Below are 112896 nucleotides of genomic sequence, written 5' to 3' on the forward strand. Positions count from 1 at the left end.
TCCTGTGCGGGGTGTACGCCCACGTCGGCGTCCTGGCCAGCGCCGTCGAGGCCTTCACCCACGACATCCAGCCGTTCTTCGTCGCGGACGCCACCGCCGACTTCTCGCCGGACTACCACCGCTCGGCGCTCACCTACGCCGCTGAGCGCTGCGCCCGCGTCGTCACTGCCAAGGAGGTGTTCGCATGACGTCCGACCTGCTCGCACGCGTGCTGAGCGCGACCGGACAGCCGTACGCACTGCTGCACCGGCACGCCGCGGAGGGCCCCAAGGCCGTGGAGGTGCTCACGGGCGAGGTGTCCCTGCCTGCCACGCTGGCCGACATCCCGCTGCCCGAGAGGGCGCAGGACGGCGCCGGAGCGCACCACGAGGTTCTCGTCGTCGTGCCCTACCGGCAGCTGACCGAACGCGGCTTCGCCTGCTTCAGCGACGGCACCCCGCTAGTGGCGATGACGGTCACCGGCCAGCAGCGGCTGACGCTGTGCGAGGCGCTGGAGCGCATCCCCGATGTGCCGACCCAGCTGGCCGACGGCGACTTCGACATCGACGACGAGGCGTACGAGGACGTGGTGCGCCGCATCGTCAAGGAGATGATCGGCACCGGCGAGGGCGCCAACTTCGTCATCAAGCGCACCTTCGTCGCCGACATCACGGACTTCGGGCCGCGCAGCGCCCCCGCGCTGTTTCGCCGGCTGCTGCAGCGCGAGTTCGGTGCCCATTGGACGTTCCTCATCCACACCGGCACCCGCACGCTGGTCGGCGCCTCGCCCGAGCGGCACGTCAGCCTCCAGGGCGGCACGGCGGTGATGAACCCCATCAGCGGCACCTACCGCTATCCGTCGTCCGGCCCCACTCTTGAGGGCGTCCTTGAGTTCCTCGGCGACCGTAAGGAGACCGACGAGCTGTACATGGTCCTCGACGAGGAGCTCAAGATGATGGCCCGGATCTGCGCCGACGGCGGCCGGGTCGTGGGCCCCTACCTAAAGGAAATGGCCAAGGTCGCGCACACCGAGTACTTGATCGAGGGACGTACCGACCGCGACGTGCGCGACATCCTGTACGAGACGATGTTCGCGCCGACCGTCACCGGCAGCCCGCTTCAGAGCGCCTGCCGCGTCATCACGCAGTACGAGCCCGGCGGCCGTGGCTACTACAGCGGGGCGGCGGCGCTGATCGGGCGGGACGACGACGGTGAGCGGGTCATGGACTCCGCGATCCTCATCCGCACCGCCGACATCAGCGCGCAGGGCCGCATCGGCATCGGTGTGGGCGCCACCATCGTGCGTCACTCCGCCCCACAGTCCGAGGCCGCGGAGACCCGCGCCAAGGCCGCCGCCCTCGTCTCGGCGTTCGGCGCGGAGCAGAAGGAGGAACGCATCGGTGACCATCCGGCGGTGCGCCAGGCCCTCGGGCTGCGCAACGCCTCCATCGCCGACTTCTGGCTCGCCGATACCGCATCACGCCAGGCGGCCCGGCCGAAGCTGGCCGGGCGCAGTGCCCTGATCGTGGACGCCGAGGACACCTTCACGTCCATGCTGGAGCAGCAACTGCGCTCCCTCGGGCTGCGGGTGAACGTCCGCCGCTTCGACGAGCCGTACTCCTTCGACGGGCACGACCTGATCGTGATGGGGCCGGGCCCGGGTGATCCGCAGGAGGCCGCGCACCCCAAGATGCGGCATCTGCACCAGGCGGTGGACACCCTGCTGCGCGAGCGGCGCCCGTTCTTCGCGGTCTGCCTCAGCCACCAGGTCCTCGGCCTGCGCCTGGGCCTGCCGCTGCGCCGCAAAACGGTGCCCAACCAGGGCGTGCAAAAGCAGATCGACCTGTTCGGCGGCCCCGAGTGGGTCGGCTTCTACAACACGTTCGCGCTCGTCGCCCAGCAGGAGGAGTTCACCGCGGACGGGGTGGGCCCCATCCAGGTCAGCAGGGATGCGGCCACGGGCGAAGTGCACGCCCTGAGCGGGCCTTGTTTCGCCTCCCTGCAGTTCCATCCGGAGTCCGTGCTGACCCGGGAGGGTCCGCGCATCGTGGGCACTCGCCTGGCCGCGCTGCTCACGCCGGCCCAGAGCGCGGGCCGGTCCTGAGGCTCCGCCGACACCACACCGTGGGAGACCGGATGCATACATATGTCGTCGTCGATGCCTTCGCGAGCGAGCCTCTCACCGGTAATCCGGTGGCGGTGTACTTCGAGGCCGACAGCCTGAGCGGTGAGCAGATGCAGCGCATCGCGCGCGAGATGAACCTGTCCGAGACCACGTTCGTGCTCCGCCCGCACAGGGCCGGCCACGACGCCCATGTGCGGATCTTCACGCCGGTCAACGAGCTGCCCTTCGCGGGGCACCCGCTGCTGGGCACCGCCATCGCGCTCGGCGCCCGTACCAAGGGCGACCGGCTGCTGATCGAGACCGCCATGGGCCTTGTCCCCTTCACGCTGGAACGCGAGGACGGCAAGGTCCTGCGTGCGAGCATGCGCCAGCCCGTGCCCACATGGAAGCCGTTCGACCGCACCGACGAACTCCTGGAGGCACTCGGGATCAGGGGATCCACGCTGCCCGTCGAGATCTACCGCAACGGGCCGCGACACGTCCTGGTCGGCCTCGAGAGCATCGAGGCACTGTCGAAGCTGGACCCCGACCACCGAGCCCTGGCCCGGTTTTCGGACCTGGCCACCAACTGCTACGCGGGGGAGGGGACGTCCTGGCGCAACCGCATGTTCTCGCCCGCGTACGGGGTCGTGGAGGATGCGGCCACGGGTTCCGCCGCCGGTCCCATCGCCATCCACCTCGCCCGGTACGGACTGATCGAGTACGGGCAGCACATCCAGATCGTCCAGGGCGTCGAGATCGGACGCCCCTCTCCCATGGGCGCGGTCGCGCACGGAGAGGGCGAACACGTTGCCTTTGTCGAGGTCTCAGGTCCCGGCATACAGATCATCGAAGGGGTGCTCCATGTCTGACGTTTCCGTCCCCTCCCCCTCCACCCGGTCGGAGACACTCACCGGTACCGTCAGGGTGCCGTTCCCCGAGTTCATCACGCCGCCGGCCGAGCCTATGGGGCTGCTGTCCACGTGGCTCCAGAGCGCGCTCGCGCACAAGGTGCGCGAGCCGCGCGCCATGGCGCTGGCCACCGCCGACGCGCAGGGCCGTGCCTCCTCGCGCGTCGTGACCGTCACCGAGGTGAACTACGAGGGGATCGTGTTCATCACACACTCCGACAGCCGCAAGGGGCGCGAGATCGCCGAGAACCCGTGGGCCTCGGGCTCCCTGTACTGGAGGGAGACCGCGCAGCAGATCACGTTCGCGGGCCCGGTCACCCAGCTGTCCGACGCCGAGTCGGAGTCCTTGTGGTACGCGCGTGCCGTCTTCACGCACGCGATGACCACGGCCTCCCGGCAGAGCGCGCCGCTCAAGGACCTCGAGCACGTCGCCCGGCTGCGCGCCCGGGCCCTGGAGCTGGGCGGGCCGGAGCGAGCGCTGCCGCGGCCCGCCACCTTCAGGGGCTACCGCATCGCCCCCGCCACCGTCGAATTCTGGGGCAACGGCACCGACCGGCTGCACGAACGACTGGTCTACGAGCGCACCGGGGACGGTTGGGAGGTCAGTCGGCTGCAGCCGTGAGCGCATCGGATCACCGGGATCGTCCGGGCCGCCGGCGGTGAGAGTTCGCCGCACAGCACCCTCGCCGCCGTAGAGATCGAGCTTCGCCGTTCGCCCCTCTCAGAGGGCCCGGCCGGACCGCTCGATCTCCGCCCGAACGCTTCTGGCAGCGGATTTACGAACGTGTCGCGCTCACCCGGAAGTTGCCCATCATGCCCATCGCCGCGTGGTCGATCATGTGGCAGTGGTACACGTAGGTGCCCTCGTATCCGGTGAACGTGGCCTGGATCTTGACCGTTTCTCCAGGCTGCACCGCGACGGTGTCCTTCAGCGCGACCTCGGGGCCGGAGGTGACGGGCTGGCCACCTCGCTCCAGCACGCGGAACTGCACCAGGTGCACATGGAAGTTGTGTGGCAGGCGAGTGTTCGCGTTATGGATGGTCCAGATCTCCGTCGCCCCGTACTCGATCTCGGTGTCGATACGGCTCATGTCGTAGGCCTGGCCGTTGATGTAGGCGTTGTTGGTCGCACCGGTCTCGTCCACGTACAGCTCGAAGCTGCGGTTGACCGTGGCGGTGCCCATGGGCGGCAGCGTGCGCAGGGTCGCGGGCACGACGCTAGTGTCCCGGGCGGGGCCGGTGACGCGGAACTGCAGGACCTTGCTGAGCTGCTCGACCGGTTCGCCGGGCCGCAGCGGCCGGGTGTTCTCGAGGACAAGCGTGGTGCCGGCGTCGTACCGCGAGAAGTCGACGACGACGTCGGCGCGCTCCCCGGGGGAGAGGGCCACAGACGTCACCTCAAGCGGCTTCTCCAGCAGTCCGCCGTCCGAACCGATCAGCTGGAAGGGCGAGTTGTCGGACAGCTTCAGCGCGAAGAACCGCATGTTGGACGTGTTGAACAGGCGGAAGCGGTACTTGCGGGCGGCGACCTTGAAGTACGGCCAGGCCTTGCCGTTGGCCATCAGCACGGTGCGATTCGGGTCGTTCATGGTGTACGCGAGCTGACCGGCGTCGTCGAAGCGGCCGTCCCGCAGCGCGATCGGCACGTCGTAGGCGCCCGAGGGAAGGTTGAGGCTCTGCTCCTTCTCGTCGGTGAGCAGATACAGACCGTACAACCCGCGGTAGACGGTCTCCGCCTCCTCGTGGTGGGCGTGATCGTGGAACCACATGTTCGCGTGCGGCTGGTTGTTGGGGTACGTGTACGTCTTCGACCCGCCCCCGGCCGCGATGAGGTCCATAGGGGAGCCGTCGCTGCTCTGGGGCACATGGGCGCCGTGCAGGTGGATCGAGGTGGGAACGGTCAGCTGGTTGGTCTGCTTGATCACGACGCGCTGACCGGAGGCCGCCTTGATGACGGGGCTGGGGAAGCTCCCGTTGAAGGTGCGGACCCGGGTCAGCATCCCGGGCAGGATCTCCGCGTCCGCCTCCTTCATGGTCATCTCGTAGTAGGCGGCCTTCCCGGATACGGACGTCGGCTTCAGCGTCGGGGGTACCGGCATCGCCTGCTGGAACTGCGGGATGGTGGTTGGATCCAGGTCGGCGGCCTGGGCCTGGTCGGTGGTCCGGGCCTGGGCGTGGCCGGACAGGGCGGGCGCCAACAGGCCTGCGCTGCCTATGGCGCCGGTGAGAGCCGCCCCTGTTTTGAGGACAGTTCTGCGCTGGATCATGACTGCTCCCCGTGATGCGTCGAAAGTGCTGTGTGGTGGAGGAAGTAACCAGGGTGTTTCTCCCACACAGCATTGCTCCGCACCGCTCGGGAAGACCTTGAGCCCAGCTTGAGCGCCGATGGATCATCGGAACTCGGCTCTCCAGGCGCCGGTGCCGGTGCCTCCGGTGACCACGCCCGTGATCCCGGCGGACGAGAATCTGAGCGCCTGGTAGCCGACTGAACCGCTTGGACTGTCAGCCGATGGCCGCCTCGAGGACGGACGCGTGCGGTGAGGGCTCCAGCAGGCTCGTGATCGTGAACTGCGCCTTGGTGAGCAGCGCTTCGTACTCCGTGCGGGTGCGGCTTTGCCCGTTGAGGACCGTCATCATCAGCATGTCGACCGTCTTGCCGGGGTGGGGCTCGTTGCCCGCCGGGATCATGGCGTTGACGACCAGCAGCCGCCCGTGCTCCGGCATGGCCTCGCGGCACGAGCGCAGTATGCGCAGGCACTGCTCGTCCGGCCAGCTGGCCAGCACGTGCTTGAGGAGATAGACGTCGGCACCGGACGGCACGGAGACGAAGAAGTCACCGGCCTCGGCCTGCCAGCGGCCGGTCAGGTCGGGGCAGTCGAGGACATGCCCGGCTACCACGTTCTCCAGGTCGACCAGGGTGCCCGTCAGGTGCGGGTTGCGCCGCAGGACCGAGCGCAGCAGACCGCCGCGCCCGCCGCCCACGTCGACGACGCTCCTGGCCCCCGAGAAGTCGAGGGCTCCGGCTATGTCGTTGCTCAGCGCCTCGGAGAACGCCGCCATGCTGGAGTTGAAGGCGGCGCCGAAGTCCCGGTCAGTGGCAACGTAGTCGTAGAAGGGGATGCCGTGCAGCGACTCGAAGGCGGTGGTGCCGGTGCGCACCGCGTCGTGCAGATGGCCCGCCGACTCCCAGAACGGGACCTCGCCGCGCACTCTGATGTAGTCGCGCAGCGACCGCTTCGCGTCCGTGCGCAGCGGCTCGGCGAGCGGGGTGAGGTGAAACCGTCCCGACTCGTCCTCGCGGAACACTCCCTTGGTGGCGAGGAACCGCAGCATCCGGTACAGGTGTGGCGCGTGGGCCCCTACGGCCAAGGCGAGTTCGTCGGCCGTGCGGGGGCCGTCTGTCAGCTGGTCGGCAATGCCGAAGCGCGCGGCGCTGTGCAGGGCCGCTGAGTACACGTAGCCCAGGGCGAGTTCGAGCAGCTCGCCGGTCACCTGTGAGGTGTCGGATGTCGTCGGGGCCCCTACGGTCCCCGGGTGAGCGCTTGTCATCGACAAGGTTCCTTTTCTCGTGCGTCGAAGTGCGTCCACCAGCTTTGGGCAGACCGATCGGTTTCCACTGGAGCGCCGGGTGAGCGCGAACGCCCCGTGAGGTCCACGAGCGCTGGGCCCGCGACATCATCTGCGCCCCGGCTCCGCCTGGACAGCCAGGTCGTCGGCGTCGTCGCCGATCAACCCGCCCAGCCAGCCGGGGTGCTGGACATCGAGGCGTTGAGTCCGAGCTGATGCACCCGTACTACGCGGCCGAACAAGGCCTGGTCGACGACGTCATCGCCCCCTCCGCAACGCGTGGAATTCTGATCAAGTCGCCGGCGATACCGCGCATCAATCACGTCGGTCTGCCGCCGCGCAAACACGGAAACCCGCCGCCGCAGGATTGACTTGATCTTTGACCTCAGACCTCGAACGGCGTCTCTTTCTTGATCACTCGCATTGGTGACTGCCGTACGCGCGGACGGCCTTCGGCTGATCAGGTGCTTCGACCACGGAATGCACACACCCAGCTCAAAGGCCGTGAGGATGAATCTGTTTCACCATGCTATCCGGCAGGCGCCGTTCGCGGAACTGTCATGCTTCCGAGGCGAGTTCCCCTCCTGCCTGGCCGAGCATCCGAATGCGCTCTCCGAGCCGGCGGACGCGGCGCTGTGCGCGGATGGCCCGGTGCGTCGCTGGTGAAACTGTCGCTGGTGGGTGAGCACCGCCGCGGGCAGCGGCCGGTACGGTGCCCTGGCCGCGGGCTGCATGGACATCACGCGGCTGCGGCGGGCGCCGACCGGTGTCCCGCTGCTTCAGGCGCACGAGACATGGTCACCACACGACCTTGATCCATTTCTGAAACACACCCTGGCACCGCACCGGTCAGCTGACGCGACTTCTTCTCCCCATCCTCGCTCTTTCCCTTCACGGCTGGTACCTGGTATAAGAGGGGACCCCCGCACCTGTCCCACATCGGACACTTTCGACCAGAAGGAAAACGGAATAGAAAATTCAATAGCTCGTCCGGAGCGAAAACTCTTGAACTCCGCCAAAGAGTTGCCAGAAAATGACTCATTGAAGCCACGCCTCAGGTAGCTTGATCAGCCGTGCTGGTTTCTGACTGCTCAGGGTGCTGGCGAGCGGACGCCAACGGGGAGGATGAAGTGAAGGTTCAGCTTCTGGGGTCACTGTGGGCCGAGGTCAATGGCGAGTCGATCGTGCCGACGGCAGGCAAGCCTCGCCAGCTCCTGGCGCTGCTCGCACTGCATCCTGGCCGCTTGGTGCCGGTTCCGACCCTGATGGAGGAGATCTGGGCCTCGAACCCGCCGCAGAGCGCGCTCACCACACTGCAGACATACATCCTCCAACTGCGCCGCAGACTCAGCACGGCGCTGGGACCGGACACCGGCGAAGACGTCAAAGACCTGCTCGCCACCCGGCACGGCGGATATCTGTTGCAGATCCCGGACGCGGACATCGACGTACGCGTCTACGAGATGCTGGCGCGTGAGGGACAGGCCGCCTTCGAGTCCGGCGACAACGCGCTGGCGGCCGAGCGCCTACGGGCCGCGCTCGACCTGTGGCGCGGCCAGCCCCTTGTCGACGTACGGCTCGGCCCCATCCTCGAGATCGAGGCGATGCGGCTGGAGGAGAGTCGGCTCGTGGTGCTGGAGCGCCGGATCGACGCGGACCTCAGGATAGGTCGGCACGCGGAACTCATAGCCGAATTAGCAGAACTGACGGCTCGCCACCCCCGCCACGAAGGCTTGCACTCGCAGGTCATGGTCGCCCTCTACCGCTCCGGCCGGCAGAGTTCGGCGCTGGACGTCTACCGAAACCTTCGCAGCCGGCTCATCGAGGAACTGGGCGTCGAACCCTCCCCGCAGCTGCAGCGGCTGCACCAGGCGATGCTGGCGGTCGACCCGCTGCTCGGGGTGCTGGCGGGGCCGCGGCGGACGTCGACGTTCGACCTGTTCGCCGCCTGAGAGCACAATCCCTGGACCAGGGCCGTCTCGGCAGGGAGAAAGTGCTGACGGCCCAGGATCCGGATCGCGCACCGGGCAGTGCTGCCCGGTTCTTCTCCATCGCGTGCGACGGAGGTCGGCTACGGCTCTGGAGCGGTGATCGAACCTCTTTCACCCGTCGAAGGTCACCCGGCGGGAGCAGGCGCGCCACTCGCCGAGGTACGGGACGAGCACGTCCTCGATCACACACATCCGCATCACCGTCGACGCACCGCCGTCCGGGGTGACGTAGATCAGCGCGTAGTAGCGGGTGCCGAGGGTGCCGTCCGGCTGTGGCTGGACCTGGAGCATGCCGACCCAGTGCCGCTGCTGCTCGCGGTTGCGCTCCTGGCGCTCCTTGGTACGACGTACCGCGGCGGCGAGTTCGGCCCGCCCGCGCACCGGCCGTTCCAGTGCCGGCAGGTCGAAGACGGCATCCTCGGTGAAGGTGTCCGCCCAGCGTTCGGCGTCGAACGAGTCCAAGAGCTGCATCTGGTGCGCGTAAAACTGCTGAACCTGCGCGTAGAGGGTGTCGACGGCTGTCACTTGGGTCGCGGGCGCGGTGCCGGGGTCCGTCTCGCTCGTCATGCCGCCACTCTCCGGCGCGCGGATCGAGCACGGTTCGAACCTTACTCAAGTGCCCCGGTCAACGGTGGAGACACGATCGCCGAGCGCACCGTCCGGTGACCGGCGGCTGCTCCGGTGCCCCGAGCCGCCGTGGAACGTGTGGGATGAGCCCAGGCACGTCAACCGTCCGACCACGCACCTTTCTGGAGAGCCATGGCCCGCCGCCTGTTCACCTCGGAGTCCGTGACCGAGGGCCATCCCGACAAGATCGCCGACCAGATCAGCGACGCGATCCTCGACGAGCTGCTGTGCCAGGACCCGTCCTCGCGCGTCGCTGTCGAGACCCTGATCACCACCGTTTCGGTATGGGAGCAACCCGATCCAAGCCCCCCCTGCGCGACACGCACTTACTCTCGTGCGAGTGATTCTGCAAGACTATCCACGCACGGCTAGTCGCACAGAACAAGCCAGGCTCTACGCCGGATCCGAGCCCCCTCCCCCCGCGAGCCGACAGGAGGAACGGCACCCCCGGGCAGCACAAAGGGCGGCCACCCGCAGGTGAACCGCCCTAGTGAAGAGCCCTCGTCAGTCGCGGTCAGTCGCGCGACTCGGCAGCAGACCCGGCGAGCTCCGCCAACAGCTCCGGCAGCCGCGCCAACAGCTCGTCGTGCCACTCCACCTCCGCACGCAACCGCGCCTCGGTGTGCTGGATGATGATCCGCTCCAGCCCGGCGATGTGCGGCGCCGCCGCACTCTGCAGATTGCGCCACGCCTCCAACTCGCCGGCCACGACCGCGCGCAGATTCTCGAGAATCGCTCGCAGCTCGCTCTCGTTCATGTCCTGGGCATTCTGCAACGCCAGGTCAATAGGGTCGGGGCGAAGTTTGGTGTCGCGCAGAGCCTTCTCCCGAAGGAACCTGAACTCGTTGCGGCCCTCGTCGGTGATGGCGTAGACCGTACGCTCCGGCCGGTTGCCCTCCTGCTCGCTGCGCACAGCCGTGATGATGCCCTCGGCCTGCATCCTGTGCAGCACTCCGTAGAGCGAACCCGGCTTGATATCGGTCCACAGTTCCGTACGGTCGATCTGCGCCATACGGCGAAGCTGGTGACCATGCATCGGCCCACCCTTGGCCAGGGCTCCCAGAACGAACAGGCGAGTGCTGCTCATAGCGCCCAGTTAAACATGCGCACTCCAAGGTCAGAACCGCCGGTTTCCTCGCCCTTGCGGCCTTCGAGGTCCACGCGTTCGCCGCCCGGCCTCTTCGTCGGCGGCGAAGAGGCCTACAAGGCCCGCCGGCGATTGAGCAGAAGTCGAGCAGAACCCGATGCACAGCTGGTGGCGTTCCTCCTGCAGCCCCGCGCAGTGGTCCACCTCGATGTGTCCGCTGCATCCGCCTGACAGCGCCCCCTATGAAGGACCGGCTGTTTCGGCAAGACGAGTCCGTGTGGCGGCGCCTGACTGCCGAAGTGTCCGTCTGACCCCGTATCGAAGCACAAGGAGCCCTACGTGACCGACGCGTTGAACCCGGTGGAGCGAACCGCACTGCTTACCGCTGCCCTGCGCGCCGCCGAGACGCGGCGCACCGACCGCCTCTATGAGGACCCCTATGCCGCCCGGCTTGCCGGCGACGCCGGCCCCGAGCTGCTGGCCGAGATGCGGGACGCGACATTTCCGCCCGACCGGCCGCGCACCCAGCCCAGCGCGCCCGACTACAACGCGATCCGCACCCGGTTCTTCGACGACTTCCTGCTCGGAGCCGCACAAGAACCGGACATGACCCAGATCGTGCTGGCTCCAGCCGGCATGGACTCCCGGGCCTACCGACTCAACTGGCCCGGCCACATCCGCTACTTCGAGGTCGACAGGCCAGCCGTACTGGAATTCAAGGCTGATCGGCTCCAGGACGTCACACCACAGGTGGCGCGCCGTAGGGTCGCCGTCGACCTCACCTCGGACGACTGGGAGAAGCAACTCGTCGACGCCGGGTACGACCCGTCACTGCCCTCCACCTGGCTGATCGAAGGACTACTGCACTACATCCCCGAACCTGGCGTCCGCCGCCTGCTCGAACGCGTGGCGGCCATCTCTGCGCCCGGCAGTCGCATCGCCGCCGACCTCGTCAACGCCGCAGCCCTCACCCTGCCTCACGTGCAAGGTCAGCTGGACATCTTCAAGGCGTGGGGCTGCCCCTGGGTATTCGGCAGCGACGAGCCCGAAGCGCTCTTCGACCGGTGCGGATTCGACGTCGACGCCACACAGCCCGGGGAGCCTGGTGCAGACTTCGGGCGCTGGCCGGGCCCCGTCCCGCCGCCGCGTACGGTGAAGGACACGCGCCGGGTGTTTTTGATGCACGGACGACGCCGTTGACCGCGTCGGCCGTCGTGGTCGCGGACGGCAGCGTCGCCGGTTCCGCCACCCGTGGCGGCGGCGGTCGAGGAGTTGGCGGCCGTTCCGTGGAAGGGCGTGGAGAACCAGGCCCGACGGAAGGAGCCCCAGGAGTAGGGCCGAGGCACCGACCGCGGCGGTGGGCGCCTTGATCAGCAGTCCCAGCGCGTCCGTGCTGGTCAGTGTCAGGTCCGCGTAGGCGGTCAGGGCGGCGGGGAAGTACTCCCGCAGCGTGGACCGCAGCCGCTGGATCCCACGGCACCCCGGCCGTGCGACACATCATGCCTTGAGCAGCAGAAAACCCCTGGTCAGCGACTACCTGACCGGGGGTTTCAGTGGAGCCGCCTTCGGGATTCGAACCCGAGACCTACGCATTACGAGTGCGTTGCTCTGGCCATCTGAGCTAAGGCGGCACGCCGTCCGCACTATGGTGCGATCAGCAACGTCGGTAAGTCTACACAGTTTCCGAAGGCGCTCTGACCACACCACGGAGGCGCTGCCTCCGGGATCCGCGGCAGCGCCTACGAGCAGTGCTTCCCCGTCGCCGGCAGCGTGCCTTTGAGCAGATAGGCGTCGATGGCCGAGTCGATGCACCTGCTGCCGCGGCCGTACGCCGTGTGGCCGTCGCCGTCGTAGGTCAAGAGCCTGCCGGAGGAGAGCTGGGAGGCGAGGGACTGCGCCCATGGGTACGGTGTCGCCGGGTCGCGGGTCGTGCCCACGACCAGGATCGGCGCAGCCCCTCTCGCCTCGATGCGGTGCGGTCGCCCCGTCGCTCTCACCGGCCAGTACGCACAGTTCAGCGACGCCCAGGCCAGTCCCTCCCCGAACACCGGCGACGCCTTCTCGAACGCTGGGAGCGCCCTCTCCACCTCCTGCGGGGTCGAGAACGCCGGCGGCAGGTCCAGGCAACTCACGGCCGCATTCGCGTACATCAGGTTGGCGTACCTGCCGGCCGCGTCCCGCTCGTAGTAGCTGTCCGACAGGACGAGCAGCCCGGCGCCGTCGTTCTTCTTCATCGCAGAGGTCAGCGCCTCGCGCAGCTGGGGCCAGGCTGCCTGGTCGTACATCGCCGCGATCACCCCGGTCGTCGCCAGGGCCTCGCCGAGCCTGCGGCCGTCCGCGTCACCCGCCGGGATGGGGGAGGCGTCGAGTTTCCTGAAGAACGCCTTCAGGTTCCCACCGGCCTTCGCCGGTGATGTGCCGGGGCCGCCCAGCGGACAGCCCGGCCGCCGGACGCAGTCCTTCGCGAAGGACCGGAACGCCGTCTCGAAGCCGGCCGTCTGCTCCTCGCTGATCTTGCGGGCGGACAGGGAGGGGTCCATTGCGCCGTCCAGCACCAGTCGGCCGACCCGGTCCGGGAACAGTCCCGCGTACGTCGCCCCGAGAAACGTCCCGTAGGACGCGCCCACATAGGTCAGCCGCCGGTCGCCCAGCGCCGCGCGCAGGACGTCCATGTCACGAGCCGCCTCGACCGTGGAGACATGGCGCAGCAGGTCGGGCGAGCGCCGTCCGCAGCCTTTCGCGAACCGCTTGAAGGCGTCGGCGAGTTGGTCCGTCTCCTTCTTGTCGTCGGGGGTCATGTCAGTCTGCGTGTACGCGTCCATCTGGCGGCCGGTGAGACATTCGATGGGCTCGCTGCGGGCCACGCCGCGCGGGTCGACGGCGACGATGTCGTAGCGGGCGCGGACCTCCGCCGGGTAGCCGACACCGGCGTACTGCTGCAGATAGCCGACCGCCGAGCCGCCCGGCCCGCCCGGGTTCACCAGAAGCGAGCCGAGTGGCTTGCCCCGGCCCGTGGCCCTCTTGCGGGCGACGGCCAGCCGGACGTCACCCGCCGCCGGCTTGGCGTAGTCGCGAGGCGCCTTCAACGTGGTGCACTCGAAACCGGGGACTCCGCAGGCGCGCCAGGCCAGCTTCTGCGCGTAGTACGGGGCCAGCGCCGACGGTGTGGACCGGGGCAGCGGGGCCAGCGCCGTCGCCGCCGTCGTGGTCGAACTCCCGGAGGAGCAGCCCGAGGCGAAGAGCGCGGCGACGAGCAGCATGCCGCCCGTTCGCATCAGGTGTGGCGGGCGCAGGAAGCCGAGGGTGCGGAAGGAACGGGACGGGCGAGGACGGCGGGACGGTCCGGAAGTGCGCCTGATGTGCATTACGTGAGCGTAACCATGCGCGATGCATCGATCACCGTCAGTCGCACATGCAACCTCGTACGAGTGACGGAGTCAATCAGCCACGGGCCCTGTCTTCCTCGGGGAGCGCCTAGCGGGTGTCCCTCACCCCGCTCGCAGCGCCATCGTCATCGCCTCCACCGCCAGCAATGGGGCCACATTGCGGTCCAGGGCGTCCCGGCACGCGGCGATGGCCTCGATACGGCGGAGTGTGGACTCCGGCGTACTGCCACCGGCCAGGCGCTCCAGGGCGTCCTCCGTGTCCATGGTGGCGAGGGCGATGCGGGAGCCGAGCTGGAGGGCGAGGACGTCGCGGTAGAAGCCGGTGAGGTCGGTGAGGGCTTGGTCCAGGCTGTCGCGCTGCGTGCGCGTTCTGCGGCGCTTCTGCTTGTCCTCCAGCTCCTTCATCACACCCGCGGTGCCACGCGGCATACGGCCGCCCTGCGCCGCGCCGAGCGCCGCCTTCAACTCCTCCGTCTCCTTGGCGTCGACCTCCTCCGCGAGCTGCTTGGAGTCCTCCGTGGCCGCGTCGACCAGCTCCTGGGCGGCCTTGAGGCAGCCGCCGATGTCGTCGATCCGCAGGGGGAGCTTCAGCACGGCGGCCCGGCGTGCCCGGGCCCGCTCGTCCGTGGCCAGTCGGCGGGCGCGGTCGACATGGCCCTGCGTGGCGCGGGCCGCGGCCGCCGCGATCCCGGGCTCGATGCCGTCGCGGCGTACGAGCATGTCGGCGACCGCCTCCACGGAGGGCGTGCGCAGGTTCAGGTGACGGCAGCGGGAGCGGATCGTCGGCAGGACGTCCTCCAGGGAGGGGGCGCACAGCAACCAGACCGTGCGCGGGGCGGGCTCCTCCAGCGCCTTCAGGACCGCGTTGGCCGACTTCTCGTTCAGCCGCTCGGCGTCCTCGACGAGGATCACCTGCCAGCGGCCGTTCGCCGGTGACGTGAACGACTTGCGGACGGTGTCGCGCATGTCGTCGGCGAGGATCTGGGTGCCTACGGCAGCGACCGTGGTCACGTCCGCGTGCGTACCGACCAGGGCGGTGTGGCAGCCGTCGCAGAAGCCGCAGCCGGGGGAGCCGCCCAGCGCACGGTCGGGGCTCACGCACTGCAGCGCCGCGGCGAACGCCCGCGCCGTCTGTGTACGCCCCGCGCCGGGCGGGCCTGTGAACAACCAGGCGTGCGTCATCTTCGACGCCTCGGGCGGCGGGCCGTCGGCCGAGGCCGCGGTGACCAGGGCGTCGGCGTCACGGGCTGCCGCGTCGAGCTGCTCGCTCACCTTCTCCTGGCCCACCAGGTCGTCCCACACGGTCATGGGACACCGCCCTTCTGTCGTTCTTCGCCCTACCTCGACCCATTGTGCGGGTCACCACCGACAACGGGGCGGGGAAGCACAGCGCGCGGGCCCCGGCCCGGTCGGGCCGCGGCTCGTCTCAGTGGCGCCGTCCGCGCCCCTGGTCGTCGGCGTTCTACTCGTCCTCGCGCGGGCCGAGCAGTTCGTCCGCCAGGGTCGGGAGGTCGTCCAGCGGGGTCTCCTCCGCCCAGTCCGGACGGGGCCGACGGCTCGGCCGGCCCTCGGAGTCCATCTGCGGCAGCTCGCGCGTGCGGTCCTCGGCCCCGTCGGGCCGCGGCGCGGGGCGCTCGTCGCGGAAGAAGTCCTGCGGCACGCGGTCCGCCGGGTCACCGGCCCCGCCGTCCTGCACTGCGGGCAGCACGGCCGTCTCGTCGGAGGCGCCCGGCACCACCGGCGGCAGGACCGCCGTCTCGTCGGCCGCCCCCTGGGGCGCCGGCGGCCTCGGCAGCTTCGCCGTGGTCTCCGCGTCGGACTCCGCCGGCTGCACCGGCAGTACGGCGGTCTCGTCCCCCGAGCCGTCCGACGGCGTCACCAGCGGCGTGGGCACCGTGGTCTCGTTGTCCGGTGTGGCCGCGCTCGCACGCGTGGTCTCCTCGTGCGGCGAGGAGCCGCCCGAGGCTCCGGTTGCCACGCCCTTGGCCGGCTCTGCAGCCGAGGCCGCCGCCTGAGCCGCAGCCCGGCGCGCCTCCTCCGCCCGCAGCAGCGCCTCCTCGGCCTTCCGCTGCTTCTCCAGACGGCGCGCCTCGGCCTCGGCCCGCAACCGGGCCTCCTCCTCGGCCTGCTTGCGCAGCCGCTCTTCCTCGGCCTTCCGGCGTGCCTCCTCGGCCGCCCGCGCCTGCTCCTCGGCAAGGAGCCGCGCCTGCTCCTCCTCGGCGCGCCTTCGGGCTTCCTCGGCCCGCTGCCGGGCTTCCTCGGCCTGCCGCTCGGCCTCGCGCCGCTGCGCCTCCTCCAGCTCGCGCCGCTTGCGCTCCTCCTCCTCGGCCCGAAGCCTGGCGAGCTGCTCCTGGCGCTCGCGCTCCAGCCGCTCCTCCTCGGCCTTGCGCGCCGCCTCTTCCTCGGCCTTGCGCCGGGCCTCCTCCTCGGCCTTCCTGCGCGCCTCCTCCTGGGCCTTCACCTCGGCCTCGGACAGCGGCAGCATCTGGTCGAGCCGATGCCGGATCACGGTCGTGACCGCTTCGGGCTCCTGCCCGGCGTCGACGACCAGGTAGCGCCCGGGGGCGGCGGCGGCCAGCGTGAGGAAACCGGAGCGCACGCGCGCGTGGAACTCGGCCGGCTCCGACTCCAGCCGGTCCGGTGCCTCGGTGAACCGCTCGCGCGCGGTCTCCGGCGCGACGTCCAGCAGGACGGTCAGATGGGGGACGAGCCCGTTGGTCGCCCACCGGTTGATCCGGGCGATCTCCGTCGGGGACAGGTCACGGCCCGCCCCCTGGTAGGCCACCGACGAGTCGATGTACCGGTCCGAGATCACAACCGCGCCCCGCTCCAGGGCCGGCCGTACGACCGTGTCCACATGCTCCGCGCGGTCCGCGGCGTACAGCAGCGCCTCCGCGCGGTGCGACAGGCCGGCGCTGGAGACGTCCAGCAGGATTGACCGCAACCGCTTGCCGACCGGCGTCGCCCCCGGCTCGCGGGTCACCACGACCTCGTGCCCCTTGGCCCGGATCCACTCGGCGAGCGCCCCGGCCTGCGTGGACTTGCCAGCGCCGTCGCCGCCCTCCAGAGCGATGAAGAAGCCGGAGGCCGCGGAGGCCTCCACCGGGTCGTCGCCACCACGCAGCGCATCGCGCAGATCGTGCCGCAGCGGGACCCCGGAGCGGTCGTCGGCCTTGGCGAGGACCAGCGCGGCGACCGGCAGCAGCAGCGCGCCGACGAGCATCAGCACGAAGGCGGCGCCGCCGTGTGCGAACACGAACTTGCCGTTCTCCAGCCGGTGCGGCCCTATGGCCCCGGCCACCACCGGTGCCACCAGCGCTCCCAGAGCGATGAAGACCCGTACGACCGCGTGCAGGTGGTCGGTCATCCGAGCCCGCCGGTGGTCCTCGGTCTCCTGGTCGAGCAGCGTGTGCCCGGTGTTCGCGGCGACGCCCGCACCGACACCCGCGAGCGCCGCGATCAGCAGCACGCTGGTCACGTCCGGAACGAGACCAGCGGCAAGCAGGGCGACACCGGTGAAGGCGATCGCCAGCGCGAGCAGCCGGCGCCGCGACAGCGACGGCAGCAAGTGGGGCGCGGTACGGATACCGACGGCCGTGCCACCGGTCAGCGCGAGGACCAGCAGGCCGTACGTCACCGGGCCGCCGTACAGGTCGGCGGCCTGCGGCGCGGAGACGGCGACGGCGGCCGAGACGGCCCCGGCGACCGCCGCGCAGGAGAGCACCAGGAGCGGGATCGCGCCCGTACGGCCCTTGTCGACGCCCGCGCCCGTACGGGGGCGGCGCAGGCCCTCCAGCGGCGACCGCGCGCGGGGGGTGCGGGTGTCGGGCAGTTCGAGGACGCTGACCACCGACAGGGAGGCGGCGAACAGCCCGGCCGCGACGTACGAGGCGAGGGCCGCCTGGTGCTGGTCGAACCAGGCGATGCCCGCGCCGAGCAGGTTGTTCAGCAGCGACGCCGTGACGAGCCCGGCAGCGGCCAGCGGCACCGCCATGAACCGCGTGCGCAGCGACAGGCGCCGCAATGCGTCCAGGTGGTCCGGCAGCGGGCGCACCGTCGCACCCTCCGGGGGCGGCGCGGGCAGCAGGGCGGGCGCCGCGCTCTCGCGGCACACCGTCCAGAAGCGCTCGGCGACGCCGGTCACGAAGGCGGTCGCCAGCAGCGCCGTCAGCGCGTTCCCAGGAGTCCAGTCGATCCACAGCGGGGCGACGATCAGCAGGGCGGCCCGCAGCCCGTCCGCCACGGCCATGGTCCAGCGGCGGTCGAGCGGCCCCTCCGGAGACGTCAGCGCGGTGAGCGGGCCGAGGAGGACGGCGCCGAAGAGCACGGTGGCGAGGACGCGCGCACCGAACACGGTCGCGATCGCGAACGCCACGCCCCGGTAGCCACCGCCGAAGGAGCCCTCCGCGGTGGCCGCCTGGAAGACGAGCACGACCAGGACGAGCAGGGCGAGGGCGTCACCGACGCCGCCCACGAGCTGGGCGCTCCACAGCCGCTTGAGCTGCGGCCTGCGCAGCAGGGCGCGGACGGCGCGCTCGCGGGAATCTGCGACCAGGGCGTCGTCGGGGGCCGGGTTGTGGGCCGTTGGCTGCTCGGCTCGCGTCATGCTTTCAGCCTATCGGGAGCCACCGACAGTCCGGTGCGTCCGCCCGAACGTGCGCACGCCCCGACACCAAAGTGTTGCCGGGGCGCATTGCGCAAACCGTGACGGACCGCTTGAAGAAACTCCGTAGGCTCAGTCCTCGGCGGCGGCCTTCGACGCCGAGGACGCCGCCGTCTTCCCGGCGGTGGTCTTCGTCGCCACGGTCTTCTTCGCCGCGGTCTTCTTGGCGGCCGTCTTCTTCGCCGCCGTCGACGTCGCCTTCTTGGCCGGCGCCTTCTTGGCCGGCGCCTTCTTGGCCGCGGCCTTCTTCGCCGTCTTCTTGGCGGGCCCCTTGGCGCGCTTCTCCGCGAGCAGCTCGAAGCCGCGCTCCGAGGTGATCGTCTCGACGCTGTCGCCCGAACGCAGGGTCGCGTTGGTCTCGCCGTCGGTGACGTACGGCCCGAAGCGGCCGTCCTTGACGACGACCGGCTTCCCGCTGACCGGGTCCTCGCCCAGCTCCTTCAGCGGCGGCTTGGCCGCGGCGCGCCCACGCTGCTTGGGCTGGGCGTAGATCGCCCCCGCCTCCTCCAGCGTGATCGTGAAGATCTGCTCCTCGGACTGCAGCGAACGCGAGTCCGTGCCCTTCTTCAGATAGGGCCCGTAGCGGCCGTTCTGGGCGGTGATCTCCACGCCCTCCGCGTCCTGGCCGACGACCCGAGGCAGGGACATCAGCTTCAGCGCGTCGTCGAGGTTCACGGTGTCCAGAGTCATCGACTTGAACAGCGAGGCCGTACGCGGCTTGACGGCGTTCTTGCCCGTCTTCGGGGTGCCTTCGGGCAGGATCTCCGTGACGTACGGGCCGTAGCGGCCGTCCTTGGCGACGATCGGCCGGTTCGTCTCGGGGTCGGTGCCCAGCGGGCGCTCTCCGCTCGGCTTGGCGAGCAGTTCCTCGGCCAGTTCGACGGTCAGCTCGTCCGGCGCCAGGTCGGTTGGGATGTCGGCGCGCTGGTGCTTCTCGGAGTCCTTCTCGCCGCGCTCGATGTACGGGCCGTAGCGGCCGACCCGCAGCACGATGTCGTGGCCCACGGGGAACGACGACACCTCGCGCGCGTCGATCGCGCCCAGGTCGGTCACCAGTTCCTTGAGGCCGCCGAGGTGGTCCCCGTCGCCGTTCCCGGCCTCCGCGGCACCGCCGTCGCCCGTGCCCTCGCCGAAGTAGAACCGCTTCAGCCACGGCACCGCCTGCGCCTCGCCGCGTGCGATGCGGTCGAGGTCGTCCTCCATCTTGGCGGTGAAGTCGTAGTCGACGAGCCGCCCGAAGTGCTTCTCCAGAAGGTTGACCACGGCGAAGGACAGGAAGGACGGCACGAGGGCCGTGCCCTTCTTGAACACATAGCCGCGGTCCAGGATCGTGCCGATGATCGACGCGTACGTCGACGGGCGGCCGATCTCGCGCTCTTCCAGCTCCTTGACCAGGGAGGCCTCGGTGTAGCGGGCCGGGGGCTTGGTCGAGTGGCCGTCGGCGGTGATCTCCTCGGCGGTCAGCGCGTCGCCCTCGGTGACCTGCGGCAGCCGGCGCTCGCGGTCGTCCAGCTCGGCGTTCGGGTCGTCGGCACCCTCGACGTACGCCTTCAGGAAGCCGTGGAAGGTGATCGTCTTTCCGGACGCGCTGAACACGGCGTCCCGCCCGTCGGCGGCCGCGCCGCCGATCCGGACCGTGACCGAGTTACCGGTGGCGTCCTTCATCTGGGAGGCGACGGTCCGCTTCCAGATCAGCTCGTAGAGCTTGAACTGGTCGCCGGTCAGCCCCGTCTCCGCCGGGGTGCGGAAACGATCGCCTGAAGGCCGGATCGCCTCGTGCGCCTCCTGCGCGTTCTTGACCTTGCCCGCGTAGGTGCGCGGCTGCTGAGGCAGGTAGTCGGCGCCGTACAGCTGGGTGACCTGAGCGCGGGCGGCGGAGATCGCCGTGTCCGACAGGGTCGTGGAGTCCGTACGCATGTACGTGATGAAGCCGTTCTCGTACAACTTCTGCGCGATCTGCATGGTGGCCTTCGCACCGAAGCCGAGCTTGCGGCTGGCCTCCTGCTGCAGCGTCGTCGTACGGAACGGCGCGTACGGCGAGCGGCGGTACGGCTTGGACTCGACCGAGCGCACCGAGAACCGCGTGTTCTCCAGGGCGGCGGCCAGCGCGCGGGCGTTGTCCTCGTCGAGGTGGAGCGTGTTCGCGCTCTTCAGGCGGCCCAGCGAGTCGAAGTCACGGCCCTGGGCGACTCGCTTGCCGTCGACGGTCGCAAGCCGTGCCACCAGGGACGACGGGTCGGACGTGTCCCCGACGCGACCGGTGCCGAAGGTGCCGGTCAGGTCCCAGTACTCGGCGGAGCGGAACGCCATGCGCTCCCGTTCCCGCTCCACGACGAGACGAGTGGCCACGGACTGGACGCGGCCGGCCGACAGCCGCGGCATGACCTTCTTCCACAGGACCGGAGAGACCTCGTAACCGTAGAGGCGGTCGAGGATGCGCCGGGTCTCCTGGGCGTCGACAAGCTTCTTGTTCAGCTCGCGCGGGTTGCGCACGGCCTCCTGGATCGCGTCCTTGGTGATCTCGTGGAACACCATCCGCTTGACCGGGACCTTCGGCTTCAGCACCTCCTGGAGATGCCATGCGATGGCCTCGCCCTCGCGGTCCTCATCGGTGGCCAGGAAGAGTTCGTCGGAGTCGCGCAGCAGCTCCTTGAGCTTCTTGACCTGCGCCTTCTTGTCGGCGTTGACGACGTAGATCGGCTGGAAGTCATGGTCGACGTCCACACCGAGACGCCGGACCTCGCCGGTGTACTTCTCGGGCACCTCCGCGGCGCCGCTCGGAAGGTCGCGGATGTGCCCGACACTCGCCTCGACGGTGTAGCCGGGGCCGAGGTAGCCCTTGATCGTCTTCGCCTTGGCAGGCGACTCGACGATGACGAGTCGGCGGCCGCCCTGCGCGGTCTCGCTGGTCGGGGACAACTTCGCTCTTCTCTCCGGTCGACGTTGGGGCCTCCCCAGGCCTTCGTCTGGGGTTTGGGGCTTGTGACGCTGCGGAGTGTGACGGTACATCCCGTCCCCGTGTCAAACGGGAAAAGCCCGCAACGGCCACTCGAACGGTAACCCGACTACCGGCATTCCTGCCGCCCGGAGTGTCCGGCATCTCCCTGAGCCCTATCCGGAGCGTGACCTTCCGATTACTGATGCCCCTCGTGCCAGGTGGTCCGGAAACCGCGATGTCACAGGCGCGTGAAGCACCCCGTCGCGTCGGTGAGCAGGGCTCTTGTGGTGAAACCCGCGAGGTCGGTCGATGCGATGTGGGTCACACAGCCGGCGTCGGCACGCTGCGGTGCCGCCGGGTCGCCGTCCATTTCGGCAGTTCTCATCCGAGCAGGGTGGACCCTGCTCCCGCGAGGACTGCCGGTCCGCTCCTCATGCCCTTGTCCCTCCTGCCCTGGACCGCTCGGCGAGGAGGAGCCGGCATGTCCGGAATGCGGGAGCACTGGCCCGGGGCGAACGCGCGGCGGGAGGCCCGCCGGACTCCGGCCGGAGAGCGATCCCGTGGTCCGCGAGCGGCGCATGCCGCACAGCGCGCCCTCCGGCCCGGGTGCCGTCGAGAACGCGAAGGAACGGCCGCAGGAAGCACCCCGCGCCGGACGGATGTTGGCCGATTTCGGATCCCGGCGGAAACCGCCGGTCCGGCGGCCCGCCCCGGCCGTGCGGGGCGGGCGCCGCGCACCGTCACCGCGCGGGTTCCAGGAACCCCTGCTCGACCAGCAACCGGATCTGGGCGGGCGTCCGGTCACGCAGCATCACCGGGTCCTCGCCGACCAGTTGGGCGATGGCGTCGAGGATGCGCCCCGCAGTCAGCGTGCCGTCGCACACCCCGGCGAAGCCCGCGCCGACCGTGTCCACCCTGGTCGCGCGGCGCATCCCGCGATTCTGGCGCAGCACCACATGCTCCGGGTCCTCGGCGCCGGGCAGCCCGACCTGTTCCTGGACGACCTCGGCGGCGAGCCTGAAATGCCCGGCGAGCAGGGCCGCGTCGTCGTGCGCCCGCAGGTAGTCGATGCGGTCGAAGTGTGCACGCACGGTGTCGCCGAGCGGCTGTTCGACCGGATGCGGCCACTCCTCGACCGTGATCGAGGGCTCGGCGGCATCGGTCCTGTGCAGCGCGATCCAGCCGAAGCCGACCGCTCGCACCTTGCGCGCCTCGAACTCGTCGAGCCATGCGTCGTACCGCGCCTGGTACTCGGCCGCGTCGCGGCGATGGTCGCCGGCGTCCCGCAGCCACAACTCGGCGTACTGCATGACGTCCTGGACCTCGCGCTGCACGATCCAGGCGTCGCAGCCGCGCGGCACCCAGGAACGCAGCCGGTCCTGCCAGTCCTCCCCTTCCACGTGCTGCCAGTTGGCGAGGAACTGCGCGAACCCGCCCTGGTTCAGCCGCTCCCCCGCCTGCTGAACGAGCGCGCGGCACAGGTCGTCGCCGCCCATGCCGCCGTCGCGGTAGGTGAGCCGGGCGCCGGGAGAGATCACGAAGGGCGGGTTCGACACGATCAGGTCGTACGTCTCGTCGTCCCGGACCGGCTCGAAGAGCGACCCCGGGCGCAGGTCCGCGGCCGGGGCGCCGGACAGCGCCAGCGTGAGCGCGGTGATGTGCAGCGCACGCGGGTTGACGTCGGTCGCGGTCACGCGCGTGGCGTGCTGGGCGGCGTGCAGCGCCTGGATCCCGGAACCGGTACCGAGGTCGAGGGCGGAGCCGACGGGCGTCCGTACGGTGATTCCGGCAAGGGTGGTGGAGGCACCGCCGACCCCCAGGACGACGTCCTCCTCCGGGCTGCCGATGCCGCCCGCCCCGCCGACCGCGCACCCGAGGTCGGACACGATGAACCAGTCCTCACCACCGGGTCCGCCGTAAGGCCGGACGTCCACGGTCGCGGCGACCTCGTCCTCGCCGGTACGCAGCAGCCAGCCGGCGTCCACACACGCGTCGACGGGCAGAACGCCCGCCACGCGCGCGTGCGGCACGGGCTGTTGCAACAGGAGCAGCCGTACGAGCGTCTCCAGCGGGGTGTCCCCGCGCGTCGCCCGGAGCGCGGGCACGGTCTCGCTCCGGGCGAGCGCCGCATACGCGGGCGCTCCGAGCAGTTCGAGCAGCCCATCGGCGGTGAAGGAGGCCGCGAGCAGAGCGTCCCGCAGCCGTGCGGTGACATCGGCGCGGTCGGTGGAGGGCAGGATGGCCGGACTGGAGTTACTCACGCCCCCATTGTGGCGCGGGGAGGCCTGTCACAGGCACAGGCCTCCCCCCGCTGCCATGGTCGTTGCGCGCGCGCCCGGAACGCGCCGCTCAGCCGGCTTCCTTCGAAGTCGAAGCGGACGCAGGCGCGGACTTGCAGCTCTCCTGCTTCGCCATCGCCTTGCCGACGTCGCCCTCTTCCAGCTGCTTCAGCGCGTCGTTCCCGGTCTTGCTCAGCTTGTCGAGCTGCGTCGCGATCCCCTTGAGCCCGTCGGCGAACTTCGCCTGGTCCTTCGTGTCGAGCTTGTCCACCTGCTTCTTCAGATCGGCGTACGCCGCAGAGAGGTCGTTGAGCTCCTTGACCGCGTTCTTCTGCTTCGTCGCGCCCTTGTCGACGTCCGGCGCCCCCGCCCTGTCGACGGCCGTGGCGATCGCCTTGTAGGCGTCGGACATGTCCTGGAAGGCCTGGGCGTCGGTCTTCTGGACCTGCTCCGGCGGGCTGTTGTCCGACGTCTCCTTCTGGATCGCGGTGCTGGCGTCGGAGATCTTCTTCGCCTGCGGCTGAACGCCGTCACAGATCTGTCTGGCCCAGGAGGCCAGCTTGTCGTCGTTCGCGCCGCTGCTACCGGCGCATCCCGACAGCGCCAGTACCAGCACCGCACCGCCGGACAGTGCGGCCGTGAGCTTCTTGTTCACCGGATTGGTCCCTTCCATGGCTCCCTCGGCCCCGGAACATACACGCCGGCCGGGCGAATCCGCGGGTCGAATGTCATGTATGACCACCGTTGAAGTCATTTGCACCAGGCGAGAGAAGGCTCACGGGAAAGGAATTGAACACGGACAGGGCGGGCGCGCGGCGTCTCGACGAACGCCGTGCGCCCGCCCCGTTGGCCCGTGTCCGGCCAGGTCGGCAAGCGGGTGCCGAGGAACCGGCTAGGAGACCACCGCCGGATCGGCCGATTTGGACACCCTCTCGGCGTCGCCTTCGTCACCCACCGCGATCCCGCGCCGCTTGGAGGCATACACCGCGAACACGATCACGAGGACCGCGAACACGGCGATCAGGATCCGGACGCCGACATTCTTGTCACTGCCGTACGAGAACTTGACGACCGCCGGCGCGATGAGCAGCGACACCAGGTTCATCACCTTCAACAACGGGTTGATCGCCGGACCCGCGGTGTCCTTGAAGGGGTCGCCGACCGTGTCGCCGATCACCGTCGCCGCGTGCGCCTCGCTGCCCTTGCCGCCGTGGTGGCCGTCCTCGACGAGCTTCTTGGCGTTGTCCCAGGCGCCACCGGAGTTGGCGAGGAAGACCGCCATCAGCGTGCCGGAGCCGATCGCGCCCGCGAGGTACGCGCCGAGCGCGCCGACGCCGAGCGTGAACCCGACGGCGATGGGCGCCATGACGGCGAGCAGACCGGGTGTGGCCAGCTCCCTGAGGGCGTCCTTGGTGCAGATGTCGACGACCCTGCCGTACTCCGGCGTCTCCGAATAGTCCATGATCCCGGGCTTCTCCCGGAACTGCCGTCGCACCTCGAAGACCACGGAACCCGCCGACCGCGACACCGCGTTGATCGCCAGCCCCGAGAAGAGGAAGACGACCGCCGCACCCACGATCAGGCCGACCAGGTTGTTGGGCTGCGAGATGTCCATGACCAGACTCAGCGGTCCGCCGTCCCCGACCTTCTCGCCCACGTCCTGGGCGGCCGTGGTGATCGCGTCGCGGTACGAGCCGAACAGCGCCGAGGCCGCGAGGACGGCCGTGGCGATGGCGATTCCCTTGGTGATGGCCTTGGTGGTGTTACCCACGGCGTCCAGGTCGGTGAGCACCTGCGCGCCCGAGCCCACCACGTCGCCGGACATCTCGGCGATGCCCTGGGCGTTGTCGGAGACCGGGCCGAAGGTGTCCATCGCGACGATCACACCGACCGTCGTGAGCAGGCCCGTACCGGCCAGGGCCACCGCAAACAGCGCGAGCATGATCGACGTGCCGCCGAGCAGGAACGCCCCGTACACACCGAGGCCGATCACCAGCGCGGTGTAGACGGCGGATTCGAGACCGACGGCGACACCGGCCAGGACCACGGTGGCGGGCCCGGTCAGCGAGGTCTTTCCGATGTCCCGCACGGGACGGCGGCTGGTCTCGGTGAAGTAGCCGGTCAGCTGCTGGATCAGGGCGGCGAGCAGGATACCGATGGCCACGGCGACCAGGGCGAGGATCCGCGGGTCGCCGCTCTTGGCCCGGATCGCCACGTCGGAGACGCCCTTGAGATCGGCGTACGACGACGGCAGATAGCTGAAGACGGCCACAGCGACCAGCACCAGCGAGATCACCGCCGAGATGAAGAAGCCCCGGTTGATCGCGGACATGCCACTGCGATCGGTGCGGCGCGGGGCCACCGCGAAGATGCCGATCATCGCGGTCACGACGCCGATAGCGGGCACGATCAGCGGGAACGCCAACCCGGAGTCACCGAACGCCACCTTGCCGAGGATCAGCGCGGCGACGAGCGTCACGGCGTACGACTCGAAGAGGTCGGCCGCCATGCCGGCGCAGTCGCCGACGTTGTCGCCCACGTTGTCGGCGATGGTCGCGGCATTGCGCGGGTCGTCCTCCGGAATGCCCTGCTCGACCTTGCCGACCAGGTCGGCGCCGACGTCGGCGGCCTTGGTGAAGATGCCACCGCCGACACGCATGAACATGGCGATCAACGCCGCCCCGAGGCCGAAGCCCTCCAGGACCTTCGGTGCGTCCGCCGCGTACACCAGCACCACACAGGAGGCGCCCAGCAGCCCGAGCCCCACCGTGAACATGCCGACGACGCCGCCCGTGCGGAAAGCGATCTTCATTGCCTTGTGCGAGACCGCGGTGAGGTCCTTTTCAGGCTCGCCCTCCGTCGGGGTCGCCTCGCGCGCCGCCGCGGCAACCCGCACATTGCTTCGCACGGCGAGCCACATACCGATATAACCGGTGGCTGCCGAGAATGCCGCACCGATCAGGAAGAACACCGAGCGTCCGGCGCGCTGATTCCAGTCGTCCGCGGGCAGCAGCAGGAGCAGGAAGAACACGATCACGGCGAATACGCCGAGCGTGCGCAGCTGCCGGGCCAGATAGGCGTTCGCGCCTTCCTGAACCGCCGCAGCGATCTTTTTCATGCTGTCGGTTCCCTCACCGGCCGCGAGTACCTGTCGTACCAGAATCCCGGCGACCACGAGGGCCGCCAGGGCGACGGCCCCGATGCCCACCACGATCAGGCGGTTGCTGTCGGTAAGTACGGCGGCAGCGAGGGATGTGGGGTAGTCAAACTGCTGAGGGGTAGAAAGCCCCGCCATTCGTCCTCCTTGACGCTTGGGCTGAGCTCAAGATGTGGACGGATTGTAGGTAGCGGAACCCGATCAAAACAGTGCCAGGTAAACGGAACCGGCCTTCACTTGCTCTTCAGCCTAAGATCGCGGGCAAGCTACAGAACCCGAAAGCGGTAACGCCTCAAAGACATTGACGAGGTGGGCGCTTGATCAAATTATCGCGCGATTGATCGTGAAACAATTCACGGATTGCGGTAGGACTGTACAAAAAGAAGGGCCCTGTACACAGACAAGGGCCCTTCGAAACCATACGAGAGTACGAGCAGGGAAAGGTATGAGGAGGGTCAGGCGGGGAGCGTGGCGGGCGGCGTGGTCGGCCAGCTCATTCTGATCAGCCCACCGTCCTCCCCGGCGGACACCTCGACATCGTCGACGAGGCCACTGATGACCGCGAGGCCCATCTCGTCCTCCTCGGTCTCCGCATCCGGGTCGGCGGCACCGGGGGTACCCGGCGCTTCACCGGTCGGCGTGTGCGGCGCCTCGTCGCCGACCTCGATGGAGAACTGCTTCTCCTCCTCCGTCAGCATCACCCGCACCGGCGCCGAGATGCCGTTGCTCTGGTGCAGTCCGACGGCCCGAGTACAGGCCTCACCCACGGCGAGTCTGACCTCGTCGAGTACGGCCTCGTCCACCCCGGCCCTGCGCGCCACCGCCGCCGCCACCAGTCGGGCGGTCCTGACGTGCTCGGGCAGCGCGCTGAAACGGAGTTCAACGGTGGCCATGCATCCCCCTCGGAACTTCGGGCGTGGGGTCTGGGGACCGGGCCGCGCAGGCCCGGTCCCCCTCTTGTTTCTGCCGCCCGGACACTCGGCCCGGAAGCGGGGTCAGTCGGTGGCCGCCACCGCTTCCTCGACCGAGGTGTGGATCGGGAACACCTTGGTGAGGCCGGTGATGCGGAAGATCTTGAGAATGCGCTCCTGGTTGCACACCAGTCGCAGGGAGCCCTCATGGGCGCGTACTCGCTTCAGGCCGCCTACCAGCACGCCGAGCCCGGTGGAGTCGAGGAAGTCCACGCCCTCCATATCGACGACGAGGTGGAAATTCCCGTCGTTCACCAGCTCGACCAGCTGCTCGCGCAGCTTGGGCGCGGTATATACGTCGATTTCGCCACCGACCTCGACGACCGTACGATCGCCGACGGTACGGGTCGACAGGGACAGGTCCACGGATCCTCCAGCACCTTGCTATCGAGCGGTCGCCCCTCGGGACACCTCGGCAGAGCCCCCGGGACGGTTCGCCAGCCGCGATGGCATTCAATCACTTACCGGCAGGCGTGCACGACGCCTTGGTCCCATTGTCCGTCACGCCAGTGACACACTCGGTGCCGATGGCCAAGAATCACCGGTCCGAACGACCCTCGACGGACCCCGCGTCCCGCCCCGCGCCGGGCACGGTCCTGCACCGGCTCGCCTCGGGGCCGAGCCGGGCTGCGCGCATCACTCATACGGAGCACTTGCCCCCGCGTGAGGGCCGCCATGCCATCTGGCCGGACCGGATCCGCTCCGAGGTCATCGCCGCCGTGCAGGCCGCGGGCATCGAGCACCCCTGGGTCCATCAAGCGCTCGCCGCCGAGCACGCCCTGGACGGCGACTCGGTGGTCGTCGCCACGGGCACGGCGTCGGGCAAGTCGCTCGCTTACCTGGTACCGGCCCTGTCGCGCCTGCTGGAGGGTACGCAGGCCCCGAACGGTCGCGGCGCGACCGCCCTGTACCTCGCCCCGACGAAGGCGCTGGCGGCGGATCAGTGCCGGTCGGTGAAGGAGCTTTCACAGCCCCTGGGCACGGCGATCCGTGCTGCGGTGTACGACGGCGACACGCCGCCCGAGGAACGCGAGTGGGTACGCCAGTACGCCAACTACGTCCTCACCAACCCCGACATGCTGCACCGCGGAATATTGCCCTCACATCCGCGCTGGTCCTCCTTCCTCCGCGCCTTGAAGTACGTCGTCATCGACGAGTGCCACACCTACCGCGGCGTCTTCGGTTCCCACGTCGCCCAGGTCCTGCGCCGCCTGCGCCGCATCTGCGCCCGATACGGCTCCTCACCCGTCTTCCTGCTGGCCTCGGCGACCGCCGCCGAGCCCTCGCTCGCCGCCCGCCGCCTCACCGGCCTCCCGGTCGTCGAGGTGGCGGACGACGCCTCCCCTCGCGGCGAACTGGTCTTCGCTCTCTGGGAGCCCCCGCTCACCGAGCTGCACGGCGAAAGGGGCGCGCCCGTCCGCCGCACGGCCACCGCCGAGACCGCCGATCTGCTGACCGACCTGACCGTGCAGGGCGTACGCTCGGTCGCCTTCGTACGCTCCCGCCGCGCCGCCGAGCTGATCTCGGTGATCGCCCAGGAACGTCTGGCCGAGATCGACCGCTCCCTGGCCCGTCGGGTGGCCGCGTACCGCGGCGGCTACCTCCCCGAGGAGCGCCGCACCCTCGAACGCGCCCTCCACTCCGGCGAACTCCTCGGCCTCGCCGCCACCACCGCCCTCGAACTCGGCGTCGACGTCTCGGGCCTGGACGCCGTCCTCATCGCCGGCTACCCGGGGACCCGGGCTTCCCTGTGGCAGCAGGCGGGCCGCGCCGGCCGCGCCCGACAGGGTGCCCTGGCGGTCCTGGTCGCCCGCGACGACCCGCTGGACACGTTCCTCGTCCACCACCCCGAGGCCCTCTTCGCGCAGCCGGTCGAGTCCACGGTCCTCGACCCGGACAACCCCTACGTCCTGGCCCCGCACCTGTGCGCCGCGGCGGCCGAACTCCCGCTGACGGACGAAGATCTGGAACTGTTCGGACCGGCCTGCAAGGATCTGCTGCCGCAGCTGGAGGCCGCGAAGCTGCTGCGCCGCCGGACGAAGGCCTGGCACTGGACGCGCCGGGAGCGGGCCGCCGACCTCACGGACATCCGCGGGGAGGGCGGGCGCCCCATCCAGGTCGTCGAGGCCGGCACCGGGCGGCTGCTCGGCACGGTCGACGCCGGCTCCGCGCACACGACGGTGCACGAAGGGGCGGTCCATCTGCACCAGGGCCGCACGTATCTGGTGCGGTCCCTCGACCTGGAGGACTTCGTCGCCCTGGTCGAGGAGGCCAACCCGCCGTATTCGACGGTCGCCCGCGACACGACCTCCATCTCCGTCCTGGATACGGACATCGAGGTCCCCTGGGGCGAGGGCCGGCTGTGCTACGGCTCCGTCGAGGTCACCAACCAGGTCGTCTCCTTTCTGCGTCGGCGTGTGATCACCGGTGAGGTGCTGGGCGAGACGAAACTGGACCTCCCCCCTCGTACCTTGCGCACCCGTGCGGTGTGGTGGACGGTCACCGAGGACCAGCTGGATCAGGCCCGGATCAATCCGGAGATCCTCGGCGGAGCCCTGCACGCCGCCGAACACGCCTCGATCGGCATGCTCCCGCTGTTCGCCACGTGCGACCGATGGGACATCGGCGGTGTCTCCGTCCCCCTCCACCCGGACACCCTCCTGCCCACGGTCTTCGTGTACGACGGCCACCCGGGCGGTGCGGGCTTCGCGGAGCGCGCCTTTCACACGGCCCGTGCCTGGCTGACCGCCACCCGTCAGGCCATCGCGTCCTGTGAGTGCGAGGCGGGTTGCCCGTCCTGCATCCAGTCCCCCAAGTGCGGCAACGGCAACGACCCGCTGCACAAGAGGGGGGCGGTGCGCCTTCTCACGGTGCTGTTGCGTGGGGCGCCGGAGGAGAAGGGCGGCCAGGCGGGCGAGCCGCAGGGGATGGAGAGCGAGGCGGCGGCGCCAGGGACACCATCGGCGTCACCGATTCCGCCGGACCCGCCCTCGCCCTGACCTCGGCGGTGAACGGCCCCGCGGCCGAGGCCGCGGTGACGTCCGAGATCTCACCCACGACGGCACACCGCAGCAGTCGGCTGCCCTGGGCTTCCGCGACGCGGCCCGCCATGGCGCACGCCGCCTCGCCTCCCTCCGTCCAGTGGTCGGCAGCCGCGAGCGCCGCCAGGTCGGCGGCGCCGGCCGCACGATGACGGGCCAGCACGGCCTCCCCCTGGGCCAGCAGTACTCCGAACACGGCGCACAGAGCGCCGATCACGCACACCACCCAGACGGTCGCCGAGCCGCGGTCCGAACCTGCGCCCTGGGCCCGGGCGTTGACGGTCGTGAGCCAGGAGCGGAGACCACGGACCCGGCCCGCCCTCGTCGACCCACACTCCCCCACGCGCCCGCACCCACCCACTGATTCACGTCCCTTCACTGATTCACTCCTACGGTCTCCTCCGCCAACGCCACTGCTTCATGGCGCAGTTCGAGCGGCAGTGCGTCCGGACCCGGCGGACGGGCGACGACCTCCACGTGCACCAGGTCGCCCTGTCGGCTCACCATGACCCGCGCTCCGTCCGGCGCGGCCCGCTTCGCCATCTCCCGGACCACATCGGGCGGCTCCTGCCGAGCCGCGGCCCGGGCCCCTGCCCGGGCCGCATCCACGCACTGGATGTGCGCGGACGCGGCCAGCAGGGCCCAGACGAGGGCCGATGCCACGAACACCAGGGCGGGCAGGGCAACCGCGGTCTCCGCCGTCACGAACCCACGATCCTGGCCCCGGCCCCGTCTGCATCGCCCCCTCTCGCCGTCACATCCGGACATTGAGCGCCCGCTTCACGATGTCCTGCAGTTCCGCGCTGACCTGTCCACTCGTCAGCACCTTGTAGAGGAGCGCCGCGAAGGCCACCGCAGCGATGATCCCCACCGCGTACTCGGACGTGACCATTCCCGTATCCCCGTGCACTCCCGCCCGTACCCGCCCTGCCAGCGCCCGCACCCGGGCTCGTACTCGTACCGCCTTGCGCATCTCAACCCCCGTGAGGTTCTCGTCGTGCCGGCCCGGCCGATCCCTTCGATCCGGCGGAGCCGACCGGTCTGTCCAGTGCCTCCTGGCCACCGGCCCCATCCGATCCGTCGTCGTTCACCGCGTCTCTCGCGCCGTCATCCGCCACCTCCCCCCAGCAGCCCTCCCGCGAGTCCGATCACGACGGGCAGCACCCCGACCGCGACGAAGGCGGGCAGGAAGCACAGCCCCACCGGAGCGGTGATCATGACTCCCGCCCGGCGTGCCCGCGCCGTAGCCGCACGCCCCCACTCGGCGCGGGCCTCCGTGGCGAGGCGCCCGATAGGCACGGACGCCGGTACGCCGGAATCGCCCGCCCGTTCCAAGAGCCGCGCCAGCGCTCCGGCGCCGGGAAGGGCGCCCAGCCGCCGCCACGCGTCGGCCGGGTCACCGCCGAGCCGTACCTCGGCCGCACCGCGAGCCAGCCGCTCCCCCACCGGTCCGCCCAGTGCCTCACCCACCGCCTGGGCGGCCGCCACGGGGCCCGCGCCCGCAGCGATGCACGCCGCCAGCAGGTCGGCGGCCAGCGGAAGCCGACGGGCCACCACAGCAGGGTCGTACTCCTGCGCGAGACGGTCGCGTTCCTGCCGGACTCGCCACCGCTCCACACCGACCCCGACGATCAACCCGGCCACCAGTCCGCCAGATCCCCCGATCAGAACCCACCCGGCACACAGTGCCCCCAGGACCGGAAACCACCGCTGTGTGGCGCCCTGCGCTCCGGAGCCCCGCGACCCGAGCAGCCCCTTCCGCGTCCGCAAGCCCCACCGAGCGGACACCCCCCAAGGCGCCCACAAGATCCTTTCCTGCCGCGCGGCGTCCCCCGCCAGCACCGCGTCCAGCCGACGCCGCACCCTTTGCCCGCGCCGTGCCGCGACGAGCAGCCACGCCGGCCACCACAGCGCCAGCACTCCCCACACCACTCCCCACCTGTGGACGGTCTCGGCGCTCATGCCGCCTCCGCTCCCCGCACGATCCGCAGCGCCCACCACAGCCCAGCGCCCTCCAGCACTCCGCCGAGCAGCAGACAGGCCAGACCCGCGCCGGTGTGCAGCAGCACGTGCAGCGGATGGGCGCCGAGTCCGGCGCCCATCAACAGGCCGAGGGCCGGCAGCCCCGCGAGCAGTACGGCCGTCGAACGGGCGCCTGCCAACTGGGCCCGCAGATCGGCCCGTTGATCGCGCTCAGCGCGCAGCGCCGCCTCCAGGCGGTCGAGCCCGGACGCCAGGCCCGCGCCGCGGTCCACGGCCACCCGCCAGCACGCGGCGAGTCCCGACAGCCCGTCGGCACCCGGCTGCCGTGCCACGTCCGCGAGCGCGCCCGGCACGTCCCCGCCGAACCGCGCCGCCGCCAGCACCGTCGCCCGCGCCTCGCCGAGCCCCCCGCAGTCGCGTGCCGCACGCAGCAGCGCGTCGCCCGGCTGACGCCCCGCGCGCACCTCCCCGGCGAGCGCCCCACACAGGGCGATCACCGCCTCACCGCGTCGGTCGCGCGCCATCCGTGCCTCCCGTGCGAGCCGCACCCGGCGCAGCAGCGGCACACCGCCGGCCCCGGCCAGCAGGGGCAGAACGGACGCGCCGAGCAGCGCGATCACCGCGCCTACGGCGACCGACCACCACTCGGCCGGCAATCGCCGCACCCGTACACAGACCCACGTCCAGGGCGGTGACCCGCCCTCCGAGGCCTCGCCGGCGCTCGTGAACAGCAATCGGGCCCGCCGTGCCGTCGTGCTCGGGCCGCCCGTCACCCAGGCCGCCACGCCGGCGCACACCAGTCCCGCACCCACCGAGATCTGGCCGATCCCCGTCACAACGCCTCACTCCCATCACTTCCGTCGCTTCCGCCCCGAAGCAGTTCCCGCAGCCGCTCCCAGCCCCGCTCGCACGCGAACGCCTCGGCACCCCAACGCAGTGCGGGCACCGTCACGACCAGGCCCGACGCGTCCCGCTCCAGCACATGCACCTCCGCGATCCGGCGTCGCCCGCTCTGATCGCGCACGAGATGCAGGACCACTGACAGCGCGGCCGCCAACTGGCTGTGCAGTGCAGCCCGGTCAAGGCCTGCCGCCGTCCCCAGCGCCTCCAACCGAGCCGGCACCTGGGCCGCGGCGTTGGCGTGGAGAGTGCCGGAGCCGCCCTCATGGCCTGTATTCAGCGCGGCGAGCAGGGACACCACCTCGGGGCCACGCACCTCGCCGACGACAAGTCGGTCGGGTCTCATCCGCAGTGCCTGCCGCACCAGGTCCTGGAGCTCGACGAGCCCGACGCCCTCCTGGTTCGCGGGCCGTCCCTCCAGACGCACCACATGGGGATGGTCGGGCCGCAACTCCGCAGAGTCCTCGGCCAGGACGATCCGCTCCGACGGCCCCACCAGGCCCAGCAGCGCGCTCAAAAGCGTGGTCTTCCCCGAACCGGTCCCGCCACTGATCACATAGGAGAGCCGGGAGGCGATCAGCGCCCGCAGCACCCGGTCCCCGCCCGGCGGCACCGTCCCCGCCATGACCAGTTCGTCGAGGGTGAACGCCCGCGGCCGTACCACGCGCAGGGACAGGCAGGTCGAGCCGACCGCGACGGGTGGCAGCACAGCGTGCAGCCGGGTGCCGTCCGGCAGGCGGGCGTCGACCCAGGGTCTGGCATCGTCGAGCCGCCTCCCGGCCACGGCGGCCAGCCGCTGCGCGAGGCTGCGTACGGCTGCCGCGTCCGGAAAGGACACCGGCGTCAGCTCCAGTCCGCCACCCCGGTCCACCCATACCCGGTCCGGGGCCGCCACCAGGACGTCGGTCACGGCCGGATCGGCGAGCAGTGGTTCCAGGGGGCCGCTGCCGACCAGCTCGGAGCGCAGCTGCCGGGCCGCGCCCAGCACTTCGGCGTCCCCGAGCACCCTCCCCTGCGCCCGCAGTGCCTGTGCCACGCGCGCGGGAGTCGGCTCGGCGCCGCTCTCGGCCAGCCATTGCCGCACGCCGTCCAGCAGCCGTGCGCGTTCGCCGGCCCCGGTCGCAGGTTCAAGGCCGCCGCTCGCCCGCGCGCCCGGCCCCGCGTCATGGCCCCCACCCACCGGCGCATCCCAGCCCGTGCTCATGCGTCAGTCACCCGCCCCGGCCAACGCCCGCTCCCAGAAGGCCGAGCTGAACCGGGCAAGCGGCCCCCGCGCCGCTCCCCCGGGCGGCACCGAGCCATCCCGCGGCGGTGTCTCGTGCGGCACCTCGCCGACCAGCGGCAGTCCCAGCAGCCGTGCCACCTCGCGGTCGTCGAGACCGGGCGCGTACGGCCCCCGCACCGCGATCCGCAGATCGCCCAGGACCATCCCGGCGGCCGACGCCACCCTCTGTGCGGCGGCGATCGCGCGCAACTCGGCGGGGACCACCAGGACCCCGACGTCGACCTGGGCGAGAACTTCCGCGACACCCTCGTCCACGCGGCGCGGGAGGTCCACCACGACGGCGCCGCCGCGTCGTCGGGCGGCGGCGAGGACCGCGCGGACCGCTTGCGGCGGGACGGCCACGGTGTCGCCGCGGTCCCAGCTCAGCACCCGTAGTGCGTGCAACCTGGGCAGGGACTCCTCCAGGGCGCCACCCCCGACCCGGCCGCGCGAGGCGGCGAACGCCGGCCAGCGAAGTCCTTCGGCGGTCTCTCCGCCGAGGAGCACGTCGAGTCCGCCGCCCAGCGGATCGGCATCCACGAGCAGGGTGCGTGTGCCCTCTCGTGCGGAGGTGACGGCCAGGGCGCAGGCCAGTGTGGACGCTCCGGCCCCGCCACGACCGCCGATGACGCCCACGGTGAGTGCAGGCCTGCCGGCCCCTTCGGCCACGTCGGCGATGCGGTCGACCAGCCACTGCTCGCCGTCCGGCAGCAGCAGGACGTGATCGGCGCCGATCTCCACGGCCCGCCGCCAGACATCCGAATCGTCCTGATCCCGTGCGACCAGCACCACTCCGCGTCTGCGCGCGGCCCCCTGCGCGCGGCGCGCGGCGTCGTCGCCGACGATGACGAGCGGCGCGGCCTCCCAGCCGCCCCGCTGCCGGGGCACCCTGGGGTGAACCTCCGGTCTGACACCTGCCGCGGCGCACAGGCGCAGCAGGTCGTCGAGGAGTTCGGCGTCCTCGGTGACGATCAGCGGACCGCTCCGCCGCCCCTCGGCGACGGCCGGTTCGCCGTCTGTGATGGATCCCGTCACGATCTCCAGCCCCCTTCGCTGCTTCTTCCACCCGGTTCGCGGTGCCCCTGCGGCCCCGCGCTTCCCACTCGTGTGAAGAACCGGCAACCGGCCTCCATATGAACGGCCGATACGAACCGGCCATACGCACCCGACAAACCGAACCGACCGTGAACTCGCCGCCGGTGGGGGCACTGGAATGACGATGCAGCGATCCCGGAAAACAAGTGGATCTTGGTCGATAACTGTGGATGACTCAGTGGTTGTGAATATCGCGGCCACCCATACGGCGAGGTCTCGACAACTTCCACAGAGCAGCGCGACAACTACACAGCGTGACGAATCACGGGCACGCGCAGGAGGCGCCCTTGAGGGCCATCGGAAGGCCCAGGACCGCCTGAGGAAAGAGAAAAACCCACCCGGACATGCGACGACCCCCGCCGGGGGGGAGAGCGGGGGTCGTCCCCACGGCCGACTCGGGGGGGGAGGAGTCGGACCGGGTTAGCACGGTCGCGAACGATCCGTGACTTCCATGGTGTACCCGAGAGCCTTCTCAGGCAAACCCACACGCCCCACCTTACGCCGAATGGTGGGCCCCTATGCTCAGACCCGTGGAAAACCACTCCTTGCCCCGCACAGCGGCGTTCTTTGATCTGGACAAGACGGTCATTGCGAAGTCCAGCACACTCACCTTCAGCAAGTCCTTCTACCAAGGCGGACTGATCAACCGCAGGGCCGTGTTGCGCACCGCATACGCTCAGTTCGTGTTCCTGACGGGCGGCGCCGACCACGACCAGATGGAGCGGATGCGCGAGTACCTGTCGGCACTGTGCCGCGGCTGGAACGTCCAGCAGGTCAAGGAGATCGTCGCCGAGACGCTTCACGATCTGATCGACCCGATCATCTACGACGAGGCCGCCTCCCTCATCGAGGGACATCACGCCGCCGGACGCGATGTCGTGATCGTGTCCACGTCGGGCGCCGAGGTGGTCGAACCGATCGGCCAACTGCTCGGCGCCGACCGGGTCGTGGCCACCCGGATGGTCGTGGGCGACGACGGCTGTTTCACGGGCGAGGTCGAGTACTACGCGTACGGGCCGACGAAGGCCGAAGCGATCAGGGAGCTCGCCGAGTCCGAGGGGTACGACCTCGCACGCTGCTACGCCTACAGCGACTCGATGACGGACCTACCGATGCTGGAATCCGTCGGCCACCCGCACGCCGTCAATCCGGACCGGGCGCTGCGCCGCGAGGCCCTCGCGCGCGAATGGCCGGTTCTGGACTTCCACCGACCGGTCCGGCTGAAGCAGCGGCTGTCCGCACCGCCGCGGCCTGCCCTTGTCGCGGCGGCCGCCATAGGTGCGGCGGCGGCCACAGCAGGCCTGGTCTGGTACGCGAGCAGGCGGCGGACACCGGCCGTGTGAACCGGGCACACACAGGAAGCACCCACGCCGGTTTCGCACCTCTTTGAACCTAAAAGTAAAGAAGCGCATCCAGGACTTCCGCTCACTCCCGCCCTGGAGGTACAAAGGGGTTAAGGCCCGCGAGACCAAAGGAACTATCCGAAAGGATCACCTTTATAACGCAATTGGCCCCACGGACCGAGCATGAACACCGGGCACCCACGCGACGTCGACCCGTCGATTACGGGCCAGCCGCACCAGGCGACGGGCAGGAGTTCCCGGCCTGATGGGCGACATATCGAGGACGCCTGGTAACCCGATGAGCATGCCAGCGGCGGTACGAGGCCTCGTACCGCCGCAACTCTGCGAGAGGCCTCGAGGAAGGCCTTTTCTCATGCCGCCCGGGAACTACGCCGCGCCGCGCTGCAGCGCCTCGCAGACCGCGGTCGACTCGCGCGCTCCCAGTTCGACCGCCTTCCCGCAGTGGGCGATCCACGCCGCCATGCCCTCCGGGGTGCCCGACACATAACCGTCGAGCGCCGCCAGGTAGGCCGCGCGGCCCAGTTCCGCGTGGCCGACCTCCGCCGGGCAGATCGCCTTCGGGTCGAGACCGCTCCCCACGAGGACGATGCGCTGGGCAGCCCGCGCGACCAGGCCGTTGCGGGAGGCGAAGGGGCGCAGGGCGAGCAGTTCGCCGTGCACGACGGCCGCGGTGACGAGAGCGGGGGCCGAGCCACCCGCGATGATCAGCCCGGAGAGCCCTTCAAGGCGGCCCGAGACCTCGGCCGCGTCCGGCAGCGGCAGCTCCACGAGCGGCTCGTCGACCGGCTCGCCGTCCTGCCGGGGACGCCCCACCCACGGGTCGGAGCCCGCGGCCGCCACCAGGTGCAGCCGTGCCAGCACCCGCAGGGGCGACTGCCGCCAGATGGACAGCAGTTGGCCCGCCTCCGCGGTCAGCCTGAGGGCTGCGCCAACCGTACGGGCCCCGTCGTCACCGCTGAAGTCGGTACGCCGGCGCACCTCCTCAAGAGCCCAGTCGGACCCGGACAACGCCGCCGAACCACGCGCGCCGCGCAGCGCCGCCTCGGAGGTGATCTCATTGCTGCGACGCCGCATGATCCGGTGCCCGTAGGCCCGGTCCACGGCCTTGCGCACGGACTCCACGGACTCGGCCACACCGGGCAGCGCTCCCAGGGCCGCAAGCGGGTCGGAGGTCGCACCTGTCGTACTCATGAGTACGACCCTACGCACCTTCGCGCCCCTCCTTCGATGGAGTGGTCTTCTTCACGCCCACCTGGCACGCAGCGCTATGACCTGACTACGCTTCGTGAACATGAAAATTGCTTTCGTCGGGAAGGGCGGCAGCGGCAAGACGACCCTGTCCTCCTTGTTCATCCGCCACCTAGCCGCCGTCGGAGCGCCCGTCGTCGCCGTCGACGCCGACATCAATCAGCACCTCGGAGCCGCACTCGGGCTGGACGAGAAGGAGGCCGCCGAACTGCCCGCCATGGGGGAGCGGCTGCGGCTGATCAAGGACTATCTGCGCGGCTCCAACCCGCGGATCGCCTCAGCAGAGACGATGATCAAGACCACCCCGCCCGGCGAGGGTTCACGGCTGCTTCGGGTGCAGGAGGACAACCCGGTGTACGGCGCCTGCGCACACCGGGTGGAACTCGACGACGGCGCCGTCCGCTTGATGGTCACCGGCCCCTTCACGGACGCCGACCTGGGGGTCGCCTGCTACCACTCCAAGACGGGAGCGGTGGAGCTGTGCCTGAACCACCTGGTGGACAGCCGCGACGAGTACGTCGTGGTCGACATGACGGCGGGTTCGGACTCCTTCGCCTCCGGCATGTTCACCCGCTTCGACATCACGTTCCTCGTCGCCGAGCCGACCCGTAAGGGGGTCTCCGTTTATCGCCAGTACAAGGAGTACGCCCGCGACTTCGGGATCATCCTGAAGGTCGTCGGCAACAAGGTGCAGGGCCAGGACGACATCGACTTCCTCCGCGCCGAGGTCGGTGACGACCTGCTCGTGACGATCGGGCACTCGGACTGGGTGCGTTCCATGGAGAAGGGCCGCCCGCCCCGGTTCGAGTTCCTGGAGGATGCCAACCGCCGTTCCCTGCGGGTTCTCCAGGTCGCCGCGGACGCCACGTACGAACTGCGCGACTGGGAGCGCTACTCGCGCCAGATGGTGCACTTCCACCTGAAGAACGCGACCAGTTGGGGAAACGAGCGCACCGGCGTCGACCTGGCGGCGCAGATCGACCCTGGTTTCGTCCTCAACGAAGGCCTGGCGGCCGTCGTGTGAACCATGGCCGCTCCCCCCCGAAGGTGGGCGGCCGGCATCACACAGACAGCGGCCGCCCGACCTTGAGCGTGCGCAGCCTCTCCAGGACCTGTGGATCGTGCGCATCCAGCCGGTCGACGAGCTGGCGGAAGGTGACGCAGCGCACCTCGCCCTGCCCGAAGGCACGCGCGACGACCTCCCGGACGGCACGCACGCAGATGCCTGCCGCCGTCTCAGAATTCGAAGTGGTTGCCGATGATCAGGGGCACACGGTTGCCGGTGCAACACCCGTTGGAAGCCATGGAACAGACCGTCGCGCATCCGGTCGCCCCGCTCCTCGAACGTGTCGGGGTCACCCTGGATTGCCACGCCGGAGGCGCTCGGCACCCAGCTGGTCGGCCATGAAGTGACAGTGCACGGCCCGCCACCCCGGTGAGCGTCCGGGAATAAGCGCGAGCCGCATCGACAGGTCCCACGGCCCTTCCTCGGGCCTCACGGCCTCTCCTTTCCTTCTCCTTGAGCCATTCCCGGTTTCAGGTCGGCATTCGCCTTCCATGACGTGCGGCTGGGGCACCGAGGCCATCGGGGGAACTTGCATGACAAGCCGGAGCCATGAGCCCTTCACCCTCCTGGGTGATTCATTGCCCTATTTATCCCGGTACTCTCCAGGCTTCCTTTACTTTGCATTACGGTTCATTTACCGAGCGTTGAGATATCCCGCCGCTGTACGCCGTGACCCACGGCCGCGACACCCGACCCGGCCCATCGGCCGGGGTGTCACCTGTTCCGCGACCGCGCCGCACCGGAGGAGACGGGAACCATGCCCGCCTGCGTCCCCGCCCACGCCACCGACTCGACTCAAACGAAGCGCTTGCACCAGCCCCACAGCCCGCCGCCTACCCCGCCCCACCGCTTCCGCGTCGCGGGCGCCGACCTGTCGGCCTCCATCGCGGTATTCCTGATCGCCCTCCCCCTGTCCCTCGGCATCGCCCTCGCCACCGGCGCCCCATTGCAGTCCGGTCTCGTCGCCGCGGCCATCGGCGGACTCGTCGCCGGCCTGCTCGGCGGCTCCCCACTCCAGGTCAGCGGCCCCGCCGCCGGACTCACCGTGGTCACCGCCGACCTCATCCACCACTACGGATGGCGCACCACCTGCGCCATCACCGTCCTCGCCGGTTTCGCCCAACTCGGCCTCGGCTGCCTGCGCGTGGCGCGTACGGCGCTCGCCGTCAGCCCCGCGATCGTGCACGGCATGCTCGCCGGCATCGGCGTCACCATCGCCATGGCCCAGCTGCACATCGTGCTCGGAGGCACCCCGCAGAGCGCAGTCCTCGACAACCTCCAGGCGCTGCCAGCCCAGTTGGCGCGCCTGCACCCGGCCGCCGTGTCCGTGAGTGCACTGACTCTGGCCGTCCTGCTGCTCTGGCCACGGCTTCCCGGACGGACGGGGCGCATCCTGCGCAAGATCCCGGCCGCGCTCGTCGCCGTCACCGCAGCCACCACGACCGCCTCCCTCGCCGGGTTCACCCTGCCCAAGGTCGACCTGCCGTCCTGGAACAGCCACGCCCTGGCCGGACTTCCGGAAGGCCCCGCCCTCGGCATCGCCGCCGCCGTCCTCACCATCACGCTGGTGTGCAGCGTGCAGTCGCTGCTCGGCGCCGTGGCCGTGGACAAGCTGGCGGCCGGGCGCCATCCGCACCTCGGCCGCTCCGACCTCAACCGCGAGCTGCTCGGACAGGGCGCCGCGAACATCGTCTCGGGGGCGCTCGGCGGACTGCCGCTCGCAGGCGTCGCCGTCAGAAGTTCGGCGAACGTGCAGTCCGGCGCCACCAGCCGGAACTCCACGATGCTGCACGGCGTTTGGGTAGTAGTAGCCGCGCTGCTGATGGTCCCGGTGCTGGAGCTGGTCCCCCTCGCCTCGCTCGCCGCCCTGGTGATGGCGGTCGGCATCCAGATGGTGTCCCTGCACCACATCCGCACGGTCACCCGCCACCGGGAAGTGCTGGTGTACGCCGTCACCACGCTCGGCGTCGTCTTCCTGGGCGTCCTGCAGGGTGTGACGCTGGGTGTCGCCGTGGCCGTCGCCGTCGCCCTGCACCGCCTCGCACGCACCCGCATCACCCATGAGGAGACGGAGGGAGTCCACTACGTACGTGTACGAGGGCAGTTGACATTCCTCGCGGTGCCCCGGCTCAGCCGGACGCTGCACCTGCTGCCCGTGGGGGCGGACGCCGTGGTGGAACTGGACGGGTCGTTCATGGACCACGCGGCGTACGAGTCCCTGCAGGACTGGCAGAAGACGCATCGCGCGCGAGGCGGCACGGTCGACCTCACCGGCCGGGCCGGGACCCGTATCGCGAAGCCGGCCCCCAACGCTCCCTCGCTCACGGGAGACCAGGAGACGGCCGAGGCGCCCGCGTGCCGGTGCCGGCCCTGGACTCCCTGGCGCAACCACCAGTGCGAGCGCTCGCCGTCCACACCGGCCGACGGCCATCCGGGTGGACCGTCCGACGGGGCGAGAGCGAGCGAGCAACAACTCGCACGCGGGATCAGCGCGTTCCAGCGGAACACCGCGCCGCAGGTACGCCATGAACTGGCCCGCCTCGCGCGCGAAGGACAGCGGCCCTCGCAGCTCTTCCTGACCTGCGCCGACTCACGGCTCGTCACATCGATGATCACCTCCAGCGGCCCCGGCGACCTCTTCGTCGTCCGCAATGTCGGCAACCTGGTGCCGCTGCCCGGTGTGGAGAGCGGAGACGACTCGGTGGCCGCGGCGATCGAGTACGCGGTGGACGTCCTGAGGGTGCGGTCCATCACGGTGTGCGGCCACTCCGGGTGCGGGGCGATGCAGGCCCTGCTCAGCTCGGAACCGGGCGGCGCCCAGACCCCGCTCAGGCGGTGGCTGCGGCACGGCATGCCGAGCCTGGAGCCGACGGCCGACGGGGAACGGCCCAGGGCCCGGATCTCCGCGCGGGCACCGGCCGACGCGGTCGAGCAGCTGTGCCTGGCCAACGTGGTGCAGCAGCTGGAGCACCTGCGGGCGCACGGGTCCGTGGCCCGGGCCCTGAGCGAGGACAGGCTCGAACTCCACGGGATGTACTTCCACGTGGGCGAGGCACAGGCATACCTGCTCACCCCCTCCGAGGACGGCGCCGTCTTCGAGCGCGTGGGAGCGGTCGGGGAGCTGCGCAGCCCGGCATGACATCGCGGGCACGGACCGGTCGGCCGGGCCGCGCACCACCGGCCCCGAAGGGGACATCCCCCTCGGCCGCGCGGGCCTTCCCGAGGACGCACGGATTACCTGGGAGCCCTGTCACAGGCGCCCACGGGGGTGTAAGAAACATCGCCTGGGCGATGAACCAGGGCGGCGGAGCATACGTGACCTGGAGGGGACTGTTCAGCAAAAGGCCCCGGCAATAGAACAACAGGTCTAAACCATTTTTCAGCCGACCCTTGTCACCGAGCCCCCGGTCTGATGAGCTGTGGCCCGGGACAGAACGGACACCCCGGGAAAGGGAGATGTCGTGAGCAACGAAAGCCTGGCCAATCTGCTCAAGGAAGAGCGCAGGTTTGCGCCCCCCGCGGACCTGGCCGCAGGCGCCAACGTCACGGCAGAGGCGTACGAACAGGCCAAGGCTGACCGGCTCGGTTTCTGGGCCGAGCAGGCCCGGCGGCTGACCTGGGCCGTGGAGCCGACCGAGACCCTGGACTGGTCGAACGCGCCGTTCGCCAAGTGGTTCAAGGACGGCAAGCTCAACGTCGCCTACAACTGCGTCGACCGGCATGTCGAGGCGGGTCACGGCGAGCGCGTCGCTCTCCACTTCGAGGGTGAGCCCGGCGACAGCCGCGCCATCACCTACGCCGAGCTCAAGGACGAGGTCTCCAAGGCCGCGAACGCCCTGCTGGAGCTGGGGGTCCGGAACGGCGACCGGGTCGCCGTCTACATGCCCATGATCCCCGAGACCGCGATCGCGATGCTGGCCTGTGCCCGCATCGGCGCCGCGCACTCCGTCGTCTTCGGCGGCTTCTCCGCGGACGCGCTGGCCACCCGTATCCAGGACGCCGACGCCAAGGTCGTCATCACCGCCGACGGCGGCTACCGGCGCGGCAAGCCGTCCGCCCTCAAGCCGGCCGTCGACGACGCCATCGAGCGCGTGGACAACGTCGAGCACGTGCTCGTCGTGCGCCGTACGGGCCAGGAGGTCGCCTGGTCCGAAGGCCGGGACGTGTGGTGGCACGAGATCGTCGAGCGGCAGTCCGCAGAGCACACACCCGAGGCGTTCGACGCCGAGCACCCACTGTTCATCCTGTACACGTCCGGTACGACGGGTAAGCCGAAGGGCATCCTGCACACCTCCGGCGGCTACCTCACGCAGGCGTCGTACACCCACCACGCCGTCTTCGACCTCAAGCCGGAGACCGACGTGTTCTGGTGCACCGCGGACGTCGGCTGGGTCACCGGGCACTCGTACATCGTGTACGGACCGCTGGCCAACGGCGCGACTCAGGTCATGTACGAGGGCACGCCCGACACGCCGCACCAGGGCCGCTTCTGGGAGATCGTGCAGAAGTACGGGGTGACGATCCTGTACACGGCGCCCACGGCCATCCGCACGTTCATGAAGTGGGGCGACGACATCCCCGCCAAGTTCGACTTGTCGTCGCTGCGAGTGCTGGGCTCTGTCGGTGAGCCGATCAACCCCGAGGCATGGGTGTGGTACCGCAAGCACATCGGCGCCGACCGTACGCCGATCGTGGACACCTGGTGGCAGACCGAGACCGGCACGATGATGATCTCGCCGCTGCCGGGCGTGACGGAGACCAAGCCGGGCTCGGCGCAGCGGCCGCTGCCGGGCATCTCGGCCACCGTGGTCGACGACGACGGGAACGAGGTGGCGAACAGGGGCGGCGGCTATCTCGTGCTCACGGAGCCGTGGCCGTCGATGCTGCGCACCATCTGGGGTGACGACCAGCGGTTCATCGACACGTACTGGTCGCGGTTCGAGGGCAAGTACTTCGCCGGTGACGGCGCAAAGAAGGACGACGACGGGGACATCTGGCTCCTCGGGCGCGTCGACGACGTGATGCTCGTGTCCGGGCACAACATCTCGACGACGGAGGTCGAGTCGGCCCTGGTGTCGCATCCGGCGGTCGCCGAGGCGGCGGTCGTGGGCGCGGCGGACGAGACGACGGGGCAGGCGATCGTGGCGTTCGTGATCCTGCGGGGTACGGCGTCCGAGGACGAGAACCTCGCCGGTGAGCTGCGCCACCACGTCGGCGCGGCGCTCGGGCCGATCGCGAAGCCGAAGCGGATCCTGCCGGTGGCGGAGCTGCCGAAGACGCGCTCCGGGAAGATCATGCGGCGCCTGCTGCGGGATGTCGCCGAGAACCGCGAGCTCGGTGATGTCACGACGCTGACGGACTCATCGGTGATGGACCTGATCCAGACGAAGATGCCGGCGACCTCGAGCGAGGACTGAGGATCGCCCCACCCGTCCGAAGGGGCGCCCGGCAGCACGCCGGGCGCCCCTTTCTCGCGTCACCGGAGCCCCCGTGTTCGCAAAGGCGCGGCACGCCTCCGCCGACGCCGCACGCCGCTCTTCCACACCCCGATCCACCCCGTCGGCCGGATGAACGGCCTTCACAGTCGTTAAGGATCCGGTAAAATAGAAGGCCATAGGTGTGCCGGGAAGTCTGGTCGGCAAGCCGCCGTGTGTTGCTCGCGGCGGTCGTGACGTTGTCGTACCGACCCGGAGGTCTTTCCTGTGGCCGCGCTCCGCACCCGTAACCGCTCGTTCCTCGGACGCCTCTCCCTGCCCGAGCGGAACTTCATCGCGGATGCGCTGCGCACCGAAACCGTCGGCGGTGTGCTGCTCCTGATCGCCGCAATCACCGCGCTGGCCTGGGCGAACATACCCGTCCTGCGCAGCAGCTACGAAAGCATCAGCCACTACCACATCGGGCCCACCAGCCTCGGGCTTCATCTGTCGATCGCGCACTGGGCCGCTGACGGCCTCCTCGCGGTCTTCTTCTTCGTCGCTGGGATAGAGCTCAAGCGGGAGCTGGTCGCGGGTGATCTGCGCGACCCTCGCGCCGCCGTGCTCCCCGTGGTCGCCGCGCTCTGCGGCATGGCCGTACCCGCGATCGTCTACACCGTCACCAACGCCATCGGCGGCGGCTCCCTCTCCGGCTGGGCGGTCCCCACGGCCACCGACATCGCCTTCGCACTCGCCGTCCTGGCGGTCATCGGCACCTCCCTGCCCTCCGCCCTGCGCGCGTTCCTGCTCACCCTCGCCGTGGTCGACGACCTGGGCGCCATCCTGATCATCGCGATCTTCTTCCCGCACGGTCTGAACTTCGTCGCTCTCGGCGGCGCCGTCGTCGGCCTCGCCGTGTTCTGGGTGCTGCTGCGCAAGGGCGTGCGCGGCTGGTACGTGTACGTCCCTCTCGCCCTGGTCATCTGGGGACTGATGTACAACAGCGGCATCCACGCCACCATCGCCGGTGTGGCCATGGGGCTGATGCTGCGCTGCCACCGCCACGAGGGCGAGGAGCACTCCCCCGGCGAGCGCATCGAACACCTCGTCCGGCCTCTGTCGGCCGGTCTCGCGGTGCCGCTGTTCGCGCTGTTCAGCGCGGGCGCCGCGATCTCCGGCGGAGCGCTTGTGGACGTGTTCACCAAGCCGGAGACGCTCGGCGTCGTGCTCGGTCTCGTCGTCGGCAAGACGGTCGGCGTGTTCGGTGGTACCTGGCTGACGGTCCGCTTCACCAGGGCCTCGCTCAGCGACGGCCTCTCTTGGCCCGATGTGTTCGCCGTCGCCTCGCTCGCCGGCATCGGCTTCACCGTCTCACTGCTCATCGGTGAACTGGCTTTCGAGGGCGATGCGGTGCTCACGGACGAGGTCAAGGCCGCCGTCCTCACCGGGTCGCTGATCGCCGCCGCGTTCGCGACCGTGCTGCTGAAGATACGCAACGCCAAGTACCGCGCCCTGTGTGAGGACGAGGAGCGCGACGAGGATCTCGACGGTATTCCGGACGTCTACGAGCAGGACGACCCGGCGTACCACCTGCGCATGGCCGAGATCCACGAGTGCAAGGCCGCCGAGCACCGCAGGCTCGCCCTGCTGAAGTCCGCCGGGAGCGATGCCTCGACCGACACGGACGGCACCCGCCTCTGAGCGGCGAACGGCGGGCCTGCCGACGCGGGGCCCCGGCCGACGTGACGGGCGGCACGCTTCGCCGAAGTGGGCGGGCGGGCAGGCGGCAAGAAGGCGCGTCCGGCATGATCTGACACGTCCACAAAACTCCGCAGCATCCGCGGAGTACGTACGCAGAGAGCAGGGAGACCGCGATGAGCGCACCCGACGGCAGCCCGGTCGGCGCCGAACGGAGCATCGGCCAGCTGTTCGCCTCGGCGACGACTGAGATGTCCGCGCTGGTGCACGACGAGATCGCGCTGGCTAAGGCCCAGCTCAAGCGTGACGTCAAGCGCGGTGCGATGAGCGGCGGAGCGTTCTCGGCTGCCGGCGCCGTGCTGCTGTTCTCTTTGCCGATGCTGAACTTCGCGTTGGCGTACGGGATCCGCACCTGGAGCAACTGGAACCTTGCCATCTGCTTCGTGCTGTCCTTCGCCGCGAACGTATTGGTCGCCGCGGTGCTCGCGCTCATCGGTCTCGTCTTCGCGAAGAAGGCCAAGAAGAGCAGGGGCCCGCAGAAGGTCGCCGCGTCGATGAAGGAGACCGCGGGCGTCCTGCAGGCCGCCAAGCCGCACCCCCGTCAGCCCCACCAGGCCGACACCGCGGTCGAGGCTGTGGCACGCTCGTCCTCATGACGGACCCCGCCGCCCCTTCGGCGCAACCCACCTCGGTCGTACGGCTCGCCGTACCCGGCGGGAAGGAGGTGACGCACCGCGACGTCGCGGCCAACGGCGCGCGCTTCCACATCGCGGAACTGGGTGAGGGACCGCTGGTGCTGCTGTTGCACGGCTTTCCGCAGTTCTGGTGGACCTGGCGGTACCAGCTGGTGGCACTCGCTGACGCGGGCTTCCGGGCCGTGGCGATGGATCTGCGCGGGGTCGGCGGCAGCGACCGTACGCCGCGCGGCTACGACCCTGCGAACCTGGCGCTCGACATCACCGGCGTCGTACGGTCCCTGGGCGAGCCCGATGCCGCGCTCGTGGGCCACGACCTGGGCGGATACCTCGCGTGGACGGCGGCCGTGATGCGGCCGAAGCTCGTTCGCCGGCTCGTGGTCGCCTCGATGCCGCATCCACGGCGCTGGCGGTCGGCGATGCTCCGCGACGCCAAGCAGACGACCGCGAGTTCCCATATCTGGGGGTTCCAGCAGCCCTGGATCCCCGAGCGCCGGCTCACCGCCGACGACGCCGCCCTGGTCGGGCGGCTGATCCGGGACTGGTCGGGCCCGCGGCTGCCGGACGACGAGACCGTGGAGACGTACCGGCGCGCCATGTGCATCCCATCGACGGCGCACTGCTCCATCGAGCCGTACCGCTGGATGGTGCGCTCCCTGGCCCGGCCCGACGGCATCCAGTTCAACCGGCGCATGAAGCGGCCCGTACGGGTGCCCACCCTGCATCTGCACGGCTCACTGGACCCCGTGATGCGCACCAGAAGCGCGGCCGGATCGGGCGAGTACGTCGAGGCGCCGTACCGCTGGCGGCTGTTCGACGGGCTGGGGCACTTCCCCCACGAGGAAGACCCGGTGGCGTTCTCCACCGAGCTGATCAACTGGCTGAAGGACCCCGAGCCCGATCGGTGATCCGCCCGGCCCCGCGGAATCGGCCAGTCGGCCGGATGCCCCGCCGTCGGTGACCGCGCGGATGAGCTCGGCATCCGGACACGAACGGCTGTTCCACGACCGGCCACACATGCCCGCCGCATAGGCCAATTGGGGAGTCCGGAGGCGGTTATAGACCTTGGGGCAGGGGCAGACGTCGGGGTATGGGCTGGACGCACGACTACAGTGACGTAGCACGCAACCGCCGCTCGGCCGCTGGTCCGAGCACTCACCAGGGGGGTGCCCCGCAACTGCCGGGCACGGACCTCAGGGTGGGGATCCCGCGCATTCTGCGCCGCCGGGCCCGCTGGGTCTCGGTACGCCTGCGTCACCCGCGCGGCTGACCCGTTCCCGGGAAGGGATTGCCCTCTTTCCGGATTCATGGGCCCGGGGATCGGAGGTCTCCGGAGCCGAGACCGGAGGGCCTGAAAAATCAGAGGGCGCAGCTGTCGCTGCCTACCTGCTGGTTCGCCGTACGCCCCTTGGCGATGTCTTCCCGGATCTCGTCCGCGGTGAGCGCGTACCCGGTGTTGGCGTCCTTGAGAGACTTCGCGAAGACCACCCCGTAGACCCTGCCGTCGGGTGTGAGCAGCGGGCCGCCGGAGTTGCCCTGGCGGACGGTCGCGTACAGCGAGTACACATCGCGGCGGACCGTGCCGCGGTGGTAGATGTCGGGGCCGTCGGGCGTGATCCGGCCGCGGACACGCGCGGGCTGGACGTCGTACGACCCGTTCTCCGGGAAGCCGGCGACGATCGCGTCATTGCCGCCGACCGCGTCCGTGGACGTGAACTTCAGCACCGGCGCGTTCAGGTCCGGCACGTCCAGTACCGCGATGTCGCGCCGCCAGTCGTAGAGCACGACCTTGGCGTCGTACTTCCTGCCCACGCCGCCTATCTGCACGGTGGGCTCGTCGACCCCGCCGACGACGTGTGCGTTCGTCATCACGCGGCGGGTGCCGAAGACGAAGCCGGTGCCTTCGAGGACCTTGCTGCAGCTCTGCGCGGTGCCTATGACCTTGACGATGGACTGCTGTGCGCGAATGGCGGCCGCGCTTGTCGCGAGGGCCGGGTCGGGCGGCTGGACCTCGGTGATGGGTTCGTTCGCGAACGGGCTGAAGACCTGCGGGAACCCGTTCTGTGCGAGGACCGAGGAGAAGTCCGCGAACCAGTTGTCGGCCCGCGCGGGCAGGACGCGGGAGACACCGAGGAGCACCTTGGAGCCGCGGACCTCCTTGCCGAGCGTCGGCAGGGTCGTACCGGCGAGGGCCGAGCCGATCAGCCAGGCGACCAGGAGCATAGCCACCACGTTGACGAGGGCGCCGCCCGTGGCGTCCAGGGCGCGGGCCGGGGACCAGGTGATGTACCGGCGGAGCTTGTTGCCGAGGTGAGTGGTGAGGGCCTGGCCGACGGACGCACAGACGATCACGACGATGACGGCGACCACCGCGACGGCCGTGCTCACCTCCTGATCGCCCGTCACCTTGTCCCAGATGAAGGGGAGCAGATAGACCGCGACCAGGCCGCCTCCCAGGAAGCCGATCACCGACAGGATGCCCACGACGAAGCCCTGGCGAAAGCCGACGATCGCGAACCACACGGCAGCGACCAGCAACAGGATGTCCAGCACGTTCACTGCGTCAAGCCTCGCCTCGTCACTTTCCGGTCGCCGTCGCCAGGCCGGGGCTTCGGCCCGCCGAGCGGTGGCCGTGGGGCACGGCGTCCCCCCCAACACACAGCACGGTGGTCACCCTGTCATGACCGCCAGTCGAGCGGGACCTGCTTATCGCGGTCCCAGGGGCGTTCCCAGCCCGCGTAGTGCAGCAACCGGTCGATGACTCCGGCCGTGAACCCCCAGACGACGGCCGATTCGACCAGGAATGCCGGACCTCGGTAGCCGCTGGGATGGACGGTGGTGACTCTGTTGCCCGGGTCCGTGAGATCTGCCACGGGGACGGTGAAGACCCGCGCCGTCTCGTTCGGATCGACGACGCCCACCGGGCTCTTCTCCCGCCACCAGCCGAGGACGGGCGTCACGACGAAGCCGCTGACCGGGATGTAGAGCTTGGGGAGCACACCGAAGAGCTGGACGCCGCCAGGGTCGAGTCCGGTCTCCTCCTCGGCCTCGCGGAGCGCTGCCCGCAGCGGCCCCCCGGCCTTCGGGTCGCCGTCCTCCGGATCGAGGGCGCCACCGGGGAAGGAGGGCTGCCCGGCGTGCGAGCGCAGCGAACTGGCACGCTCCATCAGCAGCAGCTCGGGGCCGCGGTCGCCCTCACCGAGCAGGATCAGCACGGCCGACTGGCGCCCCGCGCCGTTCTCCGGCGGCAGGAAGCGGCTGAGCTGGAGCGGCTCGACGCTCTCCACGACCCGGACAACCGGGTCGAGCCAGCCGGGCAGGCCCTCCGTACTCAGCCGCTGTCGCCCACTGCCCATGCCCATGCCGCTGATCCGGCCCGTATCGCTCGCGTGCGTCATAGCCACCCCCGTTCTGCCGATCCCAACGCCCGCGGGGGCCCGGATCGTTCCGCAAGTCCCTCGAGTGGGTGTCCCATCCCGCCGTCCACCGGGAGCCGTCCTCTTCCCGGGCGCCGCACGGGCCCGCGTCCGCGCCTCACCGGGCCCCCAGCGGCGGGGCCGGTTTGCCTCCCGCGTCGAGGTACGCCTGCGGTGGCTTGAGGCGCTGACCCGGAAAGCCGCCCTTCTCGTACTTCAGCAGCTTCTTGGCCTTTTCGGGGTCGGTCTCGCCCTCGCCGTACGCCGGGCAGAGCGGGGCGATCGGGCAGGCGCCGCAGGCAGGCTTGCGGGCGTGGCAGATGCGGCGGCCGTGGAAGATCACGTAGTGCGAGAGCATGGTCCACTCGCTCTTGGGGAAGAGTGCGCCGACCGCCGCCTCGATCTTGTCCGGGTCGGTCTCGTCGCTCCACTGCCAGCGGCGGACGAGCCGCTGGAAGTGCGTGTCCACGGTGAGGCCTGGCCGGCCGAAGGCGTTGCCGAGCACGACGAAGGCGGTCTTGCGGCCGACGCCGGGCAGCTTGACGAGGTCCTCCAGACGGCCGGGGACCTCGCCGCCGAACTGCTCCACCAAGGCCTTGGAGAGCCCTATCACCGACTTGGTCTTGGCCCGGAAGAAGCCGGTCGGACGCAGGATCTCCTCGACCTCCTCCGGGTTGGCCGCGGCGAGGTCCTCGGGGGTGGGGTACCTGGCGAAGAGCGCCGGGGTGGTCTGGTTCACCCGCAGGTCGGTGGTCTGCGCGGACAGGACGGTCGCGACGATCAGCTGGAAGGGGTTCTCGAAGTCCAGCTCCGGGTGGGCGTACGGGTACACCTCGGCGAGCTCGCGGTTGATCCGGCGGGCCCTGCGGACCAGGGCGGTACGGGACTCGTTCCTCGCGGGCTTGACGGCGATGGTCTTCGCCGGAGCGACGCCCTTGACGGTGACTGCGGCGTCCTTGGCGGCCTCCACCGAAGCAGGCCTTCCGCCCGAAGCGGTCTTCCGGGCTGTGGCCTTCTTCGCCGCGGGCTTCGCCGGCGCGGGCTTCGCCGGCGCGGGCTTCTTGGGGGTGGCCGTGGTCTTCTCGGAGGCGGACTTCTTCGCGACGGCCTTCTTGGCAGGGCGCTTCGCCGCCGCCTCCTCGGGCGCCGTTTTCACCGCCTTTGCCGGTTTTCCACCTCCGCCAGAGCCCTGTTCGCCCACAGCGGAATCACGACGTGCAACCACCCGCCCAGCCCCCTTGACCTGTGTTCTCACCGGCGATTTGGACACTCGGCCAGCCTAAGGCCAGGCGCCGAGATCCGCTCTGGACCTGGAAGATCAGCCCCCAATTGGCCCCCTGCCGCATCCCGCGGCACACGGGTGCGGCATCCTTGTGACAGATCACACTGTTTGGACCGTCCGGCAAAATGGGGAACACGGTCCCCTGGTAGACGGGGGAACAAGATCCCCTGAGCAGGTCGACAAGGAGAGAACTCGTGGACGACGTTCTGCGGCGCGCCCCGCTTTTCGCGGCGCTCGATGACGAGCAGGCCGCGGAGCTGCGCGCCTCCATGAGTGAGGTGACCCTCGCCCGCGGCGACTCGCTGTTCCACGAGGGTGACCCCGGTGACCGCCTTTACGTGGTCATGGACGGCAAAGTCAAGCTGCACCGTGCCTCACCCGACGGCCGCGAGAACATGCTGGCGGTGCTCGGCCCCGGTGAGCTGATCGGCGAGCTGTCACTGTTCGACCCGGGTCCGCGTACGGCGACGGCGACCGCGCTGACCGAGGTCAAGCTGCTGGGCCTGGGGCACGGCGACCTCCAGCCCTGGCTGAACGCGCGGCCCGAGGTGGCCGCCGCACTGCTGCGCGCCGTCGCCCGGCGCCTGCGCAAGACCAACGACCAGATGTCCGACCTGGTCTTCTCGGATGTGCCCGGCCGTGTGGCCCGCGCGCTGCTGGACCTCTCGCGGCGGTTCGGCGTGCAGTCCGAGGAGGGCATCCACGTCGTGCACGACCTCACGCAGGAGGAACTGGCCCAGCTGGTCGGTGCCTCGCGTGAGACGGTCAACAAGGCCCTGGCGGACTTCGCCGGGCGTGGGTGGCTGCGTCTGGAGGCGCGCGCCGTGATCCTGCTGGATGTGGAGCGACTGGCGAAGCGGTCGCGCTGACGCGCGGTCCCGGCCTCACGACCACGGGTCCCGTTCTCCGAGGAGGCGGGGCCCTTTGTCGTTGCCGTCCCCGGGTTCCGTCCCGGAACCCGGGGACGGCAACGACATCCTTTTCCCCGAGGCCGGACGCCGATATTGCCTTGGCGCGACCGCAACGAGCTGACACAGTCGCCGAATGGTCAGCACACCGCTTCACGATGGGCGGGGCAGGAGCCTCGACTCCCAGGGATACATCCGGCGTGAGGGCGCTCTCGGGCTGGTTCCCGAGGCCTTCGGGCCCGTCGTCGATGCCGCCCGCGCACGGCTTCTCGGCGTCTTCGGGACGCGGATGACCGGCGCATACCTCTACGGGTCGATTCCGCGCGGCACCGCGCGCGTGGGGCGCAGCGATCTCGATCTGCTGGTCGTGCTGCGTGAGGAGCCCACCGAGGCGGACCACGGCGACGTCCGTGCGCTCGGGGAGGCGCTCGGCGAGGATTTCCGGCAGATCGACGGCGTGGGAACGCTCCTGTTCAGCCGTGCGCGGCTGCTGAGCGATCTGGAGACCTACGACCTGGGGTGGTTCGTGGCCTGCCTGTGCACTTCTCTGGTGGGCGAGGACCTCGCCCGGTACCTGCCGCGCTACCGGCCCGATTCGCGCCTCGCCCGCGAGACGAACGGAGACCTTGCGCTGCACCTGGAGCGCTGGCGCACACGGATCCCCGAAGCGGTCACCGAGGAGGCCCGCCGCACCCTCGTACGCGGTGTCTCCCGCCATCTCGTCCGCACGGGTTTCACCCTCGTCATGCCGCGCTGGAACGGCTGGACCAGCGACCTGGCGGAGATGGCGGAGGTGTTCGCCGCGTACTACCCCGAACGGGCCGACCAGCTGCGCGCGGCGGCGGTCCTCGGCCACGAGCCGAACGGCGATCCGGCCGTCCTGCGATCGTACGTCGACGATCTCGGCCCCTGGCTCGCCGAGGAATACGCGCGCGTGCACGGCGTGAAGGCGCCGCGTCCCTAGATCAGCCCGTGCTCCCCCAGGTACTCCAGTTGCGCCCGTACCGACAGCTCGGCCGCCGGCCACAGGGAGCGGTCCACCTCCGCGTACACGTGGGCCACGACCTCGTCCGGCGTGCTGTGGCCGTTCTCGACCGCCGTCTCCACCTGGGCGAGGCGGTGGGCGCGGTGGGCCAGGTAGTACTCCATGGCGCCCTGGGCGTCCTCCAGGACGGGCCCGTGGCCGGGGAGCACGGTGTGGACGCCGTCGTCGACGGTGAGCGACCTGAGGCGACGCAGGGAGTCCAGGTAGTCCCCGAGGCGACCGTCCGGGTGGGCCACGACCGTCGTGCCGCGGCCCAGGATGGTGTCGCCGGTCAGGACGGCCCGGTCGGCCGGGAGGTGGAAGCAGAGGGAGTCCGCGGTGTGGCCGGGCGTCGACACGACGCGCAGTTCCAGGCCGCCGACCGTGACGACGTCCCCGTGGCCCAGCCCTTCGTCGCCGAGCCGGAGCGCCGGATCCAGCGCACGCACTTTCGTGTCCGTCAGCTCGGCGAACCGTGCGGCGCCCTCGGCGTGGTCGGCGTGGCCGTGCGTGAGCAGGGTGAGCGCGATCCGCTTGCCGGACTTCTCCGCCGTGTCGATCACGGTGCGCAGGTGCCCGTCGTCGAGCGGGCCGGGGTCGATCACCACCGCCAGGTCGGACCCGGGCTCGGAGACGATCCACGTGTTGGTGCCGTCGAGGGTCATCGCCGACGCGTTGGGCGCGAGGACGTTCACGGCGCGCGCGGTGGCCGGACCCGAGAGAACCCCGCCGCGCGGCTGGCCGGGGAGGGCTGCGGCGTCCGTCATACGGGGGCACCTTCCGTCGCGTCGGTCATGCGGTCGCTCCGCCCGTCGGGATGTGCTTGGTGAACTCGTCGTGGCCGGGCCAGGCCAGCACGATCTCGTCGTTCTCCAGACGGGCCTTGGCCAGGACCGGGGTCAGATCACGGGCGGGCGCCGCCTTCAGCGTCTCGGCGGCGCTCGCGTACGGGATCAGCTGGCGCAGGGTCGCGATGGTGGGGGGCATCATCAGCAGTTCGCCCTCGTCGTACAGGGCGGCCGCCTGAACCGGGCGGATCCACACCGTGCGGTCGGCCTCCGTGGAGGCGTTGCGCGTGCGCTGACCCACCGGAAGGGCGGCCACGAAGAACCATGTGTCGTAGCGGCGGGTCTCGAACTCCGGGGTGATCCAGCGGGTCCAGGCGCCGAGCAGGTCGGAGCGCAGCACGAGTCCCCTGCGGTCGAGGAACTCGGCGAACGAGAGGTCACGGGCGACCAGCGCCGCGCGATCCGTCTCCCAGTCCGCGCCCGTGATGTCGCCGATCACCGTCTGCGGGGTGGGGCCGGCAAGCAGGACGCCGGCCTCCTCGTACGTCTCCCGGACTGCGGCGCAGACGATGGCCTGGGCGGACGTCTCATCGACACCGAGGCGGTGCGCCCACCACGCGCGCGTGGGCCCCGCCCAGCCGATCCGGAGGTCGTGGTCGCGGGGGTCCACTCCGCCGCCCGGATAGGCGTACGCGCCTCCGGCGAAGGCCATGGAGGCGCGTCTGCGCAGCATGTGGACGGCGGGGGCGCCGTCGGTGTCCTTGAGGAGCATGACGGTGGCCGCGCGTTTCGGGGTGACCGGGGTGAGCGTGCCCTCCGCAAGTGCGCGGATACGCTCTGGCCACTCCGGTGGAAACCACTGCCCATTCGCCATGGGCGGAGGCTATCCCGTAGTAAGTGAATGTTCGAGAGGCGGTGATCACCTTCTCCGGGGAGGCCGCCGGCCGCTCCGAGAGGAGCCGTGGCGAGGCGGCCGCGCCCCGGAGTGTGCGTCTACGCCTCCGTCAGCTCCACCTGGATCTCCACCTCGACCGGCGCGTCCAGCGGGAGCACCGCCACGCCGACCGCGCTGCGGGCGTGCACGCCCTTGTCGCCGAGGACCTCGGCCAGCAGCTCGCTGGCGCCGTTGACGACACCCGGCTGGCCCGTGAAGTCGGAAGCCGACGCGACGAAGCCCACGACCTTCACCACGCGCGCGATGCGGTCCAGGTCACCCGCCACGGACTTCACCGCGGCAAGCGCGTTCAGGGCGCACGTACGGGCCAGTTCCTTGCCTTCCTCGGCGGTGACCTCGGCCCCCACCTTGCCGGTGACCGGAAGCTTGCCGTCCACCATCGGCAGCTGGCCGGCGGTGTACACATACACGCCGGACTGCACGGCGGGCTGGTAGGCGGCGAGAGGCGGTACGACCTCCGGCAGCGTCAGCCCCAGTTCGACGAGGCGGGACTCGACCGCGCTCATGCCTGCTTCTCCCGCTTCAGGTAAGCAACCAGCTGTTCGGGGTTGTTCGGCCCGGGCACGACCTGGACGAGCTCCCAGCCGTCCTCGCCCCAGGTGTCCAGAATCTGCTTCGTGGCGTGGACGAGCAGCGGCACAGTAGCGTATTCCCACTTGGTCATGGGCCGACTGTAGCCCCTGCGCCATGCAGGTCATGGGGCCGACCATGCCCACCGGTGCGACTGCTGCGAGTCCGACCGCGGAGGCCGTTGTCCACAGCCTCCCGCGTAGCCCGCACGCGGACTGGTTAGGCTCGAAGGCGTGAGCAGGCTCCAGGTCGTCAGCGGCAAGGGCGGGACCGGAAAGACCACGGTCGCCGCGGCACTGGCGCTCGCCCTCGCGACAGAGGGCAAGCGCACTCTTCTGGTCGAGGTCGAGGGCAGACAAGGAATCGCACAACTCTTCGAGACGGAAGCGCTGCCGTACGAGGAACGGAAGATCGCCGTGGCCCCCGGGGGCGGCGAGGTGTACGCGCTGGCGATCGATCCCGAGCTGGCCCTGCTGGACTACCTCCAGATGTTCTACAAACTGGGCGGCGCGGGACGGGCCCTGAAGAAGCTCGGCGCCATCGACTTCGCCACCACCATCGCGCCCGGCCTGAGGGATGTGCTCCTCACGGGCAAGGCGTGCGAGGCCGTCCGCAGGAAGGACCGGAGCGGCCGGTTCGCGTACGACTACGTGGTGATGGACGCACCCCCCACAGGGCGCGTCACCCGTTTCCTGAACGTGAATGACGAGGTGGCCGGCCTCGCCAAGATCGGCCCGATACACAATCAGGCCCAGGCCGTGATGCGGGTGCTGAAGTCCCCGGAGACCGCCGTGCATCTGGTGACGCTCCTGGAGGAGATGCCCGTTCAGGAGACCGCGGACGGGATCTCCGAACTGCGTGCCGCGAAGCTGCCGGTGGGACGGGTGATCGTGAACATGGTGCGGCCCACGGTCCTGGACCAGGCGGAGCTGGAGTTCGCGCGCGCCGTGCCGCGGGCGGCCATCGCCAGGTCCCTGTCCGGGGCCGGGCTCGGTGGTGCGCGGCGCGGCGGCCTCGCGGAGCGGCTGGTGGACCCGCTGCTGAGGCAGGCCGACGAGTACGCGGAGCGGTTCGCCCTGGAGCGCGAACAGCGCGGCGTGCTCACGGAGCTGGGCCTGCCTCTGCACGAACTGCCGCTGCTCGCCGAGGGGATGGACCTGGCGGGCCTGTACGAACTGGCCACGGAACTGCGTCAGCAAGGGATCTCATGAATTCGGACCCGGCCTCCACGCACGACGACACGGCCTGCGCACCCGATGCTGCACACATCCCTGACATGGGGTCGCCGCGCGCGTTGAATCCCGTGTCGGTCCTGGAGGTCGATTCCCTCCTCGACGACCCGAAGACGCGCATCGTCGTGTGCTGCGGCTCCGGCGGCGTCGGCAAGACGACCACCGCCGCGGCCCTCGGGCTGCGCGCCGCCGAGCGCGGCCGGAAGGTGGTCGTGCTCACGATCGACCCGGCCCGTCGGCTCGCCCAGTCGATGGGCATCGACGTGCTCGACAACACCCCGAGGCGGGTGAAGGGTATCGAGGACTCCGGGGGCGGCGAACTGCACGCCATGATGCTCGACATGAAGCGCACGTTCGACGAGATCGTCGAGGCGCACGCGGACCCCGAGCGGGCGGCCGCCATTTTGAGCAACCCCTTCTACCAGTCGCTCTCGGCGGGCTTCGCGGGCACGCAGGAGTACATGGCGATGGAGAAGCTGGGGCAGCTGCGGGCACGGGACGAGTGGGACCTCATCGTCGTGGACACCCCTCCCTCGCGGTCGGCGCTGGACTTTCTGGACGCCCCCAAGCGGCTCGGGTCCTTCCTGGACGGCAAGCTCATCCGCGTCCTGATGGCCCCGGCGAAGGTGGGCGGCCGTGCGGGGATGAAGTTCCTGAACGTCGGGATGTCGATGATGACGGGCGCCCTGGGGAAGTTGCTCGGGGGACAACTCCTGAAGGACGTCCAGACGTTCGTGGCCGCCATGGACACCATGTTCGGTGGCTTCCGCACGCGCGCGGACGCCACCTACAAGCTGCTGCAGGCGCCTGGTACGGCGTTCCTGGTGGTGGCGGCTCCGGAGCGGGACGCGCTGCGCGAGGCCGCCTACTTCGTGGAGCGGCTGGCCGCCGAGGACATGCCGCTGGCCGGTCTGGTGCTCAACCGGGTCCACGACAGCGGCGCGGCCCAGCTGTCGGCCGAACGGGCGCTCGCCGCCGCGGAAAATCTTGAAGAGCCCCGCATTGTGGATCAGGAGCGCGGGAAAGCTGGTCTTCGTAACTCTCCCGACCCGTACGACAGTTCAGATTCTCCCTCGCCCGAAGAGGCCGTGTCCGACGGAGGCTCCCTCACCGCCGCGAACCCGGACCGGAACATCGAACAACTCACCGCGGGCCTGCTGAGGCTGCATGCCGAGCGCATGCGGCTGCTCTTCCGTGAGCAGCGCACGCGGGACCGCTTCACCGCGCTCCATCCCGAGGTGGCCGTGGCAGAAGTGGGCGCGTTGCCCGGCGACGTCCACGACCTCACGGGGCTGCGGAACATCGGGGACCGGCTCGCGGCCAACCGGCCGGAGCTTCCCGAGGAGTACGACACACACGCGTAAGGGGTTCGGTCGCCTTCCTTGGCGGCCGTCCTCGTCGGTGGCGCACGATGCAGACGTGACGACCCGGTGACGCCGAACTGCAATCCGTGTCCGGCCCGCAGCCGCCCTGCACTTGGGGCTCCCGCGGGTTCGAGGCGCCCGCCCGGGGAGCGCGGCTCAGAAACCCGCGCATGAGCCCGGAGGTGGCCTGGAGCCCCACGGGGGATGCCCGGCAGACCCACCCGCCGACGCCCGGAGGCCCACTGCGACAGCACACCTGCGGGCATTGGGCGCGATCCCGCGCCGCCCACGGCTCAACTTCCCCTTTGTGCCCACTCGTTGACGTGCCGACCTGCCCGAGGTCTCCTCCTCACAGGCTCCAACGACGCCACGGGGGATGTCCGTGGCCGACGGCGACGAACGGCCGCGCCTGGCAGCGACCGCCTCAGCCCACCGCCGCGTAGTTCTCGTAGGCCTCTTCCTCGTCGAGGGGAAGAAGACCCGCTCCGCGCTCGTACTCCGAGCGCGCGGTCTCCAGCAGGCGACGCCATGAGGTGACGGTCGGCCGCCTGCGCAGCAGTGCGCGGCGCTCCCGTTCCGTCATGCCGCCCCACACGCCGAACTCGACGCGGTTGTCCAGCGCGTCGGCAAGGCACTCCGTGCGTACCGGGCATCCGGTGCACACCGCCTTGGCCCTGTTCTGCGCTGCTCCTTGAACAAACAGTTCATCCGGATCGGTAGTGCGGCAGGCAGCCTGCGCACTCCAGTCGGTTACCCAGCCCATACCGGCGCCGTCCTCTCCCGATTCGAGGCTCCCCCACGGCGGCAGCGGCATATTCACCGCCGCCAGTTGAGGACGTTACGGAAGGTGGGCACAGCGCAACACCCCCTTCGGGCCCAATCTTGGATGGCCCGAACGGACTATGGGTAAGCGGCAGATCACCCGGGGGAGTGACCTGGCGACATGCGTGATTTTCCAGGCACATCGGGGCAGTTCAGCCATGCCACAACGGACATCCACTGACGCACAAGGCGATTTCGGGCACGTGCTCAACAAAAAAGATCGGAGAACACCGGAACGATTCGGGGGTCACCGGACGTACTTGTAACGTGGCCCTACTCCTGTGACAGTTGGGAGCAGCTTAGGCCAAGGCATCTATGTGTGTCCGGCGAATGAGAACGTAGGCTGCCCCCATGCCAAACAAGCGCTCGGGTGGGGGACTGTCCTCCGTGCAGCAGGCCGCCAAGTTCCTCGGAGTGAGTGTGCTCGCCGGGGCGGTGATGGCCGGCATCGCGATGCCCGCGGCGGGTGCGCTCGGACTCGCGGCCAAGGGGTCGGTCCAGGGATTCGACGACATCCCGGCCAATCTGAAGAGCCCTCAGCTGAGTCAGCGCACCACCATCCTGGACAGCCAGGGCGGCCAGATCGCCACGGTGTACTCGCGTGACCGCACGGTGGTGGACATCAAGGACATGTCGCCGTACATGCCGAAGGCGCTCGTCGCGATCGAGGACTCCCGCTTCTACGAGCATGGCGCGATCGACCTGAAGGGTGTCCTGCGCGCGCTCAACCAGAACGCGCAGAGCGGCGGGGTGTCCCAGGGCGCCTCCACGCTCACCCAGCAACTCGTGAAGAACTACTTCGTGGAGGAAGCCGGAGACGACCCGACGAAGGTCGCCCAGGCCACCCAGCAGACCATGGGCCGCAAGGTCCGCGAGCTGAAGTACGCGATCCAGCTCGAGGAGGAACTCGGCAAGACGAAGATCCTCGAGAACTATCTGAACATCACGTTCTTCGGCCAGCAGGCGTACGGCATCGAGGCCGCCTCCCAGCGCTACTTCTCCAAGCACGCCAAGGACCTCGCTCTCCAGGAAGCGGCGATGCTCGCGGGCCTCGTCCAGTCGCCCACGCGGTACGACCCGGTGACCAACCCGGTGGAGGCCAAGAAGCGGCGCAACGTGGTGCTGCAGCGCATGGCCGATGTGCACGCCGTCTCGCAGGCGGAGGCCGACAAGGCCAAGGCGACCGACCTCGGACTGCATGTGAGCCGGCCCAAGAACGGCTGCATCACGGCGGTCAGGGGCGCCGGATTCTTCTGCAACTACGTGGAGAAGGTCTTCCTCAACGATCCGGTCTTCGGCAAGACCAAGGCCGACCGGCAGAAGATCTGGAACCAGGGCGGCCTCACCATCCGCACCACACTCGACCCGCAGTCGCAGGACTCGGTGCAGGCCTCGCTGAAGCAGCACGTGAACGAAACCGACTCGGTCGAATCGGCGGCCACACTGGTCGAGCCGGGCTCCGGCAAGATCCTCGCCATGGGCCAGTCGAAGCCGTACGGCTCCGGCAAGAACGAGACCGAGATCAACTACTCGGTCGACATGAAGATGGGGTCGAGCGCGGGCTTCCCGACCGGTTCGACCTTCAAGCCGTTCGTGGCGGCGGCGGCGATAGAGCAGGGGATACCGGCGACGAAGGAGTACTCGTCGCCGTACGAGATCGAGGTGCCGAGCCCGATCCAGACCTGTGGCAAGCCCTGGACCAACGACGAACACGCGAAGGTCCCGAACGAGAGCAAGTCGGAGAAGGGCCCGTACCGGCTGAAGGAGGCGATGGCCAAGTCCGTCAACACCTACTTCATCCAGATGATCGCCGAGACCGGCCTCTGCCCGGTCATCCACATGACCGACGCGCTGCACATCGTGCAGGGCAGTGGCAAGCAGCTGCCCCAGGTGCCCGCGATCTCTCTCGGTACATCGTCCGTCCCCCCGCTGACCATGGCCTCCGCCTACGCGGCCTTCGCCTCCCGCGGCATGTACTGCACACCGATCGCCATAGAGTCGATCACGCAGAAGGCCGACGGCCGGCAGAAGTCCCTGGCGGTACCGAAGTCGACCTGCTCGCGGGCGATGTCCGAGACGACCGCGGACACCATCAACACGCTGCTGAGCGGTGTGATCGACTCCGGTACGGGTAAGCAGGCCGGTCTCGGCGACCGCGACAACGCCGGTAAGACCGGCACGACGGACGAGCGCAGGAACGCCTGGTTCGTCGGCTACACGCCGAACCTGTCCGGCGCCGTCTGGGTCGGCAGCTCCACGCAGCAAGTCAAGATGGAGAAGATCTCCATCGGCGGCGTCTGGCGCGAGAAGGTCTACGGCGGCGAGGTGCCGGGGCCGATCTGGCGAGACGCCATGACCGGTGCCCTCGCCGGCAAGGACTCCCCGCCCTTCAACCACGTCGACATCCCGGATGGTGACAAGGGCAAGGGCAAGGGCAAGGGCAAGGGCAAGGACAAGGGCGACGGCAAAGGCGGAGGGGACAACCACGGCGGTCTCATCGGCGGCCTGACCGCCGGCGGCACGGACGGGGGCGCGTTGCCGAATCCTTCCGTCCCCCAGGGGACGGGCCGGCACGGCCATGGGGGGCGGCGCGGCTGACGCGCCCCTCGGCGCCCACGGCCGGCGCGCGCAGCATGTCACTCGTCAGGCACCGGTCGGCCATCGGCCGACCGGTGCCTGACGGCCTGTGATCAGTGAGGACGGACCACCGGCGGACGGCCGACACGGTCACGTGGACCGCATCGGCACATGACGCGGCCGGTCAGCCCGCCAGCAGTTCCTTCACGACCGCGGCCACGCGCCCGCCCTCGGCCTGGCCGGCCACCCTCGGGTTCACGATCTTCATGACCTGGCCCATGGCACGCGGCCCCTCGGCGCCGGCGGCCTTCGCCTCCTCCACGGCCTGGGCGACGATCTGCCGCAAGTCGTCGTCGGACAGCTGCTTGGGCAGGTACGTGGCGAGCAGCTCGCCCTCCGCCTTCTCCCGCTCGGCCTGCTCGGTGCGCCCGCCCTGCGCGAATGCCTCGGCGGCCTCGCGGCGCTTCTTCGCCTCTCGGGTGATCACCTTGGTGACCTCCTCGTCGGAGAGTTCGCGCTTCTCCTTGCCCGCGACCTCCTCCTTGGTGATCGCGGCGAGCGTCAGCCGGAGCGTCGAGGAGCGGAGCTCGTCGCGCTCCTTGATCGCGGCGTTGAGGTCTTCGTGCAGCTTCGACTTGAGCGTGGTCATGGCTCTGATTGTCGCAGGTGTGACAGGGCTGCCGCCCGTTGATTTCCAGGGGTTCGCAGCCGGTTTCCCGCGATGGGCACCGGTTCACGCAAGCGCTTCGCCGAGGGTCCCGGTTGTCCACAGGGGCGCTCAGGCGGCCTGCCCATGGTTGTCCACAGGCGTTGCGCGCGGCGTCCTCCGGCTCTGCAACGATGGACGTATGCGCGCGCGATACGGAGTACCCCTGGGAATCACGGCGGTTGCCGCCGCCGGACTGCTGTACTCGGCCGGGTTCGAGGCCCGTTCCTTCCGGCTTCGCCGGGTGACGGTCCCGGTGCTGCCCTCGGGCGCACGCCCGCTGCGTGTGCTGCAGGTCTCGGACATCCACATGGTGAGCGGCCAGCGCAAGAAGCAGCGTTGGCTGCGCTCGCTCGCGGGCCTCCGCCCGGACTTCGTGATCAACACCGGGGACAACCTCTCCGACCCGGAGGGCGTGCCGGAGGTGCTGGACGCGCTGGGCCCGCTGATGGCCTTCCCGGGGGCGTACGTCTTCGGTTCCAACGACTACTACGGCCCCAGACTCCGCAACCCCGCCCGCTACCTGGTGGAGAAGGCGAAGGGCCACCACGGCCTGAACGGCAACGCGCCCGTGGTCGGTGCGATCCACAACCCCTGGGAGGACCTGCGCGACGGCTTCGACGCGGCGGGCTGGCTGAACCTGACGAACACGCGGGGGACGCTGAAGATCGAGGGCCTGGAGATCGAGCTGACGGGCCTGGACGACCCGCACATCAAGCGCGATCGGTACGCGCGCGTGACCGGCGGTCCCTCCGCCTCGGCGGACTTCTCGATGGGCGTGGTCCATGCTCCGTATCTGCGCAGCCTGGACGCGTTCACAGCGGACGGCTACCCGCTGATCCTGGCGGGCCACACCCACGGCGGCCAGCTGTGCATCCCCTTCTACGGCGCCCTGGTCACCAACTGCGACCTGGACGCGGACCGGGTGAAGGGCCTGTCCCGTCACACGGCCGAGGGCCAGACGTCATACCTGCACGTGTCGGCGGGCTGCGGTACGAACCGCTACACGCCGGTGCGGTTCGCGTGTCCCCCGGAGGCGACGTTGCTGACGCTGGTGGGGCGGGAGTAGCCGGGCGGCAGAGGCCGGCGGGAAGGAAGCAGCTGTTGAGAGGAAATGGCGGCGGGCGACCGTAACCCGCCAGGATCACCCATATTGCCCGTTATGCCCGATCCGCTTAGCGTGAGGGCATGACCACGCGGATACCCAAGGACATCCCGGACCTCCCCGCGGTGCCGGGCAGGCCGAGGCTGCTGCCGTCCGTCGTCCCCGCCGCCGCCGTGGTGAGCCCCCTGCACCGCCCCTTCGCGGCCGCCTACCGCTGGCTGGTGGCGCTGGTGGCCGCGGCGGCGGTGGCCGCCGACCTGTTCCTCGGCAGCCCGGTACGGGTGCTGAGCTATTTCACGATCCAGGCCAATGTGCTCATCGCACTCGTCTTCACGCTGTCGGCATGGCGAGCCTGGGCGGCCCGCCGCCCGCTGCCACCGCTGGTGACCGGCGGAACACTCTTCTACGCCCTGATCGCGAGCCTGGTCTACCACGTGGTCCTGGTGAACGAGCCGGGCACCTTCTCGATGACAGGCCAGACCGGCGCACTCACAGGCTGGCCGGCGCTCACCAACCAGCTGCTGCACACGGTGACGCCGGCCGCGGCCCTGCTCGACTGGCTCCTGCTGACACGCCCGGCCCCGCTGAGCGTTCGGCATGCGGCGAAGTGGCTGCTGTACCCCATGGCATACCTCGCCGTCTCCCTCGTACGGGGGGAGCTGATCGCGCCAGGCACGGAGGGGCGCTATCTGTACCCGTTCCTGGACGCCGGCCGACTCGGCTACCGAAGCGTCCTCGCCAACGCGCTCCTGCTCGGCCTGTCGTTCTTCGGTCTGGCCCTCCTGATGGTCGTCCTCGACCACCTCCGCCCGGACCCGGTCCGCCGCCGCACCAAAACCGGATTTCGTCTCTAGCCACCAGTGGGCTAAAGTAAACGTCGTCGCCGCAACAAGCAGCGACATCGGGGTGTAGCGCAGCTTGGCAGCGCGCTTCGTTCGGGACGAAGAGGTCGTGGGTTCAAATCCCGCCACCCCGACAGTGAAACACCAGGTCAGGCCCGGTGCTGAGAGATCAGCACCGGGCCTGACTTGTTGCATGGGGCGCGCCTGGGAGAAATCTGGGAGAAGATCTTGGAATCCCGCCCCCAGGGGCCGTCTACCGACGTGCGCTCAGGCGTTCCTGTAAGAGGTCGTTGAGCACGGCGACCGGTGACGTCGGGCACATGGCCAACCGGGCATCAAGGGACGCCTCCCACTCGACGGTGAGGTGCCTCAACAGCTCCTCGCGCATCTCTCGGGTGATGTGGGAGTAGCGCGCCTGCACGGATCCGTCGATGTGCCCCATGCGCTCGTCCATGAGCTTCGGTGGGGTGCGGAACCCTTCCATGCGCGTTTTGTGGGTGTGCCGCAGCCCGTGGGGTGTGAGCCCTTTCGCGATCGGCGCCCAGCAGGCATCCGCCCGCGCTTGGGCACCCCTCCCCCGGGCAGGCACACCGGGCCAGGGATGGGCCAGCACGGGCACGGGCCGCGCCTCCTGCGGCGCCTTCTTCGGGTACCAGCCCGACGCGGCCGGCGTGAAGAGCCACGTGGCGAACCCGTTGCGGCGCCAGTGCTCCGCCTGGTCGACGGCACCCCCGCCACGGGTGAACCCGAGAGCCTCGATCGCCTCCCGAACACGCGCCCTGGTGGCTTCGGCTACGGCTTCCGGCCGGTTGAGGACATTGGACACGGTGCCGGTGGAAACGCCGGCGCGTCTGGCCACGTCCACCACCTTCGCGCCGGTCTCCCCCGTGCGGGACACACCCTGCCCTCGGAACACGTACGTCTTGCCGTGGCAGGTGCAGGGTTTCGGCTGCGAACGAACTATGTGCCCGGTCCACAGTCGAGCGAGCCACGCGGGAGCGTCGATGGTTCGGTAGCTGTCGTCTTTGGGCGGGCACCGCTCGAACGCTCCAGAATCGAGTTCGTAGAGCTGCCATTCCACACGTACGGCTGCCGGGCGGATGAACTCCGTCTCCAGGCCCACGATTTCGGCCCACCGCATGCCCGTGTAGCCCTTGGTGACAAAGGCCACGAACTCGTCATCGCGACCAGAGAGGAGGGAGGCCCGCTCCGCGCACAACAGGATGCCGAGCGGATCCGTCACGACCTTTTCCGGCCCACGGTCACGCGACCGACCAGCACGCTTCCCCCTTCCGCGGCGCTTCGTGGCGGGGTTGGAACTGATGAGTTCTTCGTCCACCGCGTCTTCCAGGACCAGGTGGAGCGTGCCGCGCCAGGTCTTCACGCTGGATGTGGCGTAGAGCGCCTTTTCCTTCTTCTCCCAGGCATCGACGTCTGCGCGCTGGATGGACGCCAGCGGATAGTCCTCGAACTCCGGAAGTAGGTGTTCTTCCAGGTGCCGTCGGTAGTTCTGCATGGTCGACGCGGCCAGATCTTGCGCCGCGTACCACCTCGAGGCGTATTCACCGAAGGTGGTCTGTCCGGCTGCCGGGTCCCTCCACGTGCCGCCCCGTACCTTGGCCTCTTCGGCGTCAGCCGCCTTCTTCGCTTCGCGCTTCGTACGGAAGCGGATGGCGTTGCCGTTCTCGTCGGCGACGGTGCCGTACTTGCCCGGCGCGATCTTGTAGCGGCCACGCCAGTACGTGCCGCGATTTTCGACGAATCCCATGCTCCCTCTCATCACAAGCGGCGGGCGGGAGCGGGTGTTTCAGCTCCCGCCCGCCGCGGTCGTCTTGGACTGTCAGGCGGCGTTCCGAGTGCGCCGCGGGCGCCGCGCTCGGAGCTGCGCCGCGGGCCCGTCACGGTGGGCAAGCGTTCGGCGGCGCGCTGGAGTGGTCTTCGCCTCGGGGATGTTCACCTGGTCCGGACGCTCCTCAAAGATGCGGAAGATCTCCTCCACATGCGACCGGGTGAAGCGGTAGCCGCTACCGCTGCGGATGAACGGGATGCGGCGCCGGCGTGCCTGTTCCTTCACCCACCACTCGGAGCAGTCGAGCGCCTCGGCGACTTCGGCAGGCGAATACGTCAAGGGGAGGCTCTGGTTCTTCTGGCCTGGGATCATGACTCCTCTTCCTGAGTGGGCCACGGCCCGAGCTGGCCGCGCTCTGCTCTGAGGCTCTGGAGCTGCTTGGAGCGGATGAGGTCGTAGACCTTGAAGCGACTGAGACGGAGTGCCGCCATCGCTTCCGGGACCGTCAGCGCCTCATGCGTAATGGACAGATTGACGGGGGCTGCCCTGGTGACCGTGACAGCAGTGACACTGTGACTGCTGTGACTCGTCATGCCTGTCCCCCGTCCTCCTCGGGGACGGTGTAGCCCCCGTCCTTGCGGATGAGCTGGACGTCCTTCGCCATGCGCGAGCAGGTTTGCCGCACGAGGTCGGACGAGAGGCCCGTCCCTTCGGCGATCTGCTTCGGTGCGGCTCCGGGGTGTTCGCGGACGTAGCGCAGGACCGTCGCGCGACTGTCGCTGATGGTGTGGTCGGCGGCGGGGCCTTCGAGGAGTTGCCAGGCGCCGGCCTCCGCGTAGAAGCGGAGGGCGTACTCGGACTCGTCGACGTCGCGGCCGGTGACGTGCAGGACGCCGTCCGCCTGGCCCCGGGACCGCTTGAGGACGAGTGTTGCGTCGGCCGCGCCCGCCAGGCCGTTGGTGCCGGAGACCTCGGCGAGGAAGTCGTCCGAGCCGGCCTTACGGACGTGGTGGACGAGGACGATGGCGATGCCGTAGTGATCGGCGACCCGCTTCACGTGGCCGACGGCCGCGTAATCCGCGTCGTACGCGGAGGCACCCGGCGCCGACGTCCCGCGGATCTTCGCGAAGACGTCGATCACGACCATGCGGGCGTCCGGGTTGCGCTCGCACCACTGGGCGATCGCCTCACTGCCGCCCTGGGGGAGCGGCGGGCAAGCGGTAGCCAGCGTCAGTGAGGCAGGGGCCCGGTTACTGCCGAGGATCTTGCGCATGCGGGTCTGCAGGCGGCGGGGCGTGTCCTCCAGGGCGAGGTAGAGAACCGGGCCGCCTTCCACGGGCACGCTGTCCATGGCCTGCCCTCCGGCAGCGACCGAGAGGGCCAGGCCGAGGGACATCCACGACTTGCCGACCTTCGGCGGACCGGCAAGCAGGTTGACGCCCTCGGAGATGATCCCGGGCACGGCCCACTTCGGCTCCGGGAACTCCATGGCCATCAGCTCGTCGGCGGACCATGCCGTACGGATGCGCTGCTGCGCGGGCTGGAGCGGGTGGGGTTCCGGGGACGAGGGTCCGGAGTGCGGGTGGGGCATCTCGTACAGGTCCTCGCTCATGCCTTGCCGCCCTCGTGGTCCGGGCTCGCGCCGTTCTTACGCCCCTGCGAGGCGATCCACTTCGCGGCGGCGGTGATCGAGGTGAAGCCGTCCTGCGCGCGCTCCCAGCGGATCCGCGAACCGATGCCGTACGGACCGGTTGGCGACGGCAGTGCGGCAGCGCTGTACGTCCTGCCGCCTCGCGGACCGCGCCCCTCGGAGATCGAGCCCGTCAGGTCCTCCTCGTGAAGCCGCTGAGGCTTCTTCCGCGACACCAGCCACTCGCGGGGCCCGCTGTCGAACCAGGGCCACGGCTCGCCCGGCCACAGGAACAGGCCGCCAACCTTGCGCGGGGCCTCGCCGTAACCAGTCGTCTCCGTGGTCGAGCTGCGAATACTGCCGCTCTCTCCAGTGATGACGTGCGCGACGTGGCACGAGAGGCAGACCACGCGGACCGTCGTGCGAAGGCAGGAGCCGCCGTGCTCGCACTCCTCGTTCGGGCACGAGTGTCGTTCGACCGGCCCTCGATACCCGCCGTACGACGACCTGTAGACCTCGTCCTCGCGGATGTCGACCGTCCATGAGGGACGCGAGCAGTCCTTCATGTGGATCAGCTCGCGCCAGCCGAGATAGGTCTCCTGAACGTTGTGGCTCATGCCGCCCTCCGCCCGAAGGTCCGGGGCCTCTTCGCTCCCGCGCGCAGGCCGGAGGCGATGGTGCGGCGCGCCTCGCGCTCGGGGAGGCCAGCGTCCGTGGCTGCCTCAAGCAGCCGTTCACACACGTACGTTGCAGTGAGCTCGTGTCCGGCGACGAGCTGACCGAGCGCCACCGAGGCCTCGTACAAGGCGCTGTTGCGCCTGCCCTCAGGCGCGTCGGAGACTCGGCCTCGTTCAGCGTTGACGGCGACGGTCAGGTAGGAGCCTCGGCGCCCGTCGGCGATGAGCGGCACGGTCGCGGGGCGCTGCGGCGGCAGCGGCGCCGTGATGAGGAGTTTCGTCATCCACTCGGGCAGCGGCGCTACTTCGGCGTCTCGTACGACGGCGTATGTCTTCCCGTCTACCGTGCTGCCTGCGCCGACGACGTATCCGCCGCCCGCGCGGGTGTCGACCTTCCAGCCGAGGGTGCCGGCACTGTTGCGCAGCTTCGCGCCCGCGGGGACGGAGAAGTACAAGTGCACGCCGCCGCTTGCTGTGCGGACGGTGTACGTGTCGCCAGGCCACTGCTGTCCGTGCTGCTCGGCGAGCAGGGCCAGGGCGTCAGTGCCGTCCGACACTCCTTTCGGGGTTCCGGCGGGCGGGGTGTCCTGATCGTGCTTGGGCACGTCCAGGTCGACCACGAGGAGTCGAGACGGGCCCGTGGCGATGCCGAGGTTGTAGCCCCCGGTCGACCAGCAGCGGGTGACGCGCTCGGCGTCCACGGTTGCGCGCTGCTCCCACGACCGGATCGCCGGGCGCTTGGCACCGGGGATAAGCGGGAAGACGTGCCAACCGCGCTCCGCTGCGGCGAGGGCAGTGCGGGGCAGCGGGGCAGGGGTGTTGTGGTGCATCCTTAGGGCACCTCCTGTTTCCTGGATGGGATGGGAGGACCGGAGCAGCGGGCTTCGTTGACCCGTCGGCCGCTGCTCCGGGCGTATTCAGACGGCCTGTGAACGGCTCCAGGCCTCGTATTCGGCGCGGACGTAATCGCGGTACTCCTCGGCGAGGACCAGGTCCCGCCCCTTGCGGCTCAAACCGCTGTGCGCCACGTCGTACTCGACCAGCCACTCCGCGGCGACCTCCGCAGCGTCGTCGGCATCAGCCGAGGCAGCGACGCCGTACCGCGCCCGCTCCTGGACGGCGATGCAGTCGAGAAGTGCGGCCTTGCGGAGGCGGAACTCACGGTCGCCGCTCACGTCGGACGGGCCGGAGCCGGACGCCTCGGCGATCAGACAGATCTCCTGCACGATGCTCGGCGCCGTGGCGTACGCGGTGCCCGTCGGTGCGTGGTGTGGGTCGATCACTTGCTTTCCTCGTTGTGGAGCGTCCAACGTCAGGCCAAGTTCGGCTGATCGACGAGGCGTTCAGCAATGGCCAGGAGCAGGGACCGCAGGTCGCTGCCGATGATCACGGCAAGGCGGTTTTCGATCGCGCGCCAGGAATCGGCGTCGATGGCCATCAACGCGGCGATCGCGGTCGAACCCTTGCCTTCCTCGATGGCGGTGAGGGCGTCGCGGAGTTCTCCGGAGGCCATGAGGGAGATGCGGGGCGGGGCGGAAGCGGGGTGAGGGGCCATGTGCGTTGTCCTCCTGAAGCCGAGCAGGGTCAAAGGTGCTGCTGAAGCGAGTGGATGACGCTGGCTGTGATGTCGTTGATCGGTCCGGAGGCGCCCGTGGAGGCGAGGAAGAAGCCGAACATCACGGCGAAGAACGCGGGTGCGTAGCTGAGCGAGCCGTCGCGAAGCAGGCCGTACACGATGAGCCCGAAGATCACGACGAGCGAGATGGTCACGGCCATGACGAGGCCCCTTTCGAGGTGCTGGAAGCGGGAGTGGTGGGCGACATCTGGTAGCCGGAGCACGACGAGAGCAACAGGCCGAGGAGTACGCCGAAGACCGCGAGGCGGAGGGCGTTGCGCATCAGCGGCTGCCCTCCCGGTGGATCCGCTGGACGCGATTGAAGAGTCGGCGCCCGACTCGGATGCGTTTGCCATGGCCGTCACAGCGGCGGCACGGCCGTCCGCGCTTCAGTCGGCCCTTACGGTCCTGCTTGAACTGGAAGCCGAAGCCCCGGCACCTGCGGCAAGTACCGAACGGGCTGGAGGCGCAGACCGTCACGTAACCGAGCGTGACGAACAGTAGGCAGGTGATAGCAGGGAACGTGAGGGTCATCGGGGGCCCTTCCGCAGGGTTCGAGGGTTTCCGCTGGCTGGCTGCTACGCGCTACATCACTGGTGAGGTGTTGTTTTGGGTGCTAGCAGGGGTGCTACCGGTAGCAGGTCGCCCCGCTACCGGTAGCGGGTTGCCGGAGCTAGGCGGCATCCCTCGTTCCATCACGCTCCGCGATCGCATTCGTGAGATCGGCGCGGACGATGCCTCGCCGGGTGGTGCGTGCTCCGTCGTCGGTCATCCCGGCGACGCCGGTGGTCCTGATGCCGTGCGGTTTGAGCGCGGACGTGACGTTCTCGCCCTTCCAGCCGCCGTAGACCTCGGGTCGGAGTTCAGCGAGCCGGCTGGCGATCCGCTCGTTCCACACGCGCTCTTCAGAGACGGGGACCACCGCGGCGACGTCGGCAAGGAGGTCGTACGAGGGGCCCGCCGGGGTCTCGCCCTCCTCGCCGAGGGCGATGCCGGACAGGGTGTGTTCGGCCTTGCGCAGGGCCAGCGCGCGTTGGGCGATGGCATCGGTCGCGGGGTCGTCGAGATAGGCCGTGCGCACCACGGTCGGCAGTGCCGTGGCACCGACGAGGTAGCCGTTGCCCGCGTCGCCCTCGGGCCGGAAGGCGGTTGCCCGGGTGCCGTTCTTGTACGCCGACGTCCCGAGGATCATGTCGTTCTCGACCTGGCCCGCGACGCGGAGGCAGAACCGGATGGAGACGTTGCCGCTGACACCGGTCGGAAGCGAGTCCTTGTCGGGGCGCTGCGTCGCAAGCACTAGGATGACGCCGAGCGCACGCCCCAACTTGATGACGAACTCCGCGTCCTCCCCGGCCTGCTTGCCGTACTCGGGGTGAGCGAAGAGGTTCTGGCACTCGTCGAACACGGCCAGCAGCGGCCACAGTTTCAGGGAGCGCTTGTTGGCGATCTCCCGGGTGATGCGTTTATCCGGGCACAGGTCGCGGGGCAGCTTCTTCATGGCCGCTGCCCGGCGCATGACCTCCTCGCGCAGCAGCCTCAGCGAGTCGGCCGCGTATCGGATCGAGTCGTCGTCGATGCCGGAGACGAAGCGATGCGAGACGCACTTGAGAGCATCCAGGTCGCCGGTGCCCTTGTTCTCGTGGAGCCAGAGTTCGACCGAGGCGTCGAGCGCTGCGGCGGATGCGATCACACGGACCGAGGCGGTCTTGCCCTGGCCGGGCAGCGAGCCGATCAGCACGTTGTGCTGGATCAGCGGGACTACCTGATTGCGGCCTCGCGGATCGATCCCGAACGGGGCTCCCTTGAAGATGTCGTGTCGGCGGGCACTGGCCAACTGCCACTTCACATACCCGGTCTTGGAGAGGTCCCGGTCGCCGACCCACAGGATCAGCCGTCCCTCGTGCTCCGTGGGATCGGCCTCGGGCCAGACGCAGCCCAGCGGACGACGCAGGCCGGAGGCGAGCCGGGCCCGCCGGTCCGCGACGTCAGCGACCGTCACGCCCAGCGGGAGATCAATGTCCGCGCGCCACCCGGGCCCCTCTCGGGTGATGGGGGCGACGAACTTGATGCCGTCACCGCCCTTGGCGACGGCGCTCGTGATCTGGCCAATGCCGATGGAGGCCATCGCCTTGACCACGATGTCGCTGGTCAGCTTCTGCACCTCGGTCTTGATGACCGCGCGGGTCGCCAGAGGCGCATCCGCCGGCGCCCCCTTCACGCCGAAACCGAGTACCGCGAGAGCAAGGGCGAGGAGCTGCGCTCCGAACGATGTACCGAACGCGAGGTACAGCGCCGCCGCCGCGACGAACGGCATCGCGAACGTGAGCAGCATTCCGCGCCACACAGCCCGGCGGTCACGCTGACGCGAGAGCTTGAGATACCGGTCGGTGTCCTCGCGGCGTGCCTCGGCCCGGCGAAGCGGCTCGCTCTCGGCGTCGCTGACCCACCGGGTGATCTGACCAAGGGTGTTGGCGACTCCACGAGGAGAGCGCCAGACCAGCTTGGGCACGTACAGGAACGGGACGCGGACCGCATGAAAGGCGATGGAGTGCCAGACGTGCCCGGCCAGCCACTTCATCGCATCCTTGAACTCACTCGCGGACTTCGCCCAGGCGGGGATTACGTCCATGCGCTTGGAGTTCTTGATCCTGTCGATCAGCCCCGGGCCCGCATGAGCCGGTGTGCGCTGGTCGACGAGCCGTGGCCGGGGCTCGTCCGCTTCGTTCGGAGCGGGCTCGTCGGTTCCGGCTTCCGGTTTCGCGCTGCGTGCGGCCCGCGCCTTGCCGAGGTTGATGACCTCGGTCGTCGGCTCCAGAAGCTCACTGGAGTCTGCGCTCAGCTCGGCTTCCAGTCGCCTGAAGAGTTCTTCCTCTGGGATGTTGCCGGGGCCTTCTCGGTCCTCGTGGTTCACTGACACTTCCTTCCGGATCTGCGGGAGGGAAGCTGACGCCCGGCTGCTGCTTGACCGTAGAGCCGGGCGCCAGCGTGGGAGTGCGTAGAACTGCTGAATGGCGTTCAGGCGCCGTCCGGGTCGGAGGCGTCCGCCTGGGCGTCGTGGCCGTTGACCAGGGAGAGTTGGCCGCGGACCGGCCGAGGCCCTCGGTCTTTGTCCAGCTTCACGAACACGTTGTGCACGTAGCTGGGGGCGCGGGTCGCGAGCGTCGCCGTGTCCCGGACACTGAGGCCGTTGGCCCACCCCTCCTCGATGGCGGTGCGGGCTTCCTCGGTGGTCAGCTTCGGAGGCTGACCGGGGTCCTCGGTGTCCACCTCGTCCAGCTCGGGGCGTTCAGATGAACGCTCCCCACTGTCCACCCCGCGAACTGGGACAACATCAGGGAAGAGCATCCGAGGCATGGCCTGGCTCCGGATGCGCGCGGTTGCCGTGTGCATCTGCTCGCGTGTCTGTGCGGCCAGTGCGGAGGCCGCGGGATCGGGCCGGACCTCTTCCCAGGGGGAAGGCAGCTCGACGGTGGCGAGGCCGGCCGCGTGGCGACGTGCCGCAAGCAGGTCGAGGAGCTTCCTGCGCTGCTCGGGATCCGCGCCCACACAGGCACGAGCCACAGCGGCGGAGAGCCGACGGTTGAGCCGTTGCCCGGACCGTCGCCCCCGCTGCACGGGCGTCATGGCAGCGAGCCGTGCCGCGAGCTTGACCGCTCGTACTGTCGCCCGGTCCCGGGTGATCTGCGCTGCGTCCCGGTTCTGCTCGGCCAGCCCGAGGCGGGAGAGCAAACGCTCGCGCAGCTCCCTGCCGACCAGTGCGGCGAGCCCGTGGGACGCGGCTCCGGGTTTGTGGTGCCGAAGTTCGATGCCCATAGCCAGATGCCAGAGCATTGCGGCCATGACCGGCCCGACGAAGGCCCGGACCGTACCGCCGATCACGCCCGACTCGGCGTACGCCGGGATGATCTGAACTCCGGTGATGACCCATACCAGGACGCCGGGGGCGCCTGGTGTCCCGTTAGGGCCGTTCAGGTTCTGCCGCGCGAGGAGCGAGTTGGCGAACAATGCCAACTCTGCCGCGGCGAACATCGCGACGCGTTCCGCCGTGCCGCCCATGTCGAGATAGTCAGCGGCGAACCGCCAGGACGTATCCGCGCTGTACGCGGTACAGCCGATCGCGGCGAGGGCGGCGACCCAGATGGCGGGAGTCGCCCGGCCGCGCAGACTCCGGACGCCCCGTCGCACCAACCACGCGCTGACAGCCAGGGCCACGATGTACGGGGCTGCTGAGTTCCACGTAGGGATGTGCAGGCCGTTCATCACGCAGCCTTGGATGTCCGGCCGTCGCGCCCGCGGAAGCGACTCGGCAGCGACGTCACGGCGGCGAGCTGCATCGCGTAGGCCGCGTTCATGCCGTCGATGGACGGCTCGTCGCCCCCTCGGCTCTCCTCGCTGCGGCTGATCTCGATCAGCTCGGCGAGGATGTCCTTGGCCGCCGCCTGGCGGGCCCGGCCTTCCTCGTCGGACTCTCCGAGTACGCCGAGGAACAAGGTGGGGAGAAAGTCGCTGGGAAGGTCGCGGGGGTCGTCGAACCCCTGGGCCAGCTCGGCGAATTCGGCCTTGCTCACGGCCTCCTGATTGCCAACGAACGCTCGCATGGAAACTCCTGGATCCTGGATGGGATGGGGAGAGCCAGCGCGGTGGGCTGATGTGACCCGTCGGCCGCCGCCGCTGACTGAAGTGGTGCGAAGTGGCTCAGACGCGGAAGCGGCGTGGGCCGGTCAGGCGGCAGCACCAGCGGAAGCCGATGCTGTAGATCTCGTACGCGCCGAGCCCCGCCATGAACGTCAAGAGCCAGCTGCCGCCCAGCAACTGGACGGAGTGAGCCGCGATGTACGAGGTGAGCAGCGCGATGAGGAAGACGAGCACGGCCGCCAGGTGGAGCTTCGCCGTCGGCGGCTTGGAGTAGCGGCTCACGATTTCGAGGTCGGCTACGGCGACCAGCCGGGGAAAGCCGCCCGGCACGGTCAGGACAACGCGGCCGGCCTCGTTCATGTCGATACGTGCGACGGTCCCGATGACCATGTCGGTGCGGTCTCGGACGACGTCGCCGATGGCGAGGCGCATCAAGGTCTCCCTTGGTGGGTGAGGGAAGGATCCGGGCCGCGCAGAACGCGGGCCCGGATGGATCCGGCAGACACTCACAGGACGAGTGGCCATGACCTCCGACGCCATTCGCCTACTGCGGGATGGCGGACGCCGAAGATCAAAAGCACTCGTTCATTCAGGCGCTCTGTTGAGTTCTCAAGGGGCGGACGCTGCCTTCGTACTGACCCCTGCGGGCTTTCCTCCGGACGCACGAAGACCTAAAGAGGTCTTCTCCTCAACTCCTCTTTAGGAGTTGCCCTGACTATGACGTACGCCTCGCTGGGTCGTCAAGACCTCTTTAGGAGTCGTAGGGTGACGTCAGTGGAATGGCCTAGGCCGTTCCACCAGCGAGCTGGATCGCTCCAGACAGGCCAGATGCACAACGGATCGGTGAGCACCCATGCCAAAGGCGTACGAAGTGATCGCGGACGACCTTCGCCGGTCCATCCGTGAGGGGCACCGCAAGCCCGGTGACCGGCTGCCGTCGGAAACGGATCTGGCCAAGCACTACAAGCGCAGCGTGCCGACCGTTCAGAACGCTCTCCGCCTCCTGAACGAGGAGGGGCTGATCGACAAGCAGCACGGCCGCGGCAACTTCGTGCGCCGCCCCCGCACGCCGGCGGTCCGCGACAACCAGCGGCATCAGTGGGAGAAGAACCGTGCCCGCGAACCGCTGACCCGACGCGCTCAGACCGGCGCCACGGAGCACGACACCGGCCTTGAAGTCCAGGACCTCGTCTTCCACGCGAAGTACCGCGAGATCAAGGCCCCCAAGGATCTCGCGGACGCCTTCGCCGTCCCCGAGGGCGCCGTGCTCATCGAACGCACCTACCGGACGCGGTACGCGGCGGAGACGGCCCCCTTCAACCTGGTGACTTCCTACCTGGTCCGTGACATGGTCGCGGCCAACCCCGACCTCCTGGACGACACCAAGGAACCCTGGCCGGGCGGCACTCAGAATCAGCTCCACACGGTAGGCATCGAGATCGACCGCATCGAGGAACGGTTCACCGCCCGGCCTCCGACGCCAGAAGAAGCAGACGAGCTGGAGCTACCGCCCGGCACGTCGGTGATCCTCCTCCGGAAAATGTCGTACGACGTCGATGGCCGCGTTGTGGACATCTCCGATGTCACGTTGCCCGGCGACCGCACGGAACTGCTGTTCACCACTCCCCTGGAAAGGTGGTGAGCGCTGCCGTGAACCGGAGCATCATCATCGTCACTGCCGTCCACGCCCCGTCCGCCCTGTTCCTGGAGGACGCGTACAAGTCTCTGTGCGAGCAGGAGTTGCCCGAGGGCTGGGAATGGCACTGGGTGATCCAGGAGGATGGGAAGACGGATGCCGTCGTCCCGCACGTCCCCGACGACCCCCGCGTGACCTTCCGTCAGGGCCGGCCGGGCGGCCCCGGCGTCGCCCGCACCATCGCCCTGGCGCACGCCGAGGGCGAGTACGTGAAGGTCCTGGACGCCGACGACCAACTCACCCCCGGCGCCCTGGCCCGCGACCTGGCCGCCCTCGAAGCCGACCACACGATCGGCTGGGCAACATCACGAGTTCTGGACTTCCTGCCGGACGGCTCCACAGTCGGCTTCCCCGGGGACCCGGACAACGGCTCGATCGAACGCGGCGCCGTACTCGACTTCTGGAAGGCGAACGGCTTCCGCGCCCAGGTCCACCCGGCGACTCTCTTCATCCGCCGCGATCTGTTGGTGGCGCTGGGAGGCTGGATGGCCCTGCCCGCGTCCGAGGACACCGGCCTGCTCCTCGCGCTGAACGCGGTGAGCCGTGGCTGGTTCACGGAGGAGGTTGGCCTCCTCTACCGGAAGTGGGAAGGCCAGGTGACTGGACAGGCGTCGCACGTCGACCCCATCGAGCGCGACGCTCGCATGGCGGTGGTGGAGGCCAGGGCGCGGACGTTGGCTTCCTTCCGGTGGCAGTACCCGATCACGGACTGACCGGCAGTCGGGTACGTCTTTACCCTCCTATGCGGGCAGGCATTTCGTCGTTTTCTGGTGATGGCGGGGCGCGGCAGCGACGAGGGGCCGATGATGCTTGCATGAAGTGGGGGAAGTTCCGCCCGTGGTTGGCCTTGGCCGGGCCGTTGCTGGCCGTTCTTGTGTTGACCGCGGCACCGGCGGGTGTGAAGGAGGGAGAGCTGTCTTGGCCGAAGTGGCTGGTGGCGACCGTGATCGCAGGGGCCGGCGTCCTGGTCGCAGTATGGACGCCGCTGGTCCAAGCCAGGACCAGTGCCCTGGCCGCACGCACAACACGCGCGACTGAACGCGAAGCGCAAGCGGAAGGCGCCCTGCATAAGCTCCCCACTCGCAAAGGGAAGGTGCCGCTGGCGGCGGAGGTCACCGGGCGCGCCCTGCTCGGCATCCACGAATCCATCCCGCTGCCATCAGACACCTCTATGGCCCAGGAGCTTTCGGCCGAACTGCCTATGTACGTGCCCCGTGACATTGACTCGGATATGCGTACGGCCCTGGAGGCCATGAAGAAGACCGGCGGCTTCGTGCTTCTGGTGGGACCGCCCGCTTCGGGCAAGACCCGCTGTGCGTACGAAGCCGTTCGATCCGTGCTCCCCGACTGGTGGATGTACATGCCCGATGATGCAACCACGCTGACCGAACTCGTCACGAGCGAAGCAGACCTCAAGCGCAGCGTGGTGTGGCTCAACGAGGCACAAAAATTCCTGACTGGCTCAGCACCTCTCAAAGCGGCCACGGTGCGGCAACTGCTAGCTGACACGTCCCGCCCCGTGATCCTGATCGGCACAATCTGGTCCAGCACCTACGACCAACTGCGAACCCCGACTACGACTTCCCTTGCAGAGGCGACCAACCCGGAGGGGGACACGGGCGACCTCAACAAGGACAGCCGTCAGATCCTGGATATGGCACGGCGTTTCTCGCTCGGAGGCTGGACCCAGTCGGAGTGGGATCGCGCCGAGGAGCTGGCCTCAATCGATCCTCGCATCGAGTACGCCTCGCGCCACCGCGAAGAGGCTGGCCTCACGCAGACGCTATCCGCTGCACCGGAACTCACTCATCGTTGGGAACAGGCTGACGACTGCTACGGCCAAGCGGTCATCACCGCCGCTGTTATCGCCCGAAGGTGCGGGCATCCGTACACAATCCCCGAAGACATTCTGAGAGCGCTCGCCCTCGGACACCTGACTGGGCCCCAGCGGGCAGCTGCCGGGGCTCATTGGTTCTCGGATGCTCTGACTTGGGCGTGCCGCCCGGTCCATCACAGTGGGGGCATCGCTCCGCTTCAGGCTTGCGCGGAAATGGTCGGGCAGGTGGATGGGTACCAGGTGTCCGACATCCTCGTTGACCATACGGGAGCAACCTCTCCTGCCCCCCACCGACGGTTCATGCCCACGATCTGGGGATCTGTCATCACTTTGGCTTCACCTGAGGCATGCTTCTCCATCGGAATCGCCGCCTACCTGTCAGACATGCCCACCCAGGCTCGCAGGGCTTGGGAGCGTGCCGCCGAAGCCGGCCACATCGATGCCATGCACAACCTCGGCTTCCACCTCGCAGAGGAGGGTGAAGTCGATGAAGCCCGCACCTGGTACACACATGCCGCCGAAGCTGGTGACACCGACGCCATGCACAACCTCGGCGTCCTCCTCACCGAGCAGGGCGAGGGCGACGAAGCCCGCACCTGGTACACACACGCTGCCGAAGCCGGCCACACCAGCGCCATGAATAACCTCGGCGTCCTCCTCACCGAGCAGGGCGAGGGCGACGAAGCCCGCTCTTGGTACACGCGCGCTGCCGAAGCCGGTGACACCGGCGCCATGAGCAACCTTGGCATGCTCCTCGCAAAGGAGGGCGAGGTCGACGAAGCCCGCACCTGGTTCACGCGTGCTGCCGACGCCGGTAACACCGGCGCCATGTACAACCTTGGCGTCCTCCTCGCAGAGGAGGGCGAGGGCGACGAAGCCCGCGCCTGGTACACGCGCGCTGCCGAAGCAGGCCACACCGGCGCCATGTACAACTTCGGCGTCCTCTTCGCAGAGGAGGGCGAGATCGACGAAGCCCGCACCTGGTACACACGTGCCGTTGAAGCCGGGCACACCGACGCCATGAATAACCTCGGCGCCCTCCTCGCAAAGCAGGGCGAAGTCGACGAAGCCCGCACCTGGTTCACGCGTGCCGTTGAAGCTGGCCACACCGGCGCCATGAATAACCTCGGCATGCTCCTCGCAGAGCAGGGCGAGGTCGACGAAGCCCGCACCTGGCTCACGCGTGGCGTTGAAGCCGGCCACACCGGCGCCATGAATAACCTCGGCATGCTCCTCGCAAAGCAGGGCGAAGTCGACGAAGCCCGCACCTGGTTCACGCGTGCCGTTGAAGCTGGCCACACCGGCGCCATGAATAACCTCGGCGTCCTTTTCGCAGAGCAGGGCGAGGGCGACGAAGCCCGCACCTGGTACACACGTGCCGCCGAAGCAGGCCACACCAGCGCCATGTACAACCTTGGCGCCCTCCTCGCAGAGCAGAGCGAAGTCGACGAAGCCCGCACCTGGTACACACGTGCCGCCGAAGCAGGCCACACCGACGCCATGAATAACCTCGGCGCCCTCCTCGCAGAGCAGGGCGAAGTCGACGAAGCCCGCACCTGGTACACGCGCGCTGCCGAAGCCGGTGACACCGACGCCATGTACAACCTTGGAATGCTCCTCGCAGAGCAGGGCGAAGTCGACGAAGCCCACGCCTGGTTCACGCGTGCCGCCGAAGCGGGTGACGCCGGCGCCATGGAAGCCTTGATCGCCTTCCTCCAACGTCAAGGAGATGCCCGGGCCGCGGCGTCGTGGCGAGCGCTACTCGATCAGACGAGGCTCGAGTAGCGGGCGGTCAGTCTGAGGAGTCGCTGCCCTGCCAGACAGGCACCTCGTACACGATTTCGCACAGCGTGGCAGGCACCACGATGTCAGCCGTCTCGACCGCCCGCCCGTCGTCACCGTAAAAAGTCCGCTCGATACGGGTGCAGGGCGCCCCGCGCTGAATGCCGAGGAGGTTGGCCTCCTCGGCGTTCACCTGTCCGGGTTCCGAGCGCTCCACAGCGTGCGTGACCGTGATGCCGATCTCGGCCATGCGGCGTACCACTCCGGCTCCAGCGAGCGGCCCTCCGTCGGGCATCATCACGAGCGTGCCCGATGTGATCTCGTACGGCTCCCAACTCGTCGACAGGTAGACCGGCTTGCCGTCTGACAGGTGCTCGTACGCCGTGCGCACGCAGTAATCACCCTCGGCGATTCCGAGTCGGCATGCGACCTGCTTCGGGGCGGGCACTATGCCGTCGCTTCGGCTCTCCCACGTCTCCATCCCGCCAAGCGCCCCCAGGTCAGGGCCGCCCGGCGCTTCATCCAGGCGCCCCGACAGGCACGACCGGGTCATACGCAGCCGCTTGCGCTGTTCGGCGACGTAAGTGCCCGACCCGGCACGCCCTTCCAGGATGCCCTCGGCGATAAGCAGCTCCTGAGCACGCCGGATGATCGCGTCACTCACGCCGAAATCCTTCGCGAGCTGCGCGCGAGAGGGCAGTTGGGCGCCTTCGGCCCACTCATGATCCGCGATCCGCTGCCGTAGATCGCCAGCGATCCGGAGATAGGTCGGCTGCTCAGACATGTGGCAAATCTAGCCGACCACCTCTAATCTAGACGTCCAGCTTGCAGCTGGACGTCTAGACCTGTGGGACTGATTGGTGATGGAGGACCGTCCTTGTGCTCACCAGAAGCACGCGCCGACGAACTCACCGCGCGTTTCACGGCCGCCGGTTTCACCCCGCGCAGGCATGACGCCGGCGACCACTTCGCCGTGCTGACGGAGGTGCCGAAAGCGCTCAATGCCGAGTCGTGGCGAGAGCTGTACCAGCTGCTCGGCACGGCGGACAGGTGGCAACTCGACAAGCGGCAAAACTGCCTCACCGCTTGCGCCTTCATCAACAGGACACCCGCAGCGAAGACGGTCGATCGGGAGTACGGCCATCAGCCACAGGGAGCTGACCAGCATGTTCGATCTCATCCGTCGCGCCGCCTCACCGGCCAGACGCCACCTTTCGGGCATCGCGGAGGTTCGTTGATGCCTACGCGACAGCAACAGGAACAGCCCGGCGGCCTCGGGGCCGCGGCTCCGTACCTCTCGCTCGCTTGCAGCATCGGTACGCACGACACGTGCGACGAAGCAGAACCGCCGCCCGTCCCTTCCGATCTCCCGCTGATCTACGAGCGATGCGTGTGCCAGTGCCACCAGCGCTCCACCGGACGCCCGGAACAGAACCGACTCGAAGAAGCCGTCGAAGAAGTCACAGAAGGGGAGGGATGCTGATGGTCGCGAACCGCTACACGCACATTGCGGATCAGCTCCGCGTACAGATCGGCAGGGGCCTACTCGCCGCCGACGACCGGTTGCCCTCGGAGGCAGAGCTGATGACCGAGTTTGGCGCGAGCCGGCCGACCGTGAGGCTCGCCCTGGACATACTCCAGAACGAGGGCCTGATCGTGCGACGCCACGGAAGCGGCAACTTCGTACGTCAGCCCGTCGAACGGATCACGTACACCGACGACAAGCTGTCGGAGGACACGCGGACCACCGTCGCCGCAGCGGTGAAGGTTCCGGTCAGTACCAAGGTAGTAGAGGCCGACAACAGCTTGTGCGTGCTGCTGGGCGTCCCGAGGGACACGCGGCTGACCGAGTACGTCTACCGCAGCTACCAGGGATCGACCCCGTACAGCCTGGCTCGTATCTACGTGCCTGCCGGCGTACTCGCCGCAGATGTTCCGCGGACGAGCGCTTCCCCGCTGGGGGACGACGTACGAGCCGCGCTGACCAGTTCCGGTGTGCAGTTGGCCGCCACCCAGTCACGCATCACGGCCCGCCTCGCCACCGCCGAGGAAGCACGAACCCTCCAGATCGGCACCGGCACGGCCGTACTGGACATCGAACGCGTCTCCCTCGATCCCGCGGGCCGCGTTGTGGAAGCAGCGCTTCTGGTCCTCCCCAGCTACAGCGCGCAAGCCGTGTTCACCACACACTCCCTCGTTCGCGACCTGGAGGCAGCATGACGAACAGCAGCCAGAATTCCCCGTGCTCGATGCCTCGTGACGACCGTGCCGGAGGCCAGTGGGAGTACGGCACTTTCGCCCCTGAAGGCGAGACGTGCCCCGCGTGCATGAAGCCGATCCAACGGCTTGAGCCCGTGCACCGGGGAAGCCTCGAGAGGCAGTCAGGCGCACCCCTCGTGGTCTACCGGCACGTCAAGTGCCCCAAGGGATGACCGATGCTTGGCCCGCTCCTTCCGGTCATGCCCCTCACCATGACCGCCGCCTGGCGTCGCAAGCACCACACCCGGATCGATACCGAAAGCCGTCGGGCACAACCTCCGGTGGCCAATCAAGAGACAGAGCCTGGAGCCGGCGGATGCCACGACTCCCGGGACCGGACCGACCGCGACGAGTCGACTGACAGGAACGCCCCTCAGACCGGAGGGTCGCTCCACTGACAACCGCTGCGAAGAGAAGGCCGCGTCCCACCACAGGGGCGCGGCCGTTCCGCTTCACGGCAGCGTCTCGGCGTCCACGCGCGAGAAGATCAAATCGCTCTCGGCGGTCACGGGCCCGGTCCACCGAACCGGCACCAGAGGGCCACCCTTCAAGGCGAGCGGATAACTCCCGGGGTCGTAGTCGTTGGCCAGCCGGTAGGCGTGAAAGCCAGCGTCCGCCATGATCCCCAACAGCTCATCGACGGAGTCGCCGAGTTGGGCCATGCGGTCGGGCGTCACCTCGACGGTGATCTCTGCATCGGGTCGAAGCTTGTCGAGCATGGGCGCCAGGCCACGGACGACCCCTCCCTCGGCACCCTCAACGTCGATCTTGATGACCCGAGCGTTCTCGATCTCACACTGATCCAGGAGTTCCGGCAGCGGTACGGCGTCGATCTCGAACGTGGACTCGGCGGGACCGTCATACGGGACGATGCTGTTGGCCCCCATGTTGCGTGAGCTTGCCAGTACGAAGGTCAGCGTCTTGTGGCTGTCCGCAACGGCAGCGTTCACCGCCCGGATGTTGCGGCGCCCGTTGAGCCGGGCTTGCTGCACCAGCTGCTGGTGGAAAACCGGCGAGGCTTCGATCGCGACCACGCGCCCCCGATCGCCGACGAGCCCCGACGCCAGCACGCTGAAGATCCCGACATTGGCGCCGACGTCGACGAACGTGTCCCCTGGCTTCAGCCGCCGCTGAAGCCAGCCGGTCATGTGCGGCTCCCACACCCCGAACAGGTACACGTACCGCTGGATCAGGTCTTGGGTGTCGACTGCGAACCGCGCACCGAACCGAGTCTCGACGACCCTCCGGCGAGGGTGCTCCCGAAGGTAAGCATTGAGAAAGCGCGCGGCGAGCAGCGGTTTACCGAACGATCCCGGAGCATCACGCACGTACCGCCGCCCGAGCGTGACCAAGGCCTCCGCCACAGGGCTGCTCATCCGATCACCTCTCCGCCGGCTCCAGCGAAACAGTAACGCCAGCGCTCCACCACCCTCTCGCGTGCACACGGGTACCGGAGGGGAAAGACGCTGAAACATTGGGGGTGTCACACCGGTCACACCGTCACACACCCCAACGTGGGGCTTCAGCCGACCGTGACGAGCCGTGACGCCCCCCCTGTTTCAGCAATCCCCGAACACACCTCAGTCCGCACCCGTAGGATCGTCCGGTCATCTTTAGGAGTGCGGTTGACCTGGGGGAACCTTGGACACAGGCGGTCAACTCGTCACGATCGCGGCGGTACTGCTTGGCGCGCTGACCACATACCTGACCAACCACTTCACGGAACGAAGCCGCCTCCGGCACGAACGCGCCGCCCGCTGGGACGAACGGAAGTTAGCCGCGTACGAGGGCTACATCGACACCGTTCGGGCCTGCATATTCCTCGCGGTCCATCTCTACGAGGTCAGGGAAGGCATCCGCCAGAGTGACCAGGACGAAGGTCAGATCCTCACCGAGATGTCCGAAGCCGGCCGCCTGCGAGGCCGGGCCTTCGAGCGCATCATGCTCCTCGCCGGTGACCACGTCATCGAAGCCGCGCACGAGCTGAACGCCACCGCACAGAAGGTCGATTGGCAGGCAAACGGCAAGCTCCCCGGAACCCTCGAAGAGTGGCGGGACCAGAACCGAGCCGTTTTCAACGCGATCAACGCATTCCACGACGCCGCGCGACAGGATCTCGGCGTCAGCGGCAGAGTCACAGGTGAACAGCACCCCGAACGCGACCTGCTGCTCCCACCATCGCAACGGAGTACTTAAGGTTTCGGTCGAAGCTTCGCGCGCGTCTGCTCCGCTTGCTCCGCGAAGCCGTCTAGCCACTCCTGAGTGACGTGGTCCTTCCAGATGGGAAGGTGCAGAGCGGACACCCACGGCCCGAGCACTCGGCCTCCGGAACCGAGGTGGCAGAACGCACGGAACCGCACAGGGACGTATAACTTCACCGTCTGCATCACGAGACGGATGCCGTTGCAGACCACATCAGGGTCGACGAGCCAGACCGAGCTCGCCTGTGGCTCCAGCCGCCTCGGTGGCCGGTGGCGGATGTGCTCGGCAGGGAAGCCGTAGATCAGCGGGGCTGGCCCGTGGATGTCGATCTCATAGCCGACGGCATCAACCCCGAACCCGATCGCCCCCACGTTGGAGATGCGCACGCCGAGGTAGCGCGCTTCAGGGTCGGCGTTCAGCAGCCTGAACTCCGGGAGGTGTTCGATCTTGGATACGATGTTCTCGCCTCCGGCGCTGATAATGCCGACCGCTTCCGCCTCAGCCTTCGGCGTCGTGAACGCCTTGACGACCTGATCGAGCTGGTCTGCGCTCAGGCCACCACCACAGCCCTGGGCAGCCTGGCGTTCCTTCCAGGTCAGCAGTTCTTCGGTGGGGTAAGCGTCCGGGTGGCGGTCCACCCACTTGTGATGCTTGTGACACAGAAGCACCAAATTCGGCTCACTGTTGACCTCGATGAAGTTCGCATCGAACCGCGGCCCCCCAGCCTTCTCCGCGCGGATGTGAGCCACCTCCACGTTGATGCTCAGCAGTCCTCGATGCTCCTCAACCAAGGGCTCTGAGCAATCGGGGTACGCACAGCTCGTCGCACGACCGAACAGCAGCTTGCACAGAGGGGCACCGGGGCTGAAGTCACTCACGCGACCGACGATAGGCGGTCCACATCACCGCCACCGGTCAAACCCCTGGGACGACCGCCATACCGCTACGGGACCTGTGGATCACGTGCGGCTACCGCGACTGGCTCCAAGCCGCTTGGCAGGCAATAGGAGCAACAGGCCGCCGACTTTCACTGGTGGCGGTTGGACCGCGAGGCGCTCGGACCGGACCAAGCCCGTTGCCCCCTTGAGGTGAGCATGGGATGCCGTCCCGTAGACAGAAGTGCCCCCATATGCCTGCCGATTGACGATGTGGCAACGCCCAGTGCGTTCCGCGATCATGTACGGCATGGATCAGGGGATAGCAGCCGTCTTGGCTGCGGGTGTAGCCGCAATTGTGACCCTGGGCGGCGCGGTGATCGCGTATCAGGCGGGTCGGCGGCAGGTTCGTGACCAAGGTGCCATCGAGCATGCGCACTGGCTCCGGGGGCAGCGGGAACAGGCATATCTGTCCTTTCTCTCCAGTTGTGAACGCGCCGCCGCTGCTGGCCGATCACGCCGGAACCTTGTGGAGGAGCTCGAAGCAGCGAGCAGCGAGGGTGCGGCCCCTCCGGAGGAGATGCAGGCGTCGGCCCGCAGGGCTGCATACCAATTCTCAGAGGCGGTCGACCAGATCCTTGAACCGCTGAACCGGATCAAGATGCTCGGTCCGGAGGTGGTCATCGATGAGGCAGAGCACACCTTGGAGATGGTCCGGCAGTTCGAGGACTCCATGAGCCCTCCTGGCCGAGGGGATCCCTATAACGGTGAAGGCAACCTACGGGTACAGCGAGCCGAGTTCGCGGCAGTGGCGCGTCAAGTGCTGATGCACCCACAGGAGCACATCACCGTCACGGTCTCTCCGGACGCCGTGTAGACGTGCCCTTCCGTACAAGCAGGCTGGGAGAAATCTGGGAGAAGATCTTCTCCCGACGCCTTCTGGGCGCCTTACGAAACCAACCGATACCAAGGCTCTGACCTGCACAGACGACGGCGAGGCGAGGCCCCGGTCCTGCCCTGACCTTATTCGGGACGAAGAGGTCGTGGGTTCAAATCCCGCCACCCCGACAGAGAAGTACCAGGTCCCCCACCTGCTCACGTGAGTAGGTGGGGGACCTGTTTCGTATGCGTGTCTATCTGCGTGACTACCGCTCCGAGCCCCGCTTGAAGATGCCGTCCATGACCACGGCCCCGGTCTGGATCACGGGCCGGATCTGCTTCCGGTGGACCTCCCGGTCACGGCCGGCCCAGGGTGCCCGACGAGCCTGGAGATCTCACTGCAAGCCGCGCCGGCACCGGGACGGCAGGGGTCCGTTCTCGACTGCGGGTCCGTAGTGGCGGGTGAAGTTGGATCGTCGGCTGCCCCTTCCCCGGGGAGAGACAGGGCGGGCCCCGATGGCACTCGGTGCGGCGAAGGGCTCTGTGCGCCGCTGCCCCGGCACTGACGTTCGGTAAGATCCCGGGTCTTCGTACTGGGGAGGGATCATGGCCGAGGGCCGCAGGACCGAAGGCACCAACAACCGCGCGGAAACCTCCGACGATGCCGTGGACGAGCAGACCGCGGTCCAGCTGGTGTACCGGCCCCAGTCTGCCGACACACTGGTCGGCCTGCGGGTCCGCGAGCGGATCAAGCGGACCGGGCTACTGCTGCGGGGCGTGTTCCTCGCACTGTGGGTGGGGCACTGGCTGCTCTCCGCCGTGGGCCGCGGGAGTATCGACGTGGTCTCGACCGTTCTGGTCTTGTTCGTTGTCCTGGTGGTGTGGGGGTACCCACGGCTACAGGCCGCCCACGTGCAGCGGATCATCGGATGGCAGGGCGAGTACCACGCCACCGTGTCTGCGGCCGGGCTCGCCTGCCGCAACGACCACAGCTCGCTGGTCCAGAAGTGGTCCGTCTTCCAGGGCTACCGGGAGACGGCCGGCCACTTCGTCCTGCTCAGCCGGGACCCCAACATCATGTGCCTCGATGTCCTGCCCAAGCGGGGTGTGCATGAGGCCGGGGACCTGGACCGGCTTCGGGCCATCCTGGACCAGCACACCACTCGCGTGTGACGCACGTGAAAGGCGCCCCGCGCCGGGGGTCGACGGCCGGGGCTTGCTGCTGCAAGGGCCTCTGACATCGGATTCCGGGCGCTGTCAGTAGCCGATGCCAGGTTCCCGCCCGTGCTGCCGAGGAGATTGTTCGCCGCCCCCTCCTCGGCCCGATTTGATCGGCACCTGACATCGGCACGCGGACGCCGGACGCACTGCACGCGGCACTGACCGACTGTCTCATGGCCGATGGCGAGAGCGCGCCGCCCACGGATCCATTCCCCGTCTGGGACACCTACGGCATCAATGACACCTGCGAGCACGAGCATCCCGAACTCGTGGCGGGCGTCTGAGGCCCTCGGCCGGGCGGCGAACGCAGCCACGGCGCCGCCCGGCCCGGTGCGGACACCGATCCGCCAGATCGTCTCGGCGTGCATGGGCCGGCCGAGAACGCCGCGCGGATCACCGTGCCAGTGCAGTTCCTGGTCCAGTGGGACGACCAGATGGTTCCGCACGCCGACCCCGGCACACACGAGGATGTGCCGTCGTTCGAAGTGGACAGCTCGCTGCGGTTCTTCGCCCGGCATCTGAGCTGACACAAGATCGCATGCCCGGCGTGCCGGCCTGCGCTCGTTCCCGGCCGGCGCGCCGGGCCCGGACTGTTCGGCGCGGCCGGGTGCGCGGCCGACACGACCAGACGACCGACGAGGGAGTTTCCGCCATTGTCCGTACGGCCGTCTCGACTATCGGGAGCTGTAGGGCAGGAGAGCCATCTCGCGTGCGTTCTTGATGGCCTGCGCTATCTGCCGCTGCTGCTGACGCGACACGTGGGTCACCCGACGGCTGCGGATCTTTCCACGGTCGGAGATGAACTTCCGCAGCAGATCGGTGTTCTTGTAGTCGATGTAGGTGATGCCGGCGGCGTCCAGCGGGTTGACTCGCTGACGCGTGGCGGGCTGACGCCTGGCGCTTGTGCGTCGGGACATGGTGAGGTCGGCCTTCTCTTTCAGGTCACTGGGTCGAGCAAGTCATCGAAAGCGTGCGGCAGTTGCCGCCAGCGGTCCCTGCCCGCCGTGTACTCGTCGTCGGTGAGCAGGCACGAGTCGAGCAGCGCCGACAGACCGTCGCGGTCGAGGCCGGGCGAGATGAAGGTGAGGTACTGGCAGCGGTCACCGTGTTCGGGGTGCCAGTCCACAGAGGCGGCCAGGCGGCGTTCGGCGGGCACCATCTCCCAGGCGGCGTCGGGCAGGGCGGCCAGCCAGGGGCCGGCCGACTCCACGCACAGCGCGCCGCCCGCGGCGTCCCAGGACAGCAGTGTGTCGGGGCGGTCCGCCAGCCAGAACCGTCCACGGCTGCGGGCAGCGGCGCAGGTCAGGTCCTCCAACGCCGTATAGAGGCGCTGCGGGTGGAAGGGTCGTTCGCGCCGCCAGACGAAGGTGCTCGCGCCGTGCTCGTCACATTCCTGCGGCAGCAGCGCGCACGCGGGATGCACGCGGGCGGCGGCCGCTGCCACGTCAAAGCCCGCCAGCAGAGCGGCCCCCAGGGCCCCACCCGCCACGCGTATCTTCCGTGCCCCTGGCGTGAGCTGGGCGAGCAGCGCGTGATCAGTCTCGTCGGCCACCTCACCGTCCTCCCCGCACAAACTGCCCTCAACGAGGGCGATCACCGTGGGGTATTCCAGTTGCCGGGCGAAGGTGTCGGCAACGGTGCGCTGGTCGGTCGGGGCGGCGGCGAGGCCGGCGTCGGCGAGGTCGTCGCTGTTGGACAGGTACGGCAGGACGAGTGCCGGGTCGACGGCGGTGGCCACCCCGGTCAGCGCCAGCGGTGCGCCCGCGGCGGCGATGACCGGGGCCATGCCCTGGGGTTCGACGGAGTCCCACAGTTCCACGACGGCCAGCCGGTGCCTGCCCGCCTCCGCGAGCCGCAGCAGCTCGGGGACGAGGTCCTCGCGCAGCGCGCAGCACGCGCAGTCGTTCACCAGGGGCGCGTTACCGCTGCCAAGTAGGCCGTCGGCGTCGCGCACCGTCCGGTGCACCGCGCTGTCGACGGCGGACGTCAGGTCGTGGTGCAGCGCGACCGAGCCAGGGACCGTACGCAGAATCTCCTCGACGGCGGCCCGGCGAGCGTCGGCGTGCAACCCGCCGACGATCGCGACCGGCAGCCGCGCCTGGTCCCCACTCACTCCTCGCTCCGTCCGCGTCCGTAACGCCGCTCGAAGCGCTCGACCCGCCCCGCGGTGTCCAGAACTCGCTGGGTACCGGTGTAGAAGGGGTGACTCGCCGAGGAGATCTCGACGTCGATGACCGGGTAGGTGATGCCGTCCTCCCACTCGATGGTCTTGTCGCTCGTGGCGGTCGACCGGGTGAGGAAGGCGTAGTCGGCGGCCCGGTCACGGAAGACGACCGGGCGGTACTCGGGGTGGATTCCGGGCTTCACGCTCTCAGCGCTCCTCACGGAAGTCGACATGGCGGCCGGCGACCGGGTCGTACTTGCGCAGCGTCAGCCGGTCGGGGTCGTTACGGCGGTTCTTGCGGGTCACGTAGGTGTAGCCGGTACCGGCGGTGGACCTCAGCTTGATGATCGGGCGGAGTTCGTTGCGGGCCATGGACAGCACTCTACATGAGATTGATTTTCATTTTCTTTTGACTGCTAGGGTGCTGCTGTTGCCGCCACCGAGGAGGAACAACCATGTCCGCCCACTGCCAACTCACCGGCCGACAGCCTGGCTTCGGTCATCAGATCTCCCACTCGCACCGGCGCAGCAAGCGCCGCTTCGACCCGAACATCCAGAGCAAGCGCTACTGGCTGCCGAGCGAAGGCCGCCATGTCCGGCTCGCTCTCTCCGCGAAGGGCATCAAGACGGTCGACACGATCGGCATCGAGGCCGCGGTGGCCCGCATCCGCGCCCGGGGAGGGAAGGTCTGATGGCGAAGAAGAGCAAGATCGCGAAGAATGAACGACGGCGCCTTGTCGTGGCGTGCTATGCCGTTCGGCGCGCCGCGCTGAAGGCGATCATCTCGTCTCCCCGGACATCCGACGACGAGCGCACCGCCGCCCAGAGGGAACTGCGGCGGCAGCCCCGCGACGCCAGCGCCACCCGCCTGCGCAACCGAGACTCCGTGGACGGGCGCCCTCGCGGCCACCTGCGCGCCTTCGGCCTGTCCCGCATCCGTGTACGTGAGATGGCGCACGCGGGTGAGCTCCCCGGCGTGACCAAGAGCAGTTGGTGACCAGCGTCCGATCCGCTCACGCCGCGAGCCTCCTGGGCAACCGCAGCGGTCCCCACGGCCACAGCCGCGGGCCTTCCGCGCCACGCTCTTCGTGTCGTGGCCGGCGCGGTTCTGACAGCCGCCCTGGTGGCGCCCGCCGCGACCGCTGTCGCCGCAACCCCGGCCCCCCACTGGGCCAGTTCCGCCGCCGCGGCCGAGGCAGCAGCCTTGGTCCGTACGCAGAAGCTGGTGGACGGCAGCACGGCCAAGATCTACAAGCTCGGCCCCCAGCACTACCGGATGCAGATCGTTTACCGGGGTCAGGTGTACGCCACCCTTGAGGCGAACAAGCGCGACACCGGAGTGAACGGCAACGGCATGTTCGTCGTACTCACCTTTGACGGCGAGGTCCACTCCTGGATCGGCGGCGGTCATCAGGGGCCCGGCGCGTTCAGGCTCCCCGATGGCTCGACCGCGAAGGTCACCAAGCTCGGCCCTCACCACTACAAGGCGCAGATCATCTACAGGGGCAGCGTGTACGCCACCCTTGAGGCGAACGAGCGCGACACCGGAGTGAACGGCAACGGCATGTTCATCGTGCTCACTGCCGACGGCGAGATCAGCGCCTCCATCCGATGAGCACCGTGAACAGGTGAACGGGTGAACAGCGCAAACCTCTGCTCGTAGTCTGGTGTGCGCCGACGGGCAATGCCGAGAGGCAGCCCCTGGGAGGTCGCACACCAGCACTCGAGGCCCTGACGAAGTGCACACCTTCGATGCGGGCCTCTGGACCGCGTTCGTAGGCGAGTTGGAGGCCGGGCACCACTGCGCCTGAGTCAGCCGGGTCCAGGTCATGGCCCGTCTCCCGAAACGGAACCGGCGTCGCCCAGAACGCGCCTGGTCCAGAAGCCGACGGAGTCCGACCCCGCCCTGTGACGTTTCTTGATCCGATTGCGCTGTTCCATTAGGAACCGGAAACGCCGGTTCCCTCCTTCCAGGAGGGCTCAAGTGCTTTTCAAACGCGCTGTGTTGACCATCGGGATCGTCGTCGCCACCGGTCTGCCGATGGCTGGGACCGCCACGGCGGCGCCGGGGCCGGCGGCCGGCCGGATCACCGCCACCGACTATTCTTTCGGTCTGCCCGCCATGGTCTCGCTGGACCCCGTGAGCGGCAACGTCACCGGGACCTTCGCGCAGAACGCCCAGGACGGCGTCTTCTCGCCCAAGCGGTCGGCCGTGGCGTACATCCAGCGCGACGACACCTGCATTCCCCAGACCGAGGGCTGCACGTACGCCCGGAATCTTGTGGTCGCCAACGCCGACGGCAGTGGCCAGCACATGCTGGTCCGGGGGGTCCAGCCCGAGACGGGCGAGGCCCCGTCCGTCGGGCACCCCGACTGGTCCCCGGACGGCAAGCGGATCGTCTACGACAGCCCGCATGGCCTGGAGTGGGTCAACAGCGACGGCACCGGACATGAGGTGCTCGCGAACGACGGCGCCCGGGGCACCTTCTCGCCCGATGGCAAGAGCATCGCCTTCGTAAGGGACACCCAGTACGAGACGGCCGACGGCGGCTACGAGTACGGCAGCGATGTCTGGGTCATGAACCCCTCCACCCGGCAGATGCGGCAGATCAGCACCGTTCGCAACGTGTGGGGCACAGCTCCCGACTGGTCCCCCGACGGGCGGCGCATCGTCTACGTCACCGAGTACGGCCTGAGCATCGTCGATGTGGCGACCGGCGCCGCCACCGAGTTGCAGAGCTCCTGGCAGACCCCCCTCACCAGCATCCAGGGCCCCGTCTTCTCGCCCGACGGTACCCGGATCGTCTTCGAAGCCATGGACACATTCGACTACGTCGGCAGGAACTACGTCATCGACGCCGACGGGAAGAACCTCCGAGTCCTCAGGGACCAGGCCGTGGTCCCCACCGGCTGGCTGAACAAGTAGCCGCGGTCGGCCGCCCGATCAAAAGGGCGTGAGGGGTTGGGTGGGTGCGGAGCCATTCGGCGTCCCTGGACCGTCCAGGTCCACAGAGTCCCATCCACCCACCCCCTCGGCTGCCGTGGTCGACACCTCCGCCCACACCGTCTTGCCCACGGGGTGGCGAGGTGTCGAGCCCCAGCGCACCGCCAGGACGTCCACCAGGAGCAGGCCACGGCCCGACTCGCCGTCGGGATACGACGAGGGCGGGCCCTGGGGCGGTCGCTTCGTGGTGGCGGCGTCGGCGACCTCGATCCGTACCAGGCCCGACACCTCGTCGAGGACGAGCCGGAGGCTGAAGTCGCGTCCCTGGACACGGCCGTGCTGTACGGCGTTCGCGGCGAGTTCGCCGACGACGAGGGCGACCGCGCACGACACGTCCGAAGCCGGCGGGAATCCCCACCCCTCCATGCGCCGCACGGAAAAGCGGCGGGCGAGGCTCGCACCTCGGGGTGACGAGGTGAACTGCGTGGTGAGCGACGTGTGTTCGGCGGCTTGGATGCCGGACACAGCGTCCTCGGTCACGGGGGCTTCCGTGCTCCCTTGAGGCTCTTCGCCCGAGGTGGTCGTTCCTGTCAGCACAGCGTGTCCGTCCTTGCCTGTCGAGCCCTGGGATATCGCGTGATGTGCGCGATCCAACACGTTCCGCACTCAAGAGTGACCAAACGGCCCTACGCTCGGAAGGTGACGCAGCCTTACCTTTCGGTTCGTAAGGGACGGAAGTGACCCCTTGGCCAACGGAATTGATCCCAGTGCGTCGATGGCGGCGCTGTTCGGTACGCGGGTACGCAGGCTCCGTACGGCGGCCGGACTGACTCAGGCCGAACTCGCCCAGAAGGTCCACGTGGTGAGCACCCGGATCACGCAGATCGAGCGGGCCTCCGGGGCGAAACCGTCACTGGAACTGGCACGGGCGCTGGACGTCGCCCTCGGTGCGGACAGCCTGCTCGTCGACTTGTGGCCGTACGTGTATCGGGAGGCGTTTCCGGATTGGTCGCGGGCGTTCATGGCTCATTCGGAACGGGCCGTGTCGCTCAGGCAGTATGCGGCGCATGTAGTACCGGGCTTGCTCCAGACGGAGAAGTACGCGCGAGCTGTTCTGAGCCTGGACGCACTGCTTGACGACGAGGAGCAGTTGGAGCAGCGCGTCACAGCACGAATGGGACGGCAGGCACGGCTCAGCTCACCTGATCGACCAGAACTGTGTGTGATCCTCGACGAGGCAGTGCTGAGACGTCCGATCGGTGGCCGGGCTGTGATGCGGGAGCAGTTGGAGCGGTTCCCTGCAAGTACTTCCGTTTGACCAGGGCGGACACGAAGCCATGGGTGGGTCCCTGACGATTCTGACGCTTCCAGACGGCGCAGAGGCCGCCTACACAGAGGGCTCGGACTATGGCCGACTCATCGAGGAACCGGCCAACGTCGGTTGCTACAAGGTGATTTACGATCGGCTACGGGCGGCAGCCCTGCCCCCACTCATGTCCCTCGACATGATTCGGTCCACGATGGAGGTCAACTACCGTGGCACGAACATCCCGTCCCGACCTGAACGACGCCGCTTGGCGCAAGAGCAGCTACAGCAATCAGGCCGGGGGCGACTGCGTGGAGGTGGCGGACGGTTTCCCCGGCGTCGTGCCCGTCCATGACAGCAAGGCCCCACACGGCCCCGTGCTGACCTTCGAGGCCGACTCATGGACCGCTTTCGTAAGCGAGTTGAAGGCCGGGCACCACCGCGCCTGAGTCAGCCGGGCCCCAGTCACGGCCCGTCTCCCGAGCTGGCCGGATCCTTGTGCACGAGGTCCCGGCGAGCCGCCAGCCTCGCACCATGATTCGGTCCACGACGGAGGGCAACTACCGTGGCGCGAACGTCCGGTCCCGATCTGAGCGGCGCCGCCTGGCGCAAGAGCAGCTACAGCAATCAGGAGGGCGGCAACTGCGTGGAGGTGGCGGACGGTTTCCCCGGCGTCGTGCCCGTCCATGACAGCAAGGCCCCACACGGCCCCGTGCTGACCTTCGAGACCGACTCATGGACCGCTTTCGTAAGCGAGTTGAAGGCCGGGCACCACCGCGCCTGAGTCAGCCGGGCCCCGGTCACGGCCCGTCTCCCGAGCCCGCCGGATCCTTGTGCACGAGGTCCCGGCGGGCCGCTGACCTCCTGAAGTACCGGGGAAAGAACTACCCGCCCACCCACCCTCCCCGCCCACGTCACTCGTCCGGGTGACCGGCTTGCAGGGGCGGGATCCGGACGGTTACGTTCGCCGCGACAACCGCAAACAGATACGGCCCCCGGCCGGGACGGCAATCCCGAACGAGGGCCTCACCGATCAGGAAGAGAACGCTTCCCGATGGCTGACCCGCAGTCTAACGCGCGCCTGCGCGCCGACGCCGGAGCTCCGACCTCCGGCGTGATCCGCGTACGCACCCGGCTCACCGCTGACTTCACCGTGATCTCCAACTCCCTTGCGCAGCGGCGCGGCAGCGCGGTCACCGTGGGCATCGCGGCCTACATCCTCTCCCTGCCCGACGGCTTCCCCGTCAGCATCGCCGCCCTGTGCGAACACTTCACCGAGGGCGAGATCCTGATCTCGCGGGCACTCAGGGAACTCGAAGCGGCCGGATACCTGGAGCGCCGCCGTGAGCGACTGCCCACCGGGCAGATCCGAACCCGGACGTACTTCTTCGACGTCCCCGAAGATACTGCGGATCCGGACGGGCCTCCTGAGCCTCCGAAGCCGCCTCGGCCCCGGAGGCAGCCCGCCCCTGAGGCTGCCACGGCCACGGCCGTGCGGGAAACGGTGGACGCGTCCGCGCAGGCCGAGGTGGAGCCGCTGGTCCCGCTCGCTGACGCCGACCCGCAGGCCGTCGCCGTACTCACCGCCCTGCGCCGGGTCGATCCGCGTCTGATCCTCTCCCAACAGGAGGCCGCACGACTCGCACCGGCCGTCGCCCGGTGGCTCGCGGCAGGCGTCGAAGCACCCCAGATCATCGAGTTGCTCACCACAAGTCTCCCGGGCCGTCTCCGTACCCGTCCGGCAGGCATCCTCGCCTTCCGCCTACGCGAGACGCCCCTGCCGTCGCATCCCGTGGAACACCCGACCGTCCTGCCCTTCCAGGCCTGCGACGGCTGCGACCGGGCCTTTCGCTCGGCGGAACCCGGGCGCTGCCGGGACTGCCGATCCGGAAACCTTCGTGCGGCCGGCTGAGCCGGTGGCCGGGTGTGCGGTCCACCCGCAGGTGGAAGTCTTGATGTGCGACGATGCGCAAGCCTGCATCAAAAGGAGGTGGGGCATGGTCGACAGGTTCAAGGACGGACTTCTGACGCCCGCGGAAACCGCCTCCTACCTTGAGATTCCGCAGTCGACCCTCACCTCGTGGCTGAAGGGCAAGGCCGCCGGAGCGCCTTTGGTCCACCAGGTGGAGCCGGTACGGAAGGGGCAGCCTTCGGTGCCGTTCATCGCGGTTGCCGAAGCACACGTCCTTCGCTCCCTGCGCTCCCTGGGTCTCCGCATGAGCGAGATCCGGGAGGCGGCAGCCACCGTACGGGACGCCTTCAACACCCCTTACGGCCTCGTGTCCAAGCGGATCGCCACGGATGGCGTGGGCATCTTCATCGAGCACGGTTGGGGGGATCTCCGCAGAGCACGCGACGGCCAGGTCCCCATCCAGGAAGTGGTCTCCGACTACCTCCGCTACCTGACGTGGGAGCCGGGCGACGACTTCCCCTGCAGCCTGCGGCTGAGGCAGTACCCGGACTCCGTCCCCGTCGTGATCGATCCGAGGTTCGGCCACGGTCTCCCCGTGGTGGCCGCCAACCGGGTCACGGTCCGGGCCATCACCGATCTGTGGGAGGCCGGAGAAACCGTCGAGGACATCGCGTACGACTACGACATGACACCTGAGCAGGTGGATGCGCTCTGCCAGGCAGTGGTGCACCTTGCCGCCTGAGTTCTTCCTGGACCGGAATCTCGGTCGTCGTGTCGCCGAAGGGCTGAGAGCATGCGGGTGGACGGTTCACCGGATCGGAGACGTCTTCCCTGACGACGGACAGGACATCCCGGATGAGGAGTGGATCGCCCACGGTCTCGACCGGTCCTGGGTGCCGCTCTCGAAGGACGGGCGGATCAAGACCTGGGACCTGGAGATCCGGCCTGTCCTGGAGCGTGAGGCGGTGCTGTTCTACCTCGACAACCAGCAGCTTCGCAGCATCGAGATGGTCGAGCGGCTCGTCGCACGCCGTGATGCGATCCACCGGGCCGTCGAGAAGGGCGGACCGGCGGCCTACGCCGTGCGGCACGACCGTATCGAGCACACGTGGCCCTGACGGACGGGCAGCCCTTGGGTAGCCCATCCGCAGTGGCGTCCTGCGGGTCACGCCGGGCCGGGACGGCTCACCCACCCAGCGCGGCCGCGAGCCGGTCGAGTGTGGCCCGCATGCCGGCACGGTTGATCTCCGCCCGGTCGGCCGGGCGCGTGCCGGTGAAGACCCGCCCGAGGAGCTCCGCCGTCCGGGCGCCGCGGCCGGTTCGCAGGTCCTCCCAGTACTCCGTGACCCTGGTGGCCGCCCCCTCCGGCTCGAAGCGGTATCCCCACAGGGCCACCGGCAGCCCGAACGTGGTGACCCGGAAGGCGAACTCGTGCGGCCGCTCGGCCCTGGTCACGCGACAGGTCGTGAACCAGAGCAGCAACCCCTTCCGGTTGAATCCGACGAACCGGGTTCCCTCGCGGACTTCCTGACCGCGGCACCACACGGCGAAGCACTCCGGGCTCCACCTGCCCATGTTCCGCAGCTCGGAGACCGCGGTGTACGCGTCCTCCGCGGAGGCGCCGACCAGGGCACTCTCCTCGATCTTCCACACACGTTCCGTCACCGGACGTTCGCCGTGGGCGCTCACCGGGAGTACATCCACGTGATGATCCGCTCGAGCCGGGCCATGTCCCGCGCGCCCCGCGCATAGGTGGAGGCGGCCAGCGGTACGTCGAACAGCTTGCGGGTGCGGGCCGTGGGCACCGTGAACTCCCGGAGCCCGTCCGCTCCGTGGATGCGCCCGAAGCCGGACCTACCGCGTCCGCCGAACGGCAGGGCGGGTACGGCCGGGAAGGACAGTACGTCGTTGATGCTGACCATGCCGGCGTTCATCCGGTCCGCGAGTTCGCCGGCCCCGCGGCGTGCGAACACCGCCGCGCCGAGCCCGTAGTCGGAGGCGTTCGCCCGCTCGGCTCCCTCCGCCGCGTCCGCGACCCGGTTGACCACCAGCACCGGGCCGAAGGTCTCCTCCCGCACCGCGGCCGACTCCTCGGGGACGTCGGCGAGGATCACCGGGCCGGTCATATACGGGGGCACCACCGACTCCGGGCCCCCCACCACGGCGCGTCCGCCACGAGCCAGGGCGTCTTCGATATGGCGGCGGATCACGTCGAGTTGGCCGGGCATGGTGATCGGACCGAAGTCCGTCCCTCCCTGCACCTCCCCGGCCCGCTGCGCCAGCAGGGTGAGGAACTCCTCGTACACGGGGTCGGCCACATAGACCCGTTCGATACCGGCGCAGGACTGGCCGGCGTTGCTGCATCCGCCCCAGAGAGCGGCCTCCACGGCAGCCGGAATATCGGCGTCCGCAGCCACCACCAGGGCGTCCTTGCCGCCGAGTTCCAGCAGGACCGGGGTCAGCGAGGGGGCGCAGGCCGCCAGCACCCTGGCGCCGGTGGCCCCGGAGCCGGTGAAGGCGATCTTGTCCACGCCCGAGGCGCACAGAGCCGCGCCGGTGGTGCCGTCCCCGGTGGTCAGCTGGAAGACGGACCGCCCAGGCACCGCCTCGTCGAACGTATCCACCAGCCACCGGCCGATGGCCGGGGTGTACTCGCTGGGCTTGAACACCACCGCGTTGCCGGCCGCCAGGGCGTAGGCGATGGAGCCGATCGGAGTGTGCACCGGATAGTTCCACGGGCCGATCACGCCGATCACGCCGTAGGGCCGGTACTCGACGGTGGCGAGGTGATTGAGCATCAGCAGGCCCGACGCGACACGGCGCCGCGACAGGACCCTGCGTGCGTTGCGCGCGGACCAGCCCACGTGCGTGAGAGCCGCCGTCATCTCGATGACGGCGTCGGCCCGCACCTTGCCGTTCTCCCTCTGCAGCAGGTCGAGAACCTCCGGCAGCCGGAGGGCCATCACCCGCCGCCATTCCAGCAGACGGGTGCGTCGCCCGTCGTACCCGATGGTCCGCCACCAGGAGGCCGCCTCCCGGGCCCGGACGACCTTCCTCCTGACCGTGTCCTCGTCATCCACCGGGAAGGCGGCCACGGGCCGGGAATCGACCGGGCTGAGCGAGACCAGCTCCGTCGCCCTGGGGTCTGCGGTGGAAGCCATACCGACGTGCCCTTTCGTGAAGGTGGGTCGAGCGGCCGCCACCGACCCGGCGCGGGACGTTCCCCTCCGTGAGGGACGTACCGCGGCGACCGGGAACGGCCTCTACGCCCTCTAGGTTAGAACGAAACGGTCCGTTCTGTGCGAGTCTTTTCAAGACATCGTCGTGCAACCGCCACGCCCCCAACTCCCAGCCGCGCGACACTCGTTCAGGCCGGAACGCGCACCATGTGACCGGCAGTCCTCCGCCGCCGCCCGTGCCGACGCCCCCACCTGCACAGACGCGGAGTCCCGGCTGCGGCGGCGGGCCGTCCCGCCCTCCCGGCCGCCGGTCGCCGGTGGCTCCGGGCAGGTCCCGGCGGCCCATAATGAACACGAACCGACTCGTTCTGACCGGGGCAGGAGAGGCGAATGGGGACCAAACGAACCTTGCAGCACGTCGTGGATGCAAGCGGCCCTCATCGCCGGGACCTGGAGGCGAGGAAACGGATCCTCACCTCGGCGCTCGAGCAGCTCGAGGAACGCGGGTACGCCCGTATGACCATCGAGCAGGTGGCCGTCAGCGCCAGGGTCGGCAAAGCCACGCTCTACCGCTCCTGGCCGAACAAGGCGGCCCTTGTCCTCGACGCGGTGCGCAGCCGGCTCCGCGAGGTACCCACCGCGGAGACCGGGGACACGCGCGGCGAATTGCTGAGCATGGCGAAGGAGGCCCTCGCCGGCTTCTTCGGATCCCCGCAGGTGCAGGCCGTCCTTCCCGCGCTGGTGGCCGACACGGCACAGGACCCCGAACTGCGCCGACGGCTGCGCGAAGAGGTGCTCGAGCCACGCCGAGCCCGGTCACGCACCGTACTGGAGCGGGCCATCGGCCGAGGCGACCTCCCTGAGGACACCGACATCTCGCTGGCACTGGAGATGTGGGCGGGAGCGATGATGTTCCGCAGCGTCTTCTACGGCGACGGTTACGACGACGCCGCCCTGGCCCGGCTGGTGGACGCCACCCTCGCCTCCCCGCCGCGCTTCGCCGCAGACGGCGAGGCGCGGCCCGTCGACGCCGCTCACGACGCCTGACCCCGGTCAACGGCACCTCCCCCGCGGTCGGTCCGCGCCCTGATCCGCGACACCCCATGGTCCCGGGCTGGGCAGGGCCCGGGGCCGGGGGCAGCATGGAGGTACCGGACCGGAGGTACCGGATTCCACGACCCGGACGTCGAGCGACGCCGGCACGGGGCTGCGTGTCGCGCTGGGCGGGCGAAGGGAGCTCTGGGATGACAACCGAATCCTTCGACGAGGCCGAGGACGACCGGCTCGCCCCCGAGCCACCCCGGCCCACCGGCCTGCTGGACGTGCTGAGCATCGCCGCGGTGGTGCTGGACTCCGGCGGGCGCATCGTCTTCTGGAGCCCGCAGGCCGAGGAACTCTTCGGCTACAGCGCGGGAGAGGCCCTCGGCAAGCACGCCGGTCGGCTGCTGATCCACCAGAAGCACCTGCCGACCGTACTGAGCCTGTTCACCGAGGTGATGGACACCGGCCGGGGCTGGGCCGGCGCCTTTCCCATCCAGCACAAGGACGGCAGCACCCGTCTGGTGGAGTTCCGCAACATGCGGCTGCTGAACGACGCCGGGGACGTCTACGCCCTGGGCGTCGCGGCCGACCACATCACCCTCCAGCGCGTCGAGACCGACCTGGCCCTGTGTGAACGGCTGGTCAACCAGTCCCCCATCGGCCTCGCCCTCATGGGTCCCGACCTGCGCTACCTCCTGGTCAATCCCGCGCTGGAACGCTTCGACGGCCTGTCCGCCGAGGAGCACATCGGCCGCCGTCTGAGGGAGACGCTGCCCCTCCTCGACGTCGACACCATCGAGTCCTCCCTGCGCCAGGTGATGGCTTCCGGCATCCCGGTGACCGACCAGTACTACGTCGGCCGCACCGCCGCCGACCCCGACCACGACCACGCCTGGTCCGCCTCCTTCTACCGGCTGGAGGACCCCGGCGGGCGGGTCCTCGGCGCGGCCATCTCGGTCGTCGACGTGACCGAGCGGCACCGCGCAGCCGCCGAGGCCGACCGGGCCCGGCGCCGGCTGGCCCTCGTCGCCGACGCCTCCACCCGCGTCGGCACCACCCTGGAGGTGGAACGGACCGCCGGGGAACTGGCCGATATCGCCACCCCCGAACTCGCCGACGTGGTCGCCGTGGACATCCTCGACTCCGCCCTCGCCTGCCGCCGCACCGGAACACCCGCGAGCGGCCCGGAACTCTTCCGCGCCATGGCCCTCAAGGCGGCCGGTCCCACCGTGGCCCTCGGCGCCGCCGACCAGCCCGGTGACCTCGCCAGCTACGACGACGACCGCCTGGTCACCCTGTGCGTCCACACCGGCAGACCGGTCCTGGTGAGCCACGTGGACGACCACGATCTACGACGTATCGCCCGCGACCCCGAGGCCACCACGCTCCTGGCCCGTGCCGGTGTCCACTCCTATCTCGCGGTACCGCTGATCGCCCACGGCGAGGTGCTCGGCGCCCTCGACCTCAAGCGCACCTCCAACCCCCTCCCGTTCGACGCGGACGACGTCGTCCTGGCCTGCGAACTGGCCGGCCGGGCCGCGGTGGCCATCGACAACGCCCGCTGGTACCAGAGCATGCGCAACACCGCCCTCACCCTTCAGCGCAGCCTGCTGCCCGAGCACTCACCGCGCCACCCCGGCCTGGAGGTCGCCTCCCGCTACCAGCCCGCCCAGGCCACCAGCGAGGTCGGCGGCGACTGGTACGACGTCATCCCGCTGGGCGACGACAAGACCGCGCTGGTCGTCGGCGATGTCATGGGCAACGGCATCGACGCCGCCGCCACCATGGGCCGGCTGCGCACCGCCACCTGTGCCTACGCCGACCTCGACCTCGACCCCGACACGGTGCTCCGGCACCTGGACAAGATCACCTGCGATCTGGAGCACTACATCGTCACCTGCGTCTATACGGTGTACGACCCCCACCGCAGGCAGTGCCGGATCGCCAACGCCGGGCACATGCCGCCCGCGCTGGTCCGCCCCGGTCGGGCCCCCGTCCTGCTCGACCTGCCCACGGGGGCCCCGCTCGGCGTCGGCGGCACCGTCTTCGAGACCACCACCGCCGACCTCTGCCCGGGCGACCTGTTGATCCTCTACACGGACGGCCTCGTCGAGACCCGCAGCCACCCCATCGACGAGCGGCTGAACGCCCTCCTCGACCTCCTCGACGAACCCCACCGCCCCCTCGAGGAGATCTGCGACCTCCTGCTGCACAGCCTGCGCCACCCCGACGACCACGACGACGTCGCTCTCCTCGCCGCCCGGGCCCAGTAGCGGCGGCAGCCGACCCGCGGGCACGGCCGGCACCGAGCCGGTCCCGCGACCCGCGTCCCGCGCCCTTACGACCTGGGGAGCAAGAGGGAGCGGCGTCACGGCGTCCGGCACGGCCGCTCACGGCGTTGCCGAAATGTCCTAGTAGCTCCGCTACGAGGACCTTCCGGCGCCTTGCGATCGACCGCACCGGACGCCGCTCCTTCACCCGCTCCCTATTGCTCCCCAGGTCGTTAGAGCTTGCGTGCGACCCCGCCGTAGGCGTCGACGGCACCGACGGAGTCGGCCGGACCGCGGGAATCCGGACGCCACTCGGGTACCTGGACGATGCCGGGGTCCACCAGGGAAAGCCCGTCGAAGTAGCCGGCGATCTCCTCGACATCGCGCACGTAGTACGGCACCGCGCCACTCGTGTTGTACGCCTCCGACGCGGCGATCATCTCCTCGCTGGTGGCGGTGGCGTCACAGATCACCAGATGGCTTCCCGAGGGAAGACCCGCCATGAGCCGCTGCACCAGTCCGCGCGCCTGGTCGTAGTCGGCGACATGTCCGAGCGTGTTGAGGATCATCAGGGCGACGGGCTGAGAGAAGTCGAGTGTGCCCGCAGCGGCCTTCAGGACGGCCTCGGGGTCGTACAGGTCGACGTCCAGATAGGCGGTCCTGCCTTCGGGGGTGCTCGTGAGCAGGGCGTGCGCGTGGGCGAGCACGATGGGGTCGTTGTCGACGTACACGATCCGGGCGTCCGGGGCCACGCGCTGTGCGACCTCGTGTGTGTTGTCGGCGGTCGGCAGGCCGGTGCCTACGTCCAGGAACTGCCGGATGCCCTGCTCACCGGCCAGATAGCGGACGGCGCGACCCAGGAAATGCCGGCTGGTGACGGCGACGTCGACCAGGCCGGGGCAGATCTCCTTGATCTGGTCCCCGACCTCCCGGTCGACTTCGTAGTGGTCCTTGCCGCCGACGAAGTAGTTCCAGAAGCGGGCCGAGTGCGGCTTGGAGGTGTCGATCCGGCCGCGCAGCTCCCTGCCGACGTTGCTCGGGGGATTGGTGTCCGACACGGGAGAGCCTCCTGCAGACGAGTGGTGAAGATCGGGACACCAACCTAGGTGAACCCGTCGCCGTTGCCGAGGAGTTGTAGAGACTTTCCTTCTGCGCACCGTGGGTTTCGGCCATCACTCGTCAAGGCCGCCGTCCTGCTCCGGCGGGCCGTCCGGGTGACGCGTCCTGCGGTCACTCCTCGTCCGTGGTCGTCACGGGCCGGGTCAGACCGGGCTGCGGGAGTTCGGCGTCCAGCGCCCGGACGTGCAGGACATCGCCGATGAACAGGTCGTAGACCAGCACCCCGATCACACCGCCGACGAGGGGGCCGGCGAGGGGAATCCAGAAGTAGTTGCTGAAGGAACCGGCGAGCGTGCCGGGCATCGCGAGTTCCCGCCAGCCCGCCGCCCAGGTGAACAGGCGTGGGCCGAGGTCGCGGGCCGGGTTGATGGCGTACCCGGCGTTGGCACCGTACGACATGCCGATGGCGGCGACCACGAAGCCGATCACCAACGGCCCCAGGTTGGCCTTCACCGCCGTGTTCCGCAGGTCGATGACCGCCACCACGAACATGACCAGGAAGGCCGTGCCGACGATCTGGTCCACGAGGGGGCCCCAGACACCGCCGTGGAAGTACGGCGCGGGAAACGTCCCGAAGATCGAGAAGGAGGCGAGCGTGTGACCGTTCGTCTTCGGCCCCTGCACGGCGTGGTCGAAGGCGTCGATCGCGTCGTGGTAGACCGCGTACACCAGCGCGGCCCCGGCGAACGCGCCGAGCAGTTGCATGCCCATGTACGGAAGGACCTTGGGCCAGGGGAACTTGCGGCGCACCGCGAACGCGAGCGTGATCGCCGGATTGAGGTGTGCGCCGCTGACGCCGCCGGCGACATAGACGCCGAAGGTCACGGCCATGGCCCAGCCCCAGGTGATCAGCAGCCAGTCGCCCGCGCCGAGGAAGAAGGTGGTCGGTCCCGTGGTCCGGCCCGATCCCGGCAGGGCGGCGACCGCCGTGGCCACCACGCCGCATCCGAAGGCGACGAGGACCAGCGTCCCCAGGAACTCCGCGAGGCATTCGCCGACCAGGCCCCCTCGGCGTCTGAGCCGCGAAGGTCTGACCAGGGGCGGAATCTCCACAGGCATGATGACCCCCTCGGGAACTGTTCGAGTGTGGCGGCCTGCGTACGCCTCACACTCACCGTGGGCGGGGACGGCTGACGCGAACGAGTATGGCTCGCGGGCCCTCGCCCCGCTCGGCCGTCGTCGCCACCGTCGGCCGAGCGGGCGTGGGCCTCGCAACGGCTGCCTGTGCCGGGGCCGTCGGGCGTGCACACGGCCTTCGCCACGCGTACTCCTGTGGAACCACCGTCACCAGAAGGCAGTCCTAGCCACCGTGGCAGTGCTTCCGCAGCAGAACGGGTCGGGCGACACCGTCGCGCACATGGTGGTGTGCGGGGACGACGGGCTCGCGCACCGGCTGGCCGCCGAGTTGCGCGGCGTGTACCGCGAACAGGTGACCCTTGTCGTCCCGTCGGCCGAACGGGGCGCCCGGCAGCCGGTCGTAGGCCGCGCCCGCGCCTCGGCGCTGCTCGACCGGGTCTCCGCCGCCGTCACCCGCGCGGCGGGCAACGCCACCGGAACGGACGCCCGCACCAGCGCGGCAGGCGGCGGCCGTACCGCCGAAAGTCCTGGCCCCGAACGGGTGATAGAGGCCACCGAGGCGTCCGAGGCGGTCCTCTCCGAGGCCGGTGTGGAACGGGCGACGGCACTGGCGCTCGTCTATGACGACGACGAGACCAACATCCGCGCCGCGCTGACCGCCCGCCGCCTCAATCCGCGGCTGCGGCTCGTTCTGCGGCTCTACAACCGGCGGCTGGGGCAGCACATCGAGGAACTCCTGGACCAGGCGGCGGCCTTGGCCTCCGGCGGGCCCGGTGGGGACCCGGCCGCGTTCGACGCGTCCACGACCGTGCTGTCCGACGCCGACACGGCCGCGCCCGCGCTGGCCGCGACCGCCGTCGCCGGTACCACCAAGGTCGTGCAGACGGACGAGCTGATGCTGCGGGCCGTGGAACGCCCGCCGCCCGGGTCCGGCCAGATCGCCGACCCCGGGCTGTGCACCCTGGCGCTGCTGTCCGCGACGGCCGGCGACCCCGCCGGCGCCGACGGTTCCGAGGGCAGCGGCGAGCAGGGCCCGCAACTCCTGCCCGACGAACGGGCGGTCAGGGAGGCCACCGGACGCGGCACCGTCGTCCTGGAGACCGTCTCGTACACGGGTCCCGCCCTGCCCGCCGCGCGCAGTGTCGTACCGCTCGGCTCGCTGCTGTCGCGACGGCTGCGCTGGTCGTTCGCGGGACTCGTGGGCTGTGTGGTCGCGCTCGCGGTCGCGTCGATGGCGGTCACCGGCGAACCTCCGTTGCGCGCCGTGTATCTGACGCTGCTCGACCTGTTCGCGATCGACGACCCCGCACTCGGGGAGCCCATCGGACGGCAGATCCTGCAACTGCTGTCCGGGCTGGTCGGATTGCTGCTGCTGCCGGTGCTGGTCGCGGCCGTGCTGGAGGCGCTCGGCACCTTCCGCAGCGGCACCACGCTGCGCAGACCGCCGCGCGGGCTGTCCGGGCACGTGGTGCTGCTGGGCGTCGGCAAGATCGGCACACGGGTCATGACCCGGCTGCGGGAACTGAAGATCCCCGTGGTGTGCGTGGAGGGGGATCCGGAGGCGCGCGGGCTGGCGACGGCCCGGCGGCTGCGGGTGCCCGTCGTGCTCGGGGACGTGACACAGGAAGGCGTCCTGGAGGCCGCCAAGATCCACCGGGCGCACGCGCTGCTCGCGTTGACCAGCACGGACAGCACGAACCTGGAGGCCGTTCTGTACGCGCGCTCCGTGCGACCCGACCTCCGGGTCGTCCTGCGTCTGTACGACGACGACTTCGCGACCGCCGTCTACCGCACCCTGCGCGCCGCGCACCCGGACGCCCTGACCCGCAGCCGCAGCGTGTCGCACCTGGCCGCGCCCGCGTTCGCCGGCGCCATGCTGGGGCGGCAGATCCTGGGGGCGATCCCGGTGGAGCGGCGGGTCCTGCTGTTCGCCGCCGTGGACGTGGCCGGGCATCCCCAGCTGGAGGGGCGGACGGTCGCGGAGGCGTTCCGCGCGGGGGCGTGGCGGGTGCTCGCCCTGGACACCACCGCGACCGCCCAGGAGACGGACACCCCCGACCAAACCTCGGGTCTGATCTGGAACCTGCCCTCGAACTACGTCCTGCGCCCCGAGGACCGGGTGGTCCTGGCTGCGACGCGCCGCGGCCTCGCCGAGCTCCTGGGCCGCAGGCACCGGGAGACGGCTTAGGGCCTGTGGCTGTTCCCGGTCACGGCGTTCACCGGGCGAGTTATCCACAGACTGGGGACCTCCGCCGCGGAATGTCGGCCCGGCCAGGCACTATGGGGTCCATGACTGAGAGCAACGGGTCTCCCTCGCCCGAGCGCGCCGGGGACATGCCGGACTGGGAGAAGCGCTTCCGGGCGCCGCGAGTGTCACTGCCGGACTGGGCGGAGGACGCGCCGCACCGCTCGCTGTTCGTCTCCAACGCGACGGGGACGTACGAGCTGTACGCGTGGGACCGCACCACGGGCGAGCAGCGCCAGGTCACGGACCGGCCGAACGGCACGACGGGCGGCGTGCTCTCGCCGGACGGTGAGTGGATCTGGTGGTTCGACGACAAGGACGGGGACGAGTTCGGGATCTGGAGACGCCAGCGGTTCGCACCCGTCGGCGCCGGTGCCACCGGACCCGATGCCACTGGGGCCGACGGGCCGGCGGCTCCCGGGCTTGAGGCGTCCTATCCGGCGGGGCTCGCGATCGGGCGGGACGGGCGGACGGCCGTCGTGGGCCGCTCGACCGACCAGGACGGGTCGACGATCCATCTGGTGCGGGCCGGTCAGGACCCGGCGGAGATCTACCGGCACCGGGAGTCGGCCGGGGTGGGCGACCTCTCGCACGACGGCTCGCTGATCGCGATCGAGCACACCGAGCACGGCGACGCGATGCACTCGGCGCTGCGCGTCCTGCGGCCGGACGGTTCGACGGTGGCGGAGCTGGACGACACCAAGGGCGGCACGGTCGAGCTGGGCCTGGAGGTGCTGGGCTTCGCTCCGGTCGACGGGGACGCACGGCTGCTGATCGGGCACCAGCGGCGCGGCCGGTGGGAGCCGCTGGTGTGGGACGTCGCCTCGGGCGAGGAGACGGACCTGGCGCTGGAGCTGCCGGGTGACGTGGCCGCGGAGTGGTATCCGGACGGGTCCGCGCTGCTGGTCGTGCACAGCTTCGAAGCGCGCAGCGAACTGTTCCGCTACGACCTTTCGACGCGTGAGCTGGTGCGGGTGCCGACGCCGCTGGGCTCGGTGTCGGGGGCGACGGCCCGGCCCGACGGGAGCGTGGAGTACCTGTGGTCGTCGGCGGCCGAGCCGCCGGTGGTCCGGTCGACGTCGGGCAGGGTCGTGCTGGATCCGCCCGGGATGAGGTCGCCGGGTTCGGTGCCGGTGGAGGACGTGTGGGTTCAGGGGCCGGGCGGCCGCATCCACGCGCTGGTGCAGAAGCCCGCCGGGGCACGCGGCCCGCTGCCGACGGTCTTCGACATCCATGGCGGTCCGACCTGGCACGACAGCGACTCGTTCGCGGCGGGCCCGGCGGCCTGGGTGGACCACGGGTACGCGGTGGTGCGGATCAACTACCGAGGGTCGACGGGGTACGGGCGCGAGTGGACGGACGCGCTCAAGCACCGCGTCGGGCTGATCGAGCTGGAGGACATCGCGGCGGTACGGGAGTGGGCGGTGTCGTCCGGGCTCGCGGACCCGGAGCGGCTCGTCCTGACGGGCGGTTCGTGGGGCGGTTATCTGACGCTCCTCGGGCTCGGTACGCAGCCGGACGCGTGGACGATCGGGATCGCGGCGGTACCGGTCGCGGACTACGTCACGGCGTACCACGACGAGATGGAGGCACTGAAGGCCATGGACCGGACGCTGCTCGGGGGCACGCCTGAGGAGGTTCCGGAGCGGTTCGAGGCGTCGTCGCCTCTCACCTACGTCGACGCGGTGAAGGCCCCGGTGTATATCTCGGCGGGGGTGAACGACCCCCGGTGCCCGATCCGCCAGGTCGAGAACTATGTGGACCGGCTCGCGGCACGGGACGCGGTGCACGAGGTGTACCGGTACGACGCGGGGCACGGCTCGCTGGTGGTCGACGAACGGATCAAGCAGGTGCGGCTGGAGCTGGACTTCGCCGAGCGGCATCTGCCCAGGTGAGAGGGGTGGCCGCCGCGGTGCGGCGTACGGGGCGCGCGCATGTGCCCCGTACGCCGGGGCCCCACGGGTCGGGCCACGGCAGCGGCACCGTACCTTTGAAGGCGTGTACCGGTTTCTGCTGACGCCCCGCTGGTGGGGGATCAACGTCTTCGTGCTGCTGGCCATCCCCTTCTGCATCTACATGGGGTCGTGGCAACTGAGCCGGTTCGAGGACCGGGTGCAGGCCCACCGCACGGCGGGCGAGCAGGCCGCGACGCACGAGAAGGAAGCGGCCCGGCCGCTGGAGAATCTGCTTCCGGTGGACGCGAAGACGTCCGGGATGCAGGCCACGGCCACCGGACGGTACGCGAAGCAGTTGCTCGTGCCGGACCGGGAGCTGGACGGCAAGCGCGGGTTCTATGTGCTGACCATGCTGCGGACCGACTCGGGCAAGGCGCTGCCTGTCGTCCGGGGCTGGCTGCCGGGTGACGCGGACCCCGCGAAGGCCCCGGCCGCACCGACCGGCGAGGTCACCGTCACGGGCGCGCTGCAGGCATCGGAGAGCCCCGGGGCGAACGGCGGCGCGGGCGGAGGCCTGCCGACGGGCCAGACCGCGGCGATCAGCTCGGCGTCGCTGGTGAACCTGGTGTCGTACGACGTGTATGACGCCTGGGTCACCCTCGACAAGGCCGACAGCGGCATGACGGCGGTACCGGCGACGGCGCCTCAGGGGACCGGGCTGGACCTGAAGGCGTTCCAGAACCTCGGCTACACCGGCGAGTGGTTCGTCTTCGGAGGGTTCACGGTCTTCATGTGGTTCCGGCTGCTGCGCCGCGAGGTGGAGTACGCCCGGGACGCGGAACTGGGGCTTGTCACGGAGGAGGCGGAGGCCGACGGCGCGGCGGCCACCTCTGGGAGCGACGGTTCGGCCGAACACCACAGGAAGAGCGCGGAGAGCCAGGCACCGACCGCGTCCTGACCCGGCGGCACACCACGGGCGAGCCGCCGCTCGGTTCAGGATGCCGTCAGGATCCCCGTGTGGTAAACGGTCCCGGCGCAGGCGTTGGGGATCGTCGCGGAGGAGGTCCCGGAGCCGGTCGCGGGGGTGTGGGAGACCAGCACGCTGCCGTCGGTCACGCCATCCCCCGTCACCAGCTGAGGTGTCACATCGCCGCTCTGCGTGTTCGTGCCGCTGCTCTCGCTGCTGCTGACCGTGGGGCTCGGGTCCGGGGACTCGCCGCCGGTCCCGCCACCTGTCCCGCCGCCGCCAGTGGTGGGACAGGTCTCGGAGGGGACCCAGGCGAACTTGATCTCGTACGCCGCCCCGGGCCCCAGCACCAGCGAGGTGACGTCCTGTGACGGCTCGGGCAGTTCCGTGGCCGCGTCGCCCGCGACATGAGCCAGCACGCTGATCTTGGCCGGGTCCGCCCCGTCCTGGGCGACCGTGGACACGCTGCCGACGCCCGAGACGGTACAGCTCGTGGCCGAGACGTTGGTGACGCGGAAACTGCCGTAGACCGTTCCGGTGGAGCTTGGGGCGCCCACGCTCGCGGTCGCCCCGCCGAGCTGGGTCGCCGTACACGCGGGTGCGCTCTGCGCGGAGGCGGTCGGCTGGGCCCCGTCGGTGGCCCCCTCGCTCGCGCCCTTGCCCGTGTCCTCCTTGCCCTTCGGGTCGGCCTCGCTCTTGTCCTTGGTCGTACCGGAGGAGCCGGCCGGGCCGCTGGAGCCGCCGTCCGGGCCCTTGCCCTGGCCGGTGCCGCCCTGGGCCTGCGAGGCATGGCCGGCGATGGACGGGTCTGCGTGGGAACCGGTGGCGTTCGAGACGTGGACGACGGCCGGGATCGCCGTGCCGACGAACAGCGCGGCGGCCGCCATGCCGATCACGGCCTGCCGCTTGCGGGCCCGCCGGGCGGGTACCGCGCGACGCAGATGCTGCAGGCCTCCCTCGCGCGGCTCGATGTCGCGCACCGCCTCGTGCAGCATCCGCCGCAGCGCCCGTTCGTCCGAGCCGAGCCCATCGAGCGCCGTTTCGGGGTCATCGGCGCTCTGAGCCTGCGACGTCGTGAAGTCCGGACGGGTCCCGCCCGTACCGATCCCCCCGAGTACGGCGGCCAGCCGGTCCCGTCCCGCGGGAAGGTCACCGCGGCCCGCACCAGGGGAGTCGGTTTCGGCGGAGGCCGCGTCGTGCTCCGGTCCGGCTTCGGGCCGGCCCTGATCCTCGGGGCGGTGGTTCACGGTTCCGTTCCCAGCATGTTGCTCGTGGTGGTCCTCGCGGGGCTCCGGCGGGTCCGTCGGCTCGTGCCACGCGTAAGGCTCATGTCGTTCGTGGAAGCCACGGCCCGGGGAGGAGCCGCGCCGTTCGTCGTCCCCGCTCATGCCGACGCCCCCATGGCGTTGCGGAGCGCCGCGATTCCGCGCGAGCCGTACGCCTTCACCGATCCCAGCGATATCCCCAGTGCCTCGGCCACCTGAGCCTCGGTCATGTCGGCGAAGTAGCGCAACACGAGGACCTCACGCTGGCGGCGCTGGAGGCCTTTCATCGCCCTGATCAGGGAGTCGCGCTCCAACTGGTCGTAGGCGCCCTCCTCAGCGCTCGCCATGTCCGGCATGGGCTTGGAGAGCAGCTTCAGACCGAGTATGCGACGGCGCAGCGCCGAACGCGAAAGGTTGACGACGGTCTGGCGGAGGTACGCGAGCGTCTTCTCCGGGTCGCGGACGCGCTTGCGCGCCGAATGGACGCGGATGAACGCCTCCTGGACGACGTCCTCGCAGGACGCGGTGTCATCGAGGAGGAGCGCCGCAAGGCCCAGAAGGGAGCGGTAGTGGGTGCGGTAGGTCTCGGTCAGATGGTCGACCGTGGTACCGGCGGCCGTCGCGTCGTCAGCGCCGTCGCGCTGGCTCGGAATACGGGCCGGTCTCGCTGCGGGCATGGGGGCGATCACCGGCATGCTGCCGGGCGCGCCGGGCATGCGGGTGCGGCGGGACTGCCGAGGAGCCACGCCCCTCGGCCGTACCGCGGTGAATTCGAGTACCTCTGCCACGCCAGTTGGACACGTTTCCCCCCGACAGGGTTGTACGCGCCAGGCATCACGTTCGTGTCAGGCGGAATGTCCGCCCGCACGCCCAGAAATGCGCCGCCCCCCGGCACACCGGACCGTGTGTCAAGTGCCCTCATGCGCAAGCTCTTCCCCTATGCCCCATATGTGGTGGCGCCCGGCCCCGACGGGCGACCGCGAAGACGCCCCCCGCCCTGCGCGCGGTTGCAGGGCGAGGGAAACAAATCTTCGAACACCCAGGGGAGTCCATTCAAGTGGTCCGGATCATGGATCGACCCGGTCGAACTTTCACAGATCCTACAAACGCCCGCCGACAGCCAGGCTTTCCCCGGCCACTGGGGCATCAGGGGCCACACGGCGTGGGGCATGGCTCCTCTGGGACGGCCCCTCAGGGACGGCTCCTACGAGGCTCCGAAGTCCCGGGCAACCGACTCCGCGACCTGCGTCGTGTTCAACGCCGCACCCTTGCGCAGATTGTCGCCGCACACGAACAGTTCGAGCGCTGTCGGATCATCCAGGGCACGGCGTACGCGGCCCACCCAGGTCGGGTCCGTGCCCACCACGTCCGCGGGCGTGGGGAATTCGCCCGCCGC

The 112896-nt window shown here is 69.5% G+C and carries 105 protein-coding genes, 2 tRNA genes and 8 pseudogenes (2 of these 115 only partly in view); 52 read left to right on the top strand and 63 right to left on the bottom strand.

Going from position 1 to position 112896, the window contains the following annotated elements; translation table 11 throughout:
- The 4 genes in view from BIV24_RS19000 to phzG are tightly spaced (at most 32 nt apart) and all read left to right on the top strand, a layout consistent with a single transcriptional unit that may run on beyond the window.
- Positions 1 to 188, top strand: partial view of an isochorismatase family protein gene (locus BIV24_RS19000; RefSeq protein WP_071367548.1) — the 3' portion only. It extends 436 nt beyond the left edge of the window; 188 of the gene's 624 nt are visible here — the last part of the coding sequence; its start codon lies off the left edge, out of view; its stop codon occupies positions 186 to 188.
- On the top strand, positions 185 to 2083 hold the full coding sequence (locus BIV24_RS19005; protein ID WP_071367549.1) for an anthranilate synthase family protein: 1899 nt from the start codon (positions 185 to 187) through the stop codon (positions 2081 to 2083). The genes BIV24_RS19000 and BIV24_RS19005 overlap by 4 nt, the downstream gene beginning before the upstream one ends.
- Positions 2084 to 2115: 32 nt before the next feature.
- Positions 2116 to 2955, top strand: coding sequence for a PhzF family phenazine biosynthesis isomerase (locus BIV24_RS19010; protein WP_071367550.1), 840 nt, complete (start codon positions 2116 to 2118; stop codon positions 2953 to 2955).
- On the top strand, positions 2948 to 3616 hold the full coding sequence (gene phzG, locus BIV24_RS19015; protein WP_071367551.1) for a phenazine biosynthesis FMN-dependent oxidase PhzG: 669 nt from the start codon (positions 2948 to 2950) through the stop codon (positions 3614 to 3616). Before BIV24_RS19010 ends, phzG begins: the two co-directional genes overlap by 8 nt.
- Positions 3617 to 3770: 154 nt before the next feature.
- Here the strand turns inward: phzG and BIV24_RS19020 are convergent, their stop codons facing one another.
- Complete coding sequence (locus BIV24_RS19020) at positions 3771 to 5261, bottom strand: multicopper oxidase family protein (RefSeq protein WP_071367552.1); 1491 nt, start codon at positions 5259 to 5261, stop codon at positions 3771 to 3773.
- Between the two features lie 235 nt (positions 5262 to 5496).
- Positions 5497 to 6543, bottom strand: coding sequence for a methyltransferase (locus tag BIV24_RS19025; protein ID WP_071367553.1), 1047 nt, complete (start codon positions 6541 to 6543; stop codon positions 5497 to 5499).
- Positions 6544 to 6641: 98 nt separating this feature from the next.
- On the opposite strand from BIV24_RS19025, the pseudogene BIV24_RS36505 reads away from it, so the two are divergent.
- The 3 genes and pseudogenes from BIV24_RS36505 to BIV24_RS19030 form a co-directional block, all read left to right on the top strand.
- Positions 6642 to 6762 (top strand): annotated as a pseudogene (locus BIV24_RS36505) (carboxyl transferase domain-containing protein); the annotation flags it as partial.
- A 2-nt stretch (positions 6763 to 6764) separates the two neighbouring features.
- Positions 6765 to 6932: pseudogene (locus BIV24_RS36510) on the top strand (carboxyl transferase domain-containing protein); the annotation flags it as partial.
- Between the two features lie 759 nt (positions 6933 to 7691).
- A complete protein-coding gene (locus tag BIV24_RS19030) occupies positions 7692 to 8513 on the top strand; it encodes an AfsR/SARP family transcriptional regulator (RefSeq protein ID WP_071367554.1) in 822 nt (273 codons plus the stop codon).
- 150 nt (positions 8514 to 8663) lie between these two features.
- Here BIV24_RS19030 and BIV24_RS19035 read toward each other — a convergent pair whose 3' ends face one another.
- Positions 8664 to 9119, bottom strand: a complete 456-nt coding sequence (locus BIV24_RS19035) for a nuclear transport factor 2 family protein (protein WP_071367555.1) — start codon at positions 9117 to 9119, stop codon at positions 8664 to 8666.
- 192 nt (positions 9120 to 9311) lie between these two features.
- Between BIV24_RS19035 and BIV24_RS32135 the strand changes: the two are divergent.
- Positions 9312 to 9455, top strand: a pseudogene (locus BIV24_RS32135) (S-adenosylmethionine synthetase N-terminal domain-containing protein); the annotation flags it as partial.
- A gap of 238 nt (positions 9456 to 9693) precedes the next feature.
- Here the strand turns inward: BIV24_RS32135 and BIV24_RS19045 are convergent.
- Positions 9694 to 10266, bottom strand: coding sequence for a PadR family transcriptional regulator (locus tag BIV24_RS19045; protein WP_071367557.1), 573 nt, complete (start codon positions 10264 to 10266; stop codon positions 9694 to 9696).
- A 339-nt stretch (positions 10267 to 10605) separates the two neighbouring features.
- Here BIV24_RS19045 and BIV24_RS19050 point away from each other — a divergent pair, with 339 nt between their 5' ends.
- Positions 10606 to 11466: an SAM-dependent methyltransferase gene (locus BIV24_RS19050; protein WP_071367558.1), complete on the top strand. Its 861-nt coding sequence runs from the start codon at positions 10606 to 10608 to the stop codon at positions 11464 to 11466.
- A gap of 354 nt (positions 11467 to 11820) precedes the next feature.
- On the opposite strand, the gene BIV24_RS19055 is transcribed toward BIV24_RS19050, so the two are convergent.
- From BIV24_RS19055 to bldG, 11 genes are all read right to left on the bottom strand, one after another.
- Positions 11821 to 11897, bottom strand: a tRNA-Thr gene (locus tag BIV24_RS19055).
- A gap of 108 nt (positions 11898 to 12005) precedes the next feature.
- Positions 12006 to 13631: an alpha/beta hydrolase gene (locus tag BIV24_RS19060; RefSeq protein ID WP_071367559.1), complete on the bottom strand. Its 1626-nt coding sequence runs from the start codon at positions 13629 to 13631 to the stop codon at positions 12006 to 12008.
- Between the two features lie 123 nt (positions 13632 to 13754).
- Positions 13755 to 14960, bottom strand: coding sequence for a DNA polymerase III subunit delta' (locus BIV24_RS19065; protein ID WP_071367560.1), 1206 nt, complete (start codon positions 14958 to 14960; stop codon positions 13755 to 13757).
- A 154-nt stretch (positions 14961 to 15114) separates the two neighbouring features.
- Positions 15115 to 18258, bottom strand: coding sequence for a dTMP kinase (tmk, locus tag BIV24_RS19070; protein WP_071367561.1), 3144 nt, complete (start codon positions 18256 to 18258; stop codon positions 15115 to 15117).
- 129 nt (positions 18259 to 18387) lie between these two features.
- Positions 18388 to 21234 carry a type I DNA topoisomerase gene (gene topA, locus BIV24_RS19075; protein ID WP_071367562.1) on the bottom strand — a complete coding sequence of 949 codons (2847 nt, stop codon included), beginning with the start codon at positions 21232 to 21234 and terminating at the stop codon, positions 18388 to 18390.
- 257 nt (positions 21235 to 21491) lie between these two features.
- Entirely contained in the window at positions 21492 to 21638 is a 147-nt protein-coding gene (locus BIV24_RS34475; RefSeq protein WP_177198759.1) for a hypothetical protein, read from the bottom strand.
- A gap of 355 nt (positions 21639 to 21993) precedes the next feature.
- Entirely contained in the window at positions 21994 to 23514 is a 1521-nt protein-coding gene (locus BIV24_RS19080) for a DUF7059 domain-containing protein (protein ID WP_071367563.1), read from the bottom strand.
- A gap of 88 nt (positions 23515 to 23602) precedes the next feature.
- Complete coding sequence (locus BIV24_RS19085) at positions 23603 to 24205, bottom strand: small secreted protein (protein ID WP_071367564.1); 603 nt, start codon at positions 24203 to 24205, stop codon at positions 23603 to 23605.
- 219 nt (positions 24206 to 24424) lie between these two features.
- Positions 24425 to 26827 (bottom strand): sodium-translocating pyrophosphatase, encoded by a 2403-nt coding sequence (locus BIV24_RS19090; RefSeq protein WP_071367565.1) that lies wholly within the window; start codon positions 26825 to 26827, stop codon positions 24425 to 24427.
- 317 nt (positions 26828 to 27144) lie between these two features.
- Positions 27145 to 27582, bottom strand: a complete 438-nt coding sequence (locus BIV24_RS19095) for an ATP-binding protein (RefSeq protein ID WP_071367566.1) — start codon at positions 27580 to 27582, stop codon at positions 27145 to 27147.
- A gap of 102 nt (positions 27583 to 27684) precedes the next feature.
- On the bottom strand, positions 27685 to 28026 hold the full coding sequence (gene bldG, locus BIV24_RS19100) for an anti-sigma factor antagonist BldG (protein WP_010986038.1): 342 nt from the start codon (positions 28024 to 28026) through the stop codon (positions 27685 to 27687).
- A gap of 80 nt (positions 28027 to 28106) precedes the next feature.
- Here bldG and BIV24_RS19105 point away from each other — a divergent pair, with 80 nt between their 5' ends.
- Complete coding sequence (locus BIV24_RS19105) at positions 28107 to 30659, top strand: DEAD/DEAH box helicase (RefSeq protein ID WP_079168378.1); 2553 nt, start codon at positions 28107 to 28109, stop codon at positions 30657 to 30659.
- Between the two features lie 40 nt (positions 30660 to 30699).
- On the opposite strand, the pseudogene BIV24_RS35515 reads toward BIV24_RS19105, so the two are convergent.
- The 7 genes and pseudogenes from BIV24_RS35515 to ssd form a co-directional block, all read right to left on the bottom strand.
- Positions 30700 to 31080: pseudogene (locus tag BIV24_RS35515) on the bottom strand (Rv3654c family TadE-like protein); the annotation flags it as partial.
- Positions 31077 to 31469 (bottom strand): TadE family type IV pilus minor pilin, encoded by a 393-nt coding sequence (locus BIV24_RS19110; protein ID WP_071367568.1) that lies wholly within the window; start codon positions 31467 to 31469, stop codon positions 31077 to 31079. The pseudogene BIV24_RS35515 and the gene BIV24_RS19110, both read right to left, overlap by 4 nt.
- Entirely contained in the window at positions 31456 to 31674 is a 219-nt protein-coding gene (locus tag BIV24_RS32145; RefSeq protein ID WP_079168379.1) for a DUF4244 domain-containing protein, read from the bottom strand. Before BIV24_RS32145 ends, BIV24_RS19110 begins: the two co-directional genes overlap by 14 nt.
- 134 nt (positions 31675 to 31808) lie before the next feature.
- Entirely contained in the window at positions 31809 to 32663 is an 855-nt protein-coding gene (locus tag BIV24_RS19115) for a type II secretion system F family protein (RefSeq protein WP_079168391.1), read from the bottom strand.
- The gene (locus BIV24_RS19120; RefSeq protein ID WP_071367569.1) at positions 32660 to 33520 is read right to left on the bottom strand and encodes a type II secretion system F family protein; all 861 of its coding nucleotides are present in this window, start codon (positions 33518 to 33520) and stop codon (positions 32660 to 32662) included. The genes BIV24_RS19115 and BIV24_RS19120 overlap by 4 nt, the downstream gene beginning before the upstream one ends.
- Positions 33517 to 34788, bottom strand: coding sequence for a TadA family conjugal transfer-associated ATPase (locus BIV24_RS19125; protein WP_245766865.1), 1272 nt, complete (start codon positions 34786 to 34788; stop codon positions 33517 to 33519). The genes BIV24_RS19120 and BIV24_RS19125 overlap by 4 nt, the downstream gene beginning before the upstream one ends.
- 3 nt (positions 34789 to 34791) lie before the next feature.
- Complete coding sequence (ssd, locus tag BIV24_RS19130; protein ID WP_071367570.1) at positions 34792 to 35883, bottom strand: septum site-determining protein Ssd; 1092 nt, start codon at positions 35881 to 35883, stop codon at positions 34792 to 34794.
- Between the two features lie 578 nt (positions 35884 to 36461).
- Here ssd and BIV24_RS19135 point away from each other — a divergent pair.
- Positions 36462 to 37286: an HAD family hydrolase gene (locus BIV24_RS19135; RefSeq protein WP_071367571.1), complete on the top strand. Its 825-nt coding sequence runs from the start codon at positions 36462 to 36464 to the stop codon at positions 37284 to 37286.
- Between the two features lie 387 nt (positions 37287 to 37673).
- Here BIV24_RS19135 and BIV24_RS19140 read toward each other — a convergent pair whose 3' ends face one another.
- Complete coding sequence (locus BIV24_RS19140; protein ID WP_071367572.1) at positions 37674 to 38498, bottom strand: Fic family protein; 825 nt, start codon at positions 38496 to 38498, stop codon at positions 37674 to 37676.
- A 100-nt stretch (positions 38499 to 38598) separates the two neighbouring features.
- Here BIV24_RS19140 and BIV24_RS19145 point away from each other — a divergent pair, with 100 nt between their 5' ends.
- Positions 38599 to 39579 (top strand): ATP-binding protein, encoded by a 981-nt coding sequence (locus BIV24_RS19145; RefSeq protein WP_071367643.1) that lies wholly within the window; start codon positions 38599 to 38601, stop codon positions 39577 to 39579.
- Positions 39580 to 39616: 37 nt separating this feature from the next.
- Here BIV24_RS19145 and BIV24_RS34480 read toward each other — a convergent pair whose 3' ends face one another.
- Complete coding sequence (locus BIV24_RS34480) at positions 39617 to 39772, bottom strand: hypothetical protein (RefSeq protein WP_177198760.1); 156 nt, start codon at positions 39770 to 39772, stop codon at positions 39617 to 39619.
- A 606-nt stretch (positions 39773 to 40378) separates the two neighbouring features.
- Here BIV24_RS34480 and BIV24_RS19150 point away from each other — a divergent pair.
- From BIV24_RS19150 to BIV24_RS35520, 6 genes are all read left to right on the top strand, one after another.
- Positions 40379 to 42760, top strand: coding sequence for a bifunctional SulP family inorganic anion transporter/carbonic anhydrase (locus BIV24_RS19150; RefSeq protein ID WP_071367573.1), 2382 nt, complete (start codon positions 40379 to 40381; stop codon positions 42758 to 42760).
- 280 nt (positions 42761 to 43040) lie between these two features.
- The gene (gene acs, locus BIV24_RS19155; protein ID WP_177198761.1) at positions 43041 to 45038 is read left to right on the top strand and encodes an acetate--CoA ligase; all 1998 of its coding nucleotides are present in this window, start codon (positions 43041 to 43043) and stop codon (positions 45036 to 45038) included.
- A 285-nt stretch (positions 45039 to 45323) separates the two neighbouring features.
- Positions 45324 to 46736, top strand: a complete 1413-nt coding sequence (gene nhaA, locus BIV24_RS19160) for a Na+/H+ antiporter NhaA (protein ID WP_071367575.1) — start codon at positions 45324 to 45326, stop codon at positions 46734 to 46736.
- Positions 46737 to 46909: 173 nt separating this feature from the next.
- Positions 46910 to 47389 carry a phage holin family protein gene (locus BIV24_RS19165; protein ID WP_071367576.1) on the top strand — a complete coding sequence of 160 codons (480 nt, stop codon included), beginning with the start codon at positions 46910 to 46912 and terminating at the stop codon, positions 47387 to 47389.
- On the top strand, positions 47386 to 48336 hold the full coding sequence (locus BIV24_RS19170; protein ID WP_071367577.1) for an alpha/beta fold hydrolase: 951 nt from the start codon (positions 47386 to 47388) through the stop codon (positions 48334 to 48336). The genes BIV24_RS19165 and BIV24_RS19170 overlap by 4 nt, the downstream gene beginning before the upstream one ends.
- Positions 48337 to 48518: 182 nt before the next feature.
- The gene (locus BIV24_RS35520; RefSeq protein ID WP_079168380.1) at positions 48519 to 48698 is read left to right on the top strand and encodes a hypothetical protein; all 180 of its coding nucleotides are present in this window, start codon (positions 48519 to 48521) and stop codon (positions 48696 to 48698) included.
- Positions 48699 to 48787: 89 nt separating this feature from the next.
- On the opposite strand, the gene BIV24_RS19175 is transcribed toward BIV24_RS35520, so the two are convergent.
- The 3 genes from BIV24_RS19175 to nth all read right to left on the bottom strand — a co-directional run bounded on the left by BIV24_RS19175 (position 48788) and on the right by nth (position 52000).
- A complete protein-coding gene (locus tag BIV24_RS19175) occupies positions 48788 to 49987 on the bottom strand; it encodes a MarP family serine protease (RefSeq protein ID WP_071367578.1) in 1200 nt (399 codons plus the stop codon).
- Positions 49988 to 50106: 119 nt separating this feature from the next.
- On the bottom strand, positions 50107 to 50826 hold the full coding sequence (locus BIV24_RS19180) for an NUDIX hydrolase (protein WP_071367579.1): 720 nt from the start codon (positions 50824 to 50826) through the stop codon (positions 50107 to 50109).
- A 136-nt stretch (positions 50827 to 50962) separates the two neighbouring features.
- The gene (nth, locus tag BIV24_RS19185) at positions 50963 to 52000 is read right to left on the bottom strand and encodes an endonuclease III (protein ID WP_107459571.1); all 1038 of its coding nucleotides are present in this window, start codon (positions 51998 to 52000) and stop codon (positions 50963 to 50965) included.
- Positions 52001 to 52320: 320 nt separating this feature from the next.
- Here nth and BIV24_RS19190 point away from each other — a divergent pair, with 320 nt between their 5' ends.
- The gene (locus BIV24_RS19190; RefSeq protein ID WP_071367581.1) at positions 52321 to 52995 is read left to right on the top strand and encodes a Crp/Fnr family transcriptional regulator; all 675 of its coding nucleotides are present in this window, start codon (positions 52321 to 52323) and stop codon (positions 52993 to 52995) included.
- 175 nt (positions 52996 to 53170) lie between these two features.
- Positions 53171 to 53998, top strand: coding sequence for a nucleotidyltransferase domain-containing protein (locus tag BIV24_RS19195; RefSeq protein WP_071367582.1), 828 nt, complete (start codon positions 53171 to 53173; stop codon positions 53996 to 53998).
- On the opposite strand, the gene BIV24_RS19200 is transcribed toward BIV24_RS19195, so the two are convergent.
- The 4 genes from BIV24_RS19200 to sp36 form a co-directional block, all read right to left on the bottom strand.
- A complete protein-coding gene (locus BIV24_RS19200; protein ID WP_071367583.1) occupies positions 53995 to 54825 on the bottom strand; it encodes an MBL fold metallo-hydrolase in 831 nt (276 codons plus the stop codon). The two genes, BIV24_RS19195 and BIV24_RS19200, sit on opposite strands and share 4 nt — an antisense overlap.
- Before the next feature lie 25 nt (positions 54826 to 54850).
- The gene (locus tag BIV24_RS19205; protein ID WP_071367584.1) at positions 54851 to 55720 is read right to left on the bottom strand and encodes an NUDIX hydrolase; all 870 of its coding nucleotides are present in this window, start codon (positions 55718 to 55720) and stop codon (positions 54851 to 54853) included.
- A gap of 119 nt (positions 55721 to 55839) precedes the next feature.
- The gene (locus BIV24_RS19210; protein ID WP_071367585.1) at positions 55840 to 56307 is read right to left on the bottom strand and encodes a RidA family protein; all 468 of its coding nucleotides are present in this window, start codon (positions 56305 to 56307) and stop codon (positions 55840 to 55842) included.
- Entirely contained in the window at positions 56304 to 56465 is a 162-nt protein-coding gene (gene sp36, locus BIV24_RS33435; RefSeq protein ID WP_003975360.1) for a Sp36 family protein, read from the bottom strand. Before sp36 ends, BIV24_RS19210 begins: the two co-directional genes overlap by 4 nt.
- A 139-nt stretch (positions 56466 to 56604) precedes the next feature.
- On the opposite strand from sp36, the gene bagA reads away from it, so the two are divergent.
- Together bagA and bagB are read left to right on the top strand one after the other, a co-directional pair.
- Complete coding sequence (gene bagA / locus BIV24_RS19215) at positions 56605 to 57582, top strand: ATPase BagA (RefSeq protein WP_071367586.1); 978 nt, start codon at positions 56605 to 56607, stop codon at positions 57580 to 57582.
- Positions 57579 to 58967 carry an ATPase BagB gene (gene bagB / locus BIV24_RS19220; RefSeq protein ID WP_079168381.1) on the top strand — a complete coding sequence of 463 codons (1389 nt, stop codon included), beginning with the start codon at positions 57579 to 57581 and terminating at the stop codon, positions 58965 to 58967. Before bagA ends, bagB begins: the two co-directional genes overlap by 4 nt.
- 424 nt (positions 58968 to 59391) lie before the next feature.
- Here the strand turns inward: bagB and BIV24_RS19225 are convergent, their stop codons facing one another.
- Positions 59392 to 59730 (bottom strand): WhiB family transcriptional regulator, encoded by a 339-nt coding sequence (locus BIV24_RS19225; protein ID WP_071367587.1) that lies wholly within the window; start codon positions 59728 to 59730, stop codon positions 59392 to 59394.
- Positions 59731 to 60140: 410 nt separating this feature from the next.
- Between BIV24_RS19225 and BIV24_RS19230 the strand changes: the two genes are divergently transcribed.
- Positions 60141 to 62387, top strand: a complete 2247-nt coding sequence (locus BIV24_RS19230) for a transglycosylase domain-containing protein (protein ID WP_071367588.1) — start codon at positions 60141 to 60143, stop codon at positions 62385 to 62387.
- A gap of 163 nt (positions 62388 to 62550) precedes the next feature.
- Here BIV24_RS19230 and BIV24_RS19235 read toward each other — a convergent pair whose 3' ends face one another.
- Positions 62551 to 63015 (bottom strand): GatB/YqeY domain-containing protein, encoded by a 465-nt coding sequence (locus tag BIV24_RS19235; RefSeq protein ID WP_071367589.1) that lies wholly within the window; start codon positions 63013 to 63015, stop codon positions 62551 to 62553.
- A 199-nt stretch (positions 63016 to 63214) separates the two neighbouring features.
- Here BIV24_RS19235 and BIV24_RS19240 point away from each other — a divergent pair, with 199 nt between their 5' ends.
- From BIV24_RS19240 to BIV24_RS19250, 3 genes are all read left to right on the top strand, one after another.
- Complete coding sequence (locus BIV24_RS19240) at positions 63215 to 64141, top strand: metallophosphoesterase (RefSeq protein ID WP_071367590.1); 927 nt, start codon at positions 63215 to 63217, stop codon at positions 64139 to 64141.
- A gap of 119 nt (positions 64142 to 64260) precedes the next feature.
- Entirely contained in the window at positions 64261 to 65031 is a 771-nt protein-coding gene (locus BIV24_RS19245) for a Pr6Pr family membrane protein (protein WP_071367591.1), read from the top strand.
- 48 nt (positions 65032 to 65079) lie between these two features.
- Positions 65080 to 65153 (top strand) — tRNA-Pro (locus BIV24_RS19250).
- 119 nt (positions 65154 to 65272) lie between these two features.
- On the opposite strand, the gene BIV24_RS19255 is transcribed toward BIV24_RS19250, so the two are convergent.
- The 14 genes from BIV24_RS19255 to BIV24_RS19320 form a co-directional block, all read right to left on the bottom strand.
- Complete coding sequence (locus tag BIV24_RS19255; RefSeq protein ID WP_071367592.1) at positions 65273 to 66787, bottom strand: LacI family DNA-binding transcriptional regulator; 1515 nt, start codon at positions 66785 to 66787, stop codon at positions 65273 to 65275.
- 72 nt (positions 66788 to 66859) lie between these two features.
- Entirely contained in the window at positions 66860 to 67180 is a 321-nt protein-coding gene (locus BIV24_RS19260; RefSeq protein WP_071367593.1) for a helix-turn-helix domain-containing protein, read from the bottom strand.
- Positions 67177 to 67401 (bottom strand): MerR family transcriptional regulator, encoded by a 225-nt coding sequence (locus tag BIV24_RS19265; RefSeq protein ID WP_071367594.1) that lies wholly within the window; start codon positions 67399 to 67401, stop codon positions 67177 to 67179. The genes BIV24_RS19260 and BIV24_RS19265 overlap by 4 nt, the downstream gene beginning before the upstream one ends.
- Positions 67398 to 68420, bottom strand: coding sequence for an AAA family ATPase (locus BIV24_RS19270; protein ID WP_071367595.1), 1023 nt, complete (start codon positions 68418 to 68420; stop codon positions 67398 to 67400). The genes BIV24_RS19265 and BIV24_RS19270 overlap by 4 nt, the downstream gene beginning before the upstream one ends.
- A complete protein-coding gene (locus BIV24_RS19275) occupies positions 68417 to 69055 on the bottom strand; it encodes a hypothetical protein (protein ID WP_079168384.1) in 639 nt (212 codons plus the stop codon). Before BIV24_RS19275 ends, BIV24_RS19270 begins: the two co-directional genes overlap by 4 nt.
- Positions 69052 to 69945, bottom strand: a complete 894-nt coding sequence (locus BIV24_RS19280; protein ID WP_071367596.1) for a bifunctional DNA primase/polymerase — start codon at positions 69943 to 69945, stop codon at positions 69052 to 69054. The genes BIV24_RS19275 and BIV24_RS19280 overlap by 4 nt, the downstream gene beginning before the upstream one ends.
- A gap of 87 nt (positions 69946 to 70032) precedes the next feature.
- Positions 70033 to 70398, bottom strand: a complete 366-nt coding sequence (locus BIV24_RS19285; protein ID WP_071367597.1) for a hypothetical protein — start codon at positions 70396 to 70398, stop codon at positions 70033 to 70035.
- A 29-nt stretch (positions 70399 to 70427) separates the two neighbouring features.
- Positions 70428 to 70628, bottom strand: coding sequence for a hypothetical protein (locus BIV24_RS19290; protein ID WP_143064627.1), 201 nt, complete (start codon positions 70626 to 70628; stop codon positions 70428 to 70430).
- A gap of 71 nt (positions 70629 to 70699) precedes the next feature.
- Complete coding sequence (locus BIV24_RS19295) at positions 70700 to 70891, bottom strand: hypothetical protein (protein ID WP_071367599.1); 192 nt, start codon at positions 70889 to 70891, stop codon at positions 70700 to 70702.
- Positions 70882 to 71013: a hypothetical protein gene (locus tag BIV24_RS36090; protein WP_281247759.1), complete on the bottom strand. Its 132-nt coding sequence runs from the start codon at positions 71011 to 71013 to the stop codon at positions 70882 to 70884. Before BIV24_RS36090 ends, BIV24_RS19295 begins: the two co-directional genes overlap by 10 nt.
- A gap of 390 nt (positions 71014 to 71403) precedes the next feature.
- Positions 71404 to 73641 carry a P-loop NTPase family protein gene (locus BIV24_RS19305; RefSeq protein ID WP_245766866.1) on the bottom strand — a complete coding sequence of 746 codons (2238 nt, stop codon included), beginning with the start codon at positions 73639 to 73641 and terminating at the stop codon, positions 71404 to 71406.
- Between the two features lie 104 nt (positions 73642 to 73745).
- The gene (locus BIV24_RS19310) at positions 73746 to 74990 is read right to left on the bottom strand and encodes a hypothetical protein (RefSeq protein ID WP_245766867.1); all 1245 of its coding nucleotides are present in this window, start codon (positions 74988 to 74990) and stop codon (positions 73746 to 73748) included.
- On the bottom strand, positions 74990 to 75328 hold the full coding sequence (locus BIV24_RS19315; RefSeq protein WP_071367601.1) for a hypothetical protein: 339 nt from the start codon (positions 75326 to 75328) through the stop codon (positions 74990 to 74992). The genes BIV24_RS19310 and BIV24_RS19315 overlap by 1 nt, the downstream gene beginning before the upstream one ends.
- A 97-nt stretch (positions 75329 to 75425) precedes the next feature.
- Complete coding sequence (locus BIV24_RS19320; protein WP_071367602.1) at positions 75426 to 75797, bottom strand: hypothetical protein; 372 nt, start codon at positions 75795 to 75797, stop codon at positions 75426 to 75428.
- A 421-nt stretch (positions 75798 to 76218) separates the two neighbouring features.
- Between BIV24_RS19320 and BIV24_RS19325 the strand changes: the two genes are divergently transcribed.
- The 3 genes from BIV24_RS19325 (at position 76219) to BIV24_RS19335 (ending at position 80683) form a co-directional block, all read left to right on the top strand.
- On the top strand, positions 76219 to 77007 hold the full coding sequence (locus tag BIV24_RS19325) for a GntR family transcriptional regulator (RefSeq protein WP_071367603.1): 789 nt from the start codon (positions 76219 to 76221) through the stop codon (positions 77005 to 77007).
- An 8-nt stretch (positions 77008 to 77015) separates the two neighbouring features.
- A complete protein-coding gene (locus BIV24_RS19330) occupies positions 77016 to 77774 on the top strand; it encodes a glycosyltransferase family 2 protein (protein ID WP_071367647.1) in 759 nt (252 codons plus the stop codon).
- A 101-nt stretch (positions 77775 to 77875) separates the two neighbouring features.
- Positions 77876 to 80683: a tetratricopeptide repeat protein gene (locus BIV24_RS19335; RefSeq protein ID WP_071367604.1), complete on the top strand. Its 2808-nt coding sequence runs from the start codon at positions 77876 to 77878 to the stop codon at positions 80681 to 80683.
- Positions 80684 to 80690: 7 nt separating this feature from the next.
- On the opposite strand, the gene BIV24_RS19340 is transcribed toward BIV24_RS19335, so the two are convergent.
- Entirely contained in the window at positions 80691 to 81464 is a 774-nt protein-coding gene (locus tag BIV24_RS19340) for a GntR family transcriptional regulator (RefSeq protein WP_071367605.1), read from the bottom strand.
- A gap of 63 nt (positions 81465 to 81527) precedes the next feature.
- Here BIV24_RS19340 and BIV24_RS35530 point away from each other — a divergent pair, with 63 nt between their 5' ends.
- Positions 81528 to 82163 (top strand): hypothetical protein, encoded by a 636-nt coding sequence (locus BIV24_RS35530; protein WP_245766868.1) that lies wholly within the window; start codon positions 81528 to 81530, stop codon positions 82161 to 82163.
- Positions 82163 to 82900 (top strand): GntR family transcriptional regulator, encoded by a 738-nt coding sequence (locus BIV24_RS19345; RefSeq protein WP_177198762.1) that lies wholly within the window; start codon positions 82163 to 82165, stop codon positions 82898 to 82900. Before BIV24_RS35530 ends, BIV24_RS19345 begins: the two co-directional genes overlap by 1 nt.
- A gap of 491 nt (positions 82901 to 83391) precedes the next feature.
- Here BIV24_RS19345 and BIV24_RS19350 read toward each other — a convergent pair whose 3' ends face one another.
- A complete protein-coding gene (locus tag BIV24_RS19350; RefSeq protein WP_107459576.1) occupies positions 83392 to 84315 on the bottom strand; it encodes an FkbM family methyltransferase in 924 nt (307 codons plus the stop codon).
- Between the two features lie 265 nt (positions 84316 to 84580).
- On the opposite strand from BIV24_RS19350, the gene BIV24_RS19355 reads away from it, so the two are divergent.
- Positions 84581 to 85135, top strand: a complete 555-nt coding sequence (locus BIV24_RS19355) for a hypothetical protein (protein WP_071367607.1) — start codon at positions 84581 to 84583, stop codon at positions 85133 to 85135.
- Here BIV24_RS19355 and BIV24_RS19360 read toward each other — a convergent pair.
- Positions 85132 to 86019, bottom strand: a complete 888-nt coding sequence (locus tag BIV24_RS19360; RefSeq protein WP_143064628.1) for an HNH endonuclease signature motif containing protein — start codon at positions 86017 to 86019, stop codon at positions 85132 to 85134. The two genes, BIV24_RS19355 and BIV24_RS19360, sit on opposite strands and share 4 nt — an antisense overlap.
- A gap of 307 nt (positions 86020 to 86326) precedes the next feature.
- On the opposite strand from BIV24_RS19360, the gene BIV24_RS33915 reads away from it, so the two are divergent.
- The gene (locus BIV24_RS33915) at positions 86327 to 86893 is read left to right on the top strand and encodes a hypothetical protein (protein ID WP_143064629.1); all 567 of its coding nucleotides are present in this window, start codon (positions 86327 to 86329) and stop codon (positions 86891 to 86893) included.
- A 268-nt stretch (positions 86894 to 87161) separates the two neighbouring features.
- Here the strand turns inward: BIV24_RS33915 and BIV24_RS35535 are convergent.
- Positions 87162 to 87307: pseudogene (locus BIV24_RS35535) on the bottom strand (site-specific integrase); the annotation flags it as partial.
- Between the two features lie 194 nt (positions 87308 to 87501).
- Here BIV24_RS35535 and BIV24_RS19370 point away from each other — a divergent pair.
- From BIV24_RS19370 to BIV24_RS32170, 3 genes and pseudogenes are all read left to right on the top strand, one after another.
- Positions 87502 to 88068 carry a YcxB family protein gene (locus BIV24_RS19370; RefSeq protein ID WP_079168387.1) on the top strand — a complete coding sequence of 189 codons (567 nt, stop codon included), beginning with the start codon at positions 87502 to 87504 and terminating at the stop codon, positions 88066 to 88068.
- Between the two features lie 188 nt (positions 88069 to 88256).
- Positions 88257 to 88400, top strand: a pseudogene (locus tag BIV24_RS33445) (GTP-binding protein); the annotation flags it as partial.
- A gap of 72 nt (positions 88401 to 88472) precedes the next feature.
- Positions 88473 to 88643: pseudogene (locus BIV24_RS32170) on the top strand (alpha/beta hydrolase); the annotation flags it as partial.
- Positions 88644 to 88790: 147 nt separating this feature from the next.
- Here the strand turns inward: BIV24_RS32170 and rpsR are convergent.
- From rpsR to rpmG, 4 genes are read right to left on the bottom strand one after another with little or no spacing between them, the layout of a single operon-like run.
- The gene (gene rpsR, locus BIV24_RS19375) at positions 88791 to 89033 is read right to left on the bottom strand and encodes a 30S ribosomal protein S18 (RefSeq protein WP_071367610.1); all 243 of its coding nucleotides are present in this window, start codon (positions 89031 to 89033) and stop codon (positions 88791 to 88793) included.
- A gap of 20 nt (positions 89034 to 89053) precedes the next feature.
- Positions 89054 to 90229 (bottom strand): CobW family GTP-binding protein, encoded by a 1176-nt coding sequence (locus tag BIV24_RS19380; protein ID WP_071367611.1) that lies wholly within the window; start codon positions 90227 to 90229, stop codon positions 89054 to 89056.
- Positions 90226 to 90483: a type B 50S ribosomal protein L31 gene (locus BIV24_RS19385; protein ID WP_071367612.1), complete on the bottom strand. Its 258-nt coding sequence runs from the start codon at positions 90481 to 90483 to the stop codon at positions 90226 to 90228. Before BIV24_RS19385 ends, BIV24_RS19380 begins: the two co-directional genes overlap by 4 nt.
- Before the next feature lie 4 nt (positions 90484 to 90487).
- Positions 90488 to 90652: a 50S ribosomal protein L33 gene (gene rpmG / locus BIV24_RS19390; RefSeq protein ID WP_017949758.1), complete on the bottom strand. Its 165-nt coding sequence runs from the start codon at positions 90650 to 90652 to the stop codon at positions 90488 to 90490.
- Between the two features lie 83 nt (positions 90653 to 90735).
- Between rpmG and rpmB the strand changes: the two genes are divergently transcribed.
- The 4 genes from rpmB to BIV24_RS19410 all read left to right on the top strand — a co-directional run bounded on the left by rpmB (position 90736) and on the right by BIV24_RS19410 (position 93206).
- A complete protein-coding gene (gene rpmB / locus BIV24_RS19395) occupies positions 90736 to 90972 on the top strand; it encodes a 50S ribosomal protein L28 (protein WP_071367613.1) in 237 nt (78 codons plus the stop codon).
- Positions 90972 to 91277 carry a 30S ribosomal protein S14 gene (rpsN, locus tag BIV24_RS19400; RefSeq protein ID WP_071367614.1) on the top strand — a complete coding sequence of 102 codons (306 nt, stop codon included), beginning with the start codon at positions 90972 to 90974 and terminating at the stop codon, positions 91275 to 91277. Before rpmB ends, rpsN begins: the two co-directional genes overlap by 1 nt.
- A gap of 96 nt (positions 91278 to 91373) precedes the next feature.
- A complete protein-coding gene (locus tag BIV24_RS19405; protein WP_071367615.1) occupies positions 91374 to 91895 on the top strand; it encodes a hypothetical protein in 522 nt (173 codons plus the stop codon).
- 369 nt (positions 91896 to 92264) lie between these two features.
- Positions 92265 to 93206 (top strand): PD40 domain-containing protein, encoded by a 942-nt coding sequence (locus BIV24_RS19410; RefSeq protein ID WP_071367616.1) that lies wholly within the window; start codon positions 92265 to 92267, stop codon positions 93204 to 93206.
- Between the two features lie 18 nt (positions 93207 to 93224).
- Here BIV24_RS19410 and BIV24_RS19415 read toward each other — a convergent pair whose 3' ends face one another.
- Positions 93225 to 93764 (bottom strand): ATP-binding protein, encoded by a 540-nt coding sequence (locus tag BIV24_RS19415; RefSeq protein WP_425442576.1) that lies wholly within the window; start codon positions 93762 to 93764, stop codon positions 93225 to 93227.
- A gap of 205 nt (positions 93765 to 93969) precedes the next feature.
- On the opposite strand from BIV24_RS19415, the gene BIV24_RS34485 reads away from it, so the two are divergent.
- The 7 genes and pseudogenes from BIV24_RS34485 (at position 93970) to BIV24_RS19440 (ending at position 97560) form a co-directional block, all read left to right on the top strand.
- Positions 93970 to 94542, top strand: coding sequence for a helix-turn-helix domain-containing protein (locus tag BIV24_RS34485; RefSeq protein ID WP_177198758.1), 573 nt, complete (start codon positions 93970 to 93972; stop codon positions 94540 to 94542).
- Positions 94543 to 94561: 19 nt separating this feature from the next.
- Positions 94562 to 94678: pseudogene (locus tag BIV24_RS36095) on the top strand (transcriptional regulator); the annotation flags it as partial.
- An 82-nt stretch (positions 94679 to 94760) separates the two neighbouring features.
- Positions 94761 to 94979: a DUF397 domain-containing protein gene (locus tag BIV24_RS32175; RefSeq protein ID WP_245766869.1), complete on the top strand. Its 219-nt coding sequence runs from the start codon at positions 94761 to 94763 to the stop codon at positions 94977 to 94979.
- Positions 94980 to 95095: 116 nt separating this feature from the next.
- Entirely contained in the window at positions 95096 to 95314 is a 219-nt protein-coding gene (locus tag BIV24_RS19425) for a DUF397 domain-containing protein (RefSeq protein ID WP_071367617.1), read from the top strand.
- A 270-nt stretch (positions 95315 to 95584) separates the two neighbouring features.
- Positions 95585 to 96442, top strand: coding sequence for a hypothetical protein (locus BIV24_RS19430; protein ID WP_177198763.1), 858 nt, complete (start codon positions 95585 to 95587; stop codon positions 96440 to 96442).
- Positions 96443 to 96527: 85 nt separating this feature from the next.
- On the top strand, positions 96528 to 97184 hold the full coding sequence (locus BIV24_RS19435; protein ID WP_071367618.1) for a DUF433 domain-containing protein: 657 nt from the start codon (positions 96528 to 96530) through the stop codon (positions 97182 to 97184).
- Positions 97174 to 97560, top strand: coding sequence for a PIN-like domain-containing protein (locus tag BIV24_RS19440; protein ID WP_071367619.1), 387 nt, complete (start codon positions 97174 to 97176; stop codon positions 97558 to 97560). The genes BIV24_RS19435 and BIV24_RS19440 overlap by 11 nt, the downstream gene beginning before the upstream one ends.
- 67 nt (positions 97561 to 97627) lie before the next feature.
- Here BIV24_RS19440 and BIV24_RS19445 read toward each other — a convergent pair whose 3' ends face one another.
- Positions 97628 to 98146 carry an SRPBCC family protein gene (locus BIV24_RS19445; RefSeq protein WP_245766870.1) on the bottom strand — a complete coding sequence of 173 codons (519 nt, stop codon included), beginning with the start codon at positions 98144 to 98146 and terminating at the stop codon, positions 97628 to 97630.
- Complete coding sequence (locus BIV24_RS19450; RefSeq protein ID WP_071367620.1) at positions 98128 to 99603, bottom strand: aldehyde dehydrogenase family protein; 1476 nt, start codon at positions 99601 to 99603, stop codon at positions 98128 to 98130. The genes BIV24_RS19445 and BIV24_RS19450 overlap by 19 nt, the downstream gene beginning before the upstream one ends.
- A 408-nt stretch (positions 99604 to 100011) precedes the next feature.
- Between BIV24_RS19450 and BIV24_RS19455 the strand changes: the two genes are divergently transcribed.
- Together BIV24_RS19455 and BIV24_RS19460 are read left to right on the top strand one after the other, a co-directional pair.
- Positions 100012 to 100668: a TetR/AcrR family transcriptional regulator gene (locus BIV24_RS19455; RefSeq protein ID WP_079168389.1), complete on the top strand. Its 657-nt coding sequence runs from the start codon at positions 100012 to 100014 to the stop codon at positions 100666 to 100668.
- Between the two features lie 197 nt (positions 100669 to 100865).
- Complete coding sequence (locus BIV24_RS19460; protein ID WP_071367621.1) at positions 100866 to 102935, top strand: SpoIIE family protein phosphatase; 2070 nt, start codon at positions 100866 to 100868, stop codon at positions 102933 to 102935.
- A gap of 230 nt (positions 102936 to 103165) precedes the next feature.
- On the opposite strand, the gene BIV24_RS19465 is transcribed toward BIV24_RS19460, so the two are convergent.
- The gene (locus tag BIV24_RS19465; RefSeq protein ID WP_071367622.1) at positions 103166 to 103990 is read right to left on the bottom strand and encodes an SAM-dependent methyltransferase; all 825 of its coding nucleotides are present in this window, start codon (positions 103988 to 103990) and stop codon (positions 103166 to 103168) included.
- A gap of 172 nt (positions 103991 to 104162) precedes the next feature.
- The gene (locus BIV24_RS19470; protein ID WP_071367623.1) at positions 104163 to 105110 is read right to left on the bottom strand and encodes an MIP/aquaporin family protein; all 948 of its coding nucleotides are present in this window, start codon (positions 105108 to 105110) and stop codon (positions 104163 to 104165) included.
- Between the two features lie 298 nt (positions 105111 to 105408).
- Between BIV24_RS19470 and BIV24_RS19475 the strand changes: the two genes are divergently transcribed.
- From BIV24_RS19475 to BIV24_RS19485, 3 genes are all read left to right on the top strand, one after another.
- Positions 105409 to 107316, top strand: coding sequence for an NAD-binding protein (locus BIV24_RS19475; RefSeq protein WP_071367653.1), 1908 nt, complete (start codon positions 105409 to 105411; stop codon positions 107314 to 107316).
- A gap of 101 nt (positions 107317 to 107417) precedes the next feature.
- On the top strand, positions 107418 to 109268 hold the full coding sequence (locus tag BIV24_RS19480) for a S9 family peptidase (protein WP_071367624.1): 1851 nt from the start codon (positions 107418 to 107420) through the stop codon (positions 109266 to 109268).
- Between the two features lie 103 nt (positions 109269 to 109371).
- Positions 109372 to 110226 carry an SURF1 family protein gene (locus BIV24_RS19485; protein ID WP_071367625.1) on the top strand — a complete coding sequence of 285 codons (855 nt, stop codon included), beginning with the start codon at positions 109372 to 109374 and terminating at the stop codon, positions 110224 to 110226.
- A gap of 35 nt (positions 110227 to 110261) precedes the next feature.
- Here BIV24_RS19485 and BIV24_RS19490 read toward each other — a convergent pair whose 3' ends face one another.
- From BIV24_RS19490 to BIV24_RS19500, 3 genes are all read right to left on the bottom strand, one after another.
- A complete protein-coding gene (locus BIV24_RS19490; protein ID WP_071367626.1) occupies positions 110262 to 111623 on the bottom strand; it encodes a hypothetical protein in 1362 nt (453 codons plus the stop codon).
- The gene (locus BIV24_RS19495) at positions 111620 to 112288 is read right to left on the bottom strand and encodes a SigE family RNA polymerase sigma factor (protein ID WP_425442577.1); all 669 of its coding nucleotides are present in this window, start codon (positions 112286 to 112288) and stop codon (positions 111620 to 111622) included. Before BIV24_RS19495 ends, BIV24_RS19490 begins: the two co-directional genes overlap by 4 nt.
- A 416-nt stretch (positions 112289 to 112704) precedes the next feature.
- Positions 112705 to 112896 carry the final stretch of an aspartate-semialdehyde dehydrogenase gene (locus BIV24_RS19500; RefSeq protein ID WP_071367627.1) on the bottom strand. The gene runs 876 nt beyond the window's last position, so 192 of the gene's 1068 nt are visible here — the last part of the coding sequence; the start codon falls outside the window, past its right edge; it ends in the stop codon at positions 112705 to 112707.

The sequence above is a fragment of the Streptomyces colonosanans genome (assembly GCF_001866645.1).
GTDB classification, from domain to species: domain Bacteria; phylum Actinomycetota; class Actinomycetes; order Streptomycetales; family Streptomycetaceae; genus Streptomyces; species Streptomyces colonosanans.

What these genes read in the sequence shown, in the direction of transcription:
- BIV24_RS19270 (WP_071367595.1), bottom strand. Translation starts at nt 68,420, where the DNA reads ATGAGCGAGGACCTGTACGAGATGCCCCACCCGCACTCCGGACCCTCG.
- BIV24_RS19085 (WP_071367564.1), bottom strand. Translation starts at nt 24,205, where the DNA reads ATGGAAGGGACCAATCCGGTGAACAAGAAGCTCACGGCCGCACTGTCC.
- BIV24_RS19105 (WP_079168378.1), top strand. Translation starts at nt 28,107, where the DNA reads ATGGCATTCAATCACTTACCGGCAGGCGTGCACGACGCCTTGGTCCCA.
- BIV24_RS19460 (WP_071367621.1), top strand. Translation starts at nt 100,866, where the DNA reads ATGACAACCGAATCCTTCGACGAGGCCGAGGACGACCGGCTCGCCCCC.
- BIV24_RS19255 (WP_071367592.1), bottom strand. Translation starts at nt 66,787, where the DNA reads ATGGGATTCGTCGAAAATCGCGGCACGTACTGGCGTGGCCGCTACAAG.
- BIV24_RS19340 (WP_071367605.1), bottom strand. Translation starts at nt 81,464, where the DNA reads ATGTCTGAGCAGCCGACCTATCTCCGGATCGCTGGCGATCTACGGCAG.
- BIV24_RS36090 (WP_281247759.1), bottom strand. Translation starts at nt 71,013, where the DNA reads ATGCGCAACGCCCTCCGCCTCGCGGTCTTCGGCGTACTCCTCGGCCTG.
- BIV24_RS19310 (WP_245766867.1), bottom strand. Translation starts at nt 74,990, where the DNA reads ATGAACGGCCTGCACATCCCTACGTGGAACTCAGCAGCCCCGTACATC.
- BIV24_RS19265 (WP_071367594.1), bottom strand. Translation starts at nt 67,401, where the DNA reads ATGACGAGTCACAGCAGTCACAGTGTCACTGCTGTCACGGTCACCAGG.
- BIV24_RS19275 (WP_079168384.1), bottom strand. Translation starts at nt 69,055, where the DNA reads ATGAGCCACAACGTTCAGGAGACCTATCTCGGCTGGCGCGAGCTGATC.
- BIV24_RS19150 (WP_071367573.1), top strand. Translation starts at nt 40,379, where the DNA reads ATGCCCGCCTGCGTCCCCGCCCACGCCACCGACTCGACTCAAACGAAG.
- BIV24_RS19430 (WP_177198763.1), top strand. Translation starts at nt 95,585, where the DNA reads ATGGCTGACCCGCAGTCTAACGCGCGCCTGCGCGCCGACGCCGGAGCT.
- BIV24_RS19320 (WP_071367602.1), bottom strand. Translation starts at nt 75,797, where the DNA reads ATGCGCCTCGCCATCGGCGACGTCGTCCGAGACCGCACCGACATGGTC.
- BIV24_RS19230 (WP_071367588.1), top strand. Translation starts at nt 60,141, where the DNA reads ATGCCAAACAAGCGCTCGGGTGGGGGACTGTCCTCCGTGCAGCAGGCC.
- BIV24_RS19225 (WP_071367587.1), bottom strand. Translation starts at nt 59,730, where the DNA reads ATGGGCTGGGTAACCGACTGGAGTGCGCAGGCTGCCTGCCGCACTACC.
- BIV24_RS19200 (WP_071367583.1), bottom strand. Translation starts at nt 54,825, where the DNA reads ATGACGGACGCCGCAGCCCTCCCCGGCCAGCCGCGCGGCGGGGTTCTC.
- BIV24_RS19010 (WP_071367550.1), top strand. Translation starts at nt 2,116, where the DNA reads ATGCATACATATGTCGTCGTCGATGCCTTCGCGAGCGAGCCTCTCACC.
- BIV24_RS19170 (WP_071367577.1), top strand. Translation starts at nt 47,386, where the DNA reads ATGACGGACCCCGCCGCCCCTTCGGCGCAACCCACCTCGGTCGTACGG.
- bagB (WP_079168381.1), top strand. Translation starts at nt 57,579, where the DNA reads ATGAATTCGGACCCGGCCTCCACGCACGACGACACGGCCTGCGCACCC.
- BIV24_RS19350 (WP_107459576.1), bottom strand. Translation starts at nt 84,315, where the DNA reads ATGAGCAGCCCTGTGGCGGAGGCCTTGGTCACGCTCGGGCGGCGGTAC.
- rpsN (WP_071367614.1), top strand. Translation starts at nt 90,972, where the DNA reads ATGGCGAAGAAGAGCAAGATCGCGAAGAATGAACGACGGCGCCTTGTC.
- BIV24_RS19450 (WP_071367620.1), bottom strand. Translation starts at nt 99,603, where the DNA reads ATGGCTTCCACCGCAGACCCCAGGGCGACGGAGCTGGTCTCGCTCAGC.
- BIV24_RS19470 (WP_071367623.1), bottom strand. Translation starts at nt 105,110, where the DNA reads ATGCCTGTGGAGATTCCGCCCCTGGTCAGACCTTCGCGGCTCAGACGC.
- BIV24_RS19260 (WP_071367593.1), bottom strand. Translation starts at nt 67,180, where the DNA reads ATGATCCCAGGCCAGAAGAACCAGAGCCTCCCCTTGACGTATTCGCCT.
- BIV24_RS19060 (WP_071367559.1), bottom strand. Translation starts at nt 13,631, where the DNA reads ATGCACATCAGGCGCACTTCCGGACCGTCCCGCCGTCCTCGCCCGTCC.
- BIV24_RS19290 (WP_143064627.1), bottom strand. Translation starts at nt 70,628, where the DNA reads ATGGCCTCCGGAGAACTCCGCGACGCCCTCACCGCCATCGAGGAAGGC.
- BIV24_RS19115 (WP_079168391.1), bottom strand. Translation starts at nt 32,663, where the DNA reads ATGAGCGCCGAGACCGTCCACAGGTGGGGAGTGGTGTGGGGAGTGCTG.
- BIV24_RS19140 (WP_071367572.1), bottom strand. Translation starts at nt 38,498, where the DNA reads ATGAGTACGACAGGTGCGACCTCCGACCCGCTTGCGGCCCTGGGAGCG.
- BIV24_RS19435 (WP_071367618.1), top strand. Translation starts at nt 96,528, where the DNA reads ATGGTCGACAGGTTCAAGGACGGACTTCTGACGCCCGCGGAAACCGCC.
- BIV24_RS19490 (WP_071367626.1), bottom strand. Translation starts at nt 111,623, where the DNA reads ATGAGCGGGGACGACGAACGGCGCGGCTCCTCCCCGGGCCGTGGCTTC.
- sp36 (WP_003975360.1), bottom strand. Translation starts at nt 56,465, where the DNA reads ATGACCAAGTGGGAATACGCTACTGTGCCGCTGCTCGTCCACGCCACG.
- BIV24_RS19480 (WP_071367624.1), top strand. Translation starts at nt 107,418, where the DNA reads ATGACTGAGAGCAACGGGTCTCCCTCGCCCGAGCGCGCCGGGGACATG.
- BIV24_RS34475 (WP_177198759.1), bottom strand. Translation starts at nt 21,638, where the DNA reads ATGAGAACTGCCGAAATGGACGGCGACCCGGCGGCACCGCAGCGTGCC.
- BIV24_RS19475 (WP_071367653.1), top strand. Translation starts at nt 105,409, where the DNA reads ATGGTGGTGTGCGGGGACGACGGGCTCGCGCACCGGCTGGCCGCCGAG.
- BIV24_RS19005 (WP_071367549.1), top strand. Translation starts at nt 185, where the DNA reads ATGACGTCCGACCTGCTCGCACGCGTGCTGAGCGCGACCGGACAGCCG.
- BIV24_RS19045 (WP_071367557.1), bottom strand. Translation starts at nt 10,266, where the DNA reads ATGAGCAGCACTCGCCTGTTCGTTCTGGGAGCCCTGGCCAAGGGTGGG.
- BIV24_RS19210 (WP_071367585.1), bottom strand. Translation starts at nt 56,307, where the DNA reads ATGAGCGCGGTCGAGTCCCGCCTCGTCGAACTGGGGCTGACGCTGCCG.
- BIV24_RS19280 (WP_071367596.1), bottom strand. Translation starts at nt 69,945, where the DNA reads ATGCACCACAACACCCCTGCCCCGCTGCCCCGCACTGCCCTCGCCGCA.
- rpmB (WP_071367613.1), top strand. Translation starts at nt 90,736, where the DNA reads ATGTCCGCCCACTGCCAACTCACCGGCCGACAGCCTGGCTTCGGTCAT.
- BIV24_RS32145 (WP_079168379.1), bottom strand. Translation starts at nt 31,674, where the DNA reads ATGCGCAAGGCGGTACGAGTACGAGCCCGGGTGCGGGCGCTGGCAGGG.
- BIV24_RS19325 (WP_071367603.1), top strand. Translation starts at nt 76,219, where the DNA reads ATGCCAAAGGCGTACGAAGTGATCGCGGACGACCTTCGCCGGTCCATC.
- rpmG (WP_017949758.1), bottom strand. Translation starts at nt 90,652, where the DNA reads ATGGCCCGCAACGAACTCCGCCCGATCATCAAGCTGAGGTCCACCGCC.
- BIV24_RS19295 (WP_071367599.1), bottom strand. Translation starts at nt 70,891, where the DNA reads ATGGCCGTGACCATCTCGCTCGTCGTGATCTTCGGGCTCATCGTGTAC.
- BIV24_RS19125 (WP_245766865.1), bottom strand. Translation starts at nt 34,788, where the DNA reads ATGAGCACGGGCTGGGATGCGCCGGTGGGTGGGGGCCATGACGCGGGG.
- phzG (WP_071367551.1), top strand. Translation starts at nt 2,948, where the DNA reads ATGTCTGACGTTTCCGTCCCCTCCCCCTCCACCCGGTCGGAGACACTC.
- BIV24_RS19180 (WP_071367579.1), bottom strand. Translation starts at nt 50,826, where the DNA reads ATGACGCACGCGAGCGATACGGGCCGGATCAGCGGCATGGGCATGGGC.
- BIV24_RS19165 (WP_071367576.1), top strand. Translation starts at nt 46,910, where the DNA reads ATGAGCGCACCCGACGGCAGCCCGGTCGGCGCCGAACGGAGCATCGGC.
- BIV24_RS19065 (WP_071367560.1), bottom strand. Translation starts at nt 14,960, where the DNA reads ATGACCGTGTGGGACGACCTGGTGGGCCAGGAGAAGGTGAGCGAGCAG.
- tmk (WP_071367561.1), bottom strand. Translation starts at nt 18,258, where the DNA reads ATGACGCGAGCCGAGCAGCCAACGGCCCACAACCCGGCCCCCGACGAC.
- BIV24_RS19370 (WP_079168387.1), top strand. Translation starts at nt 87,502, where the DNA reads ATGGCCGAGGGCCGCAGGACCGAAGGCACCAACAACCGCGCGGAAACC.
- BIV24_RS19095 (WP_071367566.1), bottom strand. Translation starts at nt 27,582, where the DNA reads ATGGCCACCGTTGAACTCCGTTTCAGCGCGCTGCCCGAGCACGTCAGG.
- BIV24_RS19035 (WP_071367555.1), bottom strand. Translation starts at nt 9,119, where the DNA reads ATGACGAGCGAGACGGACCCCGGCACCGCGCCCGCGACCCAAGTGACA.
- BIV24_RS19195 (WP_071367582.1), top strand. Translation starts at nt 53,171, where the DNA reads ATGGTCAGCACACCGCTTCACGATGGGCGGGGCAGGAGCCTCGACTCC.
- BIV24_RS19245 (WP_071367591.1), top strand. Translation starts at nt 64,261, where the DNA reads ATGACCACGCGGATACCCAAGGACATCCCGGACCTCCCCGCGGTGCCG.
- BIV24_RS19020 (WP_071367552.1), bottom strand. Translation starts at nt 5,261, where the DNA reads ATGATCCAGCGCAGAACTGTCCTCAAAACAGGGGCGGCTCTCACCGGC.
- BIV24_RS19240 (WP_071367590.1), top strand. Translation starts at nt 63,215, where the DNA reads ATGCGCGCGCGATACGGAGTACCCCTGGGAATCACGGCGGTTGCCGCC.
- BIV24_RS19110 (WP_071367568.1), bottom strand. Translation starts at nt 31,469, where the DNA reads ATGTCCGGATGTGACGGCGAGAGGGGGCGATGCAGACGGGGCCGGGGC.
- BIV24_RS33915 (WP_143064629.1), top strand. Translation starts at nt 86,327, where the DNA reads ATGGATCAGGGGATAGCAGCCGTCTTGGCTGCGGGTGTAGCCGCAATT.
- BIV24_RS19025 (WP_071367553.1), bottom strand. Translation starts at nt 6,543, where the DNA reads ATGACAAGCGCTCACCCGGGGACCGTAGGGGCCCCGACGACATCCGAC.
- BIV24_RS19135 (WP_071367571.1), top strand. Translation starts at nt 36,462, where the DNA reads ATGCTCAGACCCGTGGAAAACCACTCCTTGCCCCGCACAGCGGCGTTC.
- BIV24_RS19315 (WP_071367601.1), bottom strand. Translation starts at nt 75,328, where the DNA reads ATGCGAGCGTTCGTTGGCAATCAGGAGGCCGTGAGCAAGGCCGAATTC.
- BIV24_RS19145 (WP_071367643.1), top strand. Translation starts at nt 38,599, where the DNA reads ATGAAAATTGCTTTCGTCGGGAAGGGCGGCAGCGGCAAGACGACCCTG.
- BIV24_RS19090 (WP_071367565.1), bottom strand. Translation starts at nt 26,827, where the DNA reads ATGGCGGGGCTTTCTACCCCTCAGCAGTTTGACTACCCCACATCCCTC.
- BIV24_RS19455 (WP_079168389.1), top strand. Translation starts at nt 100,012, where the DNA reads ATGGGGACCAAACGAACCTTGCAGCACGTCGTGGATGCAAGCGGCCCT.
- BIV24_RS19345 (WP_177198762.1), top strand. Translation starts at nt 82,163, where the DNA reads ATGGTCGCGAACCGCTACACGCACATTGCGGATCAGCTCCGCGTACAG.
- BIV24_RS19335 (WP_071367604.1), top strand. Translation starts at nt 77,876, where the DNA reads ATGAAGTGGGGGAAGTTCCGCCCGTGGTTGGCCTTGGCCGGGCCGTTG.
- rpsR (WP_071367610.1), bottom strand. Translation starts at nt 89,033, where the DNA reads ATGTCCCGACGCACAAGCGCCAGGCGTCAGCCCGCCACGCGTCAGCGA.
- BIV24_RS19235 (WP_071367589.1), bottom strand. Translation starts at nt 63,015, where the DNA reads ATGACCACGCTCAAGTCGAAGCTGCACGAAGACCTCAACGCCGCGATC.
- BIV24_RS19205 (WP_071367584.1), bottom strand. Translation starts at nt 55,720, where the DNA reads ATGGCGAATGGGCAGTGGTTTCCACCGGAGTGGCCAGAGCGTATCCGC.
- BIV24_RS35520 (WP_079168380.1), top strand. Translation starts at nt 48,519, where the DNA reads ATGGGCTGGACGCACGACTACAGTGACGTAGCACGCAACCGCCGCTCG.